The sequence below is a fragment of the Roseibacterium elongatum DSM 19469 genome (genome assembly GCF_000590925.1).
Classification (GTDB): Bacteria; Pseudomonadota; Alphaproteobacteria; order Rhodobacterales; family Rhodobacteraceae; genus Roseibacterium; species Roseibacterium elongatum.
The window spans coordinates 119619-230650 of sequence record NZ_CP004372.1 but is presented as its reverse complement, the minus strand read 5'-3'; the positions used below and the strand labels follow the sequence as shown (position 1 = coordinate 230650).

Sequence of the window (111032 nt, the reverse complement as noted above, 5' to 3'; positions counted from 1 at the left end):
AGCGGAAGGTGACGACCGGCAGGCCCGATTGCTGTTCGAAACTGGGCTGGCTGTCGACTAGGTCGTCGCCGCTGACGACCGGGGTCTGTTCGAGGATGTAGAACGTGCCCTCCTCGTCCATCGAGGGCAGGATCATCTGGCGCGAGGCGACATCGGCCTGCGGGTCATCGGTGCGTCCGACGACCGGGTGAAAGGTCAGCCGCGCGGTGGTGCCGATCAGGTCCTTCAACTCCTGCGCGCTGCCGATGCCGGGCACCTGGATCAGGATGCGGTCGGCCCCCTGGCGCTGGATCGTCGGCTCGCGCGTGCCAGCCTCGTCGACGCGGCGGCGCACGATTTCCACGGATTGCTGCATGGTCCGGTCATCCGTGGCCTCGCGCTCGGCCTCGGACAGGGTCACGATCAACAGATCGCCCTCGCCGCGGACATCCAGCGTCGAGGCGCCCACGCCGGTCAGGCTGGCCACCGGCTGGCCCAGCCCGCGCACGGCCGAAACCGCCTCGGGCAGGCCCTCGGGCTGGCTTACACGGACGTGCAACTCGCCCAGGGGGGCGTCCTGCCGCCGGATCGTGCCCACCGTGTCACGCAGATCGCGCAGCGTGTCGCGCACCTCGGGCCAGAGCGCATCCATCCGCGCCTCGTAGACATCGGCAACGCTGACCTCGGCCAACAGATGCGCCCCGCCGCGCAGGTCGAGCCCCAGGTTCACCAGCGTCGAGGGCAGGAAGGACGGCCAGCTCGACAGTGCTTCGGCCGCCGCGTCGCTGGTCACGCCGGTCTCTTCGACCTCGGCGAGGGCATCGTTGTACCGCTCGACCCGTTCGTAGAACAGGTTGGGCATGGCAAAGGCCAGCCCGGCCAGCACCACGGCGATGATGAACAGCCGGTTCCATAGGGGGATTTGCAGCATCTGGGGCCTGTCTGTCTTGGCGCGGGGCCGTCAGGCCCCATGCGTTGGGGCTCAGTCGTTGGCGGCGGGCTCGGTTTTCGAGCGGACCTGCGCGATGGTCGGGCGCACCACGCGCACCTTCACGCCCTGGCTCAGCTCGACCTCGACCTCGCCCTCGTCCTTGACCTTGGTGATCTTGCCGATCAGCCCGCCCTGCGTGACGATCTCGTCGCCGCGGCGCAGGGCCGCGACCATGGCCTGATGCTCCTTCACCTTCTTCTGCTGCGGGCGGATCAGGAGGAGATACATGATCGCGAAGATCAGGATCAGCGGGACGAACTGGGCGAAGGCTTCCATCGGGGTCCTCTGTCATGTCTGTCGGGGCGGATGGGTCCCCCCCGGTCAAAAGTCGCGGCACCCTAATTCCGGGGCGCTGCCTTGGCAAGGCGGCCCCGGCGGGCGCTTGGGTCCACATGGGCGCAGAAGGGGGTGGCGGCAAGGGGAAAGGGGCAATGGGGAGGCGCGCCTCGGCGAACCAGCCCTCCGTGGGACCGCACCCAACCCGGCCATTCCCTTTGCGATCAAGGCAGAACGTGGTTTGCTGTACGTAAGCCTATTTGACGAGGACCGCATTGAATGAGCCGAAACGATAGACAGCCGTCGCTCATCGATTGGCTCGGCCTGAGGGTTCAACAAGATTTCACCAAGGCACGCCCCTTGGGCGCAACCCTCGGCATCCTCCTGCTGCTGATAGGTCTCTTTCTTCTGTTCCTGCTCGGCGCGACCATTTGGGATTTCTTCCAAGCGGCCCTTCGCCTCGGTCCCTATGCCGAGGACGCCACCGGCGAGGCGATCCGCAATACCGGCCTTGTGCTGGTCGCGTTTTTCGGGGCGCCCTTTCTCGTCTGGCGCACATGGGTCGCTGCACGTCAGGCCGATTTGCAATTCGAGGCTCTGTTCAATGACAAGATCAACGCGGCGGCCACCGGCCTTTCAGCACGGCAGGAGGTGACACGTCTCGTCGAGGAAAGCGGCACCCACAGAGTTTTGTCAGAATGGCAAGACGATCTCGTCACCCGGGCAACCGCCATTGACCGGCTGGAAGGTTTGGCGATCGAGGCGATCGAGCGCGGCGATTTCGCACCGGCCCAGCGGATTGCCAAGCTTTTGTCGGTCTATGTCCAAGAGCTCAGCCGCGAGCATCCGGCTCGGGAAAACCCCGCCGATATCTGGGCGCGCCTAACAAAAGGGGCGGATCACTCGCCCGCTTTGCAGCCGAGTGACATTTCAAAAGACTACGGAATTCTTCCCGATCAGATTACGCCCAAGGGCCAACGTGCTTGGTCCGGGTCGCTTGCCGGTTTGAAACGATCGGACCTGGAGCGCGCCGTCCAGAGCCTTGGCCGGATCAATCCAAGAAACGACCGGGCGCGTTCCGAGTTCAATCCGGCAAACATTGTTCTTCGTGGCTGCAATTTGCAGGGGCTGGACCTGTCGGAACTGAACCTGCAAGGGGCGCTGCTCACGAATGCGAAACTGCAAGGCAGCAACCTGTACAAAACCTTCTTGAACGCCACCGACCTGTCCGGAGCAAATTTCCTTGGCGCGAACCTCGACTCGGCATTTCTGAATGACGCGGTCCTCGACTGGGCCAACTTCCAGTGGGCGCGGATGATGGGCGCGCAACTTGTGCAGGCGCAGATGCTCATGATTGCCATGCAGGGCGCGATGCTGCGCGGGGCCAACTTGCAGGGCGCAAGGGTCGGCAAGGTCGACCTCAGGTCGACGGACCTCGGCCGCGCGCACTTGGAGGGCGCGACCCTGAAACAGGTCGATCTGCGCGGGGCGTTTCTTGACGAAACCCTGTTCTCCGAAAAAACCGACTTTCAGCCCGAAAACATGGGCGGTGCGGCCACACGCAAACTGCAACCTGTCGCGGCCACGGAACTTGCTGTCTACAGCACCGCGATCTTTCAGGACGACAGCCTCAAGTCCAATCCAAACCAGGTCACCGAGTCACCCTTCCATCTGGCGTGGAGGAGTTGGGCCAAACGCGAGCATCCCGAAGTCATCATTGCGGGCGACTGACGTAGTCCCCGCGTATGTACAGGCTGTGTACGCCCTGTGTCCGCGCGGTGGCGGGATGAATCCCGCCCTACGCGGCGCCGGTTTTGGGCATGGTCTCGGCGGCGTCTGCGGCCTGCATCTGCGCGCGGGCCTGTTCGAAGCGGGCATAAGCGGCGGCCTCGATCTCGGCGATGTCGCGGTCCATGGCGCGCAGGCGCTGCATTTCGAGGCGCAGGGCGGGCAGGTGACGCTGGATCAGCGTTTCCTCGATATCGTTGACGTTGGCGGCGCGATACCAGCGGGCGCCGACAGTGTAGCGCGACTTGAACCGGGTCTGCATACCGCCGCCGCGCCGGGCCTTGAGGGCAAAAAGGTCTTGCGTGCGCACGGCGTAGTGGTTGATCACCGCGCCTTCCATCGGCAGGTGACGCTTGCGGTTCACCGTGCCGTCACCGGCGTTGCGATGGTCGCTTTCGGTGGGATGGTACATCGCCCCCGGATGCAGGCCGCGGCCGACAGCATTGGCCAGCGTGACCTCGGCATGGGCCGGTTTCTTGGGCATATGCGCATTGCCGCTGGCAAATAGCCCGGGCCGGAACATGGTCTTCTGCATGGCGGTGAACGGGCGGGCGCGTTCGGCGGCCTGCGTCAGGATCTGGGTCTGGAGACCGCCCTCGGGCCAGTGATCGCGGCCGCTGTCGCCAAAGAGCCGCCAGATCAGCGCGACGGCATCGGCATGGTCGACCCGCGGCAGCCAGTCCGACAAAAGGCCCCGGCCGTCATAGATGTTCAGGAATTCGTCGGCGTCGATGTGCAAAAGCCAGCGGAGGTCGTCCATCTCGGCCCGGGCCAGCACCTTTTCGAGGGCGGCCACCTGTGGCGGGCTGTCGCCATGGTCGTCGTTTCGGATATGGGTCAGGATGCCCTGCCGCGCGAGCCGGTCACACAACTCGTCCGTGCCGTCGCTGCAATGATTGGTGACGACATAGACGTCGTCAAAGCCGATGACCCTGTGATAGGCCACCCACTCGGTGACGAACATGCACTCGTCGCGCATGCACGCCATGATGGCGGTCCGCATTGCTCTGCCTCAAGATTTTTATCTTTCACAGAACCATCGGCCGCTTCGGACGCAAAGGGAATCGCCCTCGTGCACGAGCATCGTGTGGTGTGTCCGGTCCGACACACCCGTCAGGGCGCGACAGACCACACCGCAATGCGGGTCTGCCCATGACGGTCAGGCCCGATCGGGGCGGGTGCGGGGCGTCTGGCCCCGGCGCGATCAGAGCTTGACCAGATCCACGGCCGAGGACCGGCCATCGCGGCCTTCGCGCAGCTCGTACTGGATCTTGGTGTCGTCGGCCAGGCCGGTCATGCCGGCGCGCTCCACGGCCGAGATGTGCACGAACACGTCCTTGCCGCCATCGTCGGGCGCGATGAAGCCATAGCCTTTGGTGGTGTTGAACCATTTCACGGTGCCGGTGGGCATCGGTCTTTCCTTCTCAAGTCTCACGTTTTGGCCCGCCCGCGTCATGCGGCGGGATGGTGCAGCAGCCGTCTCCGTGACCGATTTGCTGCCTTCTTGAGAGGGGCGGTTCAGCGGGAAACCTGTCGTCACAACAAAAATGATGGCGCAGCGCGAGGCCAAGACAAGGGGGAAGTGCTGGCGCCCGCCGAGATTGGCGTTAATTTGCGCAAGCAAGGGACGCGGATGCCGGAAAAGGGGGCGCGGATGATCGTTTACGGGCTGAAAACCTGCGATACCTGCCGCAAGGCAGTGAAGGCGCTGCAGGGCGCGGGGCATGACGTGCGGCTGGTCGATGTGCGGGCCGCGCCGCTGACCCCGGACCAGATCGAGGCGTTCGTGGCAACCTTTGGCGAAAAGATCGTCAATCGCCGCTCGACCACGTGGCGCGGCCTGTCCGAGGTGGAGCGCGCCCTGCCCGAGGCCGATCTGGTCGCGGCGCATCCTTCCGTCATGAAGCGTCCGGTGATCGACGCGGGCGGCCCGCTTTACCTGGGCTGGGATGCGGGCGTGAGGGCGGCGCTGACCTGACGGCCCAGCATCGCGTCGACCGAGACCGGCCCGGCCCCGCGCAGGACGATGATACCCAGCAGGAACACCCAAAAGGCGCGCTGATCGGCGATGAGGCCCGAGGCGTCGGCGTCGAACCACGCGCCCAGATCCGCGCCGCCCACGCCGTGGCCGACGATATCCACCCAGGTCTGCACCGCGACAAAGCCGATCATCCCCAGCGCCGAGAGGCGCGTGAACAGGCCCAGCACGATCAGCGCGGGCAGGAGGAACTCGGCCCAGGTGCCCAGCAGCACGACGGGCGCAGCCAGCGGCCCAAGGGCCGAGGGGTCATAGCCCGCCGCCTCGAACTGGCGCGGAAGGATCTGGATATAGGCCCCAAGCTCGAGCGAAAACGGCCCGCCCGACAGTTTGGTCACCCCGGAATTCCAATAGTAGACCAACAGCGTGCCGGCAAAGATCAGCCGCGCAGCGGTGGGGATCAGCCACGGGGCAAGCGCCGTTTCCAGCGCGGCAAAAAGGCGATTGTGCAGATGGATCAGGGCGCGCATGGCTCAAACCTCCGGCGTCGCGGTGTCGAGCGTCAGTGCGCCCGAGGTGAGGAACAGGGTGAGAAGGGCCGCCATGTCCGCGCCGGGATGGGCGGCCTGGGTGGCGGTCAGCGCCTCGGCCAGGGTCAGATGGCCCTTGAGGTGACGGGCCAGCGTCAAACCGCCCTCGGGCAGGGCAGTGGGGGGCCGGGTCGAACTGCGCGCGGGCGATCAGGATGTCCGTCGGGGGCGGGGGGCGGGTTTGGGCCCGCCGCTGGTGGTAAAGCGCCAGATCGACAGGATCGGGTGGCGCGAGGACATCACCAGCGTGGCCGGCGCAAGACGGGGCCGCAGGGACAGGACGCTGCCAGCATCGTGGTGCGAGACGTCCAGCGGGTGCGCGTCGGCGGCGTGGTAGCTTTGGCGCAGGCCAAGCTCCAGCCGCGCCATATCGGGCAGGTAGGGCAGGTGGGCGACGGGTGGAAACCCTGACAGGAAGCCGGGAAACGTCCCGCCCCAAAGCGGCAGGCGCGGGTCCTCGGGCGGGCAGGCGCGGAAAAAGACACCGGCCATGGCGTCGAAGAATTCGGCCCCGACCAGGCGTTTGATGACCGGAAAGCCATCGCCCAGCGCCGCGATCAGCGAGGCGGCGACATTGTTGCGGTAAACGGCGAACCGTTTCGGCGCGGGGCGGCCCATCGGGTCGGTCAGGCCGGGGGGAATGGGGGCGTCCGCGTCCAGCAGGGCGGTGGCGAAGGCGTCTTGGGTCATGCGCCCGCCTCCACCGGCGACAGGATGGCATCGGCGCGCGCGGCCTCGGCCCGCAGCGTTGGCCAGTCGGGCACATCGGTGTCCCATTCGATCAGCGTGGGGCGCGGGCCGCCGCGCGACAGCGTGTGGGCGTAAAGCGTCCAGACCGGATCGACCACGTTGCGCCCGTGGCTGTCGATCAACAGCCGCGCGCCGTGGTCATCCTCATCCTCGTCATGGCCGCCGAGATGGATTTCGCCGACCGCGTCCAACGGAAAGGCGTCGATATAGGCGCGGGCGTCCCAGTTCTGGTTGGTGGCCGAAACGAAGACGTTGTTGACATCCAGCAGCAATCCGCAGCCGGTGCGCCGCGCGATCTGCGACAGGAAGGTCACCTCGTCCATGTCGGTCTCGGCAAAGGCGAGGTAGGTCGAGGGGTTTTCCAGAAGGATGCGGCGGCCCAATGCCTCTTGCACTTGGTCGATATGGGCGCAGACGCGGGCCAGCGTCGCCTCGGTATAGGGCAGGGGCAGCAGGTCGTTCAGGAAGCCCGTGTCATGGGTCGACCAGGCCAGGTGTTCGGAAAAGCTGGCCGGGTGTAGCCAGTCACAAAGGCGGCGCAGCCGGGCAAGGTGGGCGCGGTCCAGCGGACGGTCCCCCCCGATCGACAGGCCCACACCGTGGACAGACACGGGAAACTGTTCGGAGAGGGCACGCAGTTGCGCCATCGGTCGGCCACCGGCCCCGAGGTAGTTCTCGGCATGGATCTCGACCCAACCGACCGGGCCGGGGTTTTCCGTCAGCGCGGTGAAATGCTGCGGCTTGTAGCCGACACCGACAGTGGCAGGCAGGGACTGGCTGGGGGCGGTGTCGAGCATGGGCGGCCTCGGCGGTCGTGTGGCGTTTCGGGGGGCGTTTGGGGGGCGGAGCGGGGCACGCCGCACGCATGGGCGCGCCCCCTCCGCCTTGGTCGGGCGGGTTACATCGACAGCATGCTGTTGACGTCGTCGGGCGAGATGTAGGTGGCGATCACATCCTCGCTCAGCCCGTCGGGCAGGTCGCGGTTGATGCCCTCGTAATCGGCCTGCATCGATTCCTGGCCCCATTCCTGCAACTGCGCCTCGGTGACGCCCATGCGGCCGTCGGGCAGGTCCATGTCGTTGCAGGTGCCGGCGGGCACCAGCGTCCAGGCATTGCCCTGGTAATCGACGGTCGAAGACCCGGCACAGGTCGTGCCCGGCCCGGCGGCGCAGCTGTTCTCGCCGGCGAGGCTGACGCCAAAGCATTTTTCGTTGGCCTGCGCGGTCGCCTCGGTCGTGGCATAGGCGCTAACGGCGGCGGTGGCTGCGCCCAGCAGGGCGATGGATTTGGTGACGTTGGTCATGGGTGTCCTCATGGTTCCCGAATGGTTCGTGACAGCACGGTCGGAGTGTCGACCGCTGGGAAAAGACTGGGCGGGGCAGCCCATCACAGGCCAGTCACAGGGGTGTGCAGCACGGGCGCGTGACGCGGGGCGAGCGGGGCGTGAAGATCGTGGGCGATTTGAAAAACGATGATTTTCAGATGCCTGGAGGGGATTCCCGCGCTGGAAGCTTGGCGGCGTCAACCAGATTGTTTCCGCCCGGCAGGGGGGAAAGCCCGCAATTGTTTCACCGTGTGGTTGAGCCGCGCACCCCTTGGGCGGGACAGGGCGGCCCTCTATCTGCTAGGAACGCATCGACATGACAGGAGTGTGACCATGCGCAACGCCGCCCTTGTGCTCGGGCTGATCGGTGGGATCTGGGCGATGATCGTCGGGTTCTTCGTCTATGGCTATATCGAGTTCATTGACTGGTTCGGCGAGGTGCCGGATCTGGCCCGTCAGGTCGAGGACCCGGCGCTGTTCCGCACGGTGTCGATCCTGTCGCCCGTCCTCGCCATCGCGGGCGCGGCCATGGCCAAGGTGCGCGCGCTCTGGGGCGGGGTGTTGTTGCTGATCGCCACGGCGGGGATCTGGCATGCCTTTGGTTTTGGCGTGTTCACCATGTTCTCCATCGCCATGTGCGGGCTTGCCGGATTGCTGGCCATCGCCGCCGGCAAGCCCGACGAGGAAAAGGCCCATTTCTGACGCCGCCCGGCCCGGTCAGTCGCCGATCTGCACGCAAATATTGGCGAAGGTGGCTTGCGCCTCCAGCGCGCGGAACGCTTCGGGGGCGTCGTCGAAGGCGACCGCGCGCCCCACGACGGGGTGGATGGCATGGGCGGCGAGCGCGCGGTTCAGTGCCATGAGCCCCTGTTTCGAGCCGACGGTGACCGAGCGCAGCGTCATCTGACGGGTCAGGATCGCGGGCAGGAACAATTCGGCCGTGTTGCCGGTGACGTTGCCGACCAGGATGATCTGGCCGCCGACGCGCGTGGCCTTGATCGAATGCGGCAGCGTCGCCGCCCCGCCCAGTTCCAGCACCCGGTCCACCCCACCATCGCTGGCCGCGCGGGCGGCCTTGGCCCAATCCTCGGTCGCCGAGCGGTCGATCACGAGGTCCGCGCCCAGGGCGCTGACCCGCGCGGCCTTCTCCGGCGACGAGGTCGTGACGATGGTCCGTATCCCCGCCGCCCGGGCCAGTTGCAGCGCCATCAGCGCGACGCCCCCGGTTCCTAGGATCAACAGCGTTTCGCCCACCCGCATGGGCGCGTCGCCGAACAGCGCGCTCCACGCCGTCAGACCGGCGCAGGGTAGCGTCGCGGCCTCGGCGTCGCTCAGGTGACCCGGCACATGCACAAGACCGCTGGCCGGAAATACCCGCTCCGTCGCCAGGACGCCGTCGAGCGGGCCGCCAAGCCGCCCGATTTCCAGGTCACGCGGCGGGCCGCCGCCCGCCCAGTTCTGGAAGAAGGCGGGCGAGACGCGGTCGCCCACGGCAAACCCGGTCACCGCCGCGCCCACCGCCCGCACCACCCCCACCCCGTCCGAGAGCGGGATCAGCGGCGGCTGCACCGCGCGCCCGTGCTGGCCGCGCAGCACGACGAGGTCGCGGAAATTGAGCGAGGCCGCGCGCATCCCCACCAGCACCTCGCGCGGACCGGGGGTGGGGCGTGTCGCGCTCTCTCAGAACCAGATTGTCGTAGCCGAAGCCCGCCTCGAACGACCAGTAGCGCATGACACCCCCTCCAATTTCCGTGCGCGCAACATGGCAGGGGTGCGCGCAACAAAAAAGGGCGATGCAGCGTCAGCCACATCGCCCCGTCTGTTTCTGTGCCAGTCCTCAGCCCTTGCGCGCGAGGTCGGGGGCCACGGCCTCGGCCGCCAGCATGGCGACAACCTCGTCCAGCACCATGACCGAGGTCTGCTTTTCGCCCAGACGGCGCAGGGTGACGGTGCGGTCCTCGACCTCCTTGCGGCCGATGGCGAGGATGACCGGAACCTTGCCGACCGAATGTTCGCGGACCTTGTAGTTGATCTTCTCGTTGCGGATGTCGGCCTCGGCCCGGATGCCGCGCGCGCGCAAGGCTGCGACCACCTCGTGCACGTAGTCGTCCGCCTCGGACACGATCGAGGCGACGACCACCTGACGGGGCGCCAGCCAGAAGGGCAGCTTGCCCGCGAAGCTTTCGATCAGGATGCCGATGAAACGCTCGAACGATCCAAGGATCGCACGGTGCAGCATGACGGGGCGATGCTTGGCCCCGTCCTCGGCCACGAAATCGGCGTCCAGACGGTCGGGCAGGACGAAATCCACCTGCAACGTGCCGCATTGCCAATCGCGCCCGATGGCGTCGGTCAGCACGAATTCCAGTTTCGGCCCGTAAAAAGCGCCTTCGCCCGGGTTCAGCTCGAAATCATAGCCCGCGGCCTCGGTCGCGGCCTTCAGCGCGCCTTCGGCCTTGTCCCAGACTTCGTCCGAACCGGCGCGCTTTTCGGGCCGGTCCGAGAATTTCACGGTAAAGCTCTCGAACCCCAGATCGGCATAGACCGAGGCCAGAAGGTCGATGAATTTCTTGGTTTCCGCCTCGATCTGTTCCTCGCGGCAGAAGATATGCGCGTCATCCTGCGTAAAACCGCGCACGCGCATGATGCCGTGCAGCGCGCCCGAGGGCTCGTAGCGGTTGCACGAGCCGAATTCGGCCATGCGCAGCGGCAGGTCGCGGTAGGATTTGAGGCCCTGATTGAAGATCTGGACATGGCCGGGGCAGTTCATCGGCTTGAGCGCGTTGACCGATTTCTCGCGCGCGTGTTCCTCGTCCACTTCGACGATGAACATGTGCTCCTGGTATTTCTCCCAGTGGCCCGAGGCCTCCCACAGGCGGCGGTCGACGACCTGCGGGGTGTTCACCTCGACATATCCGCCCTCTTCCTGACGGCGGCGCATGTAGTTCTGCAACTCGGTATAGATGCGCCAGCCATTCGGATGCCAGAAGATCTGGCCGGGCGCTTCCTCCTGCATGTGGAACAGGTCCATCTCGCGGCCCAGCTTGCGGTGGTCGCGTTTGGCGGCCTCCTCCAGCATGGTCAGGTGCTTTTTCAGATCGTCGCGGTTCTTGAAGGCGACGCCGTAGATGCGTTGCAGCATGGCGCGGTCGCTGTCGCCACGCCAATAGGCGCCCGCGACGCTCATCAGCTTGAAGGCGTCGGCGGGCAGTTGCCCGGTGTGCTGCAGATGCGGGCCGCGGCACAGGTCCTGCCAATGGCCGTGCCAATACATGCGGATCGGCTGGCCTTCGGGGATCATGCCGACCAGTTCGACCTTGTAGGGTTCGTTGTTGGCCTCGTAGAACTTCACCGCGCGGTCGCGGTCCCAGACCTCGGTGGTGACCGGATCGCGGCGGTTGATGATTTCCTTCATTTTCGCTTCGATCTGGCCGAGGTCCTCGGGCGTAAAGGGCTCTTGCCGATCGAAATCGTAGTACCAGCCGTTCTCGATCACGGGGCCTATGGTGACCTTCACGTCGGGCCAGATCTCCTGCACGGCGCGGGCCATGACATGGGCGAGGTCGTGGCGGATCAACTCCAGCGCGGGGGCGTCGTCCTTCATCGTGTGAATGGCGATCTGCGCGTCGGCCTCGATGGGCCATTGCAGGTCCCAATGCGCGCCGTTCACCGAGGCGGAAATCGCCTTTTTCGCGAGCGAGTTGGAAATGCCGGCGGCGACCTCGGCAGGCGTGATGCCAGCGTCGAAGTCACGCGAATTGCCATCGGGAAAGGTGAGGGAGATCTGGGCCATCCTGGCCTCCTCGTCGGTTTGGCGCCCACGGAACGCCCGGTTGCGGGTTATGTGATGCGCGCTATGTGACTCCCCCTCATGGCGAAGTCAACGGGGAGAGGCACGTGACGGCCCGCGACCTGCAAGACGCGACATTCGAGGCGCTGTTCGACACCGATCAGGACGGTGCGCAAACGCTGTCCGACAAGGCCGCCGAGGCCGAGAAGGGCAACGCGCTGCGTCATGTCATCAGCCTGTCGATGACCAAGCTGGCGGACGGGTTCATCGACCCCAAGCTTGTTCTGTCTTGGCTGGTGGGCGCGCTGGGCGCGCCGGCGCTGTTCGTGGGCCTGTTGGTGCCGATCCGCGAGGCCGGCGCCCTGTTGCCGCAGCTCTTCTCGGCCGGTTGGGTGCAGGCGCAGCGCCGGCGCAAATGGATCTGGGCGGCCGGTAGCCTGACACAGGGGCTGGCGGCGGCGGGGATCGTGCTGGCGGCGCTGCTGCTGCAAGGCTGGGGCGGCGGGCGCGGCGATCTGCGCGCTTCTGGCCGTGCTGGCGGTGGGGCGGTCCTTTTGCTCGGTCAGCTACAAGGACATCCTGGGCCGCAGCGTGGGCCAGACGCGGCGCGGCACGGTGACGGGGCTGGCCGGGTCGGTCGCCTCGGTCGGGGTGATCGGCTTTGCGGCCTACATGCTGGTCGGGCCGGGGGCCGAGATGACCGTGATTTTGATCGCCATCGGGGCAACGGCGGCGCTGTGGGTCGCGGCGAGCGTGCTGTTTTCCACCTTGCGTGAGCAACCCGCGGAAACGGCAGAGGCGGGCGGGGAAGGGCCGCTTGCCGCGCTGTCCTACCTGCGCGAGGATCGCGTTCTGGTGCGTTTCATCCTGACGCGGGGCCTTTTGACCGCCACTGCGCTGGCGCCGCCCTTCCTCGTGCTGATGGCCGGTGGCCAGGACGGCTCGGCCCTGTCGCAACTGGGCGCGCTGGTGCTGGCCTCGGCGTTGGCATCGTTCGCGTCGTCTTATGTCTGGGGGCGGCTGGCCGACCGGTCCTCGCGGCAGGTGCTGATGCGGTCGGGGCTGTTGGGCGCGCTGGCGCTGGCACTGGCGGTGGGCCTTTCTTTCGCGCATCTTTTCGCGCAGGTCTGGGTCGCCTCGGGCGTGCTGTTCCTGCTGATGATCGCCTATCACGGCGTGCGGCAGGGGCGGTCCACCTACCTGACCGACATGGCCCCCGAAGAGGCGCGCGCCGGCTATTCGGCGGTGGCCAACACGGTGATCGGCACGCTGTTGTTGATCTCGGGGGCGTTCGGCGGGGTGGCCAGCCTGCTGGGGGCGGAATGGGCGGTGGCGGGTTTTTGCCTGATGAGCCTAGCCGCGGCGGCGGTCGCCCGCGGGTTGCCAGAGGCGGAGGAGGTCGATCGCGGCTGATCGCTTGCCCCTGTTGCCGGCCTGTTTCACAAAGGCGGCAAGGTTTTCAGGGGAGTACGCATGTCTGCATCCTATCTCGACACCGCCCAGGGGCGGCGGCTGGCCTATCACCGCTTCTCGGGGCGCGAGCCTTGGGTCGTCTTCCTTGGCGGGCTGCGCTCGGACATGACGGGCACCAAGGCCATGCATCTCGAAGACTGGGCGCGTCGCACGGGCCGGGCCTTTCTGCGCTTCGACTACTCGGGGCATGGCGAAAGCTCGGGGGACTTCACCGAGGGCTGCATCGGCGACTGGGCCGAGGATGCGCAGGCCGCCATTGAGGCGCTTACCGACGGCCCGGTGATCTTGGTCGGCTCCTCCATGGGCGGCTGGATCAGCCTGCTGATGGCCGCGCGGATGCCCGAGCGCGTCGCGGGCCTTGTGACCATCGCCGCCGCGCCGGATTTCACCGAGGATGGCATGTGGGCCGAGTGGAGCGAAGACCAGCAAACCGCCTGCATGGAGGACGGGCAGGTCGCGCTGCCCTCCGAGTATGGCGAGGAGATGATCATCACGCGCCGCATGATCGAGGACGGGCGCGATCACCTGGTGCTGCGCGATCCGCTGCCCCTGGCCATCCCGGTGCGGATGCTGCAGGGCACGGCGGATGCGGATGTGCCCATGTCCGTCGCGCTGCGGCTGCTGGAGCATATCGACGGCGACGATATCCGCCTGGAACTGGTGAAGGGCGCCGATCACCGGTTTTCCGATGCGCCCTGTCTGGCCAGCATCGCGCGCGCCGTCGAAGAAGTGTTGACGCGTGCGTAACGTCGGGCGCTGGCTGGGGCGGGTCCTGCTGATCGCGATTACCCTTGTCGCGGCGATCTGGTTTCTCGCCCCGCGCGATCGGGCCGTGCGTGCCAGCGTCGCCCCGCATGCGCTGGAGGCCGATCCCGCCCTGCTGGCCGCGCGCGAGGCCGGGTTCGACGATATCGTGCCCGGCACCGAGGCGCGTGTCGTCTGGGCCGGGGCGGAGGGCGCGGTGACGCGCTGGTCGGTGCTGTACCTGCATGGGTTTTCGGCCAGTTCGGAAGAAATCCGCCCTGTGCCGGACCGCGTGGCCGCGGCGCTGGGGGCGAACCTGGTCTATGCGCGGCTGCCGGGGCACGGCCGGGGCGCCGCGGCGATGGCCGAGGTGCGGGCCGGCGACTGGCTGGACGATACCGACCTGATGCTGGATATCGCCCGCGCCGTCGGCGACCGGGTGCTGGTGATCGGCACCTCGACCGGCGCGACACTGGCCGCCTATGCCGCGAGTGAGGCCGACATGGCGGTCGATCTGGCGGGCATGGTATTCATCTCGCCGAATTTCGGCGTGGCGGACCCGTCTGCCTTTTTGCTGGAGTGGCCGCTCGCGCGGCTCTGGTTGCCGCTTGCCATCGGCCCCGAGCGCGGGTTCGAGCCGCTGAACGAAGACCAGGCGACCTATTGGACCGAGCGCTACCCCTCGACCACGCTGGCGGCAATGGGGGCCTTGATGCGCGAGATGGGCCGCCGGGATGTCTCGGCCGTTCAGGTGCCGGCGCTGTTCCTGTTCTCGGATGCGGACAGGGTGGTGGATGCGGCGGCGACCCGTGCGGTTGCCGCGCGCTGGGGCGGGGCGGTGACCCTCGCCCCGCAGGACCTGCCGGGCGATTGTGTCGATCCGTACGCGCATGTGATCGCGGGCGATATCCTGAGCCCGGCGATGACCGACCGGGTGGTGGCCGCCATTCTGGATTTCGCAGGCGGGCTGCAGGACTGAACCCTAAGGGGTTGCGCCGCGTGTCACGCGTCGCCCGGGAACGCCGCGCCAGGGGCATCGAGCCCCTTGCACGGCTGGCGCGTCCCGCGCGGTGCATATTTTCGGGATAAAGATGGGCTGGGGGACAGTGCCCCCGGGGGCTGGCGGGGCGCGGCTGCAAAGAAAGGCCTTGCCGAAACCGGTTTCGGGGGTAAGCCTGCGAGTCGGGAGAGAGATCAGCATGACGCCAAAGGGCGAAATCACGACCCGCCGCGCGCGGGTCACGATCAACGATCTGGCGGCCGAACTGGGTCTGGCCAAGGGCACGGTCAGCCGGGCACTGAACGGCTATCCCGATATCGCCGAGGCGACGCGCCTGCGGGTTGCCCGCGCCGCCGAGCGCATGGGCTACCGCCCGCTGGCGCAGGCACAGGCGATCCGCACCGGGCGGGCGCGGTCGCTGGGGCTGGTCCTGAACGCGGGGCGGGCCGATGCGCATAAACCCTTCCTCACCGATTTCCTCGACGGGATCAGCCGCGGCGCCTCGGAAGAGAACTGGACACTGACCGTCGCCACCGCGCTGGACGAGGAGGACGAGGTGGCCACGCTCGACCGCTTGGTGGACGAGCACAAGGTGGATGGCTTCATCCTGCCGCGCACCAAGCGGCACGACCCGCGCATCGCCTTGTTGCGGCGGCGCGCGATGCCGTTCGTTCTTTACGGGCGCACAGGCGAGCCCGAGGGCTGCGCCTGGTTCGACATTTCCGGCGAGGATGCGATGGCCGGTGCGGTGGCGCGGCTGGCGCGGCGGGGGCATCGGCGGATCGGCTTTCTGGGCGGGCACCCGGATTTCAACTTCACGCATTTGCGGCGCGATGGCTACCTGGCCGGTCTGACGGCGGCCGGTCTGCCGCACGACCCCGACCTGATCCAGGAAGGAATCTTCACCGTCCCCGAGGCAGAGGTGGCGGCGCTGCGCCTGCTGGACCTGCCCGATGCGCCCAGTGCGATCGTCTGTGCGCTCGACCTGGCGGCGATGGGGCTTTATCGCGCCGCGCCGCGCGCCGGGCGGCAGATCGGGCGCGATCTGGCCGTCATCTCGTATGACGGTATCCCCGAGGCCGCCACGCTGGACCCGCCGCTGACCACCTATGTCGTCGATACGCGCGCGGCGGGGCGGCGTCTGGCGCAGATGCTGCTGGCGCGCATACGGGGCACCGCCCCCGAGGCGCTGCGCGAAATCGTGCCCGCCCGCCTGATCCCGCGCGGATCGGACCGGATCTGGAGCGACGCGCGCCCCGATGTGACACGACCCGGCCCGACAGGGCCCGACCCGACACCACAAGACGCGCAGGAAACGCGCGCCCTCAAACCCCACCCTTTTGCCTGAAGACAACCAATGGGAGGTTAAGACATGGCAATGATGAAACCCGCGGGCCGCACGGCCCTGTTGGCAGCGGCCTCGGTGCTGGCGCTGACCACGGTGGCCGGGGCGGACACGATCCGTTTCTGGACGACCGAGGAACAGCCCGAGCGCCTGGCCCGGCAGGAGGCGATGGCCGCCGACTTCACCGCCGAGACCGGCATCGAGGTCGAGGTGATCCCGGTCACCGAAAGCGACCTGGGCACGCGGGCCACCGCCGCCTTTGCCGCCGGTGACCTGCCCGACGTGATCTATCACACGCTGCAATACGCGCTGCCCTGGTACGAGGCCGGCATCCTCGATGCCGAGGCCGCGACCGAGGTGATCGAGAGCCTCGGCGTGGACACCTTCGCCTCGGGCGCGATGGAGATGGCCGCCGTGGAAGAGGGCTATGCCAGCGTGCCGGTCGATGGCTGGACGCAGATGATCGTCTACCGCGCCGACCTGTTCGAGGAAAACGGGCTGGAGCCGCCGACCAGCTATGAAAACGTGCTGGCCGCCATCGAGGCGCTGCACAACCCGCCCGAGATGTTCGGCTTCGTCGCCGCGACCAAGGTGGACGAGAACTTCATGAGCCAGGTGCTGGAACATGTGTTCCTGGCCAATGGTGTCTCGCCGGTGGATGACAACGGCTTTGCGCCGCTGGACGAGGCCGCCACGATCGAGGTGCTGGAATTCTACCGCGCCATCGTCGAGGCCAGCCCGGAGGGCGAGCTGTTCTGGCAGCAATCGCGCGAGCTGTATTTCGCGGGGCGCGCGGCGATGATCATCTGGTCGCCCTTCATCCTTGACGAACTGGCCGGCCTGCGCGACAGCGCGCCGCCGACCATCACCGACGATCCGACCAGCAGCGAGTTGGCCAGCCGGACCGGCATCGTGACCAACTTCGCCGGCCCGTCGAACCCCGATGGCGCCGCCTGGGCCGACATCCGCTATTTCGGCGTGACGGCCGATGCCGATACCGAGGCCGCGCAGGCCTTCATCGAGTACTCGATGTCGGACGGCTACACCGCGACGCTGGCCATCGCGCCCGAGGGCAAGTTCCCCGTGCGCCAGGGTGACGGCGAAAACGCGACCGCCTTTACCGAGGCCTGGTCGCAGCTGGATGTGGGCATCGACCGCCGCGCGCCCCTGGGCGACCTCTACGCCGCCGAGATGATCGACGAGATCGTCGGTGGCCTGGACGTGGCGCAGCGCTGGGGCGTGGCCGAGGGGCAGTTGGCGCTGGCCTCGAACATGATCAACAGCCAGGTCATCAACCGCCTGGTGCGCGAATATATCGACGGCGTGCGCAGCGCCGAGGAGACCGTCGCGCTGATGAACGAGGAACTGTCGGGGATCGAATGATCCCGCCCGAGACAGCCGGGGCCGCCGATGCGCGGCCCCGGACCCATCCAGACCCACCCGGACCCGTAGCTGCCGGAGCCTGACCAGATGCAATCCGCGACCCCTCCGAAAGGACGGGGCCCACTGGCCCGCCGCGAGGCGCGGCTGGCCTGGGGCCTTCTCCTGCCGACGCTGACCAGCGTGATGCTGGTGGTCATCCTGCCCTTGCTGGCGATCTTCTGGATCTCGGTCAAACCGGTGGGCCTGGCCGATCTGCGCCCGCCCGCGCCGGTGGTGCGCGAGGATCTGCGCGATGCCGACGCGGCGGTCGCCACCTTGCGCTACCGCATCCGCAACAGCAGCCGGGACGAGCCGATCCGCAACACCGTGCTGCGCGATACCCTGCCCGTGGGCGTGCGTGTCGGTGCGTTGCCCGAGATCTGCGCGGTGTCGGGCGCGGCCCTGACCTGCGAGATCGGCACGCTGGAGCCCGGCGGCCGCCTGACGCTGGAAATACCCGCCACGCTGGAGGGCGACCCGGAGGCCCTGGAGGATGCGATCGAGGATGCCACACCCGTCGAGATCACCGGCGAGGCCGAGAACATTCTGACCAATGCCGAGTTCACGCTGGACAATTTCCGCGAGGTGTTCGACGCCCGCGAATTCTGGACCGTGATCTATGCCACCCTGTTCTACACGGTGGTTGGCACGATCGGGGCGCTGGTCGTAGGCCTGTTCGCAGCGATGCTGCTGAACAAATCCTTTCGCGGGCAGGGGGTGCTGCGGGGGCTTTACCTGTTCCCCTATGTCGCCCCGGTCATCGCGGTGGCCTTTACCTGGGTGATCCTGCTCGACCCGTTTTCGGGCAGCGTGAATGCGCTGCTGGTGCAGATGGGCGTGACCGACGACACGATCAATTTCTTCGGCGAGCGGCCTCTGGCGCTGATCATGGTGACGGTGTTCGAGATCTGGCGCTACTTTCCGCTGTCCTTCCTGTTCATCCTGGCGCGGATGCAGTCGATCGACCACGACATGTACGAGGCGGCGGATGTGGACGGCGCGAGCCCGTTTCAGAAATTCCGCTACCTGTCGCTGCCGATGCTGATGGGCATCCTGTCGGTCCTGTTCCTGCTGCGCTTCATCTGGACCTTCAACAAGTTCGACGACATCTTCCTGCTGACGGGGGGCAACGCGGGCACCCGGACGCTGACGGTGAATGTCTATGAACAGGCCTTCGCGGTCAGCAATATCGGCGCGGGCGCGGCGGTGGCCGTGGTCATCCTGCTCTGTCTGCTGATGTTCAGTTGGGCCTTTTTCCGCTTCATCTCGCGGGAGGAGGGGTTGTGAGCGGTGCGGCGCAGCCGATGAAACGTCCAGTGGACGTTTCAAGCGAACAACGGGCGGAGCCCCATGGCGGTGCGGCGCAGCCGATGAAACGTCCAGTGGACGTTTCAAGCGACGGGCGGGCGGCGGCCCATGGCGCGGGTGTTTCGCTGCCTGCGGCAGCGACCCGTGCGAGGGGGCTGTCTGCCCCCTCGCGCTCCCCCGAGAGGTTTTTGGCCAAGATGAAGGGAGGCGGGATCGGATGAGCCTGCTCAGATACGGATATGTGACCGGCCCGATCCTGGGTGTGCTCTGGGCCTTTGTGATGGCGACCACGCTGGCGGTGTTGCTGAGCTTTACCACCGGCGAGGCGTTCCGCCCCGGCCTGTGGGGGTGCCTGGTGCTGGGTGCTCTGGTCGGGCTGGCGGCGCCGGAAAACAGGGTGGGTTGGCTCTTGGCGGTCGGGGCGGCGGTGTTGGGCGTGGCGCTGAGCTATACGCCGGTCAGCCCGATCCACGTGGCCGACACGGTGGGCCTCGGCGGGCATCTGGCGGCCGGGGTCGGGTTTGGCGTCGGTCTGGCCTGGCCGGTCATGGTGATGATGGCCGGCGCGGCACGCGGCGCGTTGAACCGGCACGAATGGGAAGAGGCGGTGATCCGTTTCCTGACCGGGTTCGGCTACATCTTCTTCACGGCGATCGTGGCCATCCCGTTTTACGTGATGGTGATGACCAGCCTGAAGACCCAGGGGGAGCTCATCGCCAACCCGCTCGATTTCTCGATCGATCTGAGCCAGGGATGGGACCTGTTCCGCAGCTATTCCGAGCTGTTCCGCGACTTCAACTTCGGCCAGTACATGTGGACATCGTTTTATGTCTCGGTGCTGACCGTTTTCATCACGCTCGCCTTCTCGATCCCGGGCGCCTATGCCGTGGCCCGGTTGAAGTTCCGCGGGCAGAAGTCGCTCAGCCGGTCGATCCTGCTGATCTACATGGTGCCGATGATCGTGCTGGCGCTGCCGATCTACATCGTCTTCTCGATGACGGGGCTGCGCAACTCGATCACCGGGATCGTGATGATCTACCCGGTCACGACGATCCCCGTCGCGCTTTACATGTTGCAGGGGTATTTCCGTGGCTTGCCGGGCGAGGTGGAAGAGGCCGGGCTGATGGACGGGTTGAACCGGCTGCAGGTGATCTGGAAGATCACGCTGCCCCTGTCGCTGCCGGCGCTGGCCAGTGTCTCGCTCTATGTCTTCATGATCGCGTGGAACGAGTTCCTGCTGGCCTTCATGCTGCTGGATGATCCGTCGAAATTCACGCTGACACGGGGGATCGCCTCGCTCAATTCCTCCGAGATCCCGCGACAGCACCTGATGGCGGGGGCGGTGATCGCCACCGTGCCGGTGATGGCCCTGTTTCTGGGGCTTGAGAAATTCATGACGCGCGGCCTGACCGCGGGGAGTGTTAAAGGATGACCGATATCTTGACCGACATCGACGTGGCCGCCCTAGATGCCGAGGCGCGGCGCATTCTGGAGCTGAACGACCGGGGCGGCTATACGGTGCCGACCGACGGGCTTTATCCCTATCAGTGGAACTGGGACTCGGCCTTTGCGGGGCTGGGCTTTGCCGCAGTGAATAACGACCGCGCCTGGACCGAGGTCGAGACGCTGTTCTCGGGCCAGTGGGACAACGGAATGGTGCCCCATATCCTGTTTCACCGGCCCGATCCGGGCTATTTCCCCGGCCCCGATGTATGGGGGACCGAGGATGCCGTGGGGCGGGGGGCGTGCGCTGTCGCCTCCTCGGGGATCAGCCAACCGCCCGTTGCGGCCTCGCTCGCGTGGCGCATCTACCGCGCCGACCCGGCTGCGGGCGCAGACCGCTTGCGCGCGCTGTTTCCCAAGCTTCTGGCCTATCACCGCTGGATCATGGCGGCACGGGCCGAAACCGGGGCCGTCGTCATCACCCACCCGTGGGAAGCGGGCCGCGACAACGCGCCGGATTGGGACGAGGCGATGGCCGGCGTCGATCCGGTGGGCGTGCAGCCTTACACGCGCCGCGACACCGGCCATGTCGATCCGCGCATGCGCCCCACGAAAGAGGATTACGACCGCTACATCTGGCTGGTGCAGTTCGGGCGCGACCGCAAATGGGACGAGGCGGCGATTGCCGCGGAAAGCCCGTTTCGTGTGGCCGACCCGACGATGAGTTTCACCACCCTGCGCTCGACCCGCGACCTTGCCGCGATGGCGGAGGTGCTGGGCGAGGATGCGGGCGAGATCCGCAACTGGGTCGCCAGGTTGGAAGAGGGGGCCGAGACCCTCTGGAACCCCGGGATCGGCGCCTATGACGCGAAGAACCTGCGCACCGGCAATTTCGCCGGGTCGCTCTCGAACGCCTCTTTCCTGTGCTGGTGGGCGGGCCTGCGCGACGACCGGGCGGTGCCCGCGCTCGACGCCCTTTTGGCGCGCAGCCCGTTTGCCCTGCCCAGCCATGACCCCGAGGGGCCGAAATTCGACCATCTGCGCTATTGGCGCGGGCCGGTCTGGGGGGTGATGAACTACCTCGCCGGCAACGGCATGGAGGAGGCCGGCCTGGCCGAGCAGGCCGACCGCGTGCGCGCCGATACCGCGCGGCTGATCGCGGAAAACGGCTTTGCCGAGTATTTCAGCCCGATCGACGGCACGCCCGCCGGTGGGGCCACGTTCACCTGGACGGCGGCGGTGTGGTTGGCCTGGGCCAGCCCCTCGGCCATCCGCGGGCAGAAAAAGGACTGAGCGATGGGATCGATCCAGCTGAAATCCGTCGAGAAATGGTTCGGCGACGTGCAGGTCATCAAGGGTGTGGACCTGTCCATCGGGGATGGCGAATTCGTGATTTTCGTCGGCCCCTCGGGCTGCGGGAAATCCACGCTGTTGCGCATGATCGCGGGGCTCGAGGAAACCAGCCGCGGCGAGATCGTGATCGACGGGCGCGACGCCACGGCCGAGCCGCCGGCCAAGCGCGGCCTTGCCATGGTGTTCCAGTCCTACGCGCTTTACCCGCATATGTCGGTGGCCGAAAACATGGGCTTTTCCCTGAAAACCGCCGGCGCCCCGAAAGAGGAGCAAGAGGCCAAGGTGGCCGAGGCCGCCCGCGTGCTGCGCCTTGAGCCCTATCTCGACCGGCGGCCCAAGGACCTGTCGGGCGGGCAGCGGCAGCGCGTGGCCATCGGGCGGTCCATCGTGCGCGACCCCACCGCGTTCCTGTTCGACGAGCCGCTGTCGAACCTCGACGCCGCGCTGCGCGTCGAAATGCGCTATGAAATCGCCAAGCTGCACGAGCATCTCGACTCGACCATGATCTACGTCACCCATGACCAGGTCGAGGCGATGACGCTGGCCGACCGCATCGTGGTGCTGGATTTCGGTACCATCGCGCAGGTGGGCACGCCGAAAGAGCTGTATGAGCGGCCCGGCAACCTGTTCGTGGCGGAATTCATCGGCAGCCCCAAGATGAACATCCTGCCCTGTTCGGTGTCGGGCGGGGAATACCACCTCGAAGACGGGCGCAGCGGTGCTGCGCCGGGCAAGGATGGCGCGGTCAAACTGGGCATCCGCCCCGAGGCGATCGAGATCGTGCCCCCCGGCACCGGCGATCTGGATGGGCGCATCGACCTGGTGGAATACCTGGGCGCCGACACCTTCCTGATCGTCGATTGCGATGCGGCGGGCAAGTTGACCGTGCGCGTGGATGGCGAGGCCGAACACCGCAACGGCGCGCCCGTGGGCCTGCGCTTTGCCCCTGGCAAGCTGCATTTCTTCGATGCGGGCGGGCTGGCCATTCGCTGAAGGCTTGGGGGCAGGGCGTCAGACGGGCTAGCCTGGGGTCGGTTTCAGATCGACCGGAGGTCGCCCATGCCCTTTCGCCCCGTTCGTGCGGCGCTTGCCCTTGCCCTTTGCGCGGCCACGCCCTTGGCCGCGCAACCCGCCGACCCCGCCGATCCCATGGCCCTGGCCGCCCTGATCGCCGATGTCGCCGATAACGCCACGCTCAACCGTCAGATGACCGTCACGCTGGCGGGCTGCGCGCTGCGGATCGAGACGCTCACCCCCGCGCCGGTCTGGGTCGAGGTGGCGGGCGGACGGCGTGTCGAGATGCTAGCAGGGCGCGACGAGATGCGCTTCGATCTTTCGTTGCTGGCCCCCGTCGCCGGCGCGATGCGGGTGATCGAGGACGCGGATGTGCCCGCCTTCAGCATCGCCGAGTTCCCGGTCGCCGAGGCGCATCTGCCCGAATTGCGCCGGGCGGCGGACACGATCCTCGACCTCATGGAAGCGGAATATGCCCGCGATCTGCCGCAGGACATGCTGAACGACGCGCTGCGCGACCTGTTCGCGCGTGTCCAGTCGGGCGCCTTCGGCCCCCTGGCCGCGCGGATCAATGTCCTGCGCGAGGATGTCTTTGCGCATGGGGGCGGCGCAGCGGATGTGGGCCTGTCCATCTATATCGACGAGGCGCTTTATCTGTCCGTCCTGCCCGGCCGGGCCGAGGACCTAGCAGAGGCCATCGCCGCCTATCGCGCCGCCATCTGCCCGGACTGAAGAGCATTATTGCATTCGTATGCAAAATGGGGAATCCTCCGCCCGACATTCCTCAGGAGGATCAGCGATGGCGGAGTATCTCAAGCGCGGCAAGCCCGAGGCCGAACGGGCCGAGGATGATGCGAAAACGCGCGAGGTGGTCGAAGGCATCCTGTCGGATATCGAAACGCGTGGCGATGTGGCCGTGCGCGACCTGTCGACGAGATTCGACGGCTACACGCCCGAGGCGTTTCGGCTGACCGGGTCCGAGATCGAGGCCGCGATGAGCCAGGTCTCGACCCGCGAGATGGAGGATATCCGTTTCGCGCAGGACCAGATCCGCCGCTTTGCCGAGGCGCAGAAAGCGAGCATGCGCGATATCGAGGTCGAAACGCTGCCCGGCGTGATCCTGGGCCATCGCAACATCCCCGTGAACTCGGTCGGCTGCTACGTGCCGGGGGGCAAGTTTCCCATGGTCGCCTCGGCGCATATGTCGGTGTTGACGGCCAAGGTGGCGGGCGTGGGCCGGATCGTGGCCAGCGCGCCGCCGGTTGGCGGCAAGCCGCACCCCGCCATCGTGGCCGCCATGCATGAGGGTGGCGCGGACGAGATCCTGTGCCTGGGCGGGGTGCAGGCGGTGGGCGCCATGGCGCTGGGAACCGAAAGCATCGCGCCGGTCGACATGCTGGTGGGGCCCGGGAATGCCTTCGTGGCCGAGGCCAAGCGGCAGCTTTTCGGGCGCGTCGGCATCGACCTGTTCGCCGGGCCGACCGAGACGATGGTGATCGCCGACGACACGGTGGATGCCGAGCTGGTGGCGACCGATCTGCTGGGCCAGGCCGAGCATGGCTACAACTCCCCCGCCTGCCTGATCACCAATTCGCGCACACTCGCGGAGGCCACGCTGGCCGAGGTGGACCGTCTGCTGGGAATTTTGCCCACGGCAGAGACCGCCTCGGCCAGCTGGCAGGATTATGGCGACGTGATCCTGTGCGAGGATCATGACGAGATGCTGCGCGTGGCCGACGAGATGGCCTATGAGCATGTGCAGGTGATGACCGACCGCGACGACTGGTACCTGGAGAAGATGACCAATTACGGCGCGCTGTTCCTGGGCCCGCGGACCAATGTGGCCAATGGCGACAAGGTGATCGGCACGAACCACACTCTGCCGACCAAGCGCGCCGGGCGCTACACCGGGGGCCTGTGGGTTGGCAAGTTCCTCAAGACGCATTCCTACCAGAAGGTGCTGACCGACGAGGCGGCGACGCTGATCGGCGAATACGGCTCGCGGCTGTGCATGCTGGAGGGGTTCGTGGGCCACGCCGAGCAATGCAACATCCGGGTGCGCCGCTACGGGGGCCGGAACGTGCCCTATGGCGAGGGCGCGCCCTGGCGCGACGCGGCCGAGTGATTTGGACGGGCTGGGCGGGCCCGCCCGCCCACCCCTTTTGGGGGCTGCGCCCCCTTGCCCCCCTTTGCATATTTGAAGGATAAAGATGGGGTTGTGGGTTTGCGTGGTTCCCACAGCTTGTTCACAGGGTTATCCCCTGACATGTTTTGCAAACCCGTTTTTCATCCAGAGGAGCCGAGATGACCCTTCCGCGCACCCCGAGCTTTCGACTGGACGGCCGTCGCGCCCTTGTGACCGGTGGATCGCGCGGCATCGGGCTGGGCTGCGCCATGGCGCTGGCCGAGGCGGGGGCGGCATGTCGTCGTCGCCGCGCGCGGGCAGGCGGAGCTGCAGGCAAGCGTGGCGGAGATGCAGGGCGCGGGCCTGTCGTCCGAGGCGCTGGCGCTGGATGTCACCGATCGGGCGGCGGTGGTCGCGGCGATGGACCGGGTCGGGCCGTTGGATGCTCTGGTCAACTCGGCCGGCCTCGCCCGGCACGGCCCGGCGCTGGAGACGGCCGAGGCGGATTATGACGCGGTGATGGCGGTGAACGTGAAGGCGGCCTATCACCTCGCGCAGGAGGCGGCACGCCGGATGGGCGCGGGCGGCGGATCGATCATCCAGATTTCCAGCCAGATGGGCCATGTGGGCGGGCTCGACCGGGCGGTCTATTGCGCCTCGAAGCACGCGGTCGAGGGGATGACCAAGGCGATGGCGACCGAATGGGGCGGTCGCGGCATTCGCGTGAACACGGTGTGCCCGACCTTCATCCGCACGCCCCTGACCGAACCGACCTTTGCCGATCCCGAGAAACGCGCCTGGATCGAGAGCAAGATCAAGCTGGGCCGCGTCGGCCGGGTCGAGGACATCATGGGCGCGGTCCTGTTCCTCGCCTCGGATGCCGCGGCGATGGTGACGGGGACCGCGATCCTGGTCGATGGGGGGTGGACGGCGGGCTAGTGCCGCCCCCTCATTCAGCCGCGGTGGCGGTGTCTTTCACCGGGGCTTTCGGCACGTCGCAATTGGCGTCGATGAAATCCAGCACCAGCGGGCGGATGTTGTTGCGCCAGCTTTTGCCCGCGAAAATCCCGTAATGGCCCGCGTTGGGTTCAAGGTAATTGGCCTTTTTCTCGGGCGGCAGGCCGGTGCAAAGGTCCAGCGCGGCCACGCATTGGCCGGGGGCCGAGATATCGTCCTTGCCGCCTTCGACCGTCTTGACCGCGACGGTGGTGATCTTGCCGATATCGACCTGCTTGCCGTCAACGACGAACCTGTTCTGCGCGATCTCGAGGCCCTTGAAGATGCGTTCGACCGTCGTGAGGTAGAACTCGGCCGTCATGTCCATCACGGCGAGGTATTCGTCGTAGAACTTGTTGTGCTTGTCGTGATCGCCCGCCTCGCCCTTGGCGACGCGCAGGATTTGGTCGGTAAAGGCCTTGGCGTGTTTTTCCGCGTTCATCGCCATGAAACTGGTCAGCTGCTGCAGGCCCGGGTAGACCAGCCGCCCGGCGCCCGCGTATTTGAAGCCGACACGCTGGATCACGTGCTGTTCAAGCTGGCCCATGGTGACGCGATTGCCGAAATCGGTGACATCGGTCGCGGCGGCATCCGGGTCGATCGGCCCGCCGATCAGCGTCAGGGTGCGCGGCTGCGCCTTGGGGTCTTCCTCGGCCAGGTAGGCGGTCGCGGCCAGGGCCAAGGGCGCTGGCTGGCAGACGGCGATCACATGGGTATCGGGCCCCATCTCTTTCAGGAAGTCGACGAGGTAGAGGGTGTAATCCTCGACATCGAACTTGCCGGCGCTGACCGGGATGTCGCGCGCATTGTGCCAATCGGTGATGTAGACGTCACAATCGGGCAGCAGGCTGAGCACGGTGGAGCGCAGGAGCGTCGCGTAATGGCCCGACATGGGCGCAACCAGCAGAACCTTGCGCCCGGTGGGCGCGCGGCCGCTGACCTGAAAGCGGATCAGATCGCCGAAGGGGCGGGGCACCACGGTCTCGACCGAGACGATGTGGTCGCGCCCGTCATCGCCGGGGATGGAATAGATGCCCCAATCGGGTTTCGCCACCATGCGGGCGAAACTGCGTTCGGTCACCTCGCCCCAGGCGGCCATCAGGTTGAAGACCGGATTCGCGGCAAGACCCAGTTGCGGGTAGGAACACATGGCGCGCGCCGTCGACCCCATCCACTGATTGGTCACGCGCATGGATTCCATGAAATCGTAGGTGAGAAGCTGTCGCATCGTCGTCTCCTGCGGCAACGCCGCGGCATGCCCACGGCTGAACGGGGCGTTTCGGCCCCGGCCCGGTTCAATTCATTGCGCCACCCCCTCACCAAGGCATCGCATATTTCGGAAATGCCGCATAAAAGAGATGAAATCAAGGTAGGACCGAGCGACGAGGGAGGAGCCGCGATGGGAGAGAACCTGAATCGCCTCAACGAAAACCTGCAAAAGGTCGAGTCGCTGTCCAAGCGACTGGTTGCGGCGCTGGCCGAGAAGACGCCGGGGGATGTGGGCCTGGAGGGGCCGGGGCAGGACCTGTATCTCAAGGCCGGAGCGGCCTATTGGTCGGAGGTCATGACCAACCCCACCAAGCTGATCGAGACGCAGGTGGAGTATTGGGGCAAGACCATGGCCCAGTTCGTCGAGATGCAGAACGCCATGGCGCAGGGGCACTTCACCCTGCCCGAGCCCGAGGACGGCCCGACCGACAAGCGCTTTTCCAACCCCCTGTGGCAGACCCATCCCTATTTCAACTTCGTCAAACAGCAGTACCTGCTGGGCGCCCGTGCGATCGAGGATGCCGTGACCGAGCTCGAGGGGCTCGATCCGCGCGACAAGCAGCGGGTGGAGTTCTTTGCCCGACAGGTGATCGACCTGTTCTCGCCCACCAATTATCTGGCGACAAACCCCGACGCGCTGGAACGCGCCGTCGAGACCGAGGGCGAGAGCCTGGTCAAGGGGTTGGAGAACCTGGTGCGCGACATCGAGGCGCGGCGCGGCGACCTGCTGCCGATGCTGGCCGATCCCGGTGCGTTCAAGGTCGGTGAGAATATCGGCGTGTCCGAGGGCGCGGTGGTCTATCGCAACCGCATGATGGAGGTGATCCAGTACACCCCCAAGACCGAGACGGTGCATCGCACGCCGCTGATCATCTTTCCGCCCTGGATCAACAAGTTCTACATCATGGATCTCAAGCCCAAGAACAGCTTGATCAACTGGATCGTCGAGCAGGGCTTTACCCTTTTCGTGGTCAGCTGGAAGAACCCCGACGCAAGCTATGCCGATGCCGGTCTCGATACCTATATCGAAGAGGGGTATCTGAAGGCGATCGAGGTCGCCAAGGACATCACCGGCGAGAAACAGGTGAACGCCGTGGGCTATTGCGTGGCGGGCACCACCCTGTCACTGACCCTGTCGCTGCTCAAGAAACGGGGCGACACGTCGATCAAATCGGCCACCTTCTTCACCACGCTGACCGATTTTTCCGAGCAGGGCGAGTTTACCGTCTTTTTGCAGGATGATTTCGTCGATGCGATCGAACGGCAGGTGGACGAGGCCGGCTATCTCGACAGCTACTACATGTCCAAGACCTTTTCGTTCCTGCGCGCGCAGGATCTGGTCTATCAGCCCGCCATCCGCAGCTACATGCTGGGCGAACAGCCGCCGGCCTTCGATCTGCTGTTCTGGAATGGCGATTCGACCAACCTGCCCGGCAAGATGACGGTGCAGTACCTGCGCGGCCTGTGTCAGGCCAACGCGCTGACCGAGGACGGTTTCGAGTTGCTGGGCGAGACGCTGCAGATCAAGGACGTCACCGTGCCCGTCTGCGCCATCGCCTGCGAGACCGACCATATCGCGGCCTGGAAGGACAGTTTCCGCGGCGTGCAAAAGATGGGGTCGCGGAACAAGACCTTCATCCTGTCGGAGTCGGGCCATATCGCGGGCATCATCAACCCGCCGTCCAAGATGAAATACGGTCATTTCACCAATGAGGACCTGACCCTCACGCCCGAGGAATGGCAGGACAGCGCGACCTATCACGAAGGCTCGTGGTGGCCGCGCTGGGGCAAGTGGCTGGCGAGTCGGTCGGGCAAGCAGGTTCCGGCCCGCGATCCGGGGGCTGCGGGCTACGAGGTGCTGGCCCCCGCGCCGGGAACCTACGTGCTGGAAACGACAAACGATTGATTTCCCTTGGGGAGGCAACCTGCCTTGGGGTGCAATGCTGCGGTGCAGAAAAAACCTTGACTTGCTGCACTGCAGCATCCATATTGTTTTGCAGATGCAGCAAAGCCGAACCCCGGCGCACCAAGGAGCACCCCGATGGCCAACACCGATTTCACCAAGTACATGACCGAAATGATGAACGCCTTCCCGATGGACATGTCCGCCTACAGCGACGCGTTCAAGAACTCGGCCGCGATGGGCGAGAAGATGTCGAAGGTCGTCCTCGACGCCGCCGAGAAATCGACCGAGATCTCGTCGAAGTGGACGAAAGACACCATCGCCAAGATGGGCGACGTCGCCTCCGTCAAGGAAGAGCCGACCGACTACACCAAAGCCATGACCGATTTCGCATCGGCAACGGCGGAAATGTCGGCCGAGACCATGGCCGCCTTCGCCGAAGTCGCCAAGAAGGTCCAGATGGAAACCGTCGAGCTGATGATGGCCGCTGGCAAGGAAGCCTCGGAAGAAGCCACCGCTGCCGTCAAGAAGGCCACCAGCGAAGTGACCACCGCCGCCAAGAAAGCCGCCACCGCGAAGTGATCGCGCGGCGGGCCTGCGGCGCAGGCAACCGGATTTCGCGGACGGTGTCCTCCCCACCGCCGCGAAACCTAGGAAGGGCGGGTCCGACGGACCCGCCCTTTTCTTGTAAAGGAACGGTCCGAAAAGGTTGATTGCTTTTCGCTGCGATGCGCTTAGGCTGAGCGATGCTGCATTGCAGGAAGGGGAGAGGAGCATGGCCCAGCCATCGGAACCGCTTTTGATCAAGCGCTACGCCAGCCGGCGTCTCTACAACACCGAGACGTCCGACTACGTCACGCTCGAGGACATCGCGGGCTTCATTCGCGCCGGGCGCGAGGTCAAGATCGTCGATCTGAAATCGGGCGATGACCTGACGCGCCAGTATCTCCTTCAGATCATTGCCGAACATGAAAGCCGCGGCGAAAGCGTCCTGCCCATCGCCGTGCTGACCGACCTGGTGCGCAGCTACACCACGCAGGCGCAATCCGTCGTGCCCGATTTCCTGGCCATGAGTTTCGACATGCTCAAAGAGGGGCAGTCGAAAATGGTCGAGAACATGACCGCGATGAACCCCATGGCCAGCATGCCCGGCTTCGAGGCGATGCGCGCGCAGCAAGAGGCCTTCATGAAGGCGATGATGGGCGGCGTGGGCAACAGCTGGTCCGGCCCGTCCCCCGACTGACAGCGCCTCAAGGCCGGCGGGCGATGGCGAAAGCTCGGAAAAGGAGCTGGCCGACATCCGCAAACAGCTCGCCGACCTGCAATCCAAGCTCAGCAAGATGTAGGAAAGGGCGCGCTGTCGCGCCCTTTTTCCGCTTCCCGGCGCGGCTCAGGCGACCTCGGCGAAGACCTGTTTCAGGGATGCGTCCAGCTTTGCGATCATCTCGTCCATCTGCGCATCGGTCAGGGTAAAGGGCGGGCACAGCACCACCGATTGCCCCAGCGGACGACAGATCAGCCCGTGATCGGTGCAGGTATTGGCGATGCGCTCGCTCACCGACAATGACCCGTCGAATGGCACCTTGCCGTCGCGGTCCTTCACCGCCTCCAGCGCCCACATGTAGCCGATGCCGCGCAGCTCGCCGATATTGGGGTGCCTGGCGATCTCGGCCAAACCGGCCTGCATCCGCGGCGCGCCTGCGCGCACCATGTCCAGCAGCCCCTCCTCCAGCACCACATCGATGGCTTTCAGCGCCACGGCACAGCCGACCGGGTGGCCCGAGGCGGTAAATCCGTGCGGGAACTCCTCGATCGTGTCGATTGCCTCTTGCAGCCTGTCGGTCAGATCGGGGCCGAGGATTACCGCGCCCATCGGGAAATACCCCGCCGTCAGCGCCTTGGACGAGATGATGGCGTCGGGCATGAACCCGTAGGTCTCGCAGCCCCAGACCTCGCCCGTCCGGCCGAAGCCGCAGATCACCTCGTCCGAGATCAGCGGGATGCCGTGTTTCTTCAGGATCGGCTGGATCGCCTGGAAATAGCCCCCCGAGGGCGGAATGACCCCGCCCGCGCCCATCACCGGCTCGGCGAAGAAGCCCGCGATCGTGTCGGCGCCTTCGCGCGCGATGACCTCGTCCAACTCGGCGGCCATTCGCGCGGTGAACTGCGCTTCGCTTTCGCCGTCGCGCCCCTCGCGCCAATAATGCGGGCAGGTCAGGTGGATGAACCCATCCAGCGGCAGGCCGAACACCTCGTTATAAGGTTTGCCCGTCATCGAGGCCGAGATGGCGGTGACCCCGTGATAGGCGTTCTTGCGCGTCAGGATCTTGCGCGCCTGCGGCCGGCCCGTGGCGCGGTTCAGGAACCACAGCATCTTGACCATGGTGTCGTTCGCCTCGGAGCCCGAGTTGGTGTAGAACACCTTGCCCCGGGCAAAGGGCGACACCTCGATCAACCGCTCCGACAGGGCGACGGTCTGGTCCGACATCCGCCCGAAAAACGCATGATAGCCGGGAAAACGGTCGTACTGCGCCTTGGCCGCCTCGATCAGACCCGTGTGGTCGAACCCCGCGACCATGTTCCAAAGGCCCGAATTGCTGTCGAGATAGCGGGTGCCGTTGGTGTCGACGATATAGGGGCCCTCGCCATGGGTGACGACGACGGTGCCGCGGTCGCGGACCGAGGGCAGATCGGTGAACCCGTAGAGCGAGTATTCCTCGGCGCGGGCTTCCCAGGAATTGGGGGCATGGTCGTTCATCGCGATCCTCATGGGCTAGGCTGATCGGCACGCTATCCACGGCCTGTCAGACTGTCCATCGCCCATGACGATCTGCCGAAGCGGTCGGCAGAAACGCGACGGGAAGAGTTTTCACGAAAACTCTTCCCACCCGAAAAATCTTCGAGAAGATTTTTCGGCTCAGGTGCCGTAGGCGCGTGCCTCCGCCATCACGTCCTCGGCAGCGGCCAGCAGCGCATCGGCCACGAAATCCAGTTCGGGCTTTTTCAGGCGGGCGGGCAGGCGCACGTCGCAGGCGCGCATCAGCATGGCGCGGGTCTGCGGCAGATCTGGCATGTCGCCGGGGATGAACTGCCAGTTCCAATAGGCGCGCGCATTATCCTTGGACAGGCCAAAGACCTGCACCTTGACGCCGCGCGCCTCGGCGGCGGCGGCGAAGGCGCGGGCCTGGTCGTCGGTCTCGACGCCGACAAGGTTGAACTGGATCGAGTCGGGTGCGCGTTCCTCGGGGGGCAGGGCGTCGGGCACGTTCAACCAAGGCGACGTGTTCAACAGCCCGGCGACATAGTCGTGGTTCGCCCGCCCGTCGCGCACACGGCGGGCCAGTTCGGGGATCTGCGGGCGGATCACCGCCGCCGACAGGTTCTGCAGCCGCATGTTGTAGAGCGGCAGCTTGTTTTGCCAGCGGGCAAAGGCCATCGCCAGTTCCGGGTCGTTCTGCCCCTCGGGGCCCTTGTGCTTTTTCCAGTTATGCTCGTAGGCGCCCGACAGGATCACGGCGCGCGCGATCACGTCGGCATCGTTCGAGATCAGGATGCCACCTTCGCCCGCGTTCAGCATCTTGTAGGACTGGAACGAGAAGCAGCCGACCGCGCCGATCGTGCCGATCTTCTTGCCGTGCCAGGTGGTGCCCAGCGAATGGGCCGCATCCTCGATCACGGGAATGCCGGCGGCGTCGCACAGCGCCATGATCGCATCCATGTCGGAAGTGTGGCCGCGCATGTGGCTGATGATGACGGCCGAGATGCTGTCATCGAGCTTGGCTTTGAAATCGTCCATGTCGATGCGGTAATTCTCGCCCACCTCGACCAGCACAGGCTGCATGCGCGCATGCACGATGGCCGAGGGCACGGCGGCGAAGGTGAAGGCGGGGATCAGCACGCGCGCCCCGGCCTCCAGCCCCAGCGCTTCCAGAGACAGGAAGATCGCGGCCGAACAGGACGACACGGCCAGCGCGTATTTCACGCCCATCATGTCGGCGAATTCGCGTTCCAGCAGGGCCACGGGCGCATCCGCCGGCGCGGTATAGCGGAACAGGTCGCCCGATTGCATCAGGCGGTCGATCTCGGCGCGGGCGGCCTCGGGGATGGGTTCGGCGTCATAGACATTGGGGGCCAGGCCGGTTTGGGTGGGCGCCATGGTTTCACCTTTTCGAAAAGTCCCTTTTCGAAATTCTTATACTCGGAAAGGGCCGCAAAGGGCCAGTGAAAGAAAAATGACACTGTCAAAGGGTCAGAGGCCCAGACGGTCGCGCAGCGAGAACCACGTCATGGCCAGGGTCAGGATCGGCGCGCGCAGCGCCGTGCCGCCGGGAAAGCGCGGGATGGGCAGCGCCTCGAAGGCGGCCAGCCCGTCCTCTTGCCCCATCACGGCCTCGGCCATGATCCGCCCGGCCATGCCCGCATGCGCCACACCATGCCCCGAGAACCCGGCCGCCGACAGCATCCGCGGGCCAAGGCGCGCCAGATAGGGCAGGCGCGGCACCGTGATGCCCAGCGACCCGCCCCAGACATGGGCGATGCCCATGCCCGAAAGCTGCGGGAACAGCCGCGTCATCCGCGCCACCAGCGCGGTCGAGATGTCGGCGGGAAAGCCGATGGAATAGCTCTCGCGCCCGCCGAAAAGGAACCGGCGATCCTCGGAAAACCGATAGTAGTTCACCACGAAGCGGGAATCGGCCACGGCAATATCCTCGGCCAGCACGTCGCGCCATGTGTCGGGCAGCGGCTCGGTCGCGGCGATGAAGGAGTTGATCGGCATCACCCGCGCATTCACCTGCGGCAGGATATTGGGCAGATAGCCATTGCCCGCGATGATGGCGTGATCGGCGATGACGCGCCCCCCGGCGGTGGTCAGCACCACCTGCGCGCCGTCCTCGATGCCGGTCACCTCGCTTTGCTCGTAGATCGCCGCGCCCGCCGCTTCGGCCTCGCGCGCCAAGGCGCGGGCATAGGCCAGCGGGTTCAGGTGCCCGCCCGTGTGGTCGAGGATGCCGCCCTTGTAGAGCGGCGATTTGACGAGCGCGCCGAACGTGTCCGCGTCCATCACCTTGGCGGTCTGGCCGGTCCTGGCCGCGACATGATCGGCCTCGGCGCGGGTCTCGTCCAACTCGGCGGCGCTGTAGACACCGTGGGCGATGCCCGGGCGAAAGGCGGCCTCGGGCGCATGGGCGGCGCAGAAATCGCGCAACTGGTCCTTGGCCCCTTCGGACAGGTCCCACAGCGCGCGGGCGCGCGTGTCGCCCAGTTTCGCCTCGAGCCAGTCGAGCGGCTTGTTATAGCCCGAATGCACCTGCCCGCCATTTCGCCCCGAGGCGCCGAACCCCACGCGATGCGCGTCCAGCACCACAACCCGCCGCCCGGCGCGGGCCAGGGTCAGCGCGGCCCACAGCCCGGTGAACCCCGCGCCCAGGATCGCCACATCTGCCGTGATCGCGCCCTGCAAGGCGGGGCGCAGGGACGGCGGCGGCAGGGCGGCGGCGTAGACCGAGGGTGCATGGCTGCCGGGGCGGTCGTTGCGAAACAGCGCGCTCATGGCCGGCGTCACACGTTCATCAGCAGATGCTCGCGTTCCCAAGGGCTGATGACTTGCAGGAACTCGTTGTATTCAAGGTCTTTCACCGCCGCATAGACTTGGCAGAACGCGTGCCCCAGCACGTCGCGGATGGCGTCGTCGCCGCGCAACAAATCCAGCGCCGCGCCAAGGCCGCGCGGGATGTTGTCGTCGCCCGTATAGGCATCGCCGACCCAGGGCTCGCCCGGCGCAATCTGCCCGACCAGCCCCAGATAGCCGCAGGCCAACGATGCGGCGATGCCCAGATAGGGGTTGCAATCCATTCCGGGCAGGCGGTTTTCCACGCGGCGGCCATCGGCGTCCGAGATCGGCACGCGCAACCCCGTGGTGCGGTTGTCGCGGCCCCATTCGAGGTTGATCGGCGCGGCGAAGTCGGGGACGTAGCGGCGATAGCTGTTCACGTAAGGCGCCAAGAGCGCGATGACCGAGGGCAGGTGCCGTTGCATCCCGCCGATGAAATGGCCGAAGGCGGGGGTTTCGTCGCCCTGGGCGTCGGAAAAGATGTTCTGCCCGGTCTCGATCTCGACCACCGAGTGGTGGATATGCATGGCGCTGCCCGGCTCGCCCTCGATCGGCTTGGCCATGAAGGTGGCGTAGCAGTCGTGTTTCAGCGCCGCCTCGCGGATCATCCGCTTGAAATAGAACATCTCGTCGGCCAGCCGGACGGGATCGCCATGGCGCAGGTTCAGCTCGATCTGGCCCGCGCCGCCCTCTTGCAGGATGCCGTCGATTTCCAACCCCATGGCTTCGGCGAAATCGTAGATGTCGTCGATCACGGGGCCGTATTCATCGACCGCCGACATGGAATAGGCCTGTCGCGCCGCCGCCCGCCGCCCCGAGCGCCCCATGGGCGGCTCGATCTCGCGCGCGGGGTCGGTGTTGGGCGCCACAAGGTAGAACTCCATCTCGGGGGCGACGATGGGCTGCCAGCCACGCGCGTTATAGAGCTCGACCACGCGTTTCAGCACATTGCGCGGAGCATAGGGCACCGGCTGCCCCTGCTGGTCGTCGATGTCGTGGATCACCTGCAACGTCCAGTCGGCCGTCCAGGGCGCGGGCAGGGCGGTGTCGAAATCCGGGGTCAGCACCATGTCGGGTTCGGTGAAGCCCGCATCCAGCGCGTTGTCGGCCCAATCCCCGGTGATCGTCTGGAAGAAGATCGAGTTGGGCAGGTAGAACCGCGTCTGGGTGGCGAATTTCGCCCCCGGCATCGCCTTGCCGCGCGCGACCCCGGCCAGGTCGGCGACGATGCATTCCACCTCGTCGATGCTGCGCCCGCCCAGGTAGACCTGTGCGACCTCGGGCAGGCGGTCGATCAGGGAGCCCATGGCGCTCATGCGCGGACCTCGCGCGTGAAATTGCCCGGCAGGACGGTGGCATCGGCCCCCTCCAGCACATCGGCCAGCCAATCGGCGACGGGCGGGTTGTCGGTGGGCCGGCTCAGCCCGGCGCGCGCGGCGGCGATCAACGGGTCGGGCACGGTGGCCGAGCGGTGGTCGATCAGCCCCTGCACGACCGAGGCGCCGAACTCGGGGTGCGGCTGCACCGTCAGGATGCGCGGGCCAAAGGCCAGCACCGCATTGGCGCAGAAATCGTTATGGCCCAGAACGGTCGCCCCCCCCTCGGGCAGGGCGACGACCTGGTCCTGGTGCCAGGCGTTCAGATACAGCGTCGTTTCGCCCACCTGGTAGCTGCGCCGCCCGACGGACCAGCCGCCGGAATACTTCTCGACCCTGCCGCCAAGGGCCTGCGCGATGATCTGGTGGCCGAAACAGATGCCCACCAGCGGACGCCCCGCCTCGTGGATGGCGCGGATCAGATCCTCGAGCGGGGCGATCCACGGGTGATCCTCGTAGGCGCCGTGGCGCGACCCGGTTATCAGCCAGCCCTCGGCCGCGCCCACACCGTCGGGAAAGGCCATGTCCACGACATTGTAGATGTCATAGGTGAAATCGCGCCCTTCGAAGAGTCGGGCGAACATGTCGGCATATTCGCCGTCCGTGGCCTTGATCTCGTCTGGGACATGGCCGGTTTGCAGGATGCCGATACGCATGGGGGGTATCCGTCGAAAGGGTCTGCCGCGAAGCTATGCCTGCCCGCGACCCGGCACAAGTGGGCGCGGATCGGGGTTTGCCATGGGCCGCCGTTCCGTGCTGTGCTGCACCTGCAAAAAACCGCGGAGAGGTGGGCATGAAGGTCGGAATCGTGGGGGCGGGCATGGTCGGATCGGCGGCGGGGTTTGCCCTGATCCAGCGCGGCCATGCGCGCGAGATCGTGTTCATCGATATCGACACCGCCCGCGCCCGCGCCGAGGCCGAGGATATCGCCCACGCCGTGCCTTTCGCCGCGCCGGCCCTCGTGCGCCATGGCGATTACGCCGATCTGGACGGGGCGGATGTGGTCATCCTGTCCTGCGGCGTGTCGCAAAAACCGGGCGAGACGCGGCTTGCCCTGCTGGAGCGCAACGCCGCCGTCTTTCGCGCCGTGGTGGGCGAGGTGATGGCCGTCTGCCCCGGTGCGATCCTGCTGGTCGCCTCGAACCCGGTGGACATCATGGGGCAGGTCACCGCGCGCATCTCGGGCCTGCCGCCGGGCCGCGTGATCGGGTCGGGCACGATCCTGGATACCGCGCGGTTTCGCTGGCTGATCGGGCGGCATCTGGGGATCTCGCCGCGCTCGGTCCATGCCTATGTGCTGGGCGAACATGGCGATAGCGAGGTTCTGGCCTGGTCGAACGCGCGGGCGGGGTCGGTCGCGCTGACCGATTTCGCGGCCCAGATCGGCGCGGCCCTGACGGCGGATGTGCGCGGGCGGATCGACACCGGCGTGCGCAATGCCGCCTACACGATCATCGAGGGCAAGGGCGCGACCTGGTACGGGATCGGCGGCGGGTTGGCCCGGATCGTCGGCGCCATCGCGGGGGACGAACAGGCGGTGCTGTCCGTCTCGACCGTCGAGGCCGAGGTTCTGGGCGTGCCCGATGTGGCCCTGTCGCTGCCCCGCCTGGTCGGCCGCGACGGCGTGTCGGCGACCCTGATGCCCGACCTGGACCGCGACGAGACCGAGGGGCTGCGCGCCTCGGCCGAGATCCTCAAGACCCTGGTCGAGAAGATCACGATCTGACCGGCGGCTCAGACCGTGTCGAGATACAGGTCCTGCTGCTCGTCCTTGGACAATTCGCCCATGTAGCGCAGTTCCTGCCGCTTGGTGGCGAGGAAGTTGCGGCGAATTTCGGGCGCGAAAATGCGCACGATCTCGGGGCTTTGGTCGAAGGCCTCGATCGCCTCGGCCCAGCTGGCGGGCAGTTGCGCGAGATCCTTGTCATAGGCGTTGCCGGTGATGGGGGCGGGTGGGGTCGCTTCATCCTCCATCCCGTTCAGCGCGGCGCCCAGCACGGCGGCGAGGAACAGGTAGGGGTTGATGTCGCCCCCCGCGACGCGGTGTTCGATCCGCCGCGCGGCGGGGCTGCCCGAGGGGACACGCAGGGCGGTGGTGCGGTTTTCATGCGCCCAGGCGATGCCGGTCGGCGCATGGGCGCCGGGCACCAGCCGGTCATAGCTGCCGGCATGCGGCGCAAAGACCAGCATCGAGCCGGGCATCGCCGCGATGCAGCCCGCGATGGCATGGCCAAGGCGCGCCGCGCCGCCCGCGCGGCGGTCGTCGAAGATGTTGTTGCCCCCCGCGTCCAGCACCGAGAAATGCGTGTGCAGCCCGTTACCGGAATAGTCTGGATAGGGTTTGGCCATGAAACTGGCGGCGAACCCGTGCTGACGCGCCAACCCCTTGACCGCGATCTTGAACAGCCACGCATCGTCGGCGGCCTTCAGCGCGTCGGCCTGATGCATCAGGTTAATCTCGAACTGACCCGGCCCGGCCTCGGAAATCGTGGTGTCGGCGGGAATGTCCATCGCCTCGCAGGCGTCGTAAAGCGCGGTGAAGAAATTGTCCCAGGCATCGAGCTGCCGCATGGCGAGGATTTCGGCCTGGTGGCGCCGCTTGCCCGAGCGGGGCGAGGGCGGCACGCGCAACTCGCGACCGCGGTCGTCGATCAGGTAGAATTCCATCTCGGTGGCGACCACGGGGGTCAGGCCGCGCTCGCCGTAGCGGGCGACGACGCGGGCCAGGGCCTGGCGCGGATCGCCGTCATAGGGGCGGCCGTCATGGTGGAACATCCAGATCGGCAGAAGGGCGGTCGGCGCATCCAGCCATGGCATCGGGACAAAGCCGCGCTCGGTCGGCATCAGGATGCCGTCGGGATCGCCCGCCTCGAAAACCAGGGGGCTGTCGTCGATATCCTCGCCCCAGATGTCGAGGTTCAGCACCGAATAGGGAAAGCGCGTCCCCTCGGCAATCGCCTTGTCGGCGTAGCGCCGCGCGATGCGTTTGCCGCGCGGCTGGCCGTTGAGGTCGGCGGCGGCGACGCGGATCGATTTGATCTGCGGATTGTCGTGAAGATAGGCTTCCATGCGCCGATATAGCTACCGGATCAGGGTCGGACGCAAGCGCAATCGCGGCCTCTGCTCGCCCGGCAGGTGGCGGTTCAGGTGGCGGTTCATCGCGCCGAACAGGGCGATGATGATCAGCGTGAAAATCACGAAATAGACCGCCACGATCGGGTAGGGGATGAAGGGGTTGAAGGTGCGATCCGCGAAATAATTGGCGTAATAGAGCGCGTCGCCCTTCTGCTGAAAGGCCGGAAAGGACGCGAAAAAGACCAGCGCCGTGGCGTGGAACAGAAAGATCGCCTCGTTCGTATAGGCAGGCCAGGCCAGGCGTAGCATCGTGGGAAAGGTGATGCGGCGGAACTTCTTCCAACCGGACAGTCCGTAGGCATCCGCCGCCTCGAGATCGCCGCGCGGCACCGCGCGCAGCGCGCCGTAGAAAATCTCGGCCGTGTAGGCCGAGGTGTTGAGAAACAGCACGATCAACGCCCCCAGCCAGGCGCGGGCGAACCAACGGGTCTCGGCCTCGATCATCACGCCGAACAGCTCGAACTCGATGCCGACGCGGGGCAGCATGACGAAGGCCTCGTAGGCCATGAAGAACTGGATGAAGAGGGGCGAGCCGCGGAAGACGAAGATGAACCATTCCGCCGGTTTGCGGATCAGCCGGCCCGGCGTGTTCTTGGCCACCGCCAGGAGCACCGCGAAGGCGAACCCGAAGAGGAGCGCTAGCACCGCGAAATAGACATTCCAGATCATGCCCGAGCCGATCAGCACCACCTGATCGCACAGCGTGATCTCGCCGCGCGGCAGCAGGCGCTCGCCATACCCCAGCGCGCGCAGACCATAGGATTGCAGGGCCTCGCCGCAGATCATGCCGCAGCCTTTCGCATGTCTTCGCCCGCCATGGTGGCCTGACCGTGCGACAGTTTCCGGGTCAGCCGCGCCAGCACGATTTCCGACACGCGTGTGAAGGCGAGGTAAAAGACCAGAAGCCCCAGGAAATACCAGAAGCGCCAGTCGGGATGCGGGTATTGATAGGCCCCGCTGCGGCTGCCGCCCAATTCGCGCGCCCAATAGACCACATCCTCGATGCCCAGCAGGAACAGAAGCGGCGTCGCCTTGATCAGGATCATCCAGATATTGGACAGGCCCGGCAGCGCGTAGACCCACCATCTGCGGCACAAGGATGCGCCAGAAGGTCTGGCGCCGCGTCATGCCGTAGGCTTCGGCGGTCTCAAGCTGCGCACGCGGCACGGCGCGCATGGCGCCGAACAGGACATTGCCGCAGAAGGCCCCGAAGACGATGGCATAGGTGAAGACCGCCAGCGCGAAATTGTAGACCTCGTGCACCCACTGCGGGCTGGTCGATTGCGGCGTGCGGGCCGCGTCGCAGACGATGAAATTCGCGCCCTGCCGGATCGGGTCGTCCCAGTCGGGGCAGGCGATCACGTGGCGCAGATACTCGATCCCCTGATCGAGGACGAGCACGAAGAACAGGAAGAAGACGATATCGGGCACGCCGCGTACCATCGCGGTATAGCCCTTGCCCAGCCAGCGCAGCGGCGCGACGGGGCTGCGCGCGCCGGCGGCGGCGAAGAACCCGAAGGCCAAAGCGATGGGCGCGGTCACGGCCAGCAGCGCGAACACCGTCAGAAAGCTTTGGTAGAACAGGACATGCGCCCCGTTGGTCAGGTAGCAGCTGAACCAACGAAAGGTCGAAAGCGTCTCGGGATCGGTGCAGAATTCGAACATCGGTCCACCGCCGATCTGTGGATAAGCCGGGCTTATCCACAGGCCGGGTCAAAAAATGCGACGGGGGGCAAGGTTTCCACCCCCCACCGCGATCGGGTCACCAGGTCACGGCGTCGTCGCCGAACCACTCGACGATCAGCGCGTTCAGCGTGCCGTCTTCCTTCATCGAGGTGATCGCCGCGTCGAAGGTCGCGATCAGGTCGTTGCCCTCGCGCAGGCCCATGCCGATGCCGCCGCCCAGGGCGACGGGGTCGCCGACGACCATCAGGTCGGGGTCGGAGCTCACGGCATCGAGCAGGAAGTCGGCATCGGCCAGAACGGCGTCGGCCTCGCCGTTGCGCACGGCGGCCACGGTTTCGTCGGGCGTTGCGAACTCGACCAGCACGGCCTCGGTCTCGGCGGCGATATAGCCCGCCTGGATGGTATTGGTCTGCGCCGCGATCACGCCGCCGCTCAGATCGACGTCCTCGTCCAGTGCCACGAAGATCGAGGGCGTCGGCGGGATGTAGGCTTGGGTGAAGTCGATCACCTCGTCGCGTTCGTCGGTGATGCTCATCCCGGCGATGATCGTGTCGTAATTGCCCGAGGTCAGGTTCGGGATGATCGAATCCCAATCGTTCAGGACCCATTCGCAGGTCAGCTCGGCGCGGGCGCACAGCTCGTCGCCAAGGGCGCGCTCGAAGCCGTCGATCTCGCCGTCATCGTTGATGAAGTTGTACGGAGGATAGGCGCCCTCGGTGCCCATGCGCACGACATCCTGGGCGGATGCCGCCCCGGCCATCAGGCCCAGAAGGGCGGTGGTCACGATCAGTTTTTTCATTCGGGTGGTCTCCCTGGTTGGGTTTGAAACGCCTCGGGCCTCGGTCAGGCGGCCTGACCATGGCTGAGGAACTGGCGAAGCCGCTCGGATTTCGGCGCGGCGAAAAGCTCGGAAGGGGGGCCTTCCTCTTCGATCTTGCCCTGGTGCAGGAACACGACGTGATCGCTGAGATCGCGCGCCATACGCATGTCATGGGTGACCAGGATCATGGTGCGCCCTTCCTCGGCCAGGGCGCGGATCACGCGCACGACCTCCTGTTCCAGTTCGGGGTCCAGCGCCGAGGTCGGCTCGTCGAAGAGCAGCGCGCGGGGCTGCATGCAAAGGGCGCGGGCGATGGCGGCGCGCTGCTGCTGCCCGCCCGACAGTTGCGCGGGCCAGGCATCGGCCTTGTCGCCGATGCCGACCTTGTCCAGCAGGGTGCGGGCGCGGTCCTCGACCTCGTCGCGATCCTCGCCCAGCACGGTCAGCGGCGCCTCCATCACGTTGTGCAGGATGGTCATGTGCGACCACAGGTTGAACTGCTGGAACACCATCGACAGGTTGGTGCGGATGCGGCGCACCTGCGCGGCGTCGGCGGGTTGGCGGCGATGGCCGCTGCCGCGCCAGGACACGGGTTCGCCCTCGAACCGGATGTCGCCTTGCTGGCTGTCCTCAAGCAGGTTGGCGCAGCGCAGAAGCGTCGATTTGCCAGATCCGGACGAGCCGATCAGCGACACCACGTCGCCCGCCTGCGCGGTCAGGTCCACGCCCCGCAGCACATCGAGTGCGCCGAAACTCTTGTGAAGCCCGGTGATCTGGATGACCGGCGGTGTCTGTTCTGTCACGTCTGGCAGCGTCCCTGTCGGTGTCTGGCGATTTGTGCCCATGAAGGCGGCAAATGCAACGGTCCTTTGCGCAATGACCTACGGGAAAGCGGTAGCCCTTGCCGTATTTCGCGGCGATTGCCTAATTCGGAGGCGCTGGTGGGATCGGCAAGGCGGTGTGCCGCGCCGGATCGGCGGGCGTGATGGCCCGGATGCCCAGGATCGCGCGGGCGGCGGGCGGCAGGGCGTTCAGCGCCTCGGCCAGGGCCGCGCGGTAGGGGGCGGGGTCCACATCGCCGGCAGTGATGTAGGCCAGACCGGGGCTGGAGGCGGTGCGCCCGATCACGCGCAGCGCCTGTGTCACGCCATCCCACCGGGTCAGCATGGCCCAGGTCACGGCGTCGATGGCGGCGAAATCGGCGCGCCCCTCGGCCACGGCATGGGCGCTGTCGCGATGCGCGCCCGTGGTCACGCAGCGCGCGGGGGCATAGCCATGGACCTGCATGTGCATCCAGGGCGCGCCCCAGCCCGAGTGGCTGTCGGCCGCGTTGATCGCCATCGTCGCGCCGTCGAAGGCCTGTGGCGTGGCGCGTGGATCGTCGGCGCGGGCGATGAGGCATGAATGGTAATCGCCCGGCGCGGTGCCCGGCAGGCCGAAATCGGCATGGGCGATCAGGGTGACGCGATCCTTGAAGGCGCTGCGGTAGGGCAGGTTGCAGATCTGCCCGAGCACCAGATCGGCGCGGCCCCAGGTCGCGTGGATCGGGGCGTCTTGCGACAGGGCGTCGGGCGCGTCGATGCCCCGCACGCGCAGGGCGTCGCGGATCCGCGCCCACCACGCATCATGCGCGTCCCGGTTCTCGGGCCGCAGGTACATCGGCAGTGACGCGATCATCGCTGCGCGTCTTCGACCCTCTTGCGGGCGAGATTCGAGTCGCGATCGTTGACGCCCAACATCGGCGCGACGAGGCGCAGCAGCGCGTCTTCCTCGTGGTCGCGCTCGCCATCGGCCAGCACGATGTCCCACATCGCCTCGACCACCTTTTCGCGCGCCTCGTAGGGGACCGAATCCTTGATGGCGCGGGTGAAGCGGACGGTGTCGGGGGCCTCGGCCTCCAACGCCTCGGCCTCGATGCGCAGGGCGGTGGCCGCGTCGGGCGAGAGGCCGTAGCGCTTTTGCAGGATGGCGGAGATGCGATCCTTCTCGACCTCGGCATAATCGTCATCGGAGCACGCGATGCGCACCAACAGCGCCGCGAGCGCAAGGCGGGCATCGTCGAAGGGCAGCGGATCGGGGTCGGGGGCCGTCAGGCGGCGCAGGATTTCCGTGAACATGCCCCCCGATATAGGCATGGCGGCGCGGTGAGGAAAGGCACCTGTCATGGCAGACGGATTTTCCCCGTGGCCACGGGCACGGCCGCGCCGGCCACGCGGATGGCGGACAGGGTTCTGCCCGCGACATCGGCAGCGAGGCGTAGCGACGAGGGGCGGCCCATCTCGACCCCCTGGCGCAGGTGCAGGGTGGTGGTGCCCTCGGGCAGGGCGCCATTGGCCAGAAGCTGCCCGGCAAGAAGCGCGGTCGCCGAGCCGGTGGCCGGGTCCTCGGGGATGCCGTCATCGGGGGCGAACATGCGCGCCTGCCAGTCGCAGCCCTCTCCCGGTGCGTAAAGGTACAAGCCGACGGCCGATCGGCCTGTGTCGTCGATGCCCGCCGCGCGCATCATGGCTGCCCAACCGGGTTGGCATGGGCTGGCGGCGGCCAGCGCGGCAAGGTCGGTCAGTTGCGCATAGAGAAAGGCCGGCCCGCCCTCGAACGCGCCGGGGGCGTGGGGGCCGATCCGGTCGGGGGCGAGGCCGATGGCCGCCGCGATGGTGGCGGCATCGGGCGCGGTGCCGATGGGGGCGGGGATGCGCGGGGCGGTGAACTCGGCCAGCGTGCCGTTTTCGGTGATGGCAACGGGAACAAGGCCCGCCCGTTCCTCGAGCGTGATCGTGCCGTTCTGCCCGCCCGCCAGATGCAGGGCGCAGCCGATGGTGGGGTGACCGGCAAAGGGGATCTCGGCGCCGGGCGTGAAGATGCGCACCTTGGCGGTATGGGCGGGGTCGTCGGGCGTCTGGACGAAGATGGTTTCGGACAGGTTGAACTGCCGCGCGAGGGTCTGCATCTGCGCGGTGCTCAGCCCGTCTGCGCCTTCGACGATGGCCAGCGGATTTCCGGCAAAGGGGGCGTCGGTGAAGACGTCATGGATGTGATAGCTGAGCATGTGCGCGCCTTTTGGGGATCGGACGTCAGGGAACAGGCTGGCGGGCGGCTTGGCAAGGGGCCGTTTTCAGGCCCGGACCTGTCGACAGGTCCGGTGGTGCCTTTGATTTGGCGTCTGTCTCGGGGGAAGAGCGCGCGGCCCGTCTGGCTGGTCGCAAGGATGGCGGCGCCGCCAAGGGGAGGTGTCCACACCCCGGAACCTCCGGGGGCCTTGAACCGGTTCGGTCGGCCCGCCGCCTAGGCCCTTTGGGGGCGGTCTTTGGCAGCAGCTGGGACCCTGATTTGCGGGCCGGGCGGTGTCAGCACCCGGCGGGACATGTCCATGACCGCAGAGACTGGCACGGATCGGTTAAGATCGGGTGAACGCAGGTTCCCTTTGACACGACTCACCTGTGCTCGTATTAAATGAACAAGTGTTCAATTAAGGGGAGGGCGAGGGCATGTTCATGGCCTCGATGAACTTTGATCTCGGCGACGACGTCAACGCGCTGCGCGAGATGGTGCATCGCTGGGCGCAGGAGCGGGTAAAGCCGCTGGCCGCCGAGACCGACAAATCCAACGCGTTTCCGAACGAGCTGTGGACCGAGATGGGCGAGTTGGGCCTTTTGGGCATCACGGTGGACGAGGCCTATGGCGGCGCCGGGATGGGATACCTGGCGCATACCATCGCGGTGGAGGAGATCAGCCGCGTCTCTGCCTCGATCGGGCTGAGCTACGGGGCGCATTCGAACCTCTGCGTCAACCAGATCAAGCTGAACGCGACTGAGGAGCAGAAGCAGAAGTACCTGCCCAAGCTGATCTCGGGCGAGCATGTCGGCGCGCTGGCCATGTCCGAGGCGGGCGCGGGCTCGGACGTGGTGGGCATGAAGCTGCGCGCCGAGAAGAAGAACGGCTATTACACGCTGAACGGCACGAAATACTGGATCACCAACGGCCCCGATGCAGACACGCTGGTGGTCTATGCCAAGACCGACCCCGAGGCGGGATCGCGCGGCATCACGGCCTTTCTCGTCGAAAAGGAGATGAAAGGGTTCTCGACCAGCCCGCATTTCGACAAGATGGGGATGCGCGGGTCGAACACGGCCGAACTGGTCTTCGAGGATGTCGAAGTGCCCTTCGAGAACGTGCTGGGCGAAGAGGGGCGCGGCGTGCGCGTGCTGATGTCGGGCCTCGATTACGAGCGCGTGGTTCTGTCGGGCGTCAATATCGGCATCATGGCCGGCTGCATGGACGAGATCATGCCCTACATGGCCGAGCGCAAGCAGTTCGGCCAGCCGGTCGGAAACTTTCAACTGATGCAGGGCAAGATCGCCGACATGTATGTCGCGCTGAACACCGCGCGGGCCTATGCCTACGAGGTCGCCAAGGCCTGCGATCGTGGCGAGGTCACGCGGCAGGATGCGGCGGGCTGCGTGCTTTATGCCTCGGAAGAGGGGATGAAGGTCGCGCATCAGGCGGTGCAGGCGATGGGCGGCGCGGGGTTCATGAATGACAGCCCCGTCAGCCGCATGTTCCGCGACGCCAAGCTGATGGAGATCGGGGCGGGCACGTCCGAGATCCGGCGCATGCTGGTGGGGCGTGAATTGATGGCGGCGATGGTCTGAGGCGATGGGCGGGCGGCGTGGCCTGATCCTGCCGCTGGCGGCGCTGTTGGCCTTTGTGGGCGCGCTGGGCGTGCTGCTGGGTCTCCGGGCCGCCCCGCCCGGCGAGACCGAGATCATCGAAGCCGTGGCGGCCGGCTACGTGGCCGAGACCGGTGGCGCGCGCACCGATTGCTTTGCACGCCCCTCGGCCCTGCCGGGGGTGCGGATGGTGGTGATCTGCGCGCCCGAGGGCGGGCGGGCAAGGGCCTATCCGGTGGATCGGCTGGGCCGTGCGGTGGAGATCGACGCGGACGCTCTGGAGGCGGAGCTGGGGACATGAGGCGCGGGGGAGGCGTGAGATGAGATTGAAATCGGCTCTGGTGACGGGATCGGACGAGGTGCGAGCGAACCGCGCCGCCCATCTCGAGGCTCTGTGCGTGATCGAGGAGGCCGCCGCGCTGGCCGCCGAGGGGGGCGGCGCGCGGGCGCGCGAGCGGCACTTGTCGCGGGGCAAGATGCTGCCGCGTGACCGGGTGGCCAACCTGCTCGATCCCGGCTCGCCGTTTCTGGAGGTGGGCGCGACGGCGGCGCATGGCCTCTATGACGGCGCGGCCCCGGCGGCGGGCGTGATCGCGGGCGTGGGCCGGGTGCAGGGCCGCGAGGTCATGGTGGTGTGCAACGACGCCACCGTGAAGGGCGGCACCTATTTCCCGATGACGGTGAAAAAGCACCTGCGCGCGCAAGAGATCGCCGAGGAGTGCCATCTGCCCTGCATTTATCTGGTGGACAGTGGCGGCGCCAACCTGCCGCAGCAGGACGAGGTCTTTCCCGACCGCGACCATTTCGGGCGGATTTTCTACAACCAGGCGCGGATGAGTGCGAAGGGGATCGCGCAGATCGCCGTCGTCATGGGCTCCTGCACGGCCGGGGGCGCCTATGTGCCCGCGATGTCGGACGTGACGATTATCGTGAAGGAACAGGGGACGATCTTTCTGGCCGGACCGCCGCTGGTCAAGGCCGCGACGGGCGAGGTGGTGACGGCCGAGGATCTGGGCGGCGGCGATGTGCATACGCGCCTGTCCGGGGTTGCCGACTATCTGGCCGAGGATGACGCGCATGCACTGGCCTTGGCGCGGCGGGCGGTCGGGTCGCTGAAAGGCGCAGGCGGCGGCGGGCTGAAGCCCGCCCTACAGGGGCGGCCCCCGGCCTACGATCCGGAGGAATTGTTCGACGTGGTTCCGGCGTCCCTGTCGACGCCCTATGACATCCGCGAGGTGATCGCGCGGGTGGTCGATGACAGCTGGTTCGACGAGTTCAAGCCGCGTTTCGGCGAGACGATCGTGACCGGGTTCGCCGAGGTGATGGGCCTGCCCGTCGGGATCATCGCCAACAATGGCGTGCTGTTCTCTGAGTCCGCGCAGAAGGCGGCGCATTTTGTCGAGCTGTGTTCGCAGCGCAAGATCCCGCTGGTGTTCCTGCAGAACATCACCGGGTTCATGGTGGGCCGCAAATACGAGAACGAAGGCATCGCGCGCCATGGCGCCAAGATGGTGACGGCGGTGGCCACGACCGCTGTGCCCAAGGTGACGATGCTGGTGGGCGGGTCGTTTGGGGCCGGGAATTACGGCATGGCGGGGCGGGCCTATTCGCCGCGCTTCCTGTGGACCTGGCCCAACAGCCGGATCAGCGTGATGGGCGGGGCGCAGGCGGCGGGTGTTCTGGCCACCGTCAAGCGCGACGCGATCGAGCGGGCGGGCGAGGCGTGGTCGCCCGAGGACGAGGCCGCGTTCAAGCGCCCGACCATCGAGATGTTCGAGCGCCAGTCGCATCCGCTCTATGCCTCGGCGCGGCTATGGGATGACGGGGTGGTGGACCCGCGCCGGTCGCGCGAGGTGCTGGGGCTGAGCCTGTCGGCGGCGCTGAACGCGCCCATCGAGGAGACACGCTTTGGCGTGTTTCGGATGTGACGGCGGCGCTGGACGCCCTGCGGCGGCGCTACCCGGGGGCCACGACCTACCGGTTCGGGGACGGCCCGGACTTGTGCGCCGAGCTGCTGGCCCTGGTACGGGCGGGCCGAAAGCGGGCGACCTGCAGCTCGGAGGCCGAGATCGCGGCGGGAGAGGCCGCACCGGTGGTGGGTCGGTGCGATATCGCGCTGGATTTCGACGATGTGCCGCAGCTGGTCACGCGGACGGTCGCGTTGGTGCCGCTGCGGTTTTGCGACATGACCGAGGAGATGGCGCTGCTGGAGGGCGAGGACGACAGCCTGGAGAGCTGGCGCGCGGGACATGAGCGGTACTATCGCCGGCTGGGCATTTTCGCCCCCGATATGCCGCTGATCTGGGAGCGGTTCGAGCTGGTCGAGGATCTGCGGGAGGGGCAGGCGTGAGCGCGCCCGGGCGGCACGGGGCGGCGCGCGGAGGTGCCGCCGGTTGTGCCTTTGGCATCGGTGGGAGCGAGGGGGCTGTCTGCCCCCTCGCGCTCCCCCGAGAGGTTTTTGGCCAAGATGAAGGTGCGGGTCGGGCGAGAGGGCCCGCGCGTCCGAGGGAGGGATGATGTTTCACAAGATCCTGATTGCGAACCGGGGCGAGATCGCCTGTCGTGTGATCGAGACGGCGCGGAAGCTGGGCGTGGGCACGGTGGCGGTCTTTTCCGACGCGGATGCCGGGGCGCGTCATGTGGCGATGGCCGATGAGGCGGTGCATATCGGCGGGCCACGCCCGGCGGACAGCTATTTGCGGGGCGATGCGATCATCGCTGCCGCGCAGGCCACCGGTGCGCAGGCGATCCATCCGGGCTATGGGTTCCTGTCCGAAAACCCCGATTTCGTGGAGGCGGTGGAGGCGGCGGGGCTGGTTTTCATCGGGCCGTCGGCCAAGGCAATCCGCGCGATGGGGCTGAAGGATGCGGCCAAGGCGCTGATGCAGGAGGCGGGCGTGCCGGTCGTGCCGGGCTATCACGGCGAAAACCAGGACCCCGAGCATCTGTCGGGGGCGGCGGATGCCATCGGCTACCCGGTCCTGATCAAGGCGGTTGCGGGGGGCGGCGGCAAGGGCATGCGCAAGGTGGATGCACCGGCGGGCTTCATGGAGGCGCTGGCGAGCGCCAAGGGGGAGGCGGCCACGGCATTCGGAAATGACGCGGTGTTGATCGAAAAATTCGTCGAGAAGCCGCGCCATATCGAGGTGCAGGTGTTCGGCGACGGGACGGATGCGGTGCATCTCTTCGAGCGGGATTGTTCGCTGCAGCGCCGCCACCAGAAGGTGATCGAGGAGGCGCCCGCCCCCGGCATGACCGAGGAGATGCGCGCCGAGATGGGGGCCGCCGCCGTGCGCGCCGCCGAGGCGATCGGCTATAGCGGGGCGGGGACGGTCGAGTTCATCGTCGATGCCAGTGCCGGTCTGCGGCCCGACCGGTTCTATTTCATGGAGATGAACACGCGGCTGCAGGTCGAACATCCGGTGACCGAGGCGATCACCGGCGTGGATCTGGTGGAGTGGCAGTTGCGCGTCGCCTCGGGCGAGGCGCTGCCCTGTGGCCAGGGGGATCTGTCGATCAGCGGCCATGCCTTCGAGGCGCGGCTTTATGCCGAGGATGTGCCGAAAGGGTTTCTGCCCGCGACGGGGCGGCTGGCGCATCTGCGCTTTCCCGGCGGGGTGCGGGCCGATACGGGCGTGCGGCCGGGCGACGAGATCAGCCCCTGGTACGACCCGATGATCGCCAAGCTGACGGTGCATGGGCCGACGCGCGCGGCGGCGTTACGGCAACTCGATCACGCCCTGGCCGAGACCGAGGTGGCCGGGTCCGTCACCAATCTGACCTTTCTGCGGCGGTTGGCCACGCATGAGGGCTTTGCGGCCGGCGACGTGGATACCGGGTTGATCGACCGCGATGTCGCGGCCTTGTCGGCGGAGGTTTCGGCGGCGCCGGATGCGATCCGGCTGGCCCTGGCGGGGGCGGTGCTGGGCGCGGGCGATGGCGACGCGGCGGCGGGGTTCACGCTGTGGGCGGCGCTGGACCGGGCCGTGTGCCTGGCCGAGGGCGATGTGCTGCATGAGGGCCGGGTCGCGGTTTTGGGGAGCGGGCGCGCGCGCGTCACGACCGAGGACGGGGCCGTCACCGTGGCCCGTGACGGGGAGCGGTGGTCGATCGATGGGCAGGCGGTGCCGGCGCGCGTCGTTTCCCATGAGGCCGGTCTGTCGGTGTTCCAGGGCGAGGCCGCGCATTTCACTATCCCCGACCCGCTGGACGTGGCCGCCGGGCCGGGGGCGGCGGCGGGCCGGATCGAGGCGCCGATGCCCGGGCTGGTCAAGACCGTGTTGGTCGCGCCGGGGCAGGCCGTGGCGGCGGGCGACCGGTTGGCGGTGCTGGAGGCGATGAAGATGGAGCATGCGTTGGTCGCCGGGCGCGATGGTGTCGTGGCCGAGGTTCTGGTGGCCGAGGGCGCGCAGGTCGAGGCGGGGGCCGCGCTGATCGTGCTGGAAGACGAAGCGGAGAGCGCGGCATGATCCGGCTGCATCATGTGCCGCAGAGCCGCTCGATGCGGACCTTCTGGTTGCTGCATGAAATGGGCGTGGAGTTCGAGGTGGTGCAATGGCCCTTCGACAAGTCGCTGCGCAGCCCCGAATACCTGGCGCTGAACCCGGCGGGTCGCGTGCCCGCGCTGGAGATGGACGGGCGCACGATCTGGGAGACGGGTGCGATCACCGAGGCGTTGTGCGAGCGGTTCCCCGACAGCGCCATGGGCCGGATGCCGGGCGATGCGGAGCGGATCGACTGGCTGATCTGGGTGCATTTTTCCGAGACACTGAGCCAGCATGTGGCGGCGCTGACCCAGCAGCACCTGATGCTTTACGACGACGCGATGCGCAGCCCGGTGGTCATGAAGCTGGAGGCGAGGCGGATCGAGAAATGCTATGCCGCGATCGAGGGGCGGCTGGAGGGGCGCGACTATCTGCTCGACGGTGGGTTCTCGGCCGCCGATGTCAGCGTGGGGCAGGCGGTGTACATGGCGCGCCATTTCGCACCGCTCGAGGCTTTCCCGCGCCTCGCGGCGTGGTATGCGCGGATCACGGCGCGGCCCGGCTTTATCGCCAGCCTGCCGGTCGAGGATGCCGAGCGGCTGTATACGCGCGACTATTATGAACCCTGGGAGGGGTGAGATGCCGGAGTTCGTCGAGATTTTCGAGGTCGGGCCGCGTGACGGGTTGCAGAACGAAAAGCGCCTGATCCCGACGGCGGAAAAGGTGGCGCTGGTCGACCTGTTGAGCCGCGCGGGGTTTCGCCGGATCGAGGTGGCCAGTTTCGTCAGCCCCAAATGGGTGCCGCAGATGGCCGACAGTGCCGAGGTTCTGGCCGGGATCGCGCGGGCGCCGGGCGTGTCCTATGCCGCGCTGACGCCCAACATGAAAGGCTACGAGCGCGCCCGCGCGGCGCGAGCCGACGAGGTGGCGATTTTCGGTGCGGCCTCCGAGGGGTTCAGCCGCGCCAATATCAATGCCAGCATCGAGGAAAGCCTGGCGCGCTTTGCCCCCGTGGCCGAGGCCGCGCGGGCCGATGGCGTGCCGGTGCGGGGCTATATCTCGTGCGTCACCGATTGCCCCTATGACGGGGCGGTGGCCCCGGCCTCGGTCGCGCGGGTGGCGGCACGCTTGCGCGCCATGGGCTGCTACGAGATCTCGCTGGGCGACACGATCGGGCAGGGCACGCCCGAGGCGGTCGATGCGATGCTGTCCGCCGTGTTGGGCGAGGTGCCGCCAGACATGCTGGCGGGGCATTTTCATGACACCGCCGGCCGCGCACTCGACAATATCGAGGTGGCACTGGGTCGGGGCCTGCGGGTCTTCGATGCTGCCGTGGGCGGTTTGGGCGGGTGCCCCTATGCGCCGGGGGCGGCGGGCAATGTGGCGACCGAGGCGGTGGCGCGCCGTCTGGCCGATCTGGGCCATGAAACCGGGCTGAGCCTGTCGGTGATCGAACAGGCGGCGGCCATGGCGCGGGCCATGCGCGCGCCGCGCGATGAGGGAGAGACGGGATGACCGAGACGATCCGGATCGAGGTGGACGCACGCGGGGTGGCGACGCTGACGCTGGCGCGCCCCGACAAGCACAACGCGATGAATGCCGCCATGATCGCAGACCTGACCGAGGCCGCCGTACGGCTGGGCCGCGACCCGGCGGTGCGGGTGGTCGTTCTGACCGGCGAGGGGCGCAGTTTCTGTGCCGGGGGCGATCTGGGCTGGATGAAGGACCAGATGCAGGCCGATGCCGAGACCCGGGCCCGCGAGGCCCGCAGCCTGGCCGAGATGCTGGGCGCGCTCGACCGGATGCCGAAACCCCTGATCGGGCGGGTGCAGGGCCAGAGCTTTGGCGGCGGCGTGGGGTTGATGAGCGTGTGCGACGTGGCGATCGGGGTTGCGGGCGCCAAGATGGGTTTGACCGAGGTGCGTCTCGGCCTGATCCCGGCCACCATCGGCCCCTATGTCGTGGCGCGGATGGGGGCGGCCAATGCGCGGCGGGTGTTCTTTTCGGGGCGGGTCTTTGCCGCCGAGGAGGCGGTGGCGTTGGGCCTTTTGGCGCACACGGTATCGGCCGACGACCTGGACGCGGCGATCGAGGCCGAGATCGCGCCATATCTGTCGGCCGCGCCCGGCGCGGTCGCCGCAGGCAAGGCGCTGGTCGCCGATCTGGCCGCGCCGCTGGACGAGGCGCAGGTGTCGCTGTCGATCGACGCGCTGGTCGCCCGCTGGGAAGGCGACGAGGCGGCCGAGGGGATCGGCGCGTTTTTCGACAAGCGCAAAGCGCGCTGGGCCGAGAGCGGAGCGGGGGGCTGAGCGGGGGGCTGCGGCGCGGGGGATCGACCCCCTTGCCGCAGCGCGCCCCCGGCGGGAGTATTTGACCCAAGAAGAAGGGGCACCTTCGGAGCGGGACCGGAAAGGGCGGTGGCATGCGTGCGGTTTGGTATGAACGCTTCGGCGCGGCGGCGGAGGTTCTGACCCTCGGCGAGATGCCGGACCCGGTGGCGGGCCCCGGCGAGGTGCTGGTGCGCCTGCGAGCCACTGGGATCAACCCGTCGGACGTGAAACTGCGCGCAGGCGCGCGGCCCGGCGCCGAGATGGCCTATCCGCGCGTCATTCCGCATTCGGACGGGGCGGGCGTGATCGAGGCCGTCGGCGAAGGCGTCGATGCCGCCCGTCTGGGCGAGCGTGTCTGGATCTGGAACGCAGGCTGGCAACGCGCCTTCGGCACGGCGGCGGAGTATGCCGCGCTGCCCGCCGCGCAGGCGGTGCGCCTGCCCGAGGGGACGGGCTTTGGCGAAGGGGCCTGTCTGGGCATTCCGGCGATGACGGCATGGTATGCCGTCTGCGGCGACGGACCGGTGGCGGGGCAGACGGTGCTGGTGACGGGCGGGGCCGGAACGGTCGGGCGCTATGCCTGCCAGATGGCGGAACTGTCCGGCGCGCGGGTCATCACCACGGTGTCCTCCAAGGAAAAGGCCGCCCATTCCGGGGCCGGGGACTGGGTGAATTACCGCGAGGCGGACGTGGTTCAGGCGGTGATGGACCTGACCTATGGCGCGGGCGTGGACCGCATCGTCGAGGTGGATTTTGCCGCGAACCAGGACGCGTCCCTCGCGCTGCTCAAACCGGGCGGCACCATCGCCGCCTATGCCTCGGCCAGCGAGATGGCCCCGGTGCTGGAGTTCTACCCGTTCATGTTCCGCGACATTCGCCTGCATATGCTGATCGTCTATCAACTGGCGGGCGAGGCGCGGCGCATGGGCGAGGCGCAGTTGACCACGTGGCTGGAGGCCGGCGCGCTGAGCCATGCCGTGGTGTCGGGTGGCGGGCTGGCCGACTGCGCGGCGGCGCATGATCTGGTCGCCTCGGGCGACAAGCTGGGCACGGTGGTGCTGGACATCTGACGCGCGCTTGCTAGCCTTCGTCGCACGCCCCCGCGGGAGGGAACGGGGCGCGCGAGGGAGGACAGCCAGATGACGATTTTTCCGAGCCTTCACGGCACGGTCGAGGTGCCGCGCATCTCGATCACCGAGCGGCTTTTCCAGGGCCTTGCGCCGCGCGCCGACGCCGTCGCGATGATCGACGGCCCCACCGGGCGCGAGGTGACGGCCGGTGCGCTGATGGAGGGGATCCAGCGGCTGGCTGGCGGGCTGACCGAGCGCGACATCCTGCCCGGCGGCACGGTGGCCCTGCTGGCGCCCAACATCCCCGAATACGCGGTGGTGTTTCACGGCGTCGCCTGGGGCGGTGGCACGGTGACGACGTTGAACCCGACCTACACCGCGCCCGAAATCCAGCATCAGTTGCAGGATGCGGGGGCCTCGGTTCTGGTCACCATCCCGATGTTCGAGGAGGTCGCCCGCGCCGGGATGGCGGGCACGGGCGTGCGGCACCTGATCGTGATCGGGGGCGGCGGCGAGGGGAGCCTGTCGCTGGAGGACGTGATGGGCGCGCCGCTGACGGCGCAGGCGCCTGTGGATCTGGACGCGCATATCGTCGTTCTGCCCTATTCTTCGGGCACGACGGGCCGGCCCAAGGGCGTGATGCTGACCCATGCCAATCTGGTGGCCAACCTGACCCAGTCCGGCGCGGTGGCCGGGATCACGCCGTCGGATACGGCGGTGGCCTTTCTGCCGTTCTTCCACATCTACGGCATGACGGTGTTGATGAACCTGTTCCTCGCGCAGCAGGCCAGGTTGGTGACGATGCCGCGCTTCGATCTGGAACAGTTCCTGGGCCTGATCCAGACCCACAAGGCCACGCGCCTGTATATCGTGCCGCCCGTGGCGCTGGCGCTGGCCAAGCATCCGTTGGTGGACCGGTTCGACCTGTCCAGCGTCGAGGAGATCTTTTCCGGCGCGGCGCCCCTCGGCCCGGAAACCGAGGCGGCGGTGGGCGCGCGGTTCGGCGCGGTGTCGGTGCAAGGCTACGGCATGACCGAGATGTCGCCCATCAGCCACATGACCGTCGGCGGCAATGTGCGCCACGGCTCCAGCGGGCAGGCCGTGCCCTCGACCGAGTGCCGGATCGTGGACCCGGCGACGGGGCGCGACCTCGGGCCGGGCGAGGAGGGCGAGCTGTGGGTGCGCGGCCCGCAGGTGATGAAGGGCTACCTCAACAACCTCGACGCCACGGCCGAGACGCTGGTCGAGGGGGGCTGGCTGCGCACCGGCGATCTGGCGGTAATCGACGCCGAGGGCTTCATGTCGATCCGCGACCGCCTGAAGGAGTTGATCAAGTTCAAGGGCTTTGCCGTGGCCCCGGCCGAGGTCGAGGCCGCCCTGATCGCCCATCCGGGCATCGTGGACGCCGCCGTGATCGGCCGCCCCAGCGAAGAGGCGGGCGAAGAGCCCGTGGCCTTCGTGGTGCGCGCGCCGGACGCCGAGGTCGACGCTCCGGCCTTGCAGGCCCATTGCGAGGGGTGCCTGGCCCATTACAAGCACCCGGCCGAGTACCGCTTTGTCGACAGCGTGCCGAAATCGGCCAGCGGCAAGATCCTGCGCCGTGAATTGCGCGATGCGATCAAGGCCGAAATGGACTGATGCGCGCGTGCCCATGGCTGACCGCGTGCATCAAATGGCCCGTTTGACGCAGGTGCCGCGGTTGACCGCCCCGTTGGCCGCGCGTAAATCGAATGCAACGACCGGACCCGTTCCGTGCGACCGCATGGACTGCGGGCTATTGGACAGGCAGCCGCCGCCAAGGAGGGCCCAGAGTGCAAGAGCTTGTGACGAATTACGCGCCGATCCTCATTTTCATGGGGCTGGCGATCGGGTTGGGCCTTGTCCTGATCCTTGCGGCGGTGGTGATCGCCGTGCGCAACCCGGACCCTGAAAAGGTGTCGGCTTACGAATGCGGGTTCAACGCGTTCGACGATGCCCGCATGAAATTCGACGTGCGCTTCTACCTCGTGTCGATTCTGTTCATCATTTTCGACCTCGAGATCGCCTTCCTGTTCCCGTGGGCCGTGACCTTTGCAGACATGTCGATGACGGCGTTCTGGTCGATGATGGTGTTCCTTGCCGTGCTGACGGTCGGATTCGCCTATGAATGGAAGAAGGGGGCGCTGGAATGGGAGTGATGACCGGGGCCAATGCCGCCGGGGCCGACCGCGAGGTGGCCACGCAGGAGCTGAACCGTCAGTTGCAGGACAAGGGGTTTCTTGTCACTTCGACCGAGGATCTGATCAACTGGGCGCGCACCGGCAGCCTGCACTGGATGACCTTTGGACTGGCCTGCTGCGCCGTCGAGATGATGCATACCTCGATGCCGCGCTACGATGCCGAACGCTTCGGCGTCGCGCCGCGCGCCACGCCGCGCCAGTCGGACGTGATGATCGTGGCGGGCACGCTGACCAACAAGATGGCCCCGGCGCTGCGCAAGGTCTATGACCAGATGCCCGAGCCGCGCTACGTGATCTCGATGGGGTCCTGCGCCAATGGCGGCGGGTATTACCACTACAGCTATTCGGTGGTGCGCGGCTGCGACCGGATCGTGCCGGTGGACCTGTATGTGCCGGGCTGCCCGCCGACGGCCGAGGCGCTGCTTTACGGTATTCTGCAATTGCAGCGCAAGATCCGCCGCGAAGGCACCCTCATCCGCTAGAGCGACCAGACATCCGGGGGCGGCCCCTTCGGAAGGGAGAGACGAGAAATGACCAACGAGGCCCTGCGCGAGCTTGCCGAATACGTCTCGGAACGGATGCCGGATGCCGTGCGCGCGACGTCCATCACCCATGGCGAACTGAACGTCGAGATCAGCGCGTCGGAGGCCGCCACCTTCATCGAGTTTCTCAAATCCGACCGCAGTTGCCTGTTCTCGACCATGGTGGACATCACCGCCGTGGACTGGCCGCAGCGCGAACGCCGGTTCGATGTGGTGTGGCATTTCCTGTCGATGTACCGCAATCACCGGATCCGCGTGAAGGCGGCCGTGCGCGAAGAGGACATCGTGCCCTCGATCGTCGAGATCCACCCCTCGGCCGGGTGGTTCGAACGCGAGGTCTACGACATGTTCGGCGTCATCTTTTCCGGCAACCCGGACCTGCGCCGCATCCTGACCGATTACGGCTTTCGCGGTCATCCCCTGCGCAAGGATTTCCCGACCACCGGCTATACCGAGGTGCGCTTTGACGACGAATTGAAGCGCGTCGTCTACGAGCCGGTCAAACTGGTTCAGGAATACCGCCAGTTCGATTTCATGAGCCCGTGGGAAGGGGCCGATTACATCCTGCCGGGCGACGAGAAAGCCGAGGAAAAGGCCTGAGCGCGGTGACCCCTGCCGCTGGTGGCCCTGCCTTCGACTTCGGGCGCACGCTGCTGATCGGCATCGGGGCGCAGAAGGCCGGGACAACCTGGTTGGCGCGCAAGCTGTCCGCCCACCCGCAGGTACATGCCCCAATCAAGGAAGTGCATTACTGGGATCGCATCCGCGCGCCGTTTCACGACTCGAAACGCTGGCGCGGCGCGCTCACCGATCGCGGCGACCGCCTGGTGCGGCGCCTGCCGCGGGCCTTGTGGCGCAAGAAATGGTCCACGAGCCTGATGGTGCGCCCCGACCCGTGCGATCATTCCGGCTATGTCGACCTGTTCCGATGGGGCTATGCCGGTCAGCCGGTCTTGCATGAATTCACGCCGGCCTACGCCCTGCTGCCGCCCGGCGCGTTCGCCGAGATGCGTGCGCTGCACGAGGATGTCCGGTTTGTCCTGGTGCTGCGTGATCCGGTGGCGCGGTTCTGGTCGGGGCTGCGGCATTATCACCGCGTCCATCTCGCCAACGGGATGCCCGAGGACAGCCTTGTGCGCATGGCGCGCGTGTCGCTGGGCGACCCCCATGACCCGCATCGGCGCCGCTCGGAGTATGCCGGGCTGCTGGGCCTGCCGGCGCTGGCCGAGGGGCGGATGCATGTGGCGTTCTTCGAGACGCTGTTCACGCAAGACAGCTATGACGCGGTGCTCGATTTCGCCGGCTTGGCGCGCCAGCCCCTCGGCGCGGTCGCGAACCCCAACCGCAGCCGCTTCGACACGGTGGCCATGCCCGAAGATCTGGCCGCCGAAGCGCGAGAGGTTTTTGCCTCCAGCTACGAACGGGTCTATGATCTGTTTGACGACCGCGTGCCGGGCCAATGGGGCGGCGGCGTATGAGACTTGCGGCAATCGAGTCCTTGCATGCCGGTGCCCGGCAATGGCAGACGGGACATACATCTGAAATGGCGCCGCTTCGCGCCGAACGACCGATGAGATGCGAGACATGATGGACGGTTCGATGGACGATCCGCGCGGCTTCCACGACGCGGAGACGCAGGAACAGCACATTCGCAATTTCAACATCAATTTCGGGCCCCAGCACCCGGCGGCCCACGGTGTGCTGCGCCTGGTTCTGGAACTGGATGGCGAGATCTGCGAACGCTGCGACCCGCATATCGGGCTGCTGCACCGTGGCACCGAAAAGCTGATGGAAAGCCGCACCTACCTGCAGAACCTGCCCTATTTCGACCGGCTGGATTACGTTGGCACGATGAACCAGGAACATGCCTGGTGCCTTGCCATCGAAAAGCTGACCGGGGTGGAGGTGCCGCGCCGGGCGCAGTTGATTCGCGTGCTTTACTGCGAGATCGGGCGCATCCTGAACCACCTGCTGAACGTGACGACGCAGGCCATGGATGTCGGCGCGCTGACGCCGCCGCTTTGGGGGTTCGAGGAGCGCGAGAAGCTGATGGTCTTCTACGAGCGCGCCTCGGGGGCGCGTCTGCATGCGGCCTATTTCCGCCCCGGCGGCGTGCACCAGGACCTGCCGCCCAAGCTTATCGACGATATCGAGGAATGGGCGACCGAGTTTCCCAAGGTGCTGGACGATATCGACGGGCTATTGACCGAGAACCGGATCTTCAAGCAGCGCAATGTCGATATCGGCATCGTGACCGAGGAAGACATCCAGAACTGGGCGTTTTCCGGCGTGATGGTGCGCGGATCGGGCTTTGCCTGGGACCTGCGGCGCGCGCAGCCCTACGAATGCTACAACGAATTCGAATTCCAGGTGCCCGTCGGCAAGAACGGCGATTGCTATGACCGCTATCTCTGCCGGATGGAGGAGATGCGCCAGTCGATCCACATCATCCACCAGGCCATCGAGAAGCTGCGCATGCCGGAGAACCAGGGCGATGTCCTGGCGCGCGGCAAGCTGACCCCGCCGTCACGATCGGACATGAAGACCTCGATGGAGGCGCTGATCCATCACTTCAAGCTCTATACCGAGGGCTTCCACGTTCCCGAGGGCGAGATCTATGCCTGCGTCGAAGCGCCCAAGGGCGAATTCGGCGTCTACCTGGTGGCGGATGGCACCAACAAACCCTACCGCGCCAAACTGCGCGCGCCGGGTTTCGCGCATCTGCAGGCGATGGATTACATGTGCACGGGCCACCAGTTGGCAGATGTGTCGGCGATCCTGGGATCGCTCGATATCGTGTTCGGCGAGGTGGACCGCTAACCGCTGCGTCAGCTTTGGGGATCGAGGCCGCGTCTGGACAGGGCGTGGCCTTTTTCTTTGGGAGCGCCGCGCGTTCCGCGCGTCGACCCGCGCGCCTTCGGCGCGGGGGGCGCTGCCCCCGCCGCGCGTTCCGCGCGCCTCCCCCGGCATTTTCGGAGGATAAAGATGGGCCGGTCGGGGGTGCCGGGCTGTGGCCTGAGCGGATGGACATGGGCGCGGCCCTGTGGCACCGATGGCCCTCGTGTCCATGCAAAGGAGGGGCGCCATGCGGATCTGCGTCGTTCTTGCCTGCGCCGGCCTGGCCGGGCCCGCCTGGGCCGAGGACGCCCCGACGCCCGAGTCGCATATCGGGTATCCTCTGGCGCAGACGATCGCGCGGTTCGGGTGCGTACTGCATGAAGAGGCCACGAACATGACTCTGTTCGAGGCGGGGCTGACGGCCGATGATTTCCCGTCCATGGCAATTGCCCTGATGCAGGACGGGGTGCTGCGGCCGACAGGGAACGGGACGCTGACCCTTGTGGCCTGGGGGCCCTGCACGGGCGCCGAGGCGGCGGCGATGCTTGGGGCGGCAGCGGAGCGGGACGATTAGGTGCATGCCACGGGCTGGCGGGGAGGCGAATGGCGCCACGATTGCCAGTAACACTTTTGACGAAGCTTGAGGGCCGATGCCCTTTTCGCGATGATCGAGGCACTGGCCGGCGAGATGGACGCTCTGCTCCCGGCCAGCGGTTTCGGGGACCGGGTGGAAGCGCGCAACATTATCGCGCAGCTGCGGAACAAGGGCATGTTGGTCATCGACAGCGCGCCGGAGCGCATCGTTTTGATCAACGAGAGCTGTCGGGCCGGATTGTGGCGCGGGCTAAGCCGGGGCATGTCGGAGGCTGTCGGGGCGTGGCGGCATGCAATCGCGCACATGCGACGCATGGACATTCGCGACTGTCTCTGGCAACCCGCATGTGACAGACGACCGACGGATGGACAGGACCCATGCTGAGACGGCTCCACCCCGAGCAACCCGAAAGCTTTGCCTTCACGCCCGCAAACCAGGCCTGGGCCGAGGCGCAGATCACGAAATACCCCGAAGGCCGCCAGGCCAGCGCCATCATCCCCCTGCTGTGGCGCGCGCAGGAGCAGGAGGGCTGGCTGACCCGGCCCGCGATCGAGCATGTCGCCGACATGCTGGACATGGCCCATATCCGGGCGCTTGAGGTCGCGACCTTCTATTTCATGTTCCAGCTGCAGCCCGTGGGCGCGGTCGCGCATATCCAGATCTGTGGCACGACGTCGTGCATGATCTGCGGCGCCGAGGATCTGGTTGCCGTGTGCAAGGAAAAGATCGCCGCCAACGCGCATCAGCTGTCGGCGGATGGCAAGTTCAGCTGGGAAGAGGTGGAATGCCTGGGTGCCTGCGCCAACGCGCCCATGGCACAGATCGGCAAGGACTATTACGAGGATCTGACCGCCGAGAAACTGGCTTGGCTGCTGGACGAGATGGCCGCCGGCCGGGTGCCGACGCCGGGGCCGCAGAACGGGCGCTACGCCTCCGAGCCGGCCTCGGGGCTGACCTCTCTCACCGAGCATGAGGCGGGACGCGACGCGCTGAACGCCTCGGCGCGGCTGGCCACCGATATCGGCGATACCATCAAGCGCATCGACGGCACCGAGTTGCCGCTATTGGCGCCTTGGGGCAAGCAATCGGGCGGTGACCGTCCCGCGGCCCCCGCGCCGGCGCCGGCCGCCGCCCCCCAGACCGCGCCGGCCGAAGAGGCGCCCGAGACGCTGGGCGCGCCGCGCGATGGTGGTGCCGACGATCTCAAGCGGATTTCGGGCGTCGGCCCCAAGCTTGAGGGGCTGTTGAACGAGATGGGGTTCTACCATTTCGACCAGATTGCCGCATGGACCCCGGAACAGGTCGCCTGGGTCGACAATCGGCTTAACTTCAAGGGACGGATCGAACGCGACGACTGGGTCGCACAGGCGCGGGCCCTGGCCGAGGAGAGCTGAGGCGCGCAATCCTGTCGCTCCGGGAGGGCCGCGCGGTGAACGGCCGCCTGACGGGCGGGCAAGATCAAGGACAGATTCCATGTGGAAAATCAGAACGTCGCGCCAGTTTGCCCTGGCGCTGCTGAGTTGGGTCATTGCCGCGGTGGTCGGCATTACCGTGGCTTTCATGGCTGTCGGTTTCTTCCATCTTTGGGTGCTGGTCGGCGTCTTTGGCGCCATCGGCGCCACCCTGGCCACGGGGCTGGTGCTGCAACTCGCCCTGTGCACGGATGTGGATGCCGTTCTGGCTGCGCGGGAGGCAGGGGCCCCGACCGATGCCGGGGCCGAGGAGACCGCCGAGGCCACGGACCGCGCGGCCTGATCGCGCCGGCCGTCTGGCAAGGACATTCGCAGGCCCCGGCGGCACCGTCGGGGCCTGTTGTCTGCCAGCCGCATGGCGCGGTCTGCGACCCCGCGGTGCAACAGTGGGGCAGACAAGACGAAACTCCCGCGTTACCATCGCCGCCGAACGACTGCGACGAAACACTCGATGAAACGAGGGAATGTGGATCATGAATAACGTTCAAGGCCTGATTTGTCTGGCCGTCAGCTGGGGGGTGGCCACCTTGGCCGGGATAGTCATCATGGCCTTGTTGATGGTCGTCGGCGACTGGACCCTGCTGCAGGCGCTTTATGTCGGCGTGATCGCGATCGTGGTATTCGGCATCGTGCTTGCGGTGACGATGTGCCGGCCGCTGCCGGCCCCCCGACAGCCCGGCGATCTGAAGGCCGCCCCCGCGCCGCGGCCCGCCCAGCCAGCCGCCGCCCCGGCCGCCACGGTTGCCGCCGCGCCTGCCCCCGCACCCGCACCTGCGCCCGAGGCCCCCGCCGCCGAAACGGGCAAGCGCCCCGAGGGGATGAGCGCCGCGCGCGAAGGAGGGCCCGACGACCTGAAGCAGATCAAGGGTGTGGGCCCCAAGCTGGAGGAGCTGCTGCACAGCATGGGCTTTTACCATTTCGATCAGATCGCGGCTTGGACCGACGAAGAGGTCGCCTGGGTGGATGACAATCTCGAAGGGTTCAAGGGCCGCGTCAGCCGTGACAACTGGATCGAACAGGCCCGCGACCTGGCCAAGAGCAACTAGTCAGATTTTTTTCTGCAGCGCGGCAAAGTTGGTGTATAACCCGCGTCGGGAGGCTGTGTGAAAGCAACCTGAGGAGAGGGTCATGAACCTTGCCGAAGACATGTGGCTGCGCGGTCAGGCCGCGCAGCGTTCCATTCTCGAACTGACGGCCTTCAACGCCGCGTTTCTGAGCAATGCCACCGTGCAGGCCATGGAATTGGGCCTGACGGCGCCGATGACATTCTGGTCCGCCATCGGGCGCGCCGGGGCCGCGCCCATAGTCGCGGCGAACGGCGGCGACGATCGTGCCGAGGCGCAAGGCGCGGCAGAGACCGCGATGGCGGCGCTGAACCCCGCCAAGGCCGAGGTGGTGCAACTGCATCCGGACCCCGAGCCCGAGCCCCAGCCCGCACCCGAGGCCGCGCCAGCGCAAACCACGGTCTCGGCCACGGCCTCGGCCATGGCCGAGCTGGGCGAGTTGCCGGCCGGCCCCAGCCCGCATCTGCTGGATGCGCCCCGCGAGGGCGGCGCCGACGACCTGACCTCGCTCAAGGGGGTTGGCGCGAAACTGGCCGAGGCGCTGAACGAGTTCGGCATCTTCCATTTCGACCAGATCGCCGCGCTGGACGCGGACGGGATCGATTGGCTGAACGAACAGCAGCCGGGGTTCAAGATGACCTGCACACGCTACGATCTGGTGACGCAGGCGCAGGCGCGTCTGGGCTGACGCGGCGATGGAACGGGGCTGGCGCGGGGATTGCTCCGCGCTGCCCCGCGCGGTAGGGGAGGTCAACCCCAGGAACCGCCCGTGCCATGCCCGACCGCCCCCGCCCCGATGCCACCGAACGTGAACGACGCCGCGTGCGCCAGGTTCGCCTGGCCGCGGTGGTGATGTCGTTGACGATGGTCTTTTGGATGGGGGGGCAGTATCTTGGGTCGCAATTGGGCTGGGCGCCGCGATTTGCCTTTTTGCTGGACCTTGCGGCGATTGCCGCACTGGTATGGTCGCTTGTGGTGACGTATCTAGTTTGGAAAGCGCGCCGCAACGACCCCGAACGCCCCTAGCGGCGATCGGCACATGGCCCGACCGGACCCGGGCCGGCGCAAGGATTTGAGCGAACGGAAAGCTGGATATGCTGCAGGACAAAGACCGGATCTTCACCAATATCTACGGCATGCACGAGCGCACCCTTGCCGGTGCAAAGCAGCGTGGCCATTGGGACGGCACCAGGGACCTGATCGGCCTGGGCCGGGACAAGATCATCGAGATCATGAAGGCCAGCGGGTTGCGCGGGCGCGGCGGCGCCGGGTTCCCGACGGGTCTGAAATGGTCCTTCATGCCCAAGGAATCGGATGGCCGGCCCAGCTATCTGGTCGTCAATGCCGACGAATCCGAGCCGGGCACCTGCAAGGACCGCGAGATCATGCGCAATGATCCGCACACCTTGATCGAGGGCTGCCTGATCGCGTCCTTCGCGATGAACGCGCATGCCTGTTACATCTATATCCGTGGCGAGTACATCCGCGAGCGCGAGGCCCTGCAGGCCGCTATCGACGAGGCCTATGACGCGGGCCTTCTGGGGAAAAACGCCGCGAACTCGGGCTGGGATTTCGACCTCTACCTGCATCACGGCGCGGGCGCCTATATCTGCGGCGAGGAAACCGCGCTGCTCGAAAGCCTCGAGGGGAAAAAGGGCATGCCGCGCATGAAACCGCCTTTCCCGGCGGGCGCGGGCCTTTATGGCTGTCCGACCACGGTGAACAACGTCGAATCGATTGCCGTGGTGCCCACGATCCTGCGCCGCGGGGCCGAATGGTTCGCCGGATTCGGCCGCCCCAACAACGCGGGCACCAAGCTGTTCGCGATCTCGGGGCATGTGGACAACCCCTGCGTGGTCGAAGAGGCCATGTCGATCACTTTCGAGGAACTGATCGAGCGTCACTGTGGCGGCATTCGCGGCGGATGGGACAACCTCAAGGCGGTGATCCCCGGCGGATCGTCGGTGCCTTGTGTGCGCGGTGAGAACATGCGCGACGCGATCATGGATTTCGACTATCTGCGGGGCGAGTTGCAGTCGGGCCTTGGCACCGCGGCGGTCATCGTCATGGACAAGCAGACCGACATCATCAAGGCGATCTGGCGGTTGTCGAAATTCTACAAGCACGAAAGCTGCGGCCAGTGCACGCCCTGTCGCGAAGGTACCGGCTGGATGATGCGCGTGATGGATCGCCTGGTGCGCGGCGAGGCGCGGGTCGAGGAAATCGACATGCTGTTCGAGGTGACCAAGCAGGTCGAAGGCCACACGATCTGTGCGCTTGGCGATGCGGCGGCCTGGCCCATCCAGGGCCTGATCCGCAATTTCCGCGACGAGATCGAGGATCGTATCCGGGTGAAACGCGGCGGTGCGGTGGAAATCGCGGCGGAGTGATGGCGATGCGGGGTCTGGCGGCTCTGATGGCGATGGCGATGGTCGTTGCGGGACCTGCTGTGGCCGAGCCGGGCGAGGTGGCGCTGGAACGCACCGTGTCCGACGCGGATCGCGGCCTTCGCGCGATCATCCGCTACCGCCCCGAGGTCATGACCGGCGGGCGAGAGGAAATCGAGGCTGAAGACGGATCGGTGGCCTACCTCTATTGGGACGGCTTGATGGGCCAGTTCAGCGCCGAGATCATCGAGGGCCAGATCGCGGGGGGCGATGCCGAGGCGTTCTTGCGCGAGGCGGTGATCGCGGTGTGCCCGTCGGTCGAACAGTCGGTCTTGGCCACGGCCCCGGTGCAGGTTGACGGTCGGTTCCTGCGCATCTTTGCGCAATGCCTTGACGTGGATGCCGACTATCACTGACCCCCCTGTCCCCCTTGTCGGGGGCCGCTGGATTGCGCGATCGAGAGTGGGGGGTGTGCGGCGTGCGCCGGATCGTCCGGGTTGCGCGCATCTGGAGATTGCGCAGAGACCTGCGCTGCGCGGCGGCGCACGCGCAAGATGAAAAGAGGTTGGAGGACAGTCATGTCGTCATGGATTCGCATCGCTCTCGTGCTTGCCCTGGTCCTTCCGGTGTCGGGCTGCGGCGTCGGTCAGCGCGTGTCGAGTTTCGTGGGCGGCGCCGGGTCCAACCAGCAGGCCGGGCTGCCCTATCGTGCGCGGTTGAGCACCGGGGAAACGCGGCGCGACTTCACCGTGACGGTGCAGGCGGGCGGCGCCTCGCTGGACGAGGCCCGCGAAAGCGCCCGCTTCCCGGCCACATCGCATTGCGTCGATCGCTATGGCACCTCGGCGATCGACTGGGTGCTGGATCCCGCGACCGGAGACTGGGCCGTGACCCGGACGGCCGATGGCGATCTGACCGTCAGCGGCCGCTGTCGGCGCGTGTGACGCGCGGCTTTGCGGCCACAGCGCCGGGGGTCATTTCCCGGCGCAGCATTTGAAATCGTTGTTTCTTTTCGCCGAAATCCGTAGCATCGCGTCCAAACAAAGACGTTCGATGCGGGGTCGCGTGCGGCCCGACAGCATCGGCATGAGGAAAAATCGAGGTCAGGTTTCATGGTTCGCTTCTATTGGTACGGGCTCACCTTCATCTATCTGTCGTGCTGCATCACGGGCATGGTCCTGGGCTATCACTGGGGTGTGGGCGGCTCGATCCTGGGGATCGTGATGGGGGCGATGGTTGCCGCGGCGGTGGCCCTTGTGCTCAACTCGCCCGAACGGATGGAGGCCGCCATCTACGGCGTATTGTCGATCGCCGTAGTGATCGCGCTGGTCTGGTTGATCGTCACCTTCTGGGGGGTTCGCCTGTAGGCGAGGCGCGCGTGTCCGCCGATTCCGGCCCTCACGGCATCGTGTCATTGCATGACAAGGCGTCATTGACCGACATCGCGCATGGAACGGGACGTTCCGTGCAAGGGGCAAGACGATGAAGACGGAAATGAAAGTGATGCTGGCCTGCGCCGTGCTGGTGGTGACGGGTCTGTTCACCACCATCGGTCACGCGCAAGGCGACCGGTGGCAGGTGTTGCGCGACGACCCGACCTTGCGCGACGGTTTGACGGTCTTTGCCATCGGGCGGCGCATCGACCGCCGCTGCGACGAGATCGACGCGCGGCGATTGCAGGCGTTCGGATTTCTGCGGGGGCTGGTCCATCATGCCGAAAGTCTCGGCTTTACCCGCGACGAAATCGAAGCCTATGTCGAGGATGAGGACGAACAGGAGCGCTACAAGCAGATCGCGCGCGCCTATTTCGCCGAGCGCGGCGTGGACTGGCGCGACAATGACGGCATCTGCCGCGTGGGCCGCGACGAAATTTCCTCGGGGTCGCCGATTGGCAGACTGCTCCGGGGCGGTTAGAAAGCGGTCTATCGCGGCATACCGTTCGCGGGCGGGAACCAGACTTTCCCCGCGACGGTTCAGGACGGGAGCGACCCAATGAGCGACCTACGCAAGATCGTCATCGACGACAAAGAGATCGAAGTCGATCCGGCGATGACCTTGATCCAGGCCTGCGAGCAGGCCGGCATCGAGATCCCCCGGTTTTGCTACCACGAACGCCTGACGATTGCCGGGAATTGCCGCATGTGTCTGGTCGAGGTGGTGGGCGGCCCGCCGAAACCGGCCGCCTCCTGCGCGATGCAGGTCAAGGATCTGCGCCCCGGCCCGGAGGGGCAGCCGCCCGTCGTCAAGACCAACAGCCCCATGGTCAAGAAGGCCCGCGAGGGCGTGATGGAGTTCCTGCTGATCAATCACCCGCTGGATTGCCCGATCTGCGACCAGGGCGGGGAATGCGACCTGCAGGATCAGGCCATGGCGTATGGCGTCGATTTTAGCCGCTACCGCGAGCCCAAGCGCGCCACCGAGGACCTGGACCTTGGGCCGCTGGTCGAAACCCACATGACGCGCTGCATTTCCTGCACCCGCTGCGTGCGCTTCACCACCGAGGTCGCCGGCATCACCCAGATGGGCCAGACCGGCCGTGGCGAGGATGCCGAGATCACCAGTTATCTGGGCCAGACCCTGGACAGCGAATTGCAGGGCAACATCGTCGATCTGTGCCCCGTGGGCGCGCTGACGAACAAGCCCTATGCCTTTACCGCCCGTCCCTGGGAGTTGACCAAGACCGAGACCATCGACGTGATGGATGCGCTGGGATCGAACATCCGGGTCGATACCAAGGGGCGCGAGGTCATGCGCATCCTGCCCCGCAACAATGACGGGGTGAACGAGGAATGGCTGGCCGACCGGTCGCGCTATGTCTGGGACGGGCTGCGCCGCCAGCGCCTTGACCGCCCCTATATCCGCGAAAACGGAAAGCTGCGCCCCGCCAGCTGGCCCGAGGCCTTGAGCGCAGCGGCCAAGGCGGTGACCGAGGCCAGGAAACCCGCCGGTCTCGTGGGCGATCTGGCCCCCGCAGAGGCCGCGTTCAGCCTGAAAAAACTCATTGAGGGTCTTGGCGGCACGGTGGAATGCCGCACCGACGGTGCCAAGCTGCCGGCAGGCAACCGCTCGGGCTATGTTGGCACGGCGTCGATCGAGGATATCGACAGCGCCCGCAGCGTGATGCTGATCGGCACCAACCCGCGCGTCGAATCGCCCGTGCTGAACGCGCGGATCCGCAAGGCATGGCTGGCCGGCGCCTCGGTCGGTTTGGTCGGCCCCGCCGTGGACCTGACCTAGTGATTACGACCATCTCGGCACCGACCGCGCCGCGTTGGAGCGGCTCGTGTCGCAACCGCAATCGGACGAACTGCGCGACACCCCCTCGATCGTGATCGTGGGCCAGGGTGCGCTGCGCGAGGCCGATGGCGAGGCGGTACTGGCCGCGGCGATGAAGCTGGCCGAGGACACGGGCTCGGGCCTGTTGGTGCTGCACATCGCGGCGGGCCGCGTCGGCGCGATGGATGTCGATGCCGTGACCGAGGGCGGGCTTGCGGCCGCCACGGACGGGGCCGACGTGATCTATAACCTCGGGGCCGATGAGATCGACATCGATGCCGGGCCTGTGGTGATCTATCAGGGCAGCCATGGCGACCGGGGCGCCCACCGGGCCGACATCATCCTGCCGGCCGCCGCCTACCCCGAAGAGGCGGGGCTGTTCGTGAACACCGAGGGGCGGCCGCAACTGGCCTTTCGCGCCAGTTTTCCGCCGGGCGAGGCCAAGGAAAACTGGGCGATCCTGCGGGCCCTGTCGGCCGAGGTCGGGCGCACGCTGCCGTGGAACACGCTGGCCGAGCTGCGCCGCGAGCTGATCGCGGATGTGCCCTATCTGGAGATGATCGACGAGGTGATCGAGAACGAGTGGCTGCCGCTACCGGCGAACCCTCTGGGGCAGGCCGATTTCGTTCAGGCCGTCACCGATCACTATCTGGTCAATCCGATCGCGCGGGCCTCGACCGTCATGGCCGAGTTGAGCGCCAATGCCAGGGCGCGTGCCACGGCGCCGATGGCGGCGGAGTAACCCGACTTGCGCGCGGCGGCGAGCCTGGTCTTCGTCGCGGCTCTGATCGGGGTGGCGGGATGCCAGCCCGAGGGGCCGCGGCCCGGCTCGATGCCGCCCGCGACCTATGACGGGATCGAGACACGCTTGCTGGATGACGATCTGGTGAATTTCCGGGTGCAGATGACCGGCGTTGCGACACGAGGCGATCTTGACGCATATGCGCGATGCGCCGCCGCAGGCTACACCCTTATTCGTGGATTCGGTTTCGCGCGCCATCTGCGCACAAATGTGTACGAAGAGGGTGGCGTTTGGGTCGCAGATGCGGTTTACACCGTGTCGCCGGCGCTCCCGCGAGGGTTGCAGACACTGGACGCCGAAGTCGTGGCGGCAAACTGCACCGAGCTAGGCATACCGACGGTTTGAGGACGACCCATGGAAGGTTTCTTTTCGACGACACCGGGACTGATCGTGATCATGGCGGCGCAAAGCCTGCTGGTGATCGGTTTCGTGATGATCTCGCTGTTGTTCCTTGTCTATGGCGACCGCAAGATCTGGGCCGCCGTGCAGATGCGCCGCGGGCCCAACGTGGTGGGTGCCTTCGGTCTGTTGCAGACGGTGGCCGACGCGCTGAAATTCGTGGTCAAAGAGGTAATCGTGCCCGCCGGCGCCGACCGGCCCGTGTTCATCCTGGCGCCGATCACCAGTTTCGTGCTGGCGCTGATCGCCTGGGCCGTGATCCCGTTCAACGACACATGGGTTCTGGCCGATATCAACGTGGCCATCCTTTATGTCTTCGCCGTCTCCTCGCTCGAGGTCTATGGCGTGATCATGGGCGGCTGGGCGTCAAACTCGAAATACCCGTTCCTCGGCAGCTTGCGGTCTGCCGCGCAGATGATCTCTTACGAGGTGTCGATCGGCCTGATCATCATCGGGGTCATCATCTCGACCGGCTCGATGAATTTCGGCGAGATCGTCCGCGCGCAGGACGGCGACTGGGGCCTGTTCAACTGGTACTGGCTGTCGCACCTGCCGATGGTGTTCCTGTTCTTCATCTCCGCGCTGGCCGAAACCAACCGCCCGCCGTTCGATTTGCCCGAGGCGGAATCGGAACTGGTCGCGGGCTACCAAGTGGAATATTCCTCGACGCCCTTCCTGTTGTTCATGGCGGGCGAATACATCGCCATCTTCCTGATGTGCGCCCTGATCACGCTGCTGTTCTTCGGCGGCTGGCTGTCGCCCATCCCCTTCATCCCCGACAGCCCGTTGTGGATGGTTGCCAAGATGGCGTTCTTCTTCTTCCTGTTTGCGATGGTGAAGGCGATCGTGCCGCGTTACCGTTACGATCAACTGATGCGGCTGGGCTGGAAGGTGTTCCTGCCCTTCTCGCTGATCTGGGTGGTGCTGGTGTCCTTTGCCGCGAAGTTCGAGATGTTCGGCGGGGCCTATGCCCGCTGGGCCGTGGGAGGCTGAGACATGACGCAGATCGACTATACCCGCGCCGCGAAATACTTCCTTCTGGCCGATTTCTTCAAAGGCATGAAGCTGGGGTTGAAGTACTTTTTCGCGCCCAAGGCGACGCTGAACTACCCCCATGAAAAGGGGCCGCTCAGCCCGCGGTTTCGCGGCGAGCATGCATTGCGCCGCTATCCCAACGGCGAGGAGCGGTGCATCGCCTGCAAGTTGTGCGAGGCCGTCTGCCCCGCCCAGGCGATCACCATCGATGCCGAGCCGCGCGACGACGGCAGCCGCCGCACGACGCGCTATGACATCGACATGACGAAATGCATCTATTGCGGCTTCTGCCAGGAGGCGTGCCCGGTGGATGCCATTGTCGAGGGGCCGAATTTCGAGTTCGCCACCGAGACGCGCGAAGAATTGTACTACGACAAGGCCAAGCTGCTGGAAAACGGCGAGCGTTGGGAGGCCGAGATCGCCCGAAACCTCGAAATGGATGCGCCCTACCGATGACGTCCGACGCGCCCAAGAACCCGTTCGAGGCGTTGATGCGCCAATCGCAGGACATGGCCGAAAGCTGGGTCAAGGCCGTGAACCCGGCCCTGGCCAACATGACTCCCATGGGCTTTGACAAGGCGTGGCCGACCGTGCCGGCCGAGATGCTCGAGATGTTTCTGGGCAAGCAGTTCAACCCGGAAGGGCTGGATGCCAAGACACGGCTCTTGCTGACGTTGATGGGGCTGACAATCCAGGGCGCGCAGGCCGAGGCGCAATTGCGCCTGACCGTGCGCCACGCCATCGCCGCCGGCGCGACGAAACAGGAAGTCGCCGAAACCATCGCCATGGCGGCGCTTTTCGGGGGCGTCCCGGCGATGAACAAGGCGATGGACCTGGCCAAGCAGGCCCTCGACGAAGAGAAGGAGTAGGCTCGGTCATGAGTGTTGCTGATATCACCTTCTACGTTTACGCGATCACGATCGTGGTGGCGGCGCTCTTGACCGTGACCTCGCGCAGCCCCGTGCACTCGGTTCTGTGGCTGATCCTGTGCTTCATCAGTGCGGCGACGATGTTCATTCTGCTGGGGGCGGAGTTTGTCGCGATGCTGCTGGTCATCGTCTATATCGGCGCGGTCGCGGTGCTGTTCCTGTTCGTGGTCATGATGCTGGATGTCGACTTTGCCCAGTTGCGGGCCGAGATGTCGAAATACCTGCCCATCGCCAGCCTGATCGGCCTTGTGCTGTTGATGCAGCTGGCACTGGCCTATGGGACCTGGACCTATTCCGAGGGGGTCGACACGCGCCTCGGGAACCCGACGCCGCCCATCGACGAGGTGCACAATACCGCCGCGATCGGCCTGCTGCTGTATGATCGCTATTTCCTGCCGTTCCAGTTGTCGGGCCTGGTGCTGCTGGTCGCCATGATCGGGGCCATCGTGCTGACGCTGCGGCACCGCGGCGACGTCAAGCGCCAGAACGTGCTGGCGCAGATGTACCGCGATCCGGCCAAGGCGATGGAGTTGAAGGACGTAAAACCGGGGCAGGGCCTGTAACGCACAGCGCGCCCGCCCCGAATGCACGCAAAGACCGCGGACACACGCGGCAAAGATGGAATGACCATGCGGGGCGTCTTGGGCCTCGCGGAGGGACGACATGACGATTGGTCTTGAACACTACCTGACGGTGGCCGCCGCGCTGTTCGTCATCGGCATTTTTGGCCTCTTCCTGAACCGGAAGAACGTCATCATCATCCTGATGTCGATCGAACTGATGCTGTTGTCGGTCAATATCAACCTCGTCGCCTTTTCCCATTACCTGGGCGATCTGACGGGGCAGATCTTCACCCTGTTCATCCTGACCGTGGCCGCGGCCGAGGCCGCCATCGGCCTTGCGATCCTTGTCTGTTTCTTCCGCAACCGCGGCACGATCGCGGTCGAAGACGTCTCGAACATGAAGGGCTGACCAGATGGAAACGATCCTGCTATTCGCGCCCCTGGTCGGCGCCCTGATCTGCGGCTTTACCTGGCGCCTGATTGGCGAGCAGGCGGCCTGCGTCACGGCCACCGCGCTGTTGTTCGTCTCCATGATTCTGAGCTGGGTCGTGTTCCTCGGCTTCGATGGGGAAACGACCTCGCGCAGCCTGTTCACCTGGATCGAAAGCGGCACGTTCTTTGCCGACTGGGCGATCCGGATCGACCGGCTGACGGCGATCATGCTGATCGTGGTGACGACCGTCTCGGCGCTCGTGCACCTGTATTCCTTCGGCTACATGGCCCATGACGAGAACTTCAAGGAAGGCGAAAGCTACAAGCCGCGCTTCTTCGCCTATCTGTCGTTCTTCACCTTCACCATGCTGATGCTGGTGACCGCCGACAATCTGCTGCAACTCTTCTTCGGCTGGGAGGGCGTCGGCGTCGCCTCGTACCTGCTGATCGGCTTCTACTACCGCAAGCCGTCGGCCGGGGCTGCCGCGATGAAGGCCTTCATCGTCAACCGGGTCGGCGATTTCGGGTTCCTGCTGGGGATCTTCGCGATCTTCTGGATGGCGGACTCGATCCAGTTCGACGTGATCCTGCCGATGGGCGCGGAATTCGCCGAGATGACGATCAACTTCCTCGGGATGGAGCTGGACGCCGCGAACACCATCGCCTTCCTGCTCTTCGTCGGGGCGATGGGGAAATCGGCGCAACTGCTGCTGCACACCTGGCTGCCCGACGCGATGGAGGGGCCGACGCCGGTGTCTGCCCTGATCCATGCCGCGACCATGGTGACCGCGGGTGTGTTCCTGGTCTGCCGCATGTCGCCGATCATGGAATACGCGCCGATCGCCACGAATTTCATCGTCATCCTGGGCGCGGTCACGGCGTTCTTCGCGGCGACGGTGGGTCTGGTTCAAAACGACATCAAGCGCGTCATCGCCTATTCGACCTGTTCGCAGCTGGGCTACATGTTCGTGGCCGCGGGCGTCGGCGTCTATTCCGTCGCCATGTTCCACCTGCTGACGCATGCCTTCTTCAAGGCGATGCTGTTCCTCGGCGCGGGCTCGGTCATCCACGGGATGCATCACGAGCAGGACATGCGGAATTATGGCGGGCTGCGCAAGAAACTGCCCTACACCTTCTGGGCGATGCTGATCGGGACGCTGGCCATCACCGGCGTCGGTATCCCGCTGACCGGGTGGATCGGCTTTGCCGGCTTTGCCTCGAAGGATGCAGTGATCGAAAGCGCCTTCGCCTTTGGCGGCGATATCGGTCAGTTCGCCTTCTGGTCGCTGGTCGTCGCGGCGCTGTTCACCAGTTTCTACAGCTGGCGGCTCATGTTCCTGACCTTCTGGGGCGAGCCGCGCGGCAACAAGCACACCCATGACCACGCGCATGAAAGCCCCAAGACCATGCTGATCCCCTTGGGCGTTCTGGCGGTCGGCGCGGTCTTTTCGGGCATGGTCTGGTATAACTCGTTCTTCGGCCACACCAACGATGTCGCCCGGTTCTTTGGCGTGCCCTATGCCGAAGAGAGCCATGGCACAGACGACCACGGCACCGAAGAGCATGCAGACGATGCCCATGCCGCCGACGATCACGGCGCGGCCGACGAAGCCTATGGCGGCTATGCCCATTATGTCTTTACCGGCGCACCGGGCGAGGGGGCGATCCACGCCGCCCCCGGCAACGATGTGCTGAACGAGGCGCATTACGTGCCGACCTGGGTCAAGCTCTCGCCCTTCATTGCCATGCTGATCGGGTTCGCGACGGCCTTCTGGTTCTACATCCTGAATCCGTCGCTGCCACGTCGTCTGGCCGAGGCACAGCGCCCGCTTTACCTGTTCCTGCTGAACAAGTGGTATTTCGACGAGATCTACGATTTCCTCTTCCTGCGCCCGGCGGCGGCGCTTGGACGCCTGCTCTGGAAGGGGGGCGACGGCAAGATCATCGATGGCGGGATCAACGGGCTGGCGATGGGGATCATCCCCTTCTTCACCCGGCTCGCGGGCCGCGCGCAGTCTGGCTACATCTTTCACTATGCCTTCGCGATGGTGATGGGGATCGTGGTGCTGGTCACCTGGATCACCCTGACGGCAGGGGGCTGAGGTCGGATCCATGGACAATCTCCTTTCCATCGTCACCTTCCTGCCGCTGGTTGCCGCGATCATCATGGCCGTGTTCCTGCGCGGCGAGGACGAGGCCGCGCAACTCAACGCCAAGCGCCTCGCCTTCGCGGCCACCGTGGCGACCTTCATCGCCTCGCTCTTTGTGCTCGGACAGTTCGACCCGCAGAACACCGAGTTCCAGCTGGTCGAGGAGACCGAGTGGATCTTTGGCCTGAACTACAAGGTGGGTGTCGACGGCATCTCTGTGCTGTTCGTGATGCTGACGACCTTCCTGATGCCGATCACCATCGCGGCCTGCTGGGGCGTGACGCATCGGGTCAAGGAATACATGATCGCCTTCCTTGTTCTGGAAACGCTGATGCTGGGCGTGTTCGTCGCCCTCGACATGGTGCTGTTCTACCTGTTCTTCGAGGCGGGCCTGATCCCGATGTTCCTGATCATCGGCATCTGGGGCGGCAAGGATCGCATCTATGCCGCCTTCAAGTTCTTTCTCTACACCTTCCTCGGCTCGGTCCTGATGCTGATCGCGATGATCGCGATGTTTGTCGATGCGGGCACGACCGATATCCCGACCCTGCTGAACCACCAGTTCAGCGCCGGGCCGATCACGCTGATGGGCTGGCAGATCGCCGGGGGATTGCAGTCGCTGCTCTGGGTGGCGTTCTTTGCCAGCTTTGCGGTCAAGATGCCGATGTGGCCGGTCCACACCTGGCTGCCCGACGCCCACGTTCAGGCGCCCACTGCCGGCTCGGTCGTGCTGGCCGCGATCCTGTTGAAGATGGGCGGCTACGGCTTCCTGCGCTTCAGCCTGCCGATGTTCCCCGTCGCCTCGGACCTGATGGCGCCCTTCGTTCTGTGGCTGTCGGTGATCGCCATCGTCTACACCTCGCTGGTCGCGATGGTGCAGGAGGATATGAAGAAACTGATCGCCTATTCCTCGGTCGCCCATATGGGATACGTGACGATGGGCATCTTCGCCGCAAACCAGCAGGGGGTCGATGGCGCGATCTTCCAGATGATCAGCCACGGCTTCGTCTCGGGCGCGCTGTTTTTGTGTGTCGGTGTCATCTACGACCGGATGCACACGCGTGAGATCGACGCCTATGGCGGGCTTGCCGTGCGGATGCCGGCCTATGCGCTGATTTTCATGCTGTTCACCATGGCCAATGTCGGCCTGCCGGGCACCTCGGGCTTTGTGGGCGAATTCCTGACGCTGATGGGCGTGTTCCAGGTCAGCACATGGATCGGTCTGATCGCCACGACCGGCGTGATCCTGTCGGCGGCCTATGCGCTGTGGCTCTATCGCCGTGTCGTGTTCGGCGACCTGATCAAGGAAAGCCTCAAGTCGATCACCGACATGACCCGCCGCGAAAAGGCGATCTTCGCCCCGCTGGTGGTCATGACCCTGCTGCTCGGCATTTATCCCAGCCTCGTGACCGATATCATCGGACCGTCGGTCGAGGCCCTTTTGACGCAATACGACGTGGCGGTGGCCAGCTATGCCCCCGAAACCCATGTCGCCGCCAACCACTGAGGTGACCCGATGATCGGTGCCGATCTTGCCATCCTGATCCCCGAAATCATCCTCTCGCTTTATGCGATGGGGGCGATGCTGGCGGCGGTCTACACGTCGAAGGACGCGCTTGCACCCGCGCTGACATGGGCCACGGCGCTGGTTCTGGCGATCATGGGCCTCTACATCGCCGTGTCGGGCGGGGGGCAGAACCTCGCCTTTGACGGGATGTTCGTCGATGACGCGTTCTCGCGCTTTGCCAAGGTGATGATCCTGTTCGCGGCCGCGGCGGTTTTGCTGATCGGCTCGGACTACATGATCAAGAACGAGTTGCTGCGCTTCGAATACCCGATCCTGATGGTGCTGGCCGTTGTCGGCATGATGGTGATGGTGTCCGCGGGCGACCTGATCACCCTCTACATGGGGCTCGAGTTGCAGTCGCTCGCCCTCTATGTCGTGGCCGCCGTGCGGCGTGACAGCGTGCGCTCGACCGAGGCCGGTCTGAAGTATTTCGTTCTGGGCGCGCTGTCCTCGGGCCTGTTCCTTTATGGCGCATCGCTGACCTATGGCTTTGCCGGGACGACGAATTTCGCCGGGATCATCGACGCCGCGTCGGGCAGCGACATGCCCCTGGGCCTGCTCTTCGGGCTGGTCTTCGTGATCTCGGCGCTGGCCTTCAAGGTGTCGGCCGCCCCCTTCCACATGTGGACGCCGGACGTCTACGAAGGCTCGCCCACCGCCATCACGGCGCTGTTCTCGACCGCGCCCAAGGTCGCCGCGATGGCGCTTTTCGCGCGGGTCGTTCATGACGCCTTTGGCGGGGTCGTCGATCAGTGGCAGCAGATCCTGGCCTTCCTGGCCGTTCTGTCGATGTTCCTCGGGGCCATCGCCGCGATCGGGCAGACCGACATCAAGCGCCTCATGGCCTATTCTTCGATCAGCCACATGGGTTTTGCGCTGATGGGGCTGGCCGCGGGAACGGCGCAGGGTGTCGAGGCGATGCTGATCTACATGGCAATCTACGTCACCATGAACATGGGCACCTTCGCCTTCATCATGACCATGAGCAAGGATGGCCGGCCGGTCACCCAGATCAGCGCGCTGTCCAGTTTCGCCAGCCGCGAGTCGACCAAGGCGCTGGCCATTCTGGTGCTGATGTTCAGCCTTGCGGGTGTGCCGCCGCTTTTGGGCTTTTTCGGCAAATATGCCGTGCTTCTGGCAGCGGTCGAGGCGGGTCTGACCTGGCTGGCGCTGGCCGGTGTGTCGCCTCGGTCATCGGGGCCTATTACTACCTGCGCATCGTCTACCTGATGTATTTCGGCGAACCCCGAGACGAGTTGGACGGCAAGATGACCGTTGTGCCCTATGTGGCCCTGGTCGGCTGTGCCGCGATCATCGGCCTGGCCTGGCTGCCCGGTGTCAACCTGTTCGGCCTCGAGGCCAGCGCCTCGCAGGCCGCCGCGATGCTGCTGCGCTGAATGACGACCTGGCCCGAAGGGGTCGGGCGGCGCATTCTGCCCGTCACCGACAGCACCATGGCCGAGGCCGCGCGCCGCGCGCCCGACACGGTCGGCACCGAATGGATCCTGGCGCTGGATCAGACGGCCGGACGCGGCCGGCGCGGCCGGCCATGGTCGATGCCCCCCGGCAACTTTGCCGCGTCGCTGATCCTGCATCCCAGCGAGCCGCCGCAGGTGGTGGCCCTGCGCAGTTTCGTGGCGGCGCTGGCCCTGCGCGACGCCCTGATCGCGGTGGGGGCCGACCCGGCGGCGCTCTCGCTGAAATGGCCCAATGATGTCCTGCTCGAGGGTGGCAAACTGGCGGGCATCCTGCTCGAAAGCCTTGGGGATGGGCGCGGCGGTCTGGCGCATCTGGTGATCGGGTTTGGTGTGAATCTGGCCGCGGCGCCGGATGCGGCGCAGCTTGAACCGAGCGCGGTGCGTCCCGTCAGCCTGGCCGAAACCGCCGATCTGGTTGTTGCGCCCGAGGCTTTTCTCGATGCGCTGGCCACCGCCTACGCGGCGCATGAGGCCCGATTCACCACCTACGGCTTCGGCCCCATACGCACCGCATGGCTGGCTCAGGCCGCCCGACTGGGCGAGGTCATCACGGCCCGTCTGCCCAACGACTCGGTCACCGGCACCTTTTGTGACGTGGACATGGAGGGCAATCTCGTGTTGGAGACGGCAAAAGGCCGCCGCCCCATCGCCGCGGCCGACATATTCTTCTGACCCGCCGAAGGGAGGGCGCGGCATGCTGTTATGCATCGATTGCGGAAACACCAACACCGTCTTTTCCGTCTGGGATGGGGCGCAGTTCCTGTGCACGCTGCGCACGGCGACCGATCACCAGCGCACGGCCGACCAGTATTATGTCTGGTTCTCGACCCTGATGGCACACAACAGGCTGGATGTGTCCATCACCGAGGTCATCGTGTCCTCGACCGTGCCGCGCGTGGTGTTCAACCTGCGCGTCCTGTGCGACCGGTATTTCGGCACGCGTCCCCTGGTCGTCGGCAAGCCCGACTGCCTTTTGCCGGCCCCGCCCCGCGTGGACGAGGGCACCCAGGTCGGCCCCGACCGTCTGGTCAATACCGCCGGGGCCTATGACCGGCATGGCGGCGACCTGATCGTGGTCGATTTCGGGACGGCCACCACCTTTGACGTGGTGGACCATGACGGCGCCTATATCGGGGGCGTGATCGCACCGGGCGTGAACCTCAGCCTCGAAGCGCTGCACCATGCGGCGGCGGCCTTGCCCCATGTCGACGTGACGAAACCGCAGCAGGTGGTCGGCACGAACACGGTCGCCTGCATGCAATCGGGCGTCTTCTGGGGGTATGTCGGGCTGGTGCGCGGCGTCTGCGACCGTATCCGCGCCGAGGTGGATCGCCCCATGCGCATCGTGGGAACCGGGGGGCTGGCCTCGTTGTTCTCTCAGGGGGATGTGCTATTTGACTGTATCGAAGATGACCTGACCATGCATGGCCTGACGGTCATCCACCAATACAACAAGGATCACGGGCAGATATGACTGATCGCAACAGGCTGATCTACCTCCCTCTCGGCGGCGCGGGGGAGATCGGGATGAATTGCTACGTCTACGGCTTCGGGCCGCAGGGGGCCGAACGACTGATCGTCGTGGATACCGGCGTGGCCTTTCCCGACATGGACGGACAGCCCGGTGTGGATCTGATCCTGCCCGATATCGACTGGCTGGCCGAGCGGGCCGACCGGATCGAGGGGATCTTCATCACCCATGCGCACGAGGATCACGTGGGCGCCCTGGGGCATCTGTGGGGGCGTCTGCGCGCGCCGGTCCGTGCCCGTCGCTTTACCGCCATTCACGCCATGCGCAAGATGGAAGAGGCCGGCCACGACCCGCTGCAGGTGCAGGTCGCGGACCCCTATCCCGCCGTGATCGAGGCCGGGCCCTTCAAGGTGCAGTTCGCCCCGGTCAGCCATTCGATCCCCGAGGCGTCCGCGCTGGTGATCGACACGCCCGAGGGGCGAGTGGTGCATTCGGGCGATTTCAAGATCGACCGCGACCCGGTCGTGGGCGAGCCCTTCGATCCCGAGATGTGGGGACAGATCGCCGCCGATGGCGTGCGGGCCTTCATCTGCGACTCGACCAACGTCTTTTCGCGCCACCCCGGCCGTTCCGAAAGCCAGTTGCCCGAACCGATCGGTGAATTGGTGACGAATGCCAAGGGCATGGTCGTGGCCACGACCTTTGCCTCGAACATCGCGCGCCTCAAGACGCTGGCCGATGCCGGCACGGCGAACGGCCGCACCATCTGCCTGCTGGGCCGCGCGATGAAGCGCATGGTGGCCGCCGGAACCGAAGCGGGCGTCCTGACCGGCTTTCCCAGCACCGTCAGCCCCGAAGAGGCCAGCGAGATTCCGCGCGAGAACCTGATGCTGATCGTCACTGGCAGCCAGGGGGAACGGCGTGCGGCCTCGGCCGCGCTGTCGCGCGGCAGCTATCTCGGCCTGGAACTCAGGGAAGGCGACACCTTCCTGTTTTCATCGAAGACCATTCCCGGCAACGAGGTGGGCGTCGCCCGCATCCAGAATGCGCTGGCCGAAAAGGGCGTCGAGATCGTCGATGAAAGCGCGGGGTTCTACCATGTCTCGGGGCATGCCAACCGCCCTGACCTCGAGGCGATGCACGACATCCTGCGCCCGCAGGTCCTGATCCCGAACCATGGGGAATATCGGCATCTGCGCGAACATACGCGTCTGGCGCTGTCCAAGGGGATGGATGCGGTCGTGGCGGCCAATGGGTCCATGGTCGAGCTGTCGGGCAACGCGCCGCAGATCGTCGAATACCACGATGTGGGCCGCACCTATCTGGACGGGTCGGCCTTTGTGGGCGCATTCGACGGCGTCATCCGCGACCGTATGAAACTGGCGCTGAACGGCCTTGTGGCCGTGGCGCTGATTGTCGATGAAGACGACGAGATCCTCGAAGACAGCTGGGTGGCCCTGCGCGGCCTGCCCGAGATGGGCCAATCGGGCGAGGATCTGGCCCAGATGATCGAGGACGATCTGGCCACGACGCTGGCGCGCCTCGATGCCAGGACCGTGGATAGCGACGACAAGCTGGAAGATACGGTGAAACGCATCGTGCGCCAGGTCTGTGTCACGGAAATCGGCAAGAAACCCGAGGTGACGGTCTTGGTGAGCCGCCTCATGGCGGGCTGAAACGCCGGAGGGATCGACGGAAACGGAAAAAGGCGGCCCCAAGACGGGCCGCCTTTTCGCATGAAATGGATGGACGCGCGGCTACGCGGCCGTCTCGTTGCTCGTGGCGTTGTCCGCGTCCGGCGCGGCGTCGTCGGCCTTTGGTGCCTCGGTCGGCTCGGTCGGCTCGGTCGGCTCGGCGGCCTCCGTTGGTTCTTGGGCGGTGGCGTCGGCCGCGGCATCGGTCTTCTTGCGCCGCCGCCGCTTGGGCTTGGGCGGTGCCTCGGCCTCGGCCTCGGGGGGCGTGGCGTCGGTTGCGGCGGTATCGGGCGTCTCGGCGTCCGTCCCGGGCGTATCGGCGGCAGCATCGGACGGGCCGCGGCGTTCGTCAAAGCTGAGTGCGATGAATTGCGGCAGATGATCGCCCATGCCGACCACCTGGCGCCCCCCGCCGGACCCGCCGCCGCGGCGGCGCGTGGGTCTGTCGGCCTTGGCGGCCTCGGGCGTCGGGGCGATGTCCTCTGCCTGCGGCTTGGCGGTGTCGGCCTCGGCGGTCTTGTCCCGGCGCGTGCGGCCCCGACGTTTTTTCGGGGCCTCATCCGCAGCGCCATCGGCCTCGTCGTCGGATGTGCGGCGTCCGCGCGCCGGGCTGCTTTCGGGCGTCCAGGGCAACTCGGCCCGCGGGATGGTCATCTCGGCCAGAGACTCGATCGCGCCGAGGTATTTCTCGTCCGATGGCACGGCCAGCGTGATGGCCACACCCTTTTTGCCCGCGCGACCCGTGCGGCCGATGCGGTGCACGTAATCCTCGGCATGGCTGGGCACGTCGTAATTGACGACATGGCTGACCGCCGGAATGTCGAGGCCGCGTGCGGCCACGTCCGAGGCGACGAGAAACCGGATCGTGCCATCGCGGAACCCGTCCAGCGTGCGCGTGCGATGCGACTGGTCCAGATCGCCATGGATCGGTTCGGCATTCAGCCCGTGCTTTTTCAGCGACTTCGCGACGATATCGACATCGACCTTGCGGTTGCAGAAGATGATTGCGTTCTTGCACGCCTCGCCCTCGGCCTCGATGGCGGCGCGCAGCATCTCGCGCTTCTGCTTGGCGGTCTGGTCGCGGCGGGTCGGTTTGAACTCCAGCAGGCGCTGTTCGATCGTGTCCGAGGTCGTGGCCTGGCGCGCCACCTCGACGCGGGCGGGGTTCGACAGGAAGGTGTTGGTGATCCGCTCGATCTCGGGGGCCATCGTGGCCGAAAAGAACAGGGTCTGGCGGGTGAAGGGCACAAGGCCGAAGATCCGCTCGATATCGGGGATGAACCCCATGTCGAGCATGCGGTCGGCCTCGTCCACCACCATGATCTGCACGCCGGTCAACAAGAGCTTGCCGCGTTCGAAATGGTCCAGCAGGCGGCCCGGCGTGGCGATCAGGACATCGACACCCTTGTCGATCAGCTGATCCTGTTCCTTGAAGCTGACGCCCCCGATCAACAGGGCCTTGGTCAGTTTCACATGCTTGGCATAGGTGTCGAAGTTCTCGGCCACTTGCGCGGCCAGTTCGCGTGTGGGGCACAGAACGAGGCTGCGTGGCATGCGGGCGCGGGCGCGGCCCCTTGCCAGCATGCTCACCATCGGGAGCGTGAAACTGGCGGTCTTGCCTGTGCCGGTCTGGGCGATGCCGAGCACGTCGCGGCCTTCCAGCGCCGAGGGGATGGCACCGGCCTGGATTGGCGTCGGTGTTTCATAGCCAGCCTCGGCCACGGCCTTGAGAACTTTGGGATTCAGATTGAGGTCGGAAAACGTGGTCATATGCGTCCAATCGGGCCGGCGTCATGCGCCGGCGTGGGGGAATGGAGCGCCTGGTTACCTGTCGCGCCCCGCGGAACACCCCGCGCGGCCCGCGAGGTTAGGGCGCGACATAGGCGAAAACGCGTCGGCAGTCAAACCGCGCCGTAGCCGCTAACCGTTCGGGGCGATGTCCAGCAGGCCATGACCGCTGGCCTGTCGCAGCGCATCGGCAAACAGCCCCGCCGGCACATTCAGGCGGATCGTGCCCGAGCGTCCTGACAACACGGCGTCGAGCCCCGTTTCCGACAGCCGCGCCAGGAGCGGCGCGCTCAGCACAATCAACCCGATGGGTCGGTCGCGGCAATGGCCATGCGTGCAGCCATTGCCGCGACGGCGCCGAAAGGGCAGTTCGATGCTTTGGGCCGTGGCCGTGTCGAAATGCAGATAATGCACACCATCGCGCCGCTGTTGAATGACAAGGGCAATGGCGGTCTGCCCGTCGCGCGCCGCAACGATGACATGGCCCATCAGCACGTGGTGGAAATCGTCCGAGATGATTGTTTGCGCGGTGTAAACCCCGCTCAGGCCGGTGTGTGGCGACACCAGCTGCCCGCCATTCTGAGCCTGTCCGGCAGCGGGGGCCAGGGCGAGCGTCAGCGACAGCACAAGCCGTGAGAGGATGAGGCGAAGGGCGCGCATGGGCGGACTGTAGGCCCTGACGGTTAAGCCGGCGTTAACGCGCGCCCCTCAGCCCCCGGCCAGGCTGCGCCATGCGACGATGACGGCCGGGATCAACCCGGCATGCCCCAGCAGCACCACGACCCCGTCGCGCATGGTCAACCCGATGCCGAAGACCAGAGCCGGCAAGGCCAGCAGCAGGGGCAGGAGGGGGACGAAGCCGATGATGACCATCGCGATGCCCAGGCAGATCAGGACAAGCCCGATCGTCATGAGGGACAGACGCCCCTCGGCCAGCAGCGGCAGGCGGCGGTGCAACACCCGCCCCAGCCATTGCAGGCGGGGCCGCAAGACGGCAATGGCCTGGGTCACGCGCTGCCCCTCGATGCGGAGGCGATTGACCCGTTGCGGCAGCCACAGCCCCTTGCGCCCCCGAGCGACTTGCGCCCCGATCCCGATCACCACCAGGCCCACCGCAGCCGGCACGCCGGGGATCGCGCCCACGGGCACCATGAGAAACAGCGACAGGATCAGCAGCAGGGGGCCGAACCCGCGTGCGCCGAGCGTCGACACGATGTCCCCGAACGCCACGGTCGTGCGGCCCTCGGCCAACCGCCCGAGATCGTCCAGAACCCCGTTCAGGGCGCCGGCGCCGTGTTGGTCGGCTGCGTTCTCGTCAGGGGCGTGCATCGTCACGCGCCACCCATACTGGGGTGCAGGCGCGGGCCATAGCCCGCGCGCAGCACATCGACCATCGGCGCGGGCGTGCAGATCAGCGCGCGGCCCGTCGCCGGGCGGGCCCTTGGCTTGCCATAGCCCGAGACGGTGAAGGGATAGAGGGTCCTGCCATGCACGAGGCAGGCGTGCCCCCCGTCCAGCGCGAACGCCCCGTCGGGCAGATCGGCCCAGTCGGCCCTGTGGCGCAGCTGGTCGCGCGTGCGGGGGGTGATGCGGGCGGCGTGCAGGGCGGCATCCATGCCGGGGGCGCGGGCGGGCTGGCCCGCCGCAGTGGCCCAGGCCCGCGCAAACCGCGTGTAATCCGCGCGGCGGCATTCGGCACAGGGGCGATGGCCGGCCGCCATGGCCACGGCCTCGTCCAGAAAGAACAACTCGGTATAGGTGCCCGGTGTCATCACCTTGCGCTGGCGTCCCTTGAAGGACAGCGCGCAGCACACCCATGCCTTGTGGCGCCAGCGGGCGGTGCCCAGACGGCGCTGCGCGTCGTGCAAGATCCCGCGATTGCCCATCACCGTGCCGCGATAGGCGGGCTCGGCGACGATCTCGCCGGTGGGCAGAACGCGGTTTTGCAGGGTCAGACCATCAACTCCTTGGTCGCGGACAGGGTCACATCCGGGTAATCGCGTTCGATCCGGTCGATGTCCCATTGCATCCGGGTCAGGTAGACCGGGTCGCCATCGTTGTCGGTGGCCATGTGGCTCTTGTTGGCGGCCATGAAGGCGTCCACGGCCTCTTTGCCGCCATGCACCCAGCGGGCCGAAGTGAATTGCGACGCCTCGAAGCGGACGGGCAGGCCATATTCCATTTCGATCCGGCTGGCCAGCACCTCGAATTGCAGCGCACCGACGACACCGACGATGAAGCCCGAGCCGATATTGGGCTTGAAGACCTTGGCGGCCCCTTCCTCGGCGAATTGCATCAGCGCCTTGTCCAGATGCTTGGCCTTCATCGGGTCGCCCGCGCGGCACGATTGCAGCAGTTCCGGCGCGAAGCTGGGGATGCCGGTAAAGCGCAGCGCCTCGCCCTCGGTCAGGGCATCGCCGATGCGCAACTGCCCGTGGTTGGGGATGCCGATGATGTCGCCGGCCCAGGCCTCTTCGGCCAGTTCGCGGTCCGAGGCGAGAAACATCACCGGGTTGGCGATCGCCATCGGTTTCTTCGATCGCACATGGGTCAGCTTCATGCCGCGCTGGAAATGCCCCGAGGCAAGGCGGACAAAGGCCACCCGGTCGCGGTGCTTGGGGTCCATGTTGGCCTGCACCTTGAAGACAAAGCCCGCGACCTTCTTTTCCTCGGGCGCGACCTCGCGGGGTTCGGCCGTCTGGACCTGCGGCTGGGGGCCGTATTCGGCGATGCCGTCCATCAGTTCCTTGACCCCGAACGAGTTGATCGCGCTGCCGAACCAGATCGGCGTCAGGTGCCCCTCGAGGAAGGATTGGCGGTTCATGGCGGGCAACAGCTCGCGCGCCATCTCGACCTCTTCGCGCAGCTTTTCCAGCAGATCGGCGGGGATGTGATCGTCCAGGCGGGGGTCGTCCAGCCCCTCCATCTTGACGCTCTCGGCCACCTTGTTGCGGTCGGCGCGGTCCATCAGTTCCAGCCGGTCGTGGATCAGGTCGTAGCAGCCCAAGAAATCACGCCCCACGCCGATGGGCCAACTGGCCGGGGTGACGTCGATGGCCAGGTTTTCCTGGATCTCGTCGATGATCTCGAACGTGTCGCGGCTTTCGCGGTCCATCTTGTTGCAGAATGTCAGGATCGGCAGGTCGCGCAGGCGGCAGACCTCGAAGAGTTTCTGCGTCTGGCTTTCCACGCCCTTGGCACCGTCGATCACCATGATCGCCGCATCCACCGCCGTCAGGGTGCGATAGGTATCTTCTGAAAAATCGCTGTGACCGGGCGTATCGACCAGGTTGAAGCGGTACTGCATGCCGGGTCCTGCGAAATCGAAGGACATGGCCGAGGCCGAGACCGAGATGCCGCGATCCTTTTCCATCTGCATGAAGTCCGAGCGCGTGCGCCGCGCCTCGCCCTTGGCGCGGACCTGTCCCGCCATCTGGATCGCGCCGCCATAGAGCAGGAATTTCTCGGTCAGCGTCGTCTTGCCCGCGTCGGGGTGCGAAATGATCGCGAAGGTTCGCCGCCGCGCGATCTCGGGCGGCAGGTCGGGGCGATTGGTCGGGGTGTCTTGCGCGGCATCCAGCATGGGCGCGCATATATAGGCCGGCGCGGGTTCCGACAATGCGCAACCGTGCCTTTCACGGGGTCGGGACGAGACCCGGCCAGCCGCGCAACATTGATGCAGCCGTGGATTTCTGCGCCTCGGTCATCGGGCAGTACAACGACACGGTGACAGCGGGCCGGTGACCCCGTGTCTGGCAGGCTTCGGGGTGCAGGTTGCCGGTCAGATGCGCCACGATGCCGTCCGGAATGCGGGAAAAGCTGAGGTCGGGCAGGGCAAAGGTGATCTCATCGCCGCCCGATCCCAACAGCCAATCGGCCAGGTGCCGGTGCTCGCCCACCATCAGGCAGGGGCATCGCGCCGACCACGATCGGCCCGTGCGCCTATGCATGGCCCTGACGCCGAGGATCACGGCCTCCTCCATCAGGCCCGCAAAGCCCGTGATCGGCGCGACGCCCAGGGCGGTGATGCGCAGGTCGGGTCCAAGGCCGATCTCGGAGAGGGCATGCGGTGTCATGTTGGCAGAGTGCCTTGCCGGGCATGCCGCGGCCAAGACAGGAAAACCCCACCCCGGCCCGCGAGGGGGCAGGGCGTCAGCCTGCCGGGTTGAACCCGAAATACGTCCCTTCGGCGCCGTCCCCGGCGGTCATGACGATGCGGATGGCGCCGCGGGTGAACAGCACCTCGGTCGCGTCCGCGGTCTGTGACGGTGTGTAGCCCCGGGCCTGCATGGTCTCGACCACCCGGCGCCCGATGGACAGGCTTGCGCCCCGCAGGCGCATCAAGGTCACGTTGCAGCGACGCGTGTCGGGGTTGATGGCCACCCGAATGGTGCGCAGGCGCCGGCCGTCGATTTGCGCATCGAGACGCTTGCTGTAGAACACGTTGCCCAGCATCGGCCGGTCGGTCGCAAAGCCGAGGGCCGCGACCTCCGCCCCGGTCGGCAGGGCGTCGCCGGCCGCGACCCCGGCACAGAGCGCAGTCAACGGCGCGATCTCGGAACGCGCCAGGGTGTCGTAGCTTTCGGTTCGCGCCTCGGCGGCTCCGAGACGGGGGTCGTCCGAGACCGGGGGCAGGTCGGGCGCTTGACAGGCCACGAGGGCCAGCACCGCCGCAGCGCAGAAAAGGCGCGATCTCGGCGTGGGGATTCTTCTTTTGGGGCAGGGCAGGGGCCGACGGGGGGGCGTGGGCTGTCGGTGTCAGTCCCGCGCGGGGTCGCCGCGGCTGGCGCGCGTCAGGCGATCCACGATGTCGTCACTCCCGGTCTTGGTTTCGTCGATCTCGATCTCGGCGGCATCGGCCTGCGCGTCCGGATCGTTCGACAGGCCCAGGTCTTTGGGCAACAGGGCCCGCATCTGGCCTGTCACCAGCATGGATTCGACGGCGATCCCCTCGGCATAGATGATCTCGTGACTGTCGAAAACGATCTGATAGCTGTCGACGAACCCGCCTTCTTCGCGCAGAACCGTTGTGCCGTTGACCAGCAAGTCGGCCTTGACCATCAGGTCGGCCCGGCCGGTGCCCAACTCGTCCCGGCGCTGCCAGATGAACAGGCGGTGCTGCGGCGAAAGCCGCAGATCGCGGGCGGTGTTGAGCGTGCCGGCGATCAGGCGGATGGGTGCGGCCGCGCCGGTGGCGCGCCGGGTCTGATGCGCGATCCAGCGGATCGGTCGGGGCCCGTTGTCGCGGGTCAGCAAACGGTCCCCGATGCGCAGGTCTTCGACCGGGATCTGCCGGCCATTGGCCAGCGTCAGATGCGTTCCGGCCAGAAAGCTGACGCTGGCGATGTCGGCAAAGCGTTGCGGGGCATCCTCGGTCTCGGTGCCGACGAGTTCGTATTCCACATTCGGCAACAGCCGCGACAGCGGCAGCAGATGCAGCGCGCTGGATCCGTCCGCATCGGTCAGCACCAGGACCAGCACCTCGACCAGATCGCCCGCGGGCGCCATCAGCAGGTGACAGGCCGCGATGGTCAGCACGTCGCCGGGGTGCCCCACCTCGGAGCCGTCGGCGACACAGGGTTGTTCGCGTCCGGTATCGCTGATGGCCAGCCGCGCGATCCGTTCCCGTGCGGCCAGGCGGTAGACATCGCCTGGAACGACGGCCTCCTCGAGGCCGATCGTGTCGCCCTCGTTCGCGCCGGTCTGCACGAACAGGGCGCGGGCGGGCAGGGTATCGAACCGGAAAAGAACGGGGTGGGGCATCGCACGCATCTACAAGGGGTCTGGTGCGCATCGGTAGGGTTCCGGGCCGTCTGCGTCAAGCGCGGCGCGCCCACGGGCCCAAGCGGACTGGCCGCAGGGCGCACGGGCTGTTAGGTCACGGGCGTGACAGGCATCATAACGCAGGGAGAGAACGGATGGATCTGGGTATCAAGGGGCGTCGGGCGCTGGTCTGCGCGTCGTCGAAAGGGCTGGGTCGCGGCTGTGCCGAGGCCCTGGCCGAAGCGGGCGTCGATCTGGTTCTGAACGCCCGCGGGGCCGAGGCGCTCGAGGCGACCGCCGAGGCCATTCGCAGCGCCCACGGGGTCGATGTCACGACCGTGGCCGCCGATATCACCAGCGAAGACGGCCGCCGCGAGGTGCTCGAGGCCGCGGGGGCGTTGGACATCCTGGTGACCAATGCGGGCGGGCCGCCGCCGGGCCTGTGGTCGGACTGGGGGCATGACGATTTTATCAAGGCGCTCGAGGCCAACATGTTGACGCCCATCGCTCTGATGACGGCGCTGCTGCCCGGCATGATCGACCAGGGCTGGGGCCGTGTGGTCAACATCACCTCGCAATCGGTCAAGGCGCCGATCCCGGCGCTGGGGCTGTCGAATTCCGCCCGCGCGGGTTTGACGGGGTTCGTGGCCGGAACCGCGCGGCAGGTGGCGGGCAAGGGCGTGAACATCAACAACCTGTTGCCGGGCTCGCATGATACCGACCGCATCTTCGCCCTTGAAAAGGGCGTGTCCGAGGCGCAGGGCGTTTCGATGCAAGAGGCGCGCAAGATCCGCCTGTCGGCCATCCCCTCGGGGCGCTATGGCACGACATCCGAGTTCGGGGCGATGTGCGCCTTCCTGTGCTCGCAACATGCGGGGTTCATCGTGGGCCAGAACATCCTGCTCGATGGCGGTCAGACCAACGCGACCATCTGATCGTGGGTGCGGCCGGGCCGTGGGGCCGGGGCGGGGTGGCTTGAAACCGTGTGCCCCGGCTGCTACCTGCCTTGCCTGACGGAATTGATCGGATTTGCCCCATCGTGAGCCTCGACACCCCCACTGCGCCCGGCGAGACGACCGCCCAGGCCCCGCGCCTCGAGGTTGCGCATCTGTCCTGCGTCTTCGATGGCCGCGAGGTCGTGCGCGACGTGTCGTTTCGCGTCGCGCCGGGCGAGATCATGTGCCTTTTGGGTCCGTCGGGCTGTGGCAAATCCACCACCCTGCGCGTGATCGCCGGGATAGAGCGGCAAAGCGCGGGCAGCGTGCATGCCGATGGCAAGATGCTGTGCAACGAGGTGTTCTCGACCCCGCCCGAGGCGCGGGGCATCGGCCTGATCTTTCAGGATTTCGCCCTGTTTCCGCACCTGACCGTCGGTCAGAACGTCAGTTTCGGTCTGCGCGGCCCGAAGGCCAGGGTGCAGGCCCGCGTCGGCGAGTTGCTGGAACGGGTCGACCTGGTGGGATATGCCGACAAGACCCCGCATATGCTGTCGGGGGGCGAGCAGCAGCGCGTGGCCCTGGCCCGCGCCCTTGCGCCGCGCCCGCGCATCATGCTGATGGACGAGCCGTTTTCCGGCCTCGACAACCGCCTGCGCGACGGCATCCGCGACGAGACGCTGCAACTGCTCAAGGAAGAGGGCACGGCGGTCGTGCTGGTGACGCACGAACCCGAAGAGGCGATGCGCATGGCCGATCAGATCGCGCTGATGCGGGACGGCCAGATCGTGCAGAAAGGCGCGCCCTACAACATCTACAACGCGCCCTGCGACAAGGCCGCGGCGGCGTTCTTCAGCGATATCAACGTGATCCGGGGGCGCGTGACCGGGTTGCTGACCGATACCGTGTTCGGCCAGTTCCTTGCCCCCGGGGTGGGCGATGGCACCGAGGTCGAGATCGTCTTTCGCCCGCAGCACGTGAAGCTGGACTTCGACCGCCACGGCAGTGGCCCCAACCCGACCCCGCAAGACGGGGTGCCGGCCCGCGGGTTGGTCGAGCGTGCGCGCTTCATGGGGCATGAAAGCCTAGTCGAGTTCCGGATGGATTTCGATGGCGGCCGCCTGAAGGCCACCGTGCCGGGTGTCTTTCTGCCCAAGCCGGGCACGCCGCTGTGGCTGTCGGTGCGGCGCGATCGCTGTTTCGTTTTTCCCGTCACCGCCTGATCGTGGCGGGCCCCTGCGCCAATTCCGCCCATTCCCGACCGGGCCCTTGCGGCAGGCACCTGTCAGCCGGTAATTGACATGCGCCCGCGTTTTTGGGCTTTGATCTCCCGGTCGGAGTCCATACCTATGGGATAGGAATAGTGAGACACGGTGTGTGCCACGGCGTGTGACGCGCCGCATACACGCAAAGGGAGATCGAAATGCTCAACAATATCGGACCGGCCGGCCTGCTGCTGATCGCCGTCGTGGTGCTGGTGCTCTTCGGGCGCGGCAAGATCGCGGGCCTGATGGGCGAAGTCGGCAAGGGGATCACGGCCTTCAAGAAGGGGGTCAAGGACTCGACCGAAGAGATCGAGGAGCAGACCGAGACGGCCGATGGCGCCGCTGCCCGTGACGTGACGCCCGCCGAGGCCGAACGCCGCGACAACGCCTGACGTCCGTCCCTTATAGCGCCATCGTGCATCGGATCGCTTCATTGAGGGGCCTCGGCCATGCCTGACATCGGCTGGATGGAATTATTGGTCATCGGGGTCGTCGCGCTGATCGTCGTCGGCCCCAAGGACCTGCCCATGATGTTTCGCCGTCTGGGGCAGATCACCGGCAAGGTGCGGGCGATGGCCAAGGATTTCCAGCGCGCCATGGATGAGGCGGCGGACGAGACCGGCATGTCCGAGATCAACCGCGATCTCAAGAGCGCGGCCAAGTTCACCAACCCGCGCAAGATGGGGATGGATGCGCTGAACGAAGCGTTCGAAGACGTCGATCTGGACCCGTCGAAATATGCCGAAGGGTCGAACACGCGTATCATCGCCGAGAAGCAGGCCGCCCGGAAACAGGAACTGGCCGACAAGGCCGAGGCCGCCCGCAAGGCGCGCGAGGCAAAGGTCGCCGGGATCGATGCCGCCGCCGCCGAGATGGAGGCGGACATGGCCGACCCGCCCCCGCGCCCCGAGCCGGCGCCCGCCGCCGAGGTTGGTGCGGCCGCCCCCGCCGAAGACCCCGCGCCGGGCCCGGCCAGAACCGGAACTGACAAGACATGAGCGCCGAAGACCAGATCGAAGACAGCTCGGCCCCCCTGATCGAGCATCTGGCCGAGTTGCGCACGCGCCTGATCCGCTCGGTGCTGGCCTTCGTGGTGGCGATGGTCGCCTGTTTCACCGTGGCCGATCCGATCCTGAACTTCATATCGACGCCGCTGGCCGAGGTGCTGCGATCGCGGGGCGAAGACGCGCGCCTGATCTTCACCGCGCCGCAGGAAAAATTCTTCGTCCTGATCCGCATTTCGATCGTGATGGGCTTCGCGGTCAGCTTTCCGGTGATCGCGCATCAGCTGTGGCGCTTCGTGGCGCCGGGGCTTTACCGATCGGAACAATCGGCCATTCTGCCCTTCCTGATCGCCTCGCCCGTCCTGTTCCTGATGGGCGCGTCCTTTGCGCATTATGTCGTCACGCCGCTGGCGATGAATTTCTTCATCGGGTTTTCCGACGCGATCCCGGCGCTGGCCAACCTGATCGCGGGCGACGGCACATTCTCGAACCCCGACGCGGCGGCCAACACGGAATTGCAGACCGTTTTCCTTGGCTCGGTGCGCGAGTCGCTGGACCTGGCCCTGAAATTCATCTTCGCCTTCGGACTGTGTTTCCAGTTGCCGGTTCTGCTGACCCTGCTGGGCAAAGCCGGCCTGGTTACGGCCGAGGGGCTGGGCAATGTGCGCAAATACGCCGTGGTCGGCATCCTGACGCTGGCCGCGCTGGTGACGCCGCCGGATGTGATCACCCAGGTCATCCTGTTCGTGGTGGTCTATGGACTCTACGAGATCTCGATCTGGCTGGTCCGCATGGTCGAGCGTCAGCGCCTGCGGCGTCTGCGCGCCGAGGGGATCCTCGACGAGGATGAAGAGCTCTGACCCGCGTGATGTCGGACGAAACCCTGACCCGTATTGCCGAGGCTTTGGAGCGCTTGCGCCCTCCGCCCGCGCGTGCGCCCGACTGGGACGCGGCCGAGGCCTTTGTCTGGCACGCCGATCCCGACAGGCTGGACCCCGTGCCGCGCGTCAACCGGGTCGATCTGCGCCTGCTGCTGGGGGTGGACCGGGCGCGCGACACCCTGGTGCAGAACACCCGTCAGTTCGCGCGCGGACTGCCCGCCAACAATGCGCTGCTCTGGGGCGCACGGGGCATGGGCAAAAGCTCTCTGGTCAAGGCGGTGCACGGCGCGGTTCGGGCCGAGGCGGCCGGACTTGCCCTTGTCGAGATGCAACGCGAGGACCTGCCCTCGATCGGGCGTCTGCTGACGCTGTTGCGGGCGGCCCCCTGTCGCGTGATCCTGTTTTGCGACGACCTGTCCTTTTCCCATGACGACCAGCACTACAAGTCGCTCAAGGCGGTGCTGGATGGCGGGGTCGAGGGCCGCCCCGAGAACGTGTTGTTCTATGCCACCTCGAACCGGCGCCATCTGATGCCGCGTGACATGATCGAAAACGAGCGCTCCTCGGCGATCAACCCGTCCGAGGCGGTCGAGGAAAAGGTGTCGCTGTCGGATCGCTTCGGCCTGTGGCTGGGGTTTCATCCCTGTTCGCAGGACGAGTACCTGGCCATCATTCGCGGCTATTGTGACGCCTATGGCGTGGACGTGCCCGAGGATCAACTGCGAGCCGAAGCGATCGAGTGGCAGGCCACGCGCGGGGCACGCTCGGGCCGGGTGGCATGGCAGTATTTCACGGATCTGGCCGGGCGGCAGGGCGTGCGCCTCTGACCTGGCGGAGCGGCTTGCGCCGCGTTCCCCTCGCCTCGCTGCGCTCAGGTGCGGGGGCTCTGCCCCCGTGCCGCCCTGACGGGCGGCATCCCCCGGAGTTTTCTGGCCAAGATGAAGGGGCGATCAGGCGCGCAGGCTCGGGCCATTTGCGGGCCCGCCGCCGGGATGGGCGCGGCCTGCCGTGAGCCGCAGCTCGGCGGCCTGCATCACGCGTTGGGCGCGGCGATCCATCACGCGTCGCCAGGCCGGGGGCGATGTCGCCAGCATCGCCATGATCGGAACGGACCAGGGCATCATCGGGACCTCCGCCGCGGGGTCGAGGCGGTCATAGGGGCGGTCTGGGTGCATGTGATGTTCGGAATGGGCGGGGGCGATTCATCATCAGATAGCTGCTGAACCCGCGCGGGGCATTCCAGCTGTGGTGAGGCGCCACCGGTTCCAGCCGTCCGTTGGTCAGTGTCAGGCGACGCAGCCCGTAGTGCTGGATGTAGTCGCTGAGCAGGATCTGCGCGCCGGTCAGCCCCCAGAGCGCCAGCAACAGGAGGGCGGTCGCCACTCCGCCCAGCCAGGCCGCGGCGCCCAAACAGGCCAAGGCCCCGCCGGACCAGATCCAGTACGGGTTTTCGATGCCCCTCGGCGCCTTTCCGCGCCGGGTGAGGCGCTGCTGCTCTTGTGACAGTCCGGCGCGAAACGAGCCCGTCCAGGCGCGCGGCAGGTAGGCCCAGTAGCTTTCCCCCGGTTGCGGGGTGTTGGGGTCGTCGGCCGTTCCGACAAATCGGTGGTGGACAAGGCGGTGCGCCGACACGTGATGCCCGAACCCGACAGACACATAGACCGCTGCGCCCAGGGCGCGGTAAAGCCGGGGGCGGCGGTGGATGAGTTCGTGCGCATTGGGGTGGCTGACCTGGCCGAAGAAGGAGGCCGTGCCAAAGAACAGGGCGAGCTTTTGCCCAATGCCGAGCATGTCGCCGGTCAGGGCCACGAGGACCAGAGGCAACAGGGCCAGGTGGAGCACCGCCAGCAAAAGGGAGAGCCCGTCCGACCACGGTTCGTGATCGTCGGCCTCGGGGCGCGGCGGCGCGAGCAGACGGTCGAGCAGCGCGGCGAAAAGCGTCAGCCAGATCAGGGCGATGATGGCAAAGCCGCCCCAAAGCGTGGCGCCCAGACCCAGAAAAAGGGCGGGGGGCAGGGTGGCGCAGGCGTAACGTGCGATGACCAACATGGCTGTCGACCTTGGATCATGGGGCGTCTTCGGGGCGCTTAGGGGGGCAATCGGGCAAAGTGATGGCCCCGCGCGGCCTTTCCAAGCTGCGAGATGCATATTAGGTCAAGGTGATCCGTGACTGAAAGGCCCCGTCGATGTCGTTTTTCCGAAAACTCAAGGACCGATTGACGAAATCCTCGTCGAAACTGGACGCAGGGCTGGAGGCCATCATCGAGGACGGTGCCGAGGCCGAGGACGTGCCGCCCGAGCCATCGCCCGAGGAACGGGAAACCGAGCTCCGTCGCGACACACCGCCGCCGACGCAGGCGGACCCGGTCGCACCGACCGCGCCGTCGCCTTCACCGGCGCCAGTGGCACCGCCCGAGCGTGCCGCACCTGCTGCCCCCGACGCGCCGGCCGACCCGCCTGTGCCCGTTGCCCCGGCGCCCGTTGCCCCGGCGTCTCCCCCCCGCCCCGAGCCGATGCCGGTCGAAAGTGCCACGCAGGAGCAGCCCGAGCGCAAGCCCGGTCTGATCGGCCGCCTGGTCGGGCGCAGCAGCAGCCCGCGTCGGGCGCTGGACGACGAGATGCTGGAGCAGCTGGAAGAGTTGTTGATCACCGCCGATATGGGGGTCGACACCGCCATGCGAGTCACCGCCAACATGGCCGAGGGACGCCTTGGGCGGTTGATGAGTGTCGAGGACATCAAGACACTGCTCGCGAGGGAAATCGCGGCCGTGATGGACCCGGTGGCCCGACCGCTGCCGATCTATCCGAAAAAAACCGCAGGTGGTTCTGGTCGTTGGGGTGAACGGGTCGGGCAAGACCACGACCATCGGCAAACTGGCCAGCCAGTTCCGGGCGGCGGGCAAATCGGTTGTGATCGCCGCCGGCGACACGTTTCGCGCCGCGGCGGTCGAGCAATTGCAGGTCTGGGGCGACAGGGCCGGCGTGCCCGTGTTGACCGCGCCCGAGGGGGCGGACCCCGCGGCGCTCGCCTATGACGCCATGGTGCGGGCCGAGGCCGATGGCGCGGATCTGCTGATGATCGACACCGCCGGGCGGTTGCAGAACCGCACCGACCTGATGGAGGAACTGGCGAAGATCGTGCGGGTCATTCGCAAGAAAGACCCCGACGCGCCGCATAACACGCTGTTGGTGCTGGATGCGACGACGGGACAGAACGCGCTGAACCAGGTCGAGCTGTTCGGCAAGCTGGCCGATGTCACCGGACTGGTGATGACCAAGCTGGACGGGACGGCCAAAGGGGGTGTTCTGGTGGCCCTTGCCGACCGGTTCGGGTTGCCGATCCATGCCATCGGGGTGGGAGAGCAGATTGACGATCTGCAATCTTTCGATCCCGAAGATTTCGCGAACGCCTTGGTTGGGGTTGAATAAAGGTCAGTTTCATCCACACCCCCTGTGAGTGGAATTCCGCCCCGAAGTGCTGCGTCGCGAGGCTGGGTTGAGCGATTGGATCATCTCGATCGAGGGCACCGAGGCCGGTGCGACCGTGGCCCTTGTCCTGGCCCTGACGGCGGCTTTTCTGCATGCCGTTTTCGGCGCGTTGCAAAAGGGACGCCATGACCCGTTGCTGGCGCGCGGGGCGATCGACGCGGCCTATGGCCTTATGGCCGCGCCTTTTGCGCTGTTCGTCGTGCCATGGCCCGAGCCGCATATGTGGCCCATCTTTCTGGGCGTCTTCGTCATTCACGGGCTCTACAAATGGGCGCGCTGGCATCCTACCGGCGTGGGGCCTACACGGTCGTTTATCCCGTCATGCGCGGCACCGGGCCGCTCTTTGCGATCATCGGCGCGTGGTTGGTGTTCGGCGAAACCTTCACTGGGGTCCAGTGGGGCGGGGTCGTGGTGTTGTTGGCGGGGCTCTATGGCCTGGCGCTCTACAACATGGCGCGGCTGACGGTGGCGCGCGACACGCTGGTGCCGGCGCTCTGGTTCGCGGTGCTGACGGGTTTGTTTGTCGCGCTCTACACCACCTTCGACGCGTATGGCATCCGGGCGACGGCAGACCCGTTCACTTTCCTCGCCTGGTTCTTTTTCATCGACGGGCTGCTTTACCCGTTCCTCGCAGCCGCGTTCTGGCGGCGCATGGACAGCCCGCCGCCGTTGGGCCCGCTGGCGTTGCGCGGGGTCTTTGGCGGCTTTGTCGCCTTTGCCAGTTTCGGCTCTATCATGTTGGCGACGCGGCTGGACCAGGTGGGCGAGGCGGCGGTCCTGCGCGAAACCTCGACCGTGTTCGCCGCGCTGATCGGCTGGCTGGTGCTTAAGGAAAAGGTGGGGCCGGTGCGGCTGGGATTCATGGCCTTGATCGCCGCGGGCGCGGTGATCGTCGAGTTGGGGGGCTGAGGAGGTGAGAATGAAACCGGGTGAAGACCCCAAACCGATCAATCCGTGGCTAAAATTCACGCTCGAGCTTGGGCCGCCGATCCTGTTCTTCATCGCGTATATGCGGATGCAGGACGTGACCTATACGATCGGCGGGACCACCTATGACGGGTTCATCATTGCGACGGCGGGTTTCGTGCCGATCCTGCTGGCGTCCATCGCCGTGCTGTGGAAACTGACCGGCCAGATCAGCCGGATTCAGGTCTTCACGGCGGTGATGGTCGTGTTCTTTGGCGGGCTGACCGTGTGGCTGAACGACGAACGCTTCTTCAAGATGAAGACAACGCTGGTTTACGGCTTTTTCGCGGTGGTGCTGGGCATCGGGCTCATGCGCGGGCAATCCTGGCTGAAATTCCTGATGGGCGAACTGCTGCCCATGAAGGATGAAGGCTGGATGATCCTGACACGGCGGATCGCCGGGGCCTTTGCCCTGATGGCGATCGCCAACGAGATCGTCTGGCGCACGCAATCGACCGAGTTCTGGGTGACCTTCGAAACCTTCGGTTTGCCCGCGTTCCTGTTCGTCATGTTCATGACGCAGGCCAAGCTGATCGAACGCTACGCGATCACCGACGACGACGGGGCGGCTTAGCGCCCAGGGGTCCCCGCGGTTTCGATGGGGGTTTGCGGCGCGGCCTTGCCCCCGGTTTGCCCTTGGGCGGGGCGGGTTTCGCGTGGCCTTCCAGCAATTCGGGCATGCCCAACTGGTCGGCCATCACGCGCAGCTTGACCTCTTCGACATCACCCGCCTTCAACTCGCCCAGGCGGAACGGCCCGTAAGAGACGCGCAGCAGGCGGTTCACCTCGAACCCGATTTCGGACATGGCGCGGCGGATCTCGCGGTTCTTGCCCTCGCGCAGGCCGACCGTGACCCAGGCATTCGCGCCCTGTTGCCGGTCAAGCTTCACCTGCATGGGTTGAAACCGCTCGCCATCGGCCTCGATCCCGCGCCTGAGCGGCTCGAAATCGGTGTCTTTCGGGGTGCCCTTCATCCGCACACGGTATTTCCGCAGCCATCCGGTCGAGGGCAGTTCCAGCTTGCGCTTGATGCCGCCGTCATTGGTCAGCAAAAGCAGCCCCTCGGAATTGAGATCCAGCCGCCCGACGCTCATCACCCGTGGCATCCCCTCGGGCAGTTTGTCGAACACGGTTTCGCGGCCCTTTTCGTCCGAGGTGGTCGTCACCAGGCCCGCGGGCTTGTGATAGAGCCACAGGCGCGGGCGGTCGGGTTCGCCCACGGGCTGACCATCGACCGTGATCTGGTCGGCGGCGGTCACATTCAGTGCGGGGCTGTCGATGCGTTTGCCGTTCACGCTTACGCGCCCGGCCTCGATCATGCGCTCGGCCTCGCGGCGCGAGGCGATGCCGGCGCGGCTGAGGCGTTTGGCGATGCGTTCTGCGTCAGTCATGCCCTTGCCCCTAGCGGTTTGACAGCGCCGTGGAAAGCGGCAACAGGGGGGCATGAGTGCATTTCGCAGCCATATGCATGCGGCCCTGGCCGAGGCGCGCGCTGCCGCCAAGCGGGGCGAGGTGCCCGTCGGCGCGGTGGTGACGCGGGGGAACGCGGTGATCGCGCGCGCAGGCAACCGCATGCGCGAATTGCGCGACCCGACGGCCCATGCCGAGATGCTGGCGATCCGGGCCGCTTGCGCGACCCTCGGGTCCGAGCGGCTGACCGACTGCGACCTGTGGGTGACGTTGGAGCCATGCCCGGCCTGTGCAGGTGCCATCGCGGCGGCCCGCATCGGTCGGCTTTACTACGGAGCGGCAGATCCGAAATCGGGCGGTGTGGCCCAAGGCCCCCGCGTCTTTGACCACCCACAGGCACACTGGAAGCCCGAGGTCTATTCCGGCATCGCCGAGGACGAGGCCGCGCAACTGCTCAAGGTGTTTTTCGCCGCGCGCCGCGATCAGGATCCGCGATAGGTCGAATACCCGTAGGGCGACAGCAGCAGTGGCACGTGATAATGCGCCGCCGCGTCGCTCATCCCGAAGCGGATCGGCACCTGATCGAGGAACAGGGGCTCTTTTCCCGCGGTGCCATTGTCCCGCAGGTAGTCGCCTGCGAAGAAGATCAGTTCGTATGTACCGGTCTCGAACTTCTCGGCTGGCAGGATCGGCGCATCGGTGCGGCCATCGGCGTTGGTCACCGTCTCGGCGATCTTGCGGTGCGCATTGCCCGAGACGCGGTAAAGCGCGATCTTCAGCCCCTCGGCCGGGCAGCCGCGCGCGGTGTCGAGGACATGGGTTGTCAGAAATCCGGTCATCTGCGCCTCCTGTTTCGGCGTCACTTTCGGCGCAACGGCGGGCGGCGTCAAACCGCTTGGCGCGGGGGTGGCACGCTTGCTAGACCAAGCCGTCCGACAATGAGGCCCGCGCATGAACCGCTACCCCCGAGATTTCACCGGCTACGGCCCGACGCCGCCCGATCCGCATTGGCCCGGCGGTGCCAAGATCGCCGTGCAGATCGTCGTGAATTATGAGGAAGGCGGCGAAAACAACATCCTGCATGGCGACATGGCGTCCGAGGCGTTCCTGTCCGAGATCGTCAGCGCCGAGCCCTGGCCCGGGCAGCGCCACTGGAACAAGGAATCGATCTACGAATATGGCGCGCGCGCGGGGTTCTGGCGGCTGCATCGAATGCTGGGCCATCTGCCTGTCACCGTCTATGGCGTGGCGACGGCACTGGCCCGCGCGCCCGAACAGGTCGCCGCGATGAAAGGCGCTGGCTGGGAGATCGCCAGTCATGGCCTGAAATGGATCGAGTACAAGGATTTCTCGAAACCCGAGGAACGCGCGCATATGGACGAGGCCATCGCGCTGCACACCGAGGTCGTGGGCGAGCGCCCGCGCGGCTGGTACACGGGGCGCTGTTCCATGCACACGGTCGAGATCGCGGCCGAGGAGGGCGGCTTTGCCTATGTCGCCGACAGCTATGCCGATGAATTCCCCTATTGGGTCAGGGCCGGCGGGCGCGATCAGTTGGTGGTGCCCTATACGCTCGATGCCAATGACATGCGCTTTGCCACGCCGCAGGGCTTCAACTCGGGCGACCAGTTCGAGGCCTATCTGAAAGACAGTTTCGACATGCTCTATGCCGAGGGCGTGGCGGGCGCGCCCAAGATGCTGTCGATCGGCCTGCATTGCCGGCTGGTCGGGCGGCCCGGACGCGCGGCGGCGCTGAAACGCGCCGTGGATTACATGGCGTCCCATGACGGCGTCTGGTTCGCGACACGCCTGCAGATCGCCGAGCATTGGGCCGCGACCCACCCTGCGCCGCTTGCCGAGCGCCCCTCGGCCATGAGCCTTGAGGATTTCGTCGCAGCCTTCGGCGGCATCTACGAGCACTCCCCCTGGATTGCCGAGCGCGCCCATGCGCTGGAACTGGGCCCGACGCATGACAGCGCGCGCGGTGTCCATTCCGCCCTCACCCGGATGTTCCGTCGCGCCAGCGAAGACGAACGCCTAGGCGTTCTGCGCGCCCACCCCGATCTCGCCGGAAAACTCGCCGCCGCCAAGCGCCTGACCGTCGAGTCGACGGCGGAACAGGCCAGCGCCGGCCTCGACGCTTTGACGGATGAGCAACGCGCGACCTTCACCCGGCTGAACCAGGCCTATGTCGCAAAGCATGGGTTCCCCTTCATCATTGCCGTGCGTGACCACGACAAGGCGGGGATCATGGCGGCCTTCGAGCGGCGCTTGGCCAATGACACCGCGACCGAATTCACCGAGGCCTGCCGACAGGTCGAACGGATCGCCGAACTGCGCCTGTTGGAGAAGCTTGGATGAAACGCATCGCGATCCAGCCGCTGACGGCCGAGGCCTTCGCCCCGTTCGGCGACGTGCTGGAGGCCGAGGGCGCGCCCGACAAGATCATCAACGAGGGGCTCTGTGGCCGGTTCCACGACTGCGCGCGGCTGGATTTCTCCGATGGGCGCGCCGGAATCAGTCTCTTCAAGTCCGAGGCGCGTGCCTTGCCTTACACGCTGCGTATGGTCGAGCGGCATCCGCTCGGATCGCAGGCGTTTCTGCCGATGACGCTGGACCCGTTCCTTGTCATTGTGGCGCCGGATGAGGGCGACGCACCGGGTGAGCCGCTGGCGTTTCGTACCGTTCCGGGGCAAGGCATCAATTTCTTGCGCGGGACATGGCACGGGGTGCTCACGCCGCTGTCCGAACCGGGGCTGTTCGCGGTGGTAGACCGGATCGGGGCGGAGGCGAACCTGGACGAACACTGGTTCGAGACACCTTACGAGATCGCTTGATCCGTTGAGGTTTCGCCGCGCTGCTGCGCGTCGACCCGCGCGCGCTGACGCGCGCGCGGTTTCCTGGCTGGGGGGCGCTGCCCCCGTCGCCTTTCGGCGCCTCCCCCGGCATATTTGCCGGGATAAAGATGGGGGCGGCCGGCCCTGGTCTACATGTCCACCTCTATGGCGACGCCTTTCTCGATCGCTGTGTCGACAACCGCCGCCGCAACAGCGAGGTCCTGCAGGCCCACGCCCGTGCCATCGAAAAGGGTGATTTCCTCGGTGGATTGACGCCCCGGATGGGTGCCGTTGATCACCGCGCCGATCTCGGCGATGTCGCTGTCCGAGATCAGTCCGTCGCCTATGGCATGTTGCGCCTCGCCGATGCTGATGCTTTGCGCGACCTCGTCGCAGAACACCGTCGCGCGCGCCAGAAGCGCGGCCTCGACCTCCTGCTTGCCCTTGGTGTCCGTGCCCATGCAGGCCAGATGCGTGCCCGGCGCGACGTGCTGGGCCAAAAGGGTGGGGGCAAAGCTGGAGGTGATGGTGATGATGACATCCGCCTCGGTCATGCCGTCGAGATCGACCGCCTCGAACGGCAGGCCGAGCTCGGCGGCGGTTTCGCCGAGCTTAGGGAGCATCTCGGGGTGCATGTTCCAGGCGATGACCTTATCGACCTGCATCTGTTCGACCGCTGCGCGCAGTTGGAAATGCGACTGGTGGCCAGCCCCGATCATGCCGATGACCCTGGCATCGTCTCGCGCCAGATGCCGGATCGACACGGCCGAGGCCGCCGCCGTGCGCAGCGCCGTCAACAGGTTGCCTCCGAGCATCGCCGCCGGTTTGCCGGTGTCGGGGTCGAACAGGAATACGGTCGACTGATGGTTGATGAGACCGCGTTTTTCCAGGTTATGCGGCCAGTATCCTCCGGCCTTCAGGCCCAACGTGCCCCCCGTTCGGTCGAAGCCGCCCTTGAACCCGTAAAGGGCGTCTTCATGCCCGATGGCCTCGCGCACGACCGGGAAATTGTACGCATCCCGTGCGGCCATGGCAGCAAAGACCTTTTCCACGGCGTCGAAACTCGCCTTGCGCGACACCAGATCGGCGATCGCGGCCTCTGGGACGATCCACATGGCACAAACTCCTGGCTTTGGTGGAACGCGACGGCCCACCTCTTCATCTTGGTCAAAAAACTCTGGGGGAGCGCGAGGGGGCAACGCCCCCTCGCATCGGTCGCCGCCGTCAGGCGGCGAAACCCGTCAATAGGCTTTGCCGCGCGCCGAGACGGGCCAGACGGTTTCGACAACACCGTTGCGCAGGCCGACATACCAGTCGTGGACATTGCAGGTCGGATCGCAATGGCCCGGCACCAGCTTGAGCTTGTCATTGACGCTGAGCACCCCGTCAGGGTCGGCAACGACCCCGTGCTCGTCCGAGCATTTCACATATTGAACATCGTCGCGCCCGAAAATCACGGGCAGGCCGCTATCGACCGACTGGGCCTTGAGGCCGGCATCCACGATGGCCTTGTCGGCCTTGGCATGGCTCATGACACTGGTCAGGATGAACAGCGCGTTTTCCCATTCGCCCCGGTCGATGCGATTGCCGTCCTTGTCGAGGATGCGGCCGTAATCGGCATCCATGAACGCGTAAGAGCCGCACTGAAGCTCGTTGTAGACGCCGGAATTACTCTCGAAGTAATAGCTGCCGGTGCCGCCGCCGCCGACGATGTCGCACTCCAGGCCCTCGGCCTTCAGGCCATCGACCGCGTCCTGCACCATCGCAACGGCGACGTCGATCTTGGCCTTTCGCTCGTCATAGCTGTCGAGGTGCTGCATGGCGCCCTGGTAGGCCTGGATACCCGCGAATTTCAGGCCGGGCGCGGCATCGATGGCCTTGGCGATGCGCACCACGTCCTCGGTCGTCGTCACGCCGCAGCGCCCTGCGCCGCAATCGATTTCGACCAGGCACTCGATCTCGGTGCCATGTTTCTGTGCAGCAGCCGACAGGTCGGCCACGTTGTCCACGTCATCCACGCAACAGATGGTGCGGGCGCCCAGTTTCGGCATGCGGGCCAGCCGGTCGATCTTTTGCGGCTCGCGCACCTGGTTGGAGACCAGAACATCCTTGATCCCGCCGCGGGCAAAAACCTCGGCCTCGCTGACCTTTTGACAGCAGACGCCGCAGGCACCGCCCAGGTCGACCTGCAGCTGCGCCACGTCCACCGATTTGTGCATCTTGCCATGGACGCGGTGGCGCATGCCGTGGGCCTTTGCATAGTCGCCCATCTTCTTGATGTTGCGCTCCAGCGCATCGAGGTCCAGCACGAGGCAGGGCGTCTGGATCTCGGCCTCGCTCATGCCGGGAAGGGCGGGAATGTCATAGCCCACTTCCATCCCGTCGAATTCGGTCATGTCTTTCATAACATCTCTCCCTGTTCGTTGAGTCCGGTTGGATGCGCCTCGGCGCAGCGCCCGGTTCAGCCTTTCATCCACGGCAGCTTGTCGAGGTCGACATTGCCGCCGGTGATGATCACGCCCACGCGCTTGCCGCGGAACACCTCGGGGTTCTTGAGAATGGTCGCCAGCGGCACGGCGCAGCTGGGTTCCATCACGTTCTTCATACGCTGCCAGGTCAGTTTCATCGCGTCGATGATTTCCTGCTCGCTGGCGGTCAGGATGTCGGTCACGTGATGCGACACGAAATGCCAGGTGTTTTCCTTCAGCGGTACCTTCAGACCATCGGCCACCGTTACCGGCGCGTCGTCGGCAATGATATGCCCGGCCTTGAAACTGCGATAGGCATCGTCGGCCTGTTCCGGCTCGGCGGCGTAAATCTCCACGTCCGGGGCGATGTTCGACAGTGTCAGGCAACAGCCCGAGATCATGCCCACCCCCCCCGATGGGCGCGATCACGGCATCGAGGCCCTCGACCTGGTCCATCATCTCGCGCGAGCAGGTGCCTTGGCCGGCGATCACCCGCGGGTCGTTATAGGGATGCACGAAATCCGCGCCGGTGCGGGCGTGCACCTCGGCGAAGACCGCCTCGCGCGAGCTGGTCGAGGGCTCGCATTCGGTGATCTGACCGCCATAGCCGCGCACGGCGGCTTTCTTGGCCTCGGGCGCGGTGCGTGGCATGACGACGTGACAGGGAATGCCCCGCCGACCCGCCGCGTAGCTGAGTGACAGCGCATGGTTGCCCGAAGAATGGGTCGCCACGCCCTTTTCGGCCTGGGCGTCCGACAGGCCGAACACCGCATTGCAGGCGCCACGCACCTTGAAGGCGCCTGCTTTCTGGAAGTTCTCGCACTTGAAGAACAGCTCGGCCCCGGTCAACTCATTGAAATAGGTCGAGGTCAGAACCGGCGTGCGGTGGATGTAGGGTGCGATCCGCTCATGTGCGGCGATCACGTCGTCATAAGTCGGCAGAGTATCGGCTACGTCCTTCATCGCTCTCCCCCTATTCTGCGGCCAGCGCAATCGCGCTGGCGGTGTTGCGGTAAACCTCCTGCGCGGCCGCGACGCCCGATCCCAGTGTCACCGGCAGGCCCAGGTCGGCCATGCACATCTCGGCTGTGGCGATGCCCGACAGAGCCATCACGTCGGTCAGCATGCCAAGATGCCCGATGCGAAAGACCTTGCCCGCCACGTCGCCGAGGCCGACGCCAAAGGCCACGCCGTAGGTGTCGGCGGCGTGTGTGACGATCCGCGTGGCGTCGAACCCCTCGGGCGTGCGGATGGCGCTGACGGAATTGGAATGGAGATCCGGCGAGGTCGCGCACAGCTCCATCCCCCAGGCCGAGACGGCGGCGCGAATGCCGTCGGCAATACGGGCATGGCGGGCAAAGACATGGGTGAGCCCTTCGTCAAGCAGCATGTCGCAGCTTTGCTTGAGCCCGTTCAGCAACCCGACCGCCGGCGTGTAGGGATAGCCGTTATTGGCATAGGTCTTGGCCATGTCGCGGATATCGAAGAAACACCGCGGCAGACCGCCGGCTTCAACGGCCGCCATCGCCTTGGGCGAGAAGCCGGTGATCGCCAGACCGGCCGGCAGCATGAACCCCTTTTGCGAGCCGGTCACCGCCACGTCCACGCCCCAGGCGTCGAACTCGAAGGGCATCGACGCGATCGAGGACACGCCATCGACGAACAGCAGCGCCGGATGCGCCGCGGCGTTCATCGCCCCACGGACCGCGGCGATATCCGACACGACGCCGGTGGCGGTTTCGTTATGGGTCGCCAGGACGGCCTTGATCTTGTGGCCGGTGTCGGCGCGCAAGGCCTCTTCGAACCTATCGGCCGGGATGCCATCGCCCCATGTCACGTCGATCACCTGCACAGTCAGGCCGTGGCGTTGGCACATGTCGATCCAGCGGTGGCTGAACATCCCGTTGCGTGCCGCCAGAACGGTGTCGCCGGGCGACAGGGTGTTAGTGATCGCTGTCTCCCAGCCGCCCGTGCCGGTCGCGGGGAACACGAACACCTCGGCGCTCTCCGACTTGAGGATCTTGCGCACACCCGTTCGTGCAGGTTGCAGGATATCGGCGAACAGGCTCGACCGATGGTCGAGCGTCGGCATGTCGCACGCCCGGCGCAGGCTTTCGGGCATGTTGGTGGGGCCCGGAATGAACACCGGATTCTGAAAGCTCATGACCATCTCCTTCCCGTCTCTGACACGTAGGATAGCCGTGGGTCATTGGTCGGTACAATTTTTTTGAAATGGCTTTTCAAAACTGATATCCTTGTGAAAATCAAGCAATAACAATGCGTTGATTTTTTCATCATGTGAAAGGCTTTTTCAGAAATTTAGGAGGCCCTTGTGCATGGCTGAAGATCGCGTGCCCGACCCCGCCGCTGGCCGTGCCCGCGGACGCCCCAAGGCCTGGGATGACAAAACGGCCCAGAACACGATCAAGTCCTTGGATCGTGCCATGCAGGTGTTCGAGCATCTGTCGCAGAAGCAGGGGGTGACGCTGTCGGAATTGGCCGCCGATCTGTCGCAATCCCCGGCCACAGTCTATCGCATCCTCGTCACGCTCGAGCAGCGCGATTTGGTCGAATTCGATCCAGTGGCGCAGCATTGGCAGATCGGGCCTCAGGCATTCCTGATCGGCGCGCGCTTTCTGCGTCGAACCTCGTTGGTGGATCGGGCCCGCCCGATCCTGCGCGACCTGATGGAACAGACCGGGGAAACCGCGAATCTGGGCATCGCGCGCGAGGCCGCCGTTCTGTTCGTGTCCCAGGTCGAAACGCAGGCGTCGATCCGGGCGTTTTTCCCGCCCGGCACCCTGTCGCCGATGCATGCCTCGGGCATCGGCAAGGCGCTGCTGTCGCAGATGCCCGACGATCGGTTGGCGCGGCTGCTGGCCTCGCACCCGCGCGAGCGGTTCACCGACAAGACCCTGACCGCGCCCGAGGCCCTGATCGCGGATCTGGCGGTCAGTCGTCGTCGGGGCTATGCGATCGACGACGAGGAAAAGACCGACGGAATGCGCTGCATCGCCGCCCCGGTCTTCGACATGCATGGCGAGGCCGTTGCCGGCCTGTCTGTGTCCGGGCCATCGACGCGGATCGGGTTGCCCGAGATCGCGGGGCTGGCCGCCGCCGTGACCCGGGCGGCTGCGACATTATCGGCTGCGATGGGTGCGCCTGCAAAATATTGACATATGTAGGGGCCTCAAGGGGCCCCTGCGTTCCGGCCGAACGCGGTGGCCCCGTGTCACACAAGTGCCCGAGGCCCCTGATGAAGCAAACTCTTCTGCAACAGAAATACCCTGTCTTTCACCTCGAAATCGCCAAGGAAGAAACCAGCTGCGCCACGGTCGACGACATCATCGCGCGGCTTCAGGCGCGCATCGATGCCGAACCCAATGTGGCCGAGATCGCCGTTTTCGACCACTACGCGCATACGAGCAGCTTTGGGGGCGATATCCACCCAGAGATCCTGGCCGCCAAGAACCTGGTGTTCTGCTTTGGCTACAAGCTGCCCGACCCCGTGATGCTGTCGGTGCGCCCGCGCTCGATCGGGGTGGCCGATTTGGGGACTCGCTTCGTGATTTCGTTTCTCGAGGCGCCGATGGAAATCGCGACCACCGCGATGGAGGGGTGGTGCAAGGAGATCGCCGACAAGGTGGTCGCGGCATGACCGGGGCCTCGTTCCGCATCGCCGTCGCCTCGCAGAACTTTCGCACGATCACGCCGCATGCCGGGAAAACGCGGCGCTGGCTGGTCTTTGACTGCGAAGAAGACAGCGGGGCGATTGTGCCGGCCGATCGGCTGGACTTGCCCCGTGGCATGGCCATTCACGATTGGGGCGATCGGGCCGATCCGCATCCGTTGTTCGAGATGGATGCCGTGATCGTGGCCAGTTGCGGGGCCGGCTTCCTGCGCCGCCTGGGACGCCACGGTGTTCGCGTCGCCGTGGCGGCCACACCCGACCCCGAGGCCGAAGTGGCAAACTTTCTTGCCTCGGGTGCGATGCAGACCCCGTTCGAGGTCTATCTCGCCGATACCATGGCTCGCGCTGCGGCAAATCATGCCCATTGACGCGGCATGACGGTGCGGGGTGGGGCGTGTCCCCCCCCGCCCTTGGCCTCAGTCCTGGGCCATCAGGTATTCGGCCACCGCCTGGTAGGCCGGCAGCGAAGTCGGATCGATCCGGCTGTTGAAGGCAATCGGGAAAGACGCGAAGCGCACGATCACCATCTCGGCCGTGGGGTCGATATAGATCGTCTGACCATGCACACCGCGCGCGGCGAAGGCCCCGTGATCGTTGTTGAACATCCACCATTGCCCGCGATAGCTACCGCCGGCCAGATCGGCATATCCGGCGGCCGCGAAATCATCGAGGTTTCCGCCCGCGCGGATACTCTCGACGGCCGCTTCGGGCACGATCTGTTCGCCGTGCCATGCGCCACCGTTCAGCATGATCTGTCCGAAACGCCCCAGATCGCGCAGGCCGGCCGAAAGGCCACCCCCCGCAAACGGGGTGCCAAGCCCATCCACGGTCATGTAGGCGTCTTGCTCGGCGCCCATGCGGCTCCAGATCCGGTCGGACAATAGCTCGGTCACTTCCATGCCGGACACGCGGGACACGATCCAACCCAGCACGTCCGAATTCGGCGTGCGATAGTGGAATTCATCGCCATGCTGGATGCCCTCGGGATCGGGGCCCACCGTCTGAAGGAATTCGAAATACCCGTTCGGTCCCTCGTATCCCTCGCCACGCGGGAAGGGGCTGGCCGCTGCGTTGTAGACCCAGATCGCTGCGTTGGGGTCGCCGTAATCTTCACTGAATTCGAAGGCTGTGGTCATGTCCATGACCTGCCGAACAGTGGCCGATCCAAAGGCGCTGACCTCGAGTTCGGGGATGATGTCGCTGACCAAAGCGGTGTCGTCCAACGTGCCCTCGGCCACCAGCATTTCGGCCAGCGTGCCGGTGAATGACTTGGTCATCGACATGGCCGCGTGCTGGGCGGCTTCATCCATGCAGCCGAAGTAGCGCTCGTAGACAATCCGCCCTTCATGCAGGATCAACATGCCGTCGGTGTAGTTGGCGTAGAGCGACTCCTCCCACGTCATCTCCTCCTCCCCGCGGAGCGGCATGAACGTGACGGCGTCGATCCCGTCATCCAACGCATAGTCGAACGGGATGGGCGCGCCGAGGCCACGGCTGACCTGCTCGGTCGGCAAAAACTCGCGCAGATGGCAGACGGACCAGCGCAGGCGGGGAAAGCTGAAGAACACTGAATCGGGGTTCGTGATCCGCAACTCGGGCGGCGGGGGGAACCCCTCCATCCAGCCGATGGCCGATGGGTCGCTCTCCTGGGCCGAGGGGAACCCCGTGGCTTGCGCATGCGCATCCTGCGCCAAAAGCGACAGGCTGAAAAGACCGCCGGTCGCCAGCGCGCCGAGCCTAGAAATTGTAGACGACATTCAGAAAACCTCCCACCCAGTTGGGGTCGGACCCCGGAAATACGTTTCGGATGCCCTCGCCGGGCACGGCAACACTGACGCCGGCCGAAAGGAACGTGTTGCGGTTGATGATGCGGCGATACTCGATGAAGAAATCGTCGGAGAGATGGGCGTCATCCACCCCGGTCTGCAGCAGGCCGCCGCCCGCGCCGGGGCGCGTCGCCTGACCGAACTGGATGGGGCTGCCCAGTTCGTTCGCGCGCACATGCGCGTAACGGAAGGTGATCGTATCGCGCTGCGTCGGTTGCAGCGACACCGCCAGATTATGCGACTGCACATTCGAATTGATGAAGACCATCGCCGATTTCGAGCCTGTCGCCCAGGCGCTGGGCGAGCCGTCGTAGTACAGCGGGTCGAACCGTTCCAGCGCCGCGGTGTCCGGATCGTCGCCGGAAAAGCTCTGGTAGCTGTAGGTCAGGGTCGGCGTCCAGGCCGCGTCGGCAAAGGTATAGCCGACCTGCACGCGCCCGGCCCAGGCGGTCAGGTCGATGCTGTCGTTCCATTGATAGGCCAGATCACCGGTCAGAAAGACGTTTTCGAACGCCCCCTCGAACGGATTGCTGCGGGCATAGAGCGCAAGGGTATTCGTGCCCTCTCGCGCACCGGGAACGATATCCAAACCCGTGACCGGATCAACGCGCGGATAGGGCGCGTCGGACTCCAGCACGCTGACATAGGTCAGACCCAGGTAACCGCCCGCCGGGTCATCGTAGCGGAAATCGAACCCGGCCAGCGCATTGCCATTGTCGCTATCGTCATGCTCGCGCGGATCGATATAGAACAGCGTCCCGGTATAGTCGTCCCATGACAGTTCCGCGATGGCCGCGATTTCCCACGCCCGCCTTGGGCCGAATTTCAGCGCGCCGCGATCGAACCCGTCAGACGCCCCGTCCGAGATCAACATGCCGGTGCCCAGGCGCAACGCCCGCGACCCGAAGGATAGATCGAGCGCGGCCCCATCGGCAAAACCGGTTCTGAACCCGACATACGCCTCTTCCAGTGTGACACGCCCGGTATCGCCCGTATCGAACGCGTCTGTCCAAAGCGTGTAGGACCCAACCGCCGAGAGGCGCCCGTAAACCTGATTTCCGCTGTCGAAGGTGGTTTCGAATTCCAGTCCCGGTGTCACGTAAAGCTCGAGCCAGGTGGCATCCGGGTCGAACCCGGACCCTGGTGCCGCGTTTTCCGAAAGGTTCCAGAACAGGTCGGCCTCACTGACAAGGTTGGCCCCGAATTGCAGGGTGGCCCGCACCGTCGTGCCGTTCTCGTCATAAAGAAGCCACGGGTCGGTCTCCTGCGCTGCGGACGGGGTGGCGATGATCGCCGCAGCGCCCGCTGCCAGCACCACACCGACACCGAGATATCGGGTCGCGGCCGGCCTGTGCTTGTAAAGAACGGCAGGCACGGTCTTCGTGCAGGGTTGAACCACCATGAACGCCCTCTCCAACTTTTCTACTACAAAGTGTAGGCCAGCGCTTGTGTCGCTCAACAGGAAATTCATGCCATTCAGAATGTATTGGCGGCACGAGTGTGGGCGATGCCACGTCTGGGCAGGGCGGCCAGCAAGGTGACCACGGCCTGCATCGGGGCGGTCTGGCCACGCGATCTGACGGCCACCACACCGCTGCTGAGCGCCTTGCCTGGCCGTGCCGGCGGCTCCTACACCCACAGTCAGGGCGGTGGAAAAGACAGGGATGTGAAGATGACCGTGCGATCGGCCGCCGCATGATCAGGCTGTGCCCGACAACCCGCACGCCGCAGACCTGCCATCGTGCGCACAAGGGCA

110 protein-coding genes and 9 pseudogenes (1 of these 119 only partly in view) are annotated in these 111032 nt (G+C 66.2%); 76 read left to right on the top strand and 43 right to left on the bottom strand.

Annotated elements, in window-relative coordinates; genetic code table 11:
• Together secD and yajC are read right to left on the bottom strand one after the other, a co-directional pair.
• Positions 1-910 carry the 5' portion of a protein translocase subunit SecD gene (gene secD, locus ROSELON_RS01170; protein ID WP_025310629.1) on the bottom strand. Its footprint begins 758 nt before the window's first position, so the window shows 910 of its 1668 coding nt (coding positions 1-910); it begins with the start codon at positions 908-910; its stop codon lies beyond the left edge, outside the window.
• A gap of 51 nt (positions 911-961) precedes the next feature.
• Complete coding sequence (gene yajC, locus ROSELON_RS01165; RefSeq protein WP_025310628.1) at positions 962-1246, bottom strand: preprotein translocase subunit YajC; 285 nt, start codon at positions 1244-1246, stop codon at positions 962-964.
• Between the two features lie 279 nt (positions 1247-1525).
• On the opposite strand from yajC, the gene ROSELON_RS17200 reads away from it, so the two are divergent.
• Complete coding sequence (locus tag ROSELON_RS17200) at positions 1526-2977, top strand: pentapeptide repeat-containing protein (RefSeq protein WP_025310627.1); 1452 nt, start codon at positions 1526-1528, stop codon at positions 2975-2977.
• Positions 2978-3044: 67 nt separating this feature from the next.
• On the opposite strand, the gene ROSELON_RS01155 is transcribed toward ROSELON_RS17200, so the two are convergent.
• Positions 3045-4013: a glycosyltransferase family 2 protein gene (locus ROSELON_RS01155; protein ID WP_198020781.1), complete on the bottom strand. Its 969-nt coding sequence runs from the start codon at positions 4011-4013 to the stop codon at positions 3045-3047.
• 225 nt (positions 4014-4238) lie between these two features.
• Positions 4239-4445, bottom strand: coding sequence for a cold-shock protein (locus ROSELON_RS01150; RefSeq protein ID WP_025310625.1), 207 nt, complete (start codon positions 4443-4445; stop codon positions 4239-4241).
• Between the two features lie 243 nt (positions 4446-4688).
• Here ROSELON_RS01150 and ROSELON_RS01145 point away from each other — a divergent pair, with 243 nt between their 5' ends.
• A complete protein-coding gene (locus ROSELON_RS01145; RefSeq protein ID WP_025310624.1) occupies positions 4689-5012 on the top strand; it encodes an arsenate reductase family protein in 324 nt (107 codons plus the stop codon).
• Here the strand turns inward: ROSELON_RS01145 and ROSELON_RS01140 are convergent.
• The 5 genes and pseudogenes from ROSELON_RS01140 to ROSELON_RS18565 form a co-directional block, all read right to left on the bottom strand.
• Positions 4970-5542, bottom strand: coding sequence for a DoxX family protein (locus tag ROSELON_RS01140; RefSeq protein ID WP_025310623.1), 573 nt, complete (start codon positions 5540-5542; stop codon positions 4970-4972). The genes ROSELON_RS01145 and ROSELON_RS01140 overlap by 43 nt on opposite strands.
• 3 nt (positions 5543-5545) lie before the next feature.
• Entirely contained in the window at positions 5546-5701 is a 156-nt protein-coding gene (locus ROSELON_RS18000) for a hypothetical protein (protein ID WP_156945670.1), read from the bottom strand.
• A gap of 51 nt (positions 5702-5752) precedes the next feature.
• Entirely contained in the window at positions 5753-6292 is a 540-nt protein-coding gene (locus ROSELON_RS01135; protein ID WP_051508331.1) for an HvfC/BufC N-terminal domain-containing protein, read from the bottom strand.
• Complete coding sequence (gene bufB, locus ROSELON_RS01130; protein WP_025310622.1) at positions 6289-7149, bottom strand: MNIO family bufferin maturase; 861 nt, start codon at positions 7147-7149, stop codon at positions 6289-6291. Before bufB ends, ROSELON_RS01135 begins: the two co-directional genes overlap by 4 nt.
• Positions 7150-7415: 266 nt before the next feature.
• Positions 7416-7655 (bottom strand): annotated as a pseudogene (locus ROSELON_RS18565) (BufA1 family periplasmic bufferin-type metallophore); the annotation flags it as partial.
• Positions 7656-8009: 354 nt separating this feature from the next.
• Between ROSELON_RS18565 and ROSELON_RS01120 the strand changes: the two are divergent.
• Complete coding sequence (locus ROSELON_RS01120) at positions 8010-8378, top strand: hypothetical protein (RefSeq protein WP_025310620.1); 369 nt, start codon at positions 8010-8012, stop codon at positions 8376-8378.
• A gap of 15 nt (positions 8379-8393) precedes the next feature.
• On the opposite strand, the gene ROSELON_RS01115 is transcribed toward ROSELON_RS01120, so the two are convergent.
• A complete protein-coding gene (locus tag ROSELON_RS01115) occupies positions 8394-9320 on the bottom strand; it encodes a zinc-dependent alcohol dehydrogenase family protein (protein WP_342665313.1) in 927 nt (308 codons plus the stop codon).
• 193 nt (positions 9321-9513) lie between these two features.
• Complete coding sequence (gene thrS, locus ROSELON_RS01110) at positions 9514-11469, bottom strand: threonine--tRNA ligase (protein WP_025310619.1); 1956 nt, start codon at positions 11467-11469, stop codon at positions 9514-9516.
• A 104-nt stretch (positions 11470-11573) separates the two neighbouring features.
• Between thrS and ROSELON_RS18985 the strand changes: the two genes are divergently transcribed.
• The 13 genes and pseudogenes from ROSELON_RS18985 to ROSELON_RS01050 all read left to right on the top strand — a co-directional run bounded on the left by ROSELON_RS18985 (position 11574) and on the right by ROSELON_RS01050 (position 25632).
• Positions 11574-12242 carry a hypothetical protein gene (locus tag ROSELON_RS18985; protein ID WP_342665312.1) on the top strand — a complete coding sequence of 223 codons (669 nt, stop codon included), beginning with the start codon at positions 11574-11576 and terminating at the stop codon, positions 12240-12242.
• Complete coding sequence (locus tag ROSELON_RS18980) at positions 12163-12879, top strand: MFS transporter (protein ID WP_342665311.1); 717 nt, start codon at positions 12163-12165, stop codon at positions 12877-12879. Before ROSELON_RS18985 ends, ROSELON_RS18980 begins: the two co-directional genes overlap by 80 nt.
• 60 nt (positions 12880-12939) lie before the next feature.
• Positions 12940-13686, top strand: coding sequence for an alpha/beta fold hydrolase (locus ROSELON_RS01100; RefSeq protein WP_025310618.1), 747 nt, complete (start codon positions 12940-12942; stop codon positions 13684-13686).
• A complete protein-coding gene (locus ROSELON_RS01095) occupies positions 13679-14662 on the top strand; it encodes an alpha/beta hydrolase (RefSeq protein WP_025310617.1) in 984 nt (327 codons plus the stop codon). The genes ROSELON_RS01100 and ROSELON_RS01095 overlap by 8 nt, the downstream gene beginning before the upstream one ends.
• Positions 14663-14882: 220 nt before the next feature.
• Positions 14883-16031 carry a LacI family DNA-binding transcriptional regulator gene (locus ROSELON_RS01090; RefSeq protein WP_025310616.1) on the top strand — a complete coding sequence of 383 codons (1149 nt, stop codon included), beginning with the start codon at positions 14883-14885 and terminating at the stop codon, positions 16029-16031.
• Positions 16032-16055: 24 nt separating this feature from the next.
• Complete coding sequence (locus ROSELON_RS01085; protein ID WP_407059668.1) at positions 16056-17411, top strand: ABC transporter substrate-binding protein; 1356 nt, start codon at positions 16056-16058, stop codon at positions 17409-17411.
• A gap of 87 nt (positions 17412-17498) precedes the next feature.
• Entirely contained in the window at positions 17499-18737 is a 1239-nt protein-coding gene (locus ROSELON_RS01080) for a carbohydrate ABC transporter permease (protein WP_025310614.1), read from the top strand.
• A gap of 238 nt (positions 18738-18975) precedes the next feature.
• Positions 18976-20190, top strand: coding sequence for a carbohydrate ABC transporter permease (locus tag ROSELON_RS01075; protein WP_025310613.1), 1215 nt, complete (start codon positions 18976-18978; stop codon positions 20188-20190).
• Complete coding sequence (locus ROSELON_RS01070) at positions 20187-21494, top strand: MGH1-like glycoside hydrolase domain-containing protein (RefSeq protein WP_051508329.1); 1308 nt, start codon at positions 20187-20189, stop codon at positions 21492-21494. The genes ROSELON_RS01075 and ROSELON_RS01070 overlap by 4 nt, the downstream gene beginning before the upstream one ends.
• 3 nt (positions 21495-21497) lie before the next feature.
• Positions 21498-22547 carry an ABC transporter ATP-binding protein gene (locus ROSELON_RS01065; protein WP_025310611.1) on the top strand — a complete coding sequence of 350 codons (1050 nt, stop codon included), beginning with the start codon at positions 21498-21500 and terminating at the stop codon, positions 22545-22547.
• Positions 22548-22613: 66 nt separating this feature from the next.
• Positions 22614-23300, top strand: a complete 687-nt coding sequence (locus ROSELON_RS01060; protein ID WP_025310610.1) for a hypothetical protein — start codon at positions 22614-22616, stop codon at positions 23298-23300.
• A gap of 67 nt (positions 23301-23367) precedes the next feature.
• A complete protein-coding gene (gene hisD, locus ROSELON_RS01055) occupies positions 23368-24693 on the top strand; it encodes a histidinol dehydrogenase (RefSeq protein WP_025310609.1) in 1326 nt (441 codons plus the stop codon).
• Between the two features lie 179 nt (positions 24694-24872).
• A pseudogene (locus tag ROSELON_RS01050) lies at positions 24873-25632 on the top strand (SDR family NAD(P)-dependent oxidoreductase).
• Positions 25633-25642: 10 nt separating this feature from the next.
• On the opposite strand, the gene phaZ reads toward ROSELON_RS01050, so the two are convergent.
• On the bottom strand, positions 25643-26917 hold the full coding sequence (gene phaZ, locus ROSELON_RS01045; RefSeq protein ID WP_025310608.1) for a polyhydroxyalkanoate depolymerase: 1275 nt from the start codon (positions 26915-26917) through the stop codon (positions 25643-25645).
• A gap of 171 nt (positions 26918-27088) precedes the next feature.
• Between phaZ and phaC the strand changes: the two genes are divergently transcribed.
• The 3 genes and pseudogenes from phaC (at position 27089) to phaR (ending at position 30207) form a co-directional block, all read left to right on the top strand.
• Entirely contained in the window at positions 27089-28864 is a 1776-nt protein-coding gene (gene phaC / locus ROSELON_RS01040; RefSeq protein WP_025310607.1) for a class I poly(R)-hydroxyalkanoic acid synthase, read from the top strand.
• Positions 28865-28999: 135 nt separating this feature from the next.
• The gene (locus ROSELON_RS01035) at positions 29000-29443 is read left to right on the top strand and encodes a phasin family protein (protein WP_025310606.1); all 444 of its coding nucleotides are present in this window, start codon (positions 29000-29002) and stop codon (positions 29441-29443) included.
• A gap of 193 nt (positions 29444-29636) precedes the next feature.
• A pseudogene (phaR, locus tag ROSELON_RS01030) lies at positions 29637-30207 on the top strand (polyhydroxyalkanoate synthesis repressor PhaR).
• A 44-nt stretch (positions 30208-30251) separates the two neighbouring features.
• On the opposite strand, the gene ROSELON_RS01025 reads toward phaR, so the two are convergent.
• From ROSELON_RS01025 to ROSELON_RS01005, 5 genes are all read right to left on the bottom strand, one after another.
• Positions 30252-31619: an aminotransferase gene (locus ROSELON_RS01025; protein WP_025310605.1), complete on the bottom strand. Its 1368-nt coding sequence runs from the start codon at positions 31617-31619 to the stop codon at positions 30252-30254.
• 159 nt (positions 31620-31778) lie between these two features.
• Complete coding sequence (locus ROSELON_RS01020) at positions 31779-33017, bottom strand: DegT/DnrJ/EryC1/StrS family aminotransferase (protein WP_038650027.1); 1239 nt, start codon at positions 33015-33017, stop codon at positions 31779-31781.
• Between the two features lie 93 nt (positions 33018-33110).
• Positions 33111-34412, bottom strand: a complete 1302-nt coding sequence (locus ROSELON_RS01015; RefSeq protein WP_025310603.1) for an NAD(P)/FAD-dependent oxidoreductase — start codon at positions 34410-34412, stop codon at positions 33111-33113.
• Positions 34413-34420: 8 nt separating this feature from the next.
• Positions 34421-35779, bottom strand: coding sequence for a glutamine synthetase family protein (locus ROSELON_RS01010; RefSeq protein ID WP_025310602.1), 1359 nt, complete (start codon positions 35777-35779; stop codon positions 34421-34423).
• 5 nt (positions 35780-35784) lie between these two features.
• Entirely contained in the window at positions 35785-36504 is a 720-nt protein-coding gene (locus ROSELON_RS01005; protein WP_025310601.1) for a type 1 glutamine amidotransferase, read from the bottom strand.
• A gap of 137 nt (positions 36505-36641) precedes the next feature.
• Here ROSELON_RS01005 and ROSELON_RS01000 point away from each other — a divergent pair, with 137 nt between their 5' ends.
• A complete protein-coding gene (locus ROSELON_RS01000) occupies positions 36642-37574 on the top strand; it encodes an L-lactate dehydrogenase (protein ID WP_025310600.1) in 933 nt (310 codons plus the stop codon).
• A gap of 8 nt (positions 37575-37582) precedes the next feature.
• Here ROSELON_RS01000 and ROSELON_RS00995 read toward each other — a convergent pair whose 3' ends face one another.
• The 8 genes and pseudogenes from ROSELON_RS00995 to ROSELON_RS00965 form a co-directional block, all read right to left on the bottom strand.
• Positions 37583-38917, bottom strand: a complete 1335-nt coding sequence (locus tag ROSELON_RS00995; RefSeq protein ID WP_025310599.1) for a glutamine synthetase family protein — start codon at positions 38915-38917, stop codon at positions 37583-37585.
• Between the two features lie 12 nt (positions 38918-38929).
• Positions 38930-39769 carry an ABC transporter permease gene (locus tag ROSELON_RS00990; RefSeq protein WP_025310598.1) on the bottom strand — a complete coding sequence of 280 codons (840 nt, stop codon included), beginning with the start codon at positions 39767-39769 and terminating at the stop codon, positions 38930-38932.
• Positions 39766-40648 (bottom strand): annotated as a pseudogene (locus ROSELON_RS17675) (ABC transporter permease). The gene ROSELON_RS00990 and the pseudogene ROSELON_RS17675 overlap by 4 nt, the downstream one beginning before the upstream one ends.
• A 97-nt stretch (positions 40649-40745) precedes the next feature.
• Positions 40746-41468, bottom strand: a complete 723-nt coding sequence (locus ROSELON_RS00985) for a transporter substrate-binding domain-containing protein (RefSeq protein ID WP_025310597.1) — start codon at positions 41466-41468, stop codon at positions 40746-40748.
• Positions 41469-41512: 44 nt separating this feature from the next.
• Positions 41513-42292, bottom strand: a complete 780-nt coding sequence (locus ROSELON_RS00980) for an ABC transporter ATP-binding protein (RefSeq protein WP_025310596.1) — start codon at positions 42290-42292, stop codon at positions 41513-41515.
• A gap of 121 nt (positions 42293-42413) precedes the next feature.
• Complete coding sequence (locus ROSELON_RS00975) at positions 42414-43166, bottom strand: phosphate/phosphite/phosphonate ABC transporter substrate-binding protein (protein WP_025310595.1); 753 nt, start codon at positions 43164-43166, stop codon at positions 42414-42416.
• Positions 43163-43606 carry a tellurite resistance TerB family protein gene (locus ROSELON_RS00970; RefSeq protein ID WP_025310594.1) on the bottom strand — a complete coding sequence of 148 codons (444 nt, stop codon included), beginning with the start codon at positions 43604-43606 and terminating at the stop codon, positions 43163-43165. Before ROSELON_RS00970 ends, ROSELON_RS00975 begins: the two co-directional genes overlap by 4 nt.
• Positions 43607-43650: 44 nt before the next feature.
• Positions 43651-44535, bottom strand: coding sequence for a PhzF family phenazine biosynthesis protein (locus ROSELON_RS00965; protein ID WP_025310593.1), 885 nt, complete (start codon positions 44533-44535; stop codon positions 43651-43653).
• Positions 44536-44974: 439 nt separating this feature from the next.
• Between ROSELON_RS00965 and ROSELON_RS00960 the strand changes: the two genes are divergently transcribed.
• The 40 genes and pseudogenes from ROSELON_RS00960 to ROSELON_RS00765 all read left to right on the top strand — a co-directional run bounded on the left by ROSELON_RS00960 (position 44975) and on the right by ROSELON_RS00765 (position 80935).
• Positions 44975-46138 (top strand): isovaleryl-CoA dehydrogenase, encoded by a 1164-nt coding sequence (locus ROSELON_RS00960; RefSeq protein WP_025310592.1) that lies wholly within the window; start codon positions 44975-44977, stop codon positions 46136-46138.
• A gap of 4 nt (positions 46139-46142) precedes the next feature.
• Positions 46143-46457 carry a hypothetical protein gene (locus ROSELON_RS00955; RefSeq protein WP_025310591.1) on the top strand — a complete coding sequence of 105 codons (315 nt, stop codon included), beginning with the start codon at positions 46143-46145 and terminating at the stop codon, positions 46455-46457.
• Between the two features lie 19 nt (positions 46458-46476).
• Entirely contained in the window at positions 46477-48084 is a 1608-nt protein-coding gene (locus ROSELON_RS00950) for a carboxyl transferase domain-containing protein (protein WP_025310590.1), read from the top strand.
• Positions 48081-48506: an ASCH domain-containing protein gene (locus ROSELON_RS00945; protein WP_025310589.1), complete on the top strand. Its 426-nt coding sequence runs from the start codon at positions 48081-48083 to the stop codon at positions 48504-48506. The genes ROSELON_RS00950 and ROSELON_RS00945 overlap by 4 nt, the downstream gene beginning before the upstream one ends.
• A gap of 166 nt (positions 48507-48672) precedes the next feature.
• Positions 48673-50625 (top strand): ATP-binding protein, encoded by a 1953-nt coding sequence (locus ROSELON_RS00940; RefSeq protein WP_025310588.1) that lies wholly within the window; start codon positions 48673-48675, stop codon positions 50623-50625.
• Positions 50622-51278: a glutathione S-transferase family protein gene (locus tag ROSELON_RS00935; protein WP_025310587.1), complete on the top strand. Its 657-nt coding sequence runs from the start codon at positions 50622-50624 to the stop codon at positions 51276-51278. The genes ROSELON_RS00940 and ROSELON_RS00935 overlap by 4 nt, the downstream gene beginning before the upstream one ends.
• Position 51279: 1 nt before the next feature.
• Positions 51280-52155 (top strand): hydroxymethylglutaryl-CoA lyase, encoded by an 876-nt coding sequence (locus ROSELON_RS00930; RefSeq protein ID WP_025310586.1) that lies wholly within the window; start codon positions 51280-51282, stop codon positions 52153-52155.
• A complete protein-coding gene (locus ROSELON_RS00925; RefSeq protein WP_025310585.1) occupies positions 52152-52949 on the top strand; it encodes a crotonase/enoyl-CoA hydratase family protein in 798 nt (265 codons plus the stop codon). Before ROSELON_RS00930 ends, ROSELON_RS00925 begins: the two co-directional genes overlap by 4 nt.
• A 113-nt stretch (positions 52950-53062) precedes the next feature.
• Entirely contained in the window at positions 53063-54040 is a 978-nt protein-coding gene (locus tag ROSELON_RS00920; RefSeq protein ID WP_025310584.1) for an NADPH:quinone reductase, read from the top strand.
• 69 nt (positions 54041-54109) lie between these two features.
• Positions 54110-55678 (top strand): AMP-binding protein, encoded by a 1569-nt coding sequence (locus ROSELON_RS00915; protein ID WP_025310583.1) that lies wholly within the window; start codon positions 54110-54112, stop codon positions 55676-55678.
• A 215-nt stretch (positions 55679-55893) separates the two neighbouring features.
• Positions 55894-56217 (top strand): NADH-quinone oxidoreductase subunit A, encoded by a 324-nt coding sequence (locus ROSELON_RS00910; protein ID WP_407059677.1) that lies wholly within the window; start codon positions 55894-55896, stop codon positions 56215-56217.
• Entirely contained in the window at positions 56217-56741 is a 525-nt protein-coding gene (locus ROSELON_RS00905; protein WP_025310581.1) for a NuoB/complex I 20 kDa subunit family protein, read from the top strand. Before ROSELON_RS00910 ends, ROSELON_RS00905 begins: the two co-directional genes overlap by 1 nt.
• Before the next feature lie 48 nt (positions 56742-56789).
• Positions 56790-57401 carry an NADH-quinone oxidoreductase subunit C gene (locus ROSELON_RS00900; RefSeq protein WP_025310580.1) on the top strand — a complete coding sequence of 204 codons (612 nt, stop codon included), beginning with the start codon at positions 56790-56792 and terminating at the stop codon, positions 57399-57401.
• Positions 57402-57406: 5 nt separating this feature from the next.
• Positions 57407-58279, top strand: coding sequence for a sulfotransferase (locus ROSELON_RS18330; RefSeq protein WP_025310579.1), 873 nt, complete (start codon positions 57407-57409; stop codon positions 58277-58279).
• Positions 58280-58385: 106 nt separating this feature from the next.
• A complete protein-coding gene (locus ROSELON_RS00890) occupies positions 58386-59621 on the top strand; it encodes an NADH-quinone oxidoreductase subunit D (protein ID WP_025310578.1) in 1236 nt (411 codons plus the stop codon).
• 265 nt (positions 59622-59886) lie between these two features.
• Positions 59887-60213, top strand: coding sequence for a hypothetical protein (locus ROSELON_RS00885; protein ID WP_025310577.1), 327 nt, complete (start codon positions 59887-59889; stop codon positions 60211-60213).
• 90 nt (positions 60214-60303) lie between these two features.
• The gene (locus ROSELON_RS00880; RefSeq protein WP_025310576.1) at positions 60304-60618 is read left to right on the top strand and encodes a hypothetical protein; all 315 of its coding nucleotides are present in this window, start codon (positions 60304-60306) and stop codon (positions 60616-60618) included.
• The gene (gene nuoE, locus ROSELON_RS00875) at positions 60612-61628 is read left to right on the top strand and encodes an NADH-quinone oxidoreductase subunit NuoE (protein ID WP_025310575.1); all 1017 of its coding nucleotides are present in this window, start codon (positions 60612-60614) and stop codon (positions 61626-61628) included. Before ROSELON_RS00880 ends, nuoE begins: the two co-directional genes overlap by 7 nt.
• A gap of 79 nt (positions 61629-61707) precedes the next feature.
• The gene (locus ROSELON_RS00870) at positions 61708-61989 is read left to right on the top strand and encodes a hypothetical protein (protein ID WP_025310574.1); all 282 of its coding nucleotides are present in this window, start codon (positions 61708-61710) and stop codon (positions 61987-61989) included.
• A gap of 190 nt (positions 61990-62179) precedes the next feature.
• The gene (locus ROSELON_RS19150; RefSeq protein ID WP_025310573.1) at positions 62180-62752 is read left to right on the top strand and encodes a hypothetical protein; all 573 of its coding nucleotides are present in this window, start codon (positions 62180-62182) and stop codon (positions 62750-62752) included.
• 82 nt (positions 62753-62834) lie between these two features.
• On the top strand, positions 62835-63458 hold the full coding sequence (locus tag ROSELON_RS17195; protein ID WP_025310572.1) for a hypothetical protein: 624 nt from the start codon (positions 62835-62837) through the stop codon (positions 63456-63458).
• An 86-nt stretch (positions 63459-63544) separates the two neighbouring features.
• The gene (locus tag ROSELON_RS00855; protein WP_025310571.1) at positions 63545-63796 is read left to right on the top strand and encodes a DUF5337 domain-containing protein; all 252 of its coding nucleotides are present in this window, start codon (positions 63545-63547) and stop codon (positions 63794-63796) included.
• A 68-nt stretch (positions 63797-63864) separates the two neighbouring features.
• Positions 63865-65160: an NADH-quinone oxidoreductase subunit NuoF gene (gene nuoF, locus ROSELON_RS00850; RefSeq protein ID WP_025310570.1), complete on the top strand. Its 1296-nt coding sequence runs from the start codon at positions 63865-63867 to the stop codon at positions 65158-65160.
• The gene (locus tag ROSELON_RS00845) at positions 65160-65573 is read left to right on the top strand and encodes a hypothetical protein (RefSeq protein ID WP_025310569.1); all 414 of its coding nucleotides are present in this window, start codon (positions 65160-65162) and stop codon (positions 65571-65573) included. Before nuoF ends, ROSELON_RS00845 begins: the two co-directional genes overlap by 1 nt.
• 162 nt (positions 65574-65735) lie before the next feature.
• On the top strand, positions 65736-66101 hold the full coding sequence (locus tag ROSELON_RS00840) for a hypothetical protein (RefSeq protein ID WP_156945650.1): 366 nt from the start codon (positions 65736-65738) through the stop codon (positions 66099-66101).
• 168 nt (positions 66102-66269) lie between these two features.
• Positions 66270-66524, top strand: coding sequence for a hypothetical protein (locus ROSELON_RS00835; protein ID WP_025310567.1), 255 nt, complete (start codon positions 66270-66272; stop codon positions 66522-66524).
• A gap of 115 nt (positions 66525-66639) precedes the next feature.
• Positions 66640-67071, top strand: coding sequence for a DUF5333 domain-containing protein (locus tag ROSELON_RS00830; protein ID WP_025310566.1), 432 nt, complete (start codon positions 66640-66642; stop codon positions 67069-67071).
• 78 nt (positions 67072-67149) lie between these two features.
• Positions 67150-69175, top strand: a pseudogene (gene nuoG / locus ROSELON_RS00825) (NADH-quinone oxidoreductase subunit NuoG).
• Positions 69176-69181: 6 nt separating this feature from the next.
• Positions 69182-69580 carry a hypothetical protein gene (locus tag ROSELON_RS00820; protein WP_025310565.1) on the top strand — a complete coding sequence of 133 codons (399 nt, stop codon included), beginning with the start codon at positions 69182-69184 and terminating at the stop codon, positions 69578-69580.
• Positions 69581-69589: 9 nt separating this feature from the next.
• Positions 69590-70627 (top strand): NADH-quinone oxidoreductase subunit NuoH, encoded by a 1038-nt coding sequence (gene nuoH / locus ROSELON_RS00815; protein ID WP_025310564.1) that lies wholly within the window; start codon positions 69590-69592, stop codon positions 70625-70627.
• A 3-nt stretch (positions 70628-70630) separates the two neighbouring features.
• The gene (gene nuoI / locus ROSELON_RS00810; RefSeq protein ID WP_025310563.1) at positions 70631-71125 is read left to right on the top strand and encodes an NADH-quinone oxidoreductase subunit NuoI; all 495 of its coding nucleotides are present in this window, start codon (positions 70631-70633) and stop codon (positions 71123-71125) included.
• On the top strand, positions 71122-71538 hold the full coding sequence (locus tag ROSELON_RS00805; RefSeq protein ID WP_025310562.1) for a carboxymuconolactone decarboxylase family protein: 417 nt from the start codon (positions 71122-71124) through the stop codon (positions 71536-71538). The genes nuoI and ROSELON_RS00805 overlap by 4 nt, the downstream gene beginning before the upstream one ends.
• Before the next feature lie 8 nt (positions 71539-71546).
• The gene (locus ROSELON_RS00800; RefSeq protein ID WP_025310561.1) at positions 71547-72161 is read left to right on the top strand and encodes an NADH-quinone oxidoreductase subunit J; all 615 of its coding nucleotides are present in this window, start codon (positions 71547-71549) and stop codon (positions 72159-72161) included.
• Between the two features lie 100 nt (positions 72162-72261).
• On the top strand, positions 72262-72570 hold the full coding sequence (nuoK, locus tag ROSELON_RS00795) for an NADH-quinone oxidoreductase subunit NuoK (RefSeq protein ID WP_025310560.1): 309 nt from the start codon (positions 72262-72264) through the stop codon (positions 72568-72570).
• Positions 72571-72574: 4 nt separating this feature from the next.
• Positions 72575-74695 (top strand): NADH-quinone oxidoreductase subunit L, encoded by a 2121-nt coding sequence (gene nuoL, locus ROSELON_RS00790; RefSeq protein WP_025310559.1) that lies wholly within the window; start codon positions 72575-72577, stop codon positions 74693-74695.
• Positions 74696-74705: 10 nt separating this feature from the next.
• Positions 74706-76250 (top strand): NADH-quinone oxidoreductase subunit M, encoded by a 1545-nt coding sequence (locus ROSELON_RS00785; RefSeq protein WP_025310558.1) that lies wholly within the window; start codon positions 74706-74708, stop codon positions 76248-76250.
• A 9-nt stretch (positions 76251-76259) separates the two neighbouring features.
• A pseudogene (nuoN, locus tag ROSELON_RS00780) lies at positions 76260-77707 on the top strand (NADH-quinone oxidoreductase subunit NuoN).
• Positions 77708-78460: a biotin--[acetyl-CoA-carboxylase] ligase gene (locus tag ROSELON_RS00775; RefSeq protein ID WP_025310557.1), complete on the top strand. Its 753-nt coding sequence runs from the start codon at positions 77708-77710 to the stop codon at positions 78458-78460.
• A gap of 22 nt (positions 78461-78482) precedes the next feature.
• The gene (locus tag ROSELON_RS00770; protein ID WP_025310556.1) at positions 78483-79262 is read left to right on the top strand and encodes a type III pantothenate kinase; all 780 of its coding nucleotides are present in this window, start codon (positions 78483-78485) and stop codon (positions 79260-79262) included.
• On the top strand, positions 79259-80935 hold the full coding sequence (locus tag ROSELON_RS00765) for a ribonuclease J (protein ID WP_025310555.1): 1677 nt from the start codon (positions 79259-79261) through the stop codon (positions 80933-80935). The genes ROSELON_RS00770 and ROSELON_RS00765 overlap by 4 nt, the downstream gene beginning before the upstream one ends.
• Positions 80936-81016: 81 nt before the next feature.
• Here the strand turns inward: ROSELON_RS00765 and ROSELON_RS00760 are convergent, their stop codons facing one another.
• From ROSELON_RS00760 to ROSELON_RS00725, 8 genes are all read right to left on the bottom strand, one after another.
• Positions 81017-82723 (bottom strand): DEAD/DEAH box helicase, encoded by a 1707-nt coding sequence (locus ROSELON_RS00760; RefSeq protein ID WP_025310554.1) that lies wholly within the window; start codon positions 82721-82723, stop codon positions 81017-81019.
• Positions 82724-82873: 150 nt separating this feature from the next.
• On the bottom strand, positions 82874-83401 hold the full coding sequence (locus ROSELON_RS00755) for a hypothetical protein (RefSeq protein ID WP_025310553.1): 528 nt from the start codon (positions 83399-83401) through the stop codon (positions 82874-82876).
• Positions 83402-83449: 48 nt separating this feature from the next.
• The gene (locus ROSELON_RS00750; RefSeq protein ID WP_038650020.1) at positions 83450-84070 is read right to left on the bottom strand and encodes an exopolysaccharide biosynthesis protein; all 621 of its coding nucleotides are present in this window, start codon (positions 84068-84070) and stop codon (positions 83450-83452) included.
• A gap of 2 nt (positions 84071-84072) precedes the next feature.
• Positions 84073-84765 (bottom strand): hypothetical protein, encoded by a 693-nt coding sequence (locus ROSELON_RS00745; RefSeq protein WP_245605388.1) that lies wholly within the window; start codon positions 84763-84765, stop codon positions 84073-84075.
• The gene (locus tag ROSELON_RS00740; RefSeq protein ID WP_025310550.1) at positions 84693-86324 is read right to left on the bottom strand and encodes a peptide chain release factor 3; all 1632 of its coding nucleotides are present in this window, start codon (positions 86322-86324) and stop codon (positions 84693-84695) included. Before ROSELON_RS00740 ends, ROSELON_RS00745 begins: the two co-directional genes overlap by 73 nt.
• 52 nt (positions 86325-86376) lie before the next feature.
• Positions 86377-86817, bottom strand: a complete 441-nt coding sequence (locus ROSELON_RS00735) for a hypothetical protein (protein WP_025310549.1) — start codon at positions 86815-86817, stop codon at positions 86377-86379.
• A 76-nt stretch (positions 86818-86893) separates the two neighbouring features.
• Positions 86894-87409, bottom strand: a complete 516-nt coding sequence (locus ROSELON_RS00730) for a hypothetical protein (protein ID WP_025310548.1) — start codon at positions 87407-87409, stop codon at positions 86894-86896.
• A gap of 90 nt (positions 87410-87499) precedes the next feature.
• Complete coding sequence (locus tag ROSELON_RS00725; RefSeq protein ID WP_198020780.1) at positions 87500-88504, bottom strand: Hint domain-containing protein; 1005 nt, start codon at positions 88502-88504, stop codon at positions 87500-87502.
• Between the two features lie 155 nt (positions 88505-88659).
• On the opposite strand from ROSELON_RS00725, the gene ROSELON_RS00720 reads away from it, so the two are divergent.
• The 6 genes from ROSELON_RS00720 to ROSELON_RS00695 all read left to right on the top strand — a co-directional run bounded on the left by ROSELON_RS00720 (position 88660) and on the right by ROSELON_RS00695 (position 93416).
• Positions 88660-89439: an SDR family oxidoreductase gene (locus ROSELON_RS00720; protein ID WP_025310546.1), complete on the top strand. Its 780-nt coding sequence runs from the start codon at positions 88660-88662 to the stop codon at positions 89437-89439.
• A 104-nt stretch (positions 89440-89543) separates the two neighbouring features.
• Positions 89544-90662 (top strand): ABC transporter ATP-binding protein, encoded by a 1119-nt coding sequence (locus ROSELON_RS00715; RefSeq protein WP_025310545.1) that lies wholly within the window; start codon positions 89544-89546, stop codon positions 90660-90662.
• 200 nt (positions 90663-90862) lie between these two features.
• Complete coding sequence (locus tag ROSELON_RS00710) at positions 90863-91096, top strand: twin-arginine translocase TatA/TatE family subunit (RefSeq protein ID WP_025310544.1); 234 nt, start codon at positions 90863-90865, stop codon at positions 91094-91096.
• Positions 91097-91153: 57 nt separating this feature from the next.
• Positions 91154-91702 (top strand): Sec-independent protein translocase protein TatB, encoded by a 549-nt coding sequence (gene tatB, locus ROSELON_RS00705; RefSeq protein ID WP_025310543.1) that lies wholly within the window; start codon positions 91154-91156, stop codon positions 91700-91702.
• Positions 91699-92568 carry a twin-arginine translocase subunit TatC gene (gene tatC / locus ROSELON_RS00700; protein ID WP_038650016.1) on the top strand — a complete coding sequence of 290 codons (870 nt, stop codon included), beginning with the start codon at positions 91699-91701 and terminating at the stop codon, positions 92566-92568. The genes tatB and tatC overlap by 4 nt, the downstream gene beginning before the upstream one ends.
• A gap of 8 nt (positions 92569-92576) precedes the next feature.
• Positions 92577-93416, top strand: a complete 840-nt coding sequence (locus tag ROSELON_RS00695) for an ATP-binding protein (RefSeq protein ID WP_025310542.1) — start codon at positions 92577-92579, stop codon at positions 93414-93416.
• Positions 93417-93539: 123 nt separating this feature from the next.
• On the opposite strand, the gene ROSELON_RS18555 is transcribed toward ROSELON_RS00695, so the two are convergent.
• Complete coding sequence (locus ROSELON_RS18555) at positions 93540-93710, bottom strand: hypothetical protein (protein ID WP_245605387.1); 171 nt, start codon at positions 93708-93710, stop codon at positions 93540-93542.
• 31 nt (positions 93711-93741) lie between these two features.
• Positions 93742-94638, bottom strand: coding sequence for a fatty acid desaturase (locus ROSELON_RS00690; RefSeq protein WP_245605386.1), 897 nt, complete (start codon positions 94636-94638; stop codon positions 93742-93744).
• Between the two features lie 137 nt (positions 94639-94775).
• Between ROSELON_RS00690 and ftsY the strand changes: the two are divergent.
• The 3 genes and pseudogenes from ftsY to ROSELON_RS00675 all read left to right on the top strand — a co-directional run bounded on the left by ftsY (position 94776) and on the right by ROSELON_RS00675 (position 97618).
• A pseudogene (gene ftsY, locus ROSELON_RS00685) lies at positions 94776-96018 on the top strand (signal recognition particle-docking protein FtsY).
• A gap of 67 nt (positions 96019-96085) precedes the next feature.
• Positions 96086-96987, top strand: a pseudogene (locus tag ROSELON_RS00680) (EamA family transporter).
• A 10-nt stretch (positions 96988-96997) separates the two neighbouring features.
• Complete coding sequence (locus ROSELON_RS00675; RefSeq protein ID WP_025310541.1) at positions 96998-97618, top strand: inner membrane-spanning protein YciB; 621 nt, start codon at positions 96998-97000, stop codon at positions 97616-97618.
• On the opposite strand, the gene ROSELON_RS00670 is transcribed toward ROSELON_RS00675, so the two are convergent.
• Positions 97593-98435, bottom strand: a complete 843-nt coding sequence (locus tag ROSELON_RS00670; RefSeq protein ID WP_025310540.1) for a pseudouridine synthase — start codon at positions 98433-98435, stop codon at positions 97593-97595. The genes ROSELON_RS00675 and ROSELON_RS00670 overlap by 26 nt on opposite strands.
• Positions 98436-98487: 52 nt before the next feature.
• Between ROSELON_RS00670 and ROSELON_RS00665 the strand changes: the two genes are divergently transcribed.
• Positions 98488-98952 carry a nucleoside deaminase gene (locus tag ROSELON_RS00665; protein ID WP_038650013.1) on the top strand — a complete coding sequence of 155 codons (465 nt, stop codon included), beginning with the start codon at positions 98488-98490 and terminating at the stop codon, positions 98950-98952.
• On the opposite strand, the gene uraH is transcribed toward ROSELON_RS00665, so the two are convergent.
• On the bottom strand, positions 98937-99293 hold the full coding sequence (uraH, locus tag ROSELON_RS00660; protein WP_025310538.1) for a hydroxyisourate hydrolase: 357 nt from the start codon (positions 99291-99293) through the stop codon (positions 98937-98939). The two genes, ROSELON_RS00665 and uraH, sit on opposite strands and share 16 nt — an antisense overlap.
• A gap of 112 nt (positions 99294-99405) precedes the next feature.
• Between uraH and puuE the strand changes: the two genes are divergently transcribed.
• Both puuE and ROSELON_RS00650 read left to right on the top strand, forming a co-directional pair.
• On the top strand, positions 99406-100815 hold the full coding sequence (gene puuE / locus ROSELON_RS00655; RefSeq protein ID WP_025310537.1) for an allantoinase PuuE: 1410 nt from the start codon (positions 99406-99408) through the stop codon (positions 100813-100815).
• Positions 100812-101291, top strand: a complete 480-nt coding sequence (locus ROSELON_RS00650) for an ureidoglycolate lyase (RefSeq protein WP_025310536.1) — start codon at positions 100812-100814, stop codon at positions 101289-101291. Before puuE ends, ROSELON_RS00650 begins: the two co-directional genes overlap by 4 nt.
• A gap of 149 nt (positions 101292-101440) precedes the next feature.
• On the opposite strand, the gene bhcD is transcribed toward ROSELON_RS00650, so the two are convergent.
• The 4 genes and pseudogenes from bhcD to bhcA all read right to left on the bottom strand — a co-directional run bounded on the left by bhcD (position 101441) and on the right by bhcA (position 105923).
• A complete protein-coding gene (gene bhcD / locus ROSELON_RS00645) occupies positions 101441-102406 on the bottom strand; it encodes an iminosuccinate reductase BhcD (RefSeq protein WP_025310535.1) in 966 nt (321 codons plus the stop codon).
• A gap of 126 nt (positions 102407-102532) precedes the next feature.
• Entirely contained in the window at positions 102533-103696 is a 1164-nt protein-coding gene (gene bhcC, locus ROSELON_RS00640; protein WP_025310534.1) for a 3-hydroxy-D-aspartate aldolase BhcC, read from the bottom strand.
• A gap of 56 nt (positions 103697-103752) precedes the next feature.
• Positions 103753-104722, bottom strand: a pseudogene (bhcB, locus tag ROSELON_RS00635) (beta-hydroxyaspartate dehydratase BhcB).
• A gap of 10 nt (positions 104723-104732) precedes the next feature.
• Positions 104733-105923 carry an L-aspartate--glyoxylate aminotransferase BhcA gene (gene bhcA, locus ROSELON_RS00630; RefSeq protein WP_025310533.1) on the bottom strand — a complete coding sequence of 397 codons (1191 nt, stop codon included), beginning with the start codon at positions 105921-105923 and terminating at the stop codon, positions 104733-104735.
• Between the two features lie 172 nt (positions 105924-106095).
• On the opposite strand from bhcA, the gene bhcR reads away from it, so the two are divergent.
• The 3 genes from bhcR to ROSELON_RS00615 all read left to right on the top strand — a co-directional run bounded on the left by bhcR (position 106096) and on the right by ROSELON_RS00615 (position 107818).
• Entirely contained in the window at positions 106096-106935 is an 840-nt protein-coding gene (gene bhcR, locus ROSELON_RS00625; protein ID WP_025310532.1) for an HTH-type transcriptional regulator BhcR, read from the top strand.
• 80 nt (positions 106936-107015) lie between these two features.
• On the top strand, positions 107016-107417 hold the full coding sequence (locus ROSELON_RS00620; protein WP_025310531.1) for a DUF6858 family protein: 402 nt from the start codon (positions 107016-107018) through the stop codon (positions 107415-107417).
• Positions 107414-107818, top strand: coding sequence for a NifB/NifX family molybdenum-iron cluster-binding protein (locus ROSELON_RS00615; protein WP_025310530.1), 405 nt, complete (start codon positions 107414-107416; stop codon positions 107816-107818). The genes ROSELON_RS00620 and ROSELON_RS00615 overlap by 4 nt, the downstream gene beginning before the upstream one ends.
• A gap of 48 nt (positions 107819-107866) precedes the next feature.
• Here ROSELON_RS00615 and ROSELON_RS00610 read toward each other — a convergent pair whose 3' ends face one another.
• Both ROSELON_RS00610 and ROSELON_RS00605 read right to left on the bottom strand, forming a co-directional pair.
• The gene (locus tag ROSELON_RS00610) at positions 107867-109207 is read right to left on the bottom strand and encodes a serine hydrolase domain-containing protein (protein WP_025310529.1); all 1341 of its coding nucleotides are present in this window, start codon (positions 109205-109207) and stop codon (positions 107867-107869) included.
• Positions 109188-110678, bottom strand: a complete 1491-nt coding sequence (locus ROSELON_RS00605; protein ID WP_025310528.1) for an alginate export family protein — start codon at positions 110676-110678, stop codon at positions 109188-109190. The genes ROSELON_RS00610 and ROSELON_RS00605 overlap by 20 nt, the downstream gene beginning before the upstream one ends.
• Before the next feature lie 105 nt (positions 110679-110783).
• Between ROSELON_RS00605 and ROSELON_RS00600 the strand changes: the two genes are divergently transcribed.
• On the top strand, positions 110784-110975 hold the full coding sequence (locus ROSELON_RS00600) for a hypothetical protein (protein ID WP_025310527.1): 192 nt from the start codon (positions 110784-110786) through the stop codon (positions 110973-110975).
• The last annotated feature ends 57 nt before the right edge of the window (positions 110976-111032 follow it).

Excerpts from the sequence above, each read along its gene's own strand:
- ROSELON_RS00855 (WP_025310571.1), top strand. The coding sequence starts at position 63,545 with ATGCCCGACCGCCCCCGCCCCGATGCCACCGAACGTGAACGACGCCGC.
- ROSELON_RS01010 (WP_025310602.1), bottom strand. The coding sequence starts at position 35,779 with ATGGGCTCCCTGATCGACCGCCTGCCCGAGGTCGCACAGGTCTACCTG.
- ROSELON_RS00870 (WP_025310574.1), top strand. The coding sequence starts at position 61,708 with ATGTGGAAAATCAGAACGTCGCGCCAGTTTGCCCTGGCGCTGCTGAGT.
- ROSELON_RS00950 (WP_025310590.1), top strand. The coding sequence starts at position 46,477 with ATGAGATTGAAATCGGCTCTGGTGACGGGATCGGACGAGGTGCGAGCG.
- ROSELON_RS00725 (WP_198020780.1), bottom strand. The coding sequence starts at position 88,504 with ATGCCCCACCCCGTTCTTTTCCGGTTCGATACCCTGCCCGCCCGCGCC.
- ROSELON_RS01080 (WP_025310614.1), top strand. The coding sequence starts at position 17,499 with ATGCAATCCGCGACCCCTCCGAAAGGACGGGGCCCACTGGCCCGCCGC.
- ROSELON_RS00745 (WP_245605388.1), bottom strand. The coding sequence starts at position 84,765 with ATGGGACATCGACCGGATCGAACGCGATTACCCGGATGTGACCCTGTC.
- ROSELON_RS00800 (WP_025310561.1), top strand. The coding sequence starts at position 71,547 with ATGAGTGTTGCTGATATCACCTTCTACGTTTACGCGATCACGATCGTG.
- ROSELON_RS00830 (WP_025310566.1), top strand. The coding sequence starts at position 66,640 with ATGAAGACGGAAATGAAAGTGATGCTGGCCTGCGCCGTGCTGGTGGTG.
- ROSELON_RS01075 (WP_025310613.1), top strand. The coding sequence starts at position 18,976 with ATGAGCCTGCTCAGATACGGATATGTGACCGGCCCGATCCTGGGTGTG.
- ROSELON_RS01100 (WP_025310618.1), top strand. The coding sequence starts at position 12,940 with ATGTCTGCATCCTATCTCGACACCGCCCAGGGGCGGCGGCTGGCCTAT.
- ROSELON_RS00995 (WP_025310599.1), bottom strand. The coding sequence starts at position 38,917 with ATGGAAGCCTATCTTCACGACAATCCGCAGATCAAATCGATCCGCGTC.
- ROSELON_RS00890 (WP_025310578.1), top strand. The coding sequence starts at position 58,386 with ATGATGGACGGTTCGATGGACGATCCGCGCGGCTTCCACGACGCGGAG.
- ROSELON_RS01120 (WP_025310620.1), top strand. The coding sequence starts at position 8,010 with ATGCGCAACGCCGCCCTTGTGCTCGGGCTGATCGGTGGGATCTGGGCG.
- ROSELON_RS00935 (WP_025310587.1), top strand. The coding sequence starts at position 50,622 with ATGATCCGGCTGCATCATGTGCCGCAGAGCCGCTCGATGCGGACCTTC.
- tatB (WP_025310543.1), top strand. The coding sequence starts at position 91,154 with ATGCCTGACATCGGCTGGATGGAATTATTGGTCATCGGGGTCGTCGCG.
- ROSELON_RS01005 (WP_025310601.1), bottom strand. The coding sequence starts at position 36,504 with ATGCGTATCGGCATCCTGCAAACCGGCCATGTCCCAGACGAGATCAAG.
- ROSELON_RS00845 (WP_025310569.1), top strand. The coding sequence starts at position 65,160 with ATGGCGATGCGGGGTCTGGCGGCTCTGATGGCGATGGCGATGGTCGTT.
- ROSELON_RS00750 (WP_038650020.1), bottom strand. The coding sequence starts at position 84,070 with ATGCACGCCCCTGACGAGAACGCAGCCGACCAACACGGCGCCGGCGCC.
- ROSELON_RS00695 (WP_025310542.1), top strand. The coding sequence starts at position 92,577 with ATGTCGGACGAAACCCTGACCCGTATTGCCGAGGCTTTGGAGCGCTTG.
- ROSELON_RS00835 (WP_025310567.1), top strand. The coding sequence starts at position 66,270 with ATGGTTCGCTTCTATTGGTACGGGCTCACCTTCATCTATCTGTCGTGC.
- ROSELON_RS00900 (WP_025310580.1), top strand. The coding sequence starts at position 56,790 with ATGACCAACGAGGCCCTGCGCGAGCTTGCCGAATACGTCTCGGAACGG.
- uraH (WP_025310538.1), bottom strand. The coding sequence starts at position 99,293 with ATGACCGGATTTCTGACAACCCATGTCCTCGACACCGCGCGCGGCTGC.
- ROSELON_RS01000 (WP_025310600.1), top strand. The coding sequence starts at position 36,642 with ATGAAGGTCGGAATCGTGGGGGCGGGCATGGTCGGATCGGCGGCGGGG.
- ROSELON_RS00720 (WP_025310546.1), top strand. The coding sequence starts at position 88,660 with ATGGATCTGGGTATCAAGGGGCGTCGGGCGCTGGTCTGCGCGTCGTCG.
- ROSELON_RS00710 (WP_025310544.1), top strand. The coding sequence starts at position 90,863 with ATGCTCAACAATATCGGACCGGCCGGCCTGCTGCTGATCGCCGTCGTG.
- ROSELON_RS01070 (WP_051508329.1), top strand. The coding sequence starts at position 20,187 with ATGACCGATATCTTGACCGACATCGACGTGGCCGCCCTAGATGCCGAG.
- ROSELON_RS18980 (WP_342665311.1), top strand. The coding sequence starts at position 12,163 with ATGACCGTGATTTTGATCGCCATCGGGGCAACGGCGGCGCTGTGGGTC.
- thrS (WP_025310619.1), bottom strand. The coding sequence starts at position 11,469 with ATGGCCCAGATCTCCCTCACCTTTCCCGATGGCAATTCGCGTGACTTC.
- ROSELON_RS01155 (WP_198020781.1), bottom strand. The coding sequence starts at position 4,013 with ATGCGCGACGAGTGCATGTTCGTCACCGAGTGGGTGGCCTATCACAGG.
- ROSELON_RS00665 (WP_038650013.1), top strand. The coding sequence starts at position 98,488 with ATGAGTGCATTTCGCAGCCATATGCATGCGGCCCTGGCCGAGGCGCGC.
- ROSELON_RS00600 (WP_025310527.1), top strand. The coding sequence starts at position 110,784 with ATGCCACGTCTGGGCAGGGCGGCCAGCAAGGTGACCACGGCCTGCATC.
- bhcA (WP_025310533.1), bottom strand. The coding sequence starts at position 105,923 with ATGAGCTTTCAGAATCCGGTGTTCATTCCGGGCCCCACCAACATGCCC.
- ROSELON_RS00670 (WP_025310540.1), bottom strand. The coding sequence starts at position 98,435 with ATGACTGACGCAGAACGCATCGCCAAACGCCTCAGCCGCGCCGGCATC.
- bhcC (WP_025310534.1), bottom strand. The coding sequence starts at position 103,696 with ATGAAAGACATGACCGAATTCGACGGGATGGAAGTGGGCTATGACATT.
- ROSELON_RS01025 (WP_025310605.1), bottom strand. The coding sequence starts at position 31,619 with ATGAACGACCATGCCCCCAATTCCTGGGAAGCCCGCGCCGAGGAATAC.
- ROSELON_RS00940 (WP_025310588.1), top strand. The coding sequence starts at position 48,673 with ATGTTTCACAAGATCCTGATTGCGAACCGGGGCGAGATCGCCTGTCGT.
- ROSELON_RS00840 (WP_156945650.1), top strand. The coding sequence starts at position 65,736 with ATGTCGTCATGGATTCGCATCGCTCTCGTGCTTGCCCTGGTCCTTCCG.
- ROSELON_RS18555 (WP_245605387.1), bottom strand. The coding sequence starts at position 93,710 with ATGCCCTGGTCCGTTCCGATCATGGCGATGCTGGCGACATCGCCCCCG.
- nuoI (WP_025310563.1), top strand. The coding sequence starts at position 70,631 with ATGACGCAGATCGACTATACCCGCGCCGCGAAATACTTCCTTCTGGCC.
- ROSELON_RS01020 (WP_038650027.1), bottom strand. The coding sequence starts at position 33,017 with ATGGCGCCCACCCAAACCGGCCTGGCCCCCAATGTCTATGACGCCGAA.
- ROSELON_RS00925 (WP_025310585.1), top strand. The coding sequence starts at position 52,152 with ATGACCGAGACGATCCGGATCGAGGTGGACGCACGCGGGGTGGCGACG.
- ROSELON_RS00880 (WP_025310576.1), top strand. The coding sequence starts at position 60,304 with ATGATCGAGGCACTGGCCGGCGAGATGGACGCTCTGCTCCCGGCCAGC.
- ROSELON_RS00610 (WP_025310529.1), bottom strand. The coding sequence starts at position 109,207 with ATGTCGTCTACAATTTCTAGGCTCGGCGCGCTGGCGACCGGCGGTCTT.
- ROSELON_RS01060 (WP_025310610.1), top strand. The coding sequence starts at position 22,614 with ATGCCCTTTCGCCCCGTTCGTGCGGCGCTTGCCCTTGCCCTTTGCGCG.
- phaC (WP_025310607.1), top strand. The coding sequence starts at position 27,089 with ATGGGAGAGAACCTGAATCGCCTCAACGAAAACCTGCAAAAGGTCGAG.
- ROSELON_RS01150 (WP_025310625.1), bottom strand. The coding sequence starts at position 4,445 with ATGCCCACCGGCACCGTGAAATGGTTCAACACCACCAAAGGCTATGGC.
- ROSELON_RS00985 (WP_025310597.1), bottom strand. The coding sequence starts at position 41,468 with ATGAAAAAACTGATCGTGACCACCGCCCTTCTGGGCCTGATGGCCGGG.
- nuoF (WP_025310570.1), top strand. The coding sequence starts at position 63,865 with ATGCTGCAGGACAAAGACCGGATCTTCACCAATATCTACGGCATGCAC.
- ROSELON_RS00785 (WP_025310558.1), top strand. The coding sequence starts at position 74,706 with ATGGACAATCTCCTTTCCATCGTCACCTTCCTGCCGCTGGTTGCCGCG.
- ROSELON_RS01065 (WP_025310611.1), top strand. The coding sequence starts at position 21,498 with ATGGGATCGATCCAGCTGAAATCCGTCGAGAAATGGTTCGGCGACGTG.
- ROSELON_RS00775 (WP_025310557.1), top strand. The coding sequence starts at position 77,708 with ATGACGACCTGGCCCGAAGGGGTCGGGCGGCGCATTCTGCCCGTCACC.
- ROSELON_RS00760 (WP_025310554.1), bottom strand. The coding sequence starts at position 82,723 with ATGACCACGTTTTCCGACCTCAATCTGAATCCCAAAGTTCTCAAGGCC.
- ROSELON_RS17195 (WP_025310572.1), top strand. The coding sequence starts at position 62,835 with ATGAACCTTGCCGAAGACATGTGGCTGCGCGGTCAGGCCGCGCAGCGT.
- ROSELON_RS00755 (WP_025310553.1), bottom strand. The coding sequence starts at position 83,401 with ATGCGCGCCCTTCGCCTCATCCTCTCACGGCTTGTGCTGTCGCTGACG.
- bhcR (WP_025310532.1), top strand. The coding sequence starts at position 106,096 with ATGGCTGAAGATCGCGTGCCCGACCCCGCCGCTGGCCGTGCCCGCGGA.
- ROSELON_RS00970 (WP_025310594.1), bottom strand. The coding sequence starts at position 43,606 with ATGTTCACGGAAATCCTGCGCCGCCTGACGGCCCCCGACCCCGATCCG.
- ROSELON_RS00990 (WP_025310598.1), bottom strand. The coding sequence starts at position 39,769 with ATGATCTGCGGCGAGGCCCTGCAATCCTATGGTCTGCGCGCGCTGGGG.
- ROSELON_RS00915 (WP_025310583.1), top strand. The coding sequence starts at position 54,110 with ATGACGATTTTTCCGAGCCTTCACGGCACGGTCGAGGTGCCGCGCATC.
- nuoH (WP_025310564.1), top strand. The coding sequence starts at position 69,590 with ATGGAAGGTTTCTTTTCGACGACACCGGGACTGATCGTGATCATGGCG.
- ROSELON_RS01015 (WP_025310603.1), bottom strand. The coding sequence starts at position 34,412 with ATGAGCGCGCTGTTTCGCAACGACCGCCCCGGCAGCCATGCACCCTCG.
- ROSELON_RS01085 (WP_407059668.1), top strand. The coding sequence starts at position 16,056 with ATGGCAATGATGAAACCCGCGGGCCGCACGGCCCTGTTGGCAGCGGCC.
- ROSELON_RS00620 (WP_025310531.1), top strand. The coding sequence starts at position 107,016 with ATGAAGCAAACTCTTCTGCAACAGAAATACCCTGTCTTTCACCTCGAA.
- ROSELON_RS01135 (WP_051508331.1), bottom strand. The coding sequence starts at position 6,292 with ATGACCCAAGACGCCTTCGCCACCGCCCTGCTGGACGCGGACGCCCCC.
- nuoK (WP_025310560.1), top strand. The coding sequence starts at position 72,262 with ATGACGATTGGTCTTGAACACTACCTGACGGTGGCCGCCGCGCTGTTC.
- ROSELON_RS00955 (WP_025310591.1), top strand. The coding sequence starts at position 46,143 with ATGGGCGGGCGGCGTGGCCTGATCCTGCCGCTGGCGGCGCTGTTGGCC.
- ROSELON_RS00615 (WP_025310530.1), top strand. The coding sequence starts at position 107,414 with ATGACCGGGGCCTCGTTCCGCATCGCCGTCGCCTCGCAGAACTTTCGC.
- ROSELON_RS01145 (WP_025310624.1), top strand. The coding sequence starts at position 4,689 with ATGATCGTTTACGGGCTGAAAACCTGCGATACCTGCCGCAAGGCAGTG.
- bhcD (WP_025310535.1), bottom strand. The coding sequence starts at position 102,406 with ATGTGGATCGTCCCAGAGGCCGCGATCGCCGATCTGGTGTCGCGCAAG.
- ROSELON_RS00805 (WP_025310562.1), top strand. The coding sequence starts at position 71,122 with ATGACGTCCGACGCGCCCAAGAACCCGTTCGAGGCGTTGATGCGCCAA.
- ROSELON_RS01140 (WP_025310623.1), bottom strand. The coding sequence starts at position 5,542 with ATGCGCGCCCTGATCCATCTGCACAATCGCCTTTTTGCCGCGCTGGAA.
- ROSELON_RS00885 (WP_025310577.1), top strand. The coding sequence starts at position 59,887 with ATGCGGATCTGCGTCGTTCTTGCCTGCGCCGGCCTGGCCGGGCCCGCC.
- ROSELON_RS00965 (WP_025310593.1), bottom strand. The coding sequence starts at position 44,535 with ATGCTCAGCTATCACATCCATGACGTCTTCACCGACGCCCCCTTTGCC.
- ROSELON_RS00960 (WP_025310592.1), top strand. The coding sequence starts at position 44,975 with ATGTTCATGGCCTCGATGAACTTTGATCTCGGCGACGACGTCAACGCG.
- ROSELON_RS00740 (WP_025310550.1), bottom strand. The coding sequence starts at position 86,324 with ATGCTGGATGCCGCGCAAGACACCCCGACCAATCGCCCCGACCTGCCG.
- ROSELON_RS00675 (WP_025310541.1), top strand. The coding sequence starts at position 96,998 with ATGAAACCGGGTGAAGACCCCAAACCGATCAATCCGTGGCTAAAATTC.
- ROSELON_RS00905 (WP_025310581.1), top strand. The coding sequence starts at position 56,217 with ATGACCGGGGCCAATGCCGCCGGGGCCGACCGCGAGGTGGCCACGCAG.
- ROSELON_RS00975 (WP_025310595.1), bottom strand. The coding sequence starts at position 43,166 with ATGATCGCGTCACTGCCGATGTACCTGCGGCCCGAGAACCGGGACGCG.
- nuoL (WP_025310559.1), top strand. The coding sequence starts at position 72,575 with ATGGAAACGATCCTGCTATTCGCGCCCCTGGTCGGCGCCCTGATCTGC.
- ROSELON_RS19150 (WP_025310573.1), top strand. The coding sequence starts at position 62,180 with ATGAATAACGTTCAAGGCCTGATTTGTCTGGCCGTCAGCTGGGGGGTG.
- phaZ (WP_025310608.1), bottom strand. The coding sequence starts at position 26,917 with ATGCGACAGCTTCTCACCTACGATTTCATGGAATCCATGCGCGTGACC.
- ROSELON_RS17200 (WP_025310627.1), top strand. The coding sequence starts at position 1,526 with ATGAGCCGAAACGATAGACAGCCGTCGCTCATCGATTGGCTCGGCCTG.
- ROSELON_RS00920 (WP_025310584.1), top strand. The coding sequence starts at position 53,063 with ATGCGTGCGGTTTGGTATGAACGCTTCGGCGCGGCGGCGGAGGTTCTG.
- ROSELON_RS00605 (WP_025310528.1), bottom strand. The coding sequence starts at position 110,678 with ATGGTGGTTCAACCCTGCACGAAGACCGTGCCTGCCGTTCTTTACAAG.
- puuE (WP_025310537.1), top strand. The coding sequence starts at position 99,406 with ATGAACCGCTACCCCCGAGATTTCACCGGCTACGGCCCGACGCCGCCC.
- hisD (WP_025310609.1), top strand. The coding sequence starts at position 23,368 with ATGGCGGAGTATCTCAAGCGCGGCAAGCCCGAGGCCGAACGGGCCGAG.
- tatC (WP_038650016.1), top strand. The coding sequence starts at position 91,699 with ATGAGCGCCGAAGACCAGATCGAAGACAGCTCGGCCCCCCTGATCGAG.
- ROSELON_RS00690 (WP_245605386.1), bottom strand. The coding sequence starts at position 94,638 with ATGTTGGTCATCGCACGTTACGCCTGCGCCACCCTGCCCCCCGCCCTT.
- ROSELON_RS00650 (WP_025310536.1), top strand. The coding sequence starts at position 100,812 with ATGAAACGCATCGCGATCCAGCCGCTGACGGCCGAGGCCTTCGCCCCG.
- ROSELON_RS00765 (WP_025310555.1), top strand. The coding sequence starts at position 79,259 with ATGACTGATCGCAACAGGCTGATCTACCTCCCTCTCGGCGGCGCGGGG.
- yajC (WP_025310628.1), bottom strand. The coding sequence starts at position 1,246 with ATGGAAGCCTTCGCCCAGTTCGTCCCGCTGATCCTGATCTTCGCGATC.
- ROSELON_RS00930 (WP_025310586.1), top strand. The coding sequence starts at position 51,280 with ATGCCGGAGTTCGTCGAGATTTTCGAGGTCGGGCCGCGTGACGGGTTG.
- ROSELON_RS00910 (WP_407059677.1), top strand. The coding sequence starts at position 55,894 with ATGGGGCTGGCGATCGGGTTGGGCCTTGTCCTGATCCTTGCGGCGGTG.
- ROSELON_RS00770 (WP_025310556.1), top strand. The coding sequence starts at position 78,483 with ATGCTGTTATGCATCGATTGCGGAAACACCAACACCGTCTTTTCCGTC.
- ROSELON_RS01035 (WP_025310606.1), top strand. The coding sequence starts at position 29,000 with ATGGCCAACACCGATTTCACCAAGTACATGACCGAAATGATGAACGCC.
- ROSELON_RS01090 (WP_025310616.1), top strand. The coding sequence starts at position 14,883 with ATGACGCCAAAGGGCGAAATCACGACCCGCCGCGCGCGGGTCACGATC.
- nuoE (WP_025310575.1), top strand. The coding sequence starts at position 60,612 with ATGCTGAGACGGCTCCACCCCGAGCAACCCGAAAGCTTTGCCTTCACG.
- bufB (WP_025310622.1), bottom strand. The coding sequence starts at position 7,149 with ATGCTCGACACCGCCCCCAGCCAGTCCCTGCCTGCCACTGTCGGTGTC.
- ROSELON_RS00735 (WP_025310549.1), bottom strand. The coding sequence starts at position 86,817 with ATGACACCGCATGCCCTCTCCGAGATCGGCCTTGGACCCGACCTGCGC.